104 protein-coding genes, 1 tRNA gene and 2 pseudogenes (1 of these 107 only partly in view) are annotated in these 112438 nt (G+C 63.8%); 48 read left to right on the top strand and 59 right to left on the bottom strand.

Going from position 1 to position 112438, the window contains the following annotated elements:
• Window positions 1-15: 15 nt before the first annotated feature.
• The 7 genes from AC1PQG_RS03610 (at window position 16) to fliN (ending at window position 6398) form a co-directional block, all read left to right on the top strand.
• Window positions 16-762 carry a flagellar assembly protein FliH gene (locus AC1PQG_RS03610; protein ID WP_481121304.1) on the top strand — a complete coding sequence of 249 codons (747 nt, stop codon included), beginning with the start codon at window positions 16-18 and terminating at the stop codon, window positions 760-762.
• Window positions 762-2165, top strand: coding sequence for a flagellar protein export ATPase FliI (fliI, locus tag AC1PQG_RS03605; protein WP_481121303.1), 1404 nt, complete (start codon window positions 762-764; stop codon window positions 2163-2165). The genes AC1PQG_RS03610 and fliI overlap by 1 nt, the downstream gene beginning before the upstream one ends.
• A gap of 80 nt (window positions 2166-2245) precedes the next feature.
• Complete coding sequence (gene fliJ, locus AC1PQG_RS03600) at window positions 2246-2713, top strand: flagellar export protein FliJ (protein WP_481121302.1); 468 nt, start codon at window positions 2246-2248, stop codon at window positions 2711-2713.
• Between the two features lie 55 nt (window positions 2714-2768).
• A complete protein-coding gene (locus AC1PQG_RS03595) occupies window positions 2769-4259 on the top strand; it encodes a flagellar hook-length control protein FliK (RefSeq protein WP_481121301.1) in 1491 nt (496 codons plus the stop codon).
• 93 nt (window positions 4260-4352) lie between these two features.
• Window positions 4353-4922 (top strand): flagellar basal body-associated FliL family protein, encoded by a 570-nt coding sequence (locus AC1PQG_RS03590; protein WP_481121300.1) that lies wholly within the window; start codon window positions 4353-4355, stop codon window positions 4920-4922.
• A gap of 12 nt (window positions 4923-4934) precedes the next feature.
• Window positions 4935-5927 (top strand): flagellar motor switch protein FliM, encoded by a 993-nt coding sequence (fliM, locus tag AC1PQG_RS03585; RefSeq protein WP_481115618.1) that lies wholly within the window; start codon window positions 4935-4937, stop codon window positions 5925-5927.
• A 9-nt stretch (window positions 5928-5936) separates the two neighbouring features.
• Window positions 5937-6398: a flagellar motor switch protein FliN gene (gene fliN, locus AC1PQG_RS03580; RefSeq protein WP_481121299.1), complete on the top strand. Its 462-nt coding sequence runs from the start codon at window positions 5937-5939 to the stop codon at window positions 6396-6398.
• Between the two features lie 71 nt (window positions 6399-6469).
• Here the strand turns inward: fliN and AC1PQG_RS03575 are convergent, their stop codons facing one another.
• Window positions 6470-6682, bottom strand: coding sequence for a hypothetical protein (locus tag AC1PQG_RS03575; RefSeq protein WP_481121298.1), 213 nt, complete (start codon window positions 6680-6682; stop codon window positions 6470-6472).
• A gap of 173 nt (window positions 6683-6855) precedes the next feature.
• On the opposite strand from AC1PQG_RS03575, the gene fliO reads away from it, so the two are divergent.
• The 6 genes from fliO (at window position 6856) to AC1PQG_RS03545 (ending at window position 13359) form a co-directional block, all read left to right on the top strand.
• The gene (gene fliO, locus AC1PQG_RS03570; protein WP_481115620.1) at window positions 6856-7272 is read left to right on the top strand and encodes a flagellar biosynthetic protein FliO; all 417 of its coding nucleotides are present in this window, start codon (window positions 6856-6858) and stop codon (window positions 7270-7272) included.
• Window positions 7269-8015, top strand: coding sequence for a flagellar type III secretion system pore protein FliP (gene fliP, locus AC1PQG_RS03565; protein WP_481121297.1), 747 nt, complete (start codon window positions 7269-7271; stop codon window positions 8013-8015). Before fliO ends, fliP begins: the two co-directional genes overlap by 4 nt.
• Window positions 8016-8029: 14 nt before the next feature.
• The gene (gene fliQ / locus AC1PQG_RS03560) at window positions 8030-8299 is read left to right on the top strand and encodes a flagellar biosynthesis protein FliQ (protein WP_374485440.1); all 270 of its coding nucleotides are present in this window, start codon (window positions 8030-8032) and stop codon (window positions 8297-8299) included.
• A gap of 17 nt (window positions 8300-8316) precedes the next feature.
• Entirely contained in the window at window positions 8317-9096 is a 780-nt protein-coding gene (gene fliR, locus AC1PQG_RS03555; protein WP_481121296.1) for a flagellar biosynthetic protein FliR, read from the top strand.
• A gap of 112 nt (window positions 9097-9208) precedes the next feature.
• A complete protein-coding gene (locus AC1PQG_RS03550) occupies window positions 9209-10252 on the top strand; it encodes an HD domain-containing phosphohydrolase (RefSeq protein WP_481121295.1) in 1044 nt (347 codons plus the stop codon).
• A complete protein-coding gene (locus AC1PQG_RS03545) occupies window positions 10249-13359 on the top strand; it encodes a hybrid sensor histidine kinase/response regulator (RefSeq protein WP_481121294.1) in 3111 nt (1036 codons plus the stop codon). Before AC1PQG_RS03550 ends, AC1PQG_RS03545 begins: the two co-directional genes overlap by 4 nt.
• A gap of 5 nt (window positions 13360-13364) precedes the next feature.
• Here the strand turns inward: AC1PQG_RS03545 and gloA are convergent, their stop codons facing one another.
• From gloA to glyQ, 6 genes are read right to left on the bottom strand one after another with little or no spacing between them, the layout of a single operon-like run.
• Window positions 13365-13751, bottom strand: coding sequence for a lactoylglutathione lyase (gene gloA, locus AC1PQG_RS03540; protein WP_481121293.1), 387 nt, complete (start codon window positions 13749-13751; stop codon window positions 13365-13367).
• A 15-nt stretch (window positions 13752-13766) separates the two neighbouring features.
• On the bottom strand, window positions 13767-14489 hold the full coding sequence (locus AC1PQG_RS03535; RefSeq protein ID WP_481121292.1) for a M48 family metallopeptidase: 723 nt from the start codon (window positions 14487-14489) through the stop codon (window positions 13767-13769).
• Entirely contained in the window at window positions 14486-15238 is a 753-nt protein-coding gene (locus AC1PQG_RS03530; protein WP_481121291.1) for a lysophospholipid acyltransferase family protein, read from the bottom strand. The genes AC1PQG_RS03535 and AC1PQG_RS03530 overlap by 4 nt, the downstream gene beginning before the upstream one ends.
• A gap of 13 nt (window positions 15239-15251) precedes the next feature.
• Complete coding sequence (gene gmhB / locus AC1PQG_RS03525) at window positions 15252-15785, bottom strand: D-glycero-beta-D-manno-heptose 1,7-bisphosphate 7-phosphatase (protein ID WP_481121290.1); 534 nt, start codon at window positions 15783-15785, stop codon at window positions 15252-15254.
• A 12-nt stretch (window positions 15786-15797) separates the two neighbouring features.
• On the bottom strand, window positions 15798-17882 hold the full coding sequence (gene glyS / locus AC1PQG_RS03520) for a glycine--tRNA ligase subunit beta (protein WP_481121289.1): 2085 nt from the start codon (window positions 17880-17882) through the stop codon (window positions 15798-15800).
• Entirely contained in the window at window positions 17882-18790 is a 909-nt protein-coding gene (glyQ, locus tag AC1PQG_RS03515) for a glycine--tRNA ligase subunit alpha (RefSeq protein ID WP_481121288.1), read from the bottom strand. Before glyQ ends, glyS begins: the two co-directional genes overlap by 1 nt.
• 246 nt (window positions 18791-19036) lie before the next feature.
• On the opposite strand from glyQ, the gene AC1PQG_RS03510 reads away from it, so the two are divergent.
• A complete protein-coding gene (locus tag AC1PQG_RS03510; RefSeq protein ID WP_481121287.1) occupies window positions 19037-20662 on the top strand; it encodes a methyl-accepting chemotaxis protein in 1626 nt (541 codons plus the stop codon).
• Window positions 20663-20707: 45 nt separating this feature from the next.
• Here AC1PQG_RS03510 and AC1PQG_RS03505 read toward each other — a convergent pair whose 3' ends face one another.
• The 7 genes from AC1PQG_RS03505 to miaB form a co-directional block, all read right to left on the bottom strand.
• On the bottom strand, window positions 20708-23392 hold the full coding sequence (locus tag AC1PQG_RS03505) for an HAD-IC family P-type ATPase (protein WP_481121286.1): 2685 nt from the start codon (window positions 23390-23392) through the stop codon (window positions 20708-20710).
• A gap of 42 nt (window positions 23393-23434) precedes the next feature.
• Complete coding sequence (locus tag AC1PQG_RS03500) at window positions 23435-24805, bottom strand: TrpB-like pyridoxal phosphate-dependent enzyme (protein WP_481121285.1); 1371 nt, start codon at window positions 24803-24805, stop codon at window positions 23435-23437.
• 119 nt (window positions 24806-24924) lie between these two features.
• Window positions 24925-26406, bottom strand: a complete 1482-nt coding sequence (gene lnt / locus AC1PQG_RS03495; protein ID WP_481121284.1) for an apolipoprotein N-acyltransferase — start codon at window positions 26404-26406, stop codon at window positions 24925-24927.
• A complete protein-coding gene (locus AC1PQG_RS03490) occupies window positions 26406-27248 on the bottom strand; it encodes an HlyC/CorC family transporter (protein WP_374480279.1) in 843 nt (280 codons plus the stop codon). Before AC1PQG_RS03490 ends, lnt begins: the two co-directional genes overlap by 1 nt.
• Window positions 27249-27344: 96 nt before the next feature.
• Window positions 27345-27827, bottom strand: coding sequence for an rRNA maturation RNase YbeY (gene ybeY / locus AC1PQG_RS03485; RefSeq protein WP_481121283.1), 483 nt, complete (start codon window positions 27825-27827; stop codon window positions 27345-27347).
• Window positions 27824-28789: a PhoH family protein gene (locus tag AC1PQG_RS03480; protein ID WP_481121282.1), complete on the bottom strand. Its 966-nt coding sequence runs from the start codon at window positions 28787-28789 to the stop codon at window positions 27824-27826. The genes ybeY and AC1PQG_RS03480 overlap by 4 nt, the downstream gene beginning before the upstream one ends.
• Window positions 28790-28843: 54 nt before the next feature.
• Window positions 28844-30178 (bottom strand): tRNA (N6-isopentenyl adenosine(37)-C2)-methylthiotransferase MiaB, encoded by a 1335-nt coding sequence (gene miaB, locus AC1PQG_RS03475; RefSeq protein WP_481121281.1) that lies wholly within the window; start codon window positions 30176-30178, stop codon window positions 28844-28846.
• Between the two features lie 49 nt (window positions 30179-30227).
• Between miaB and AC1PQG_RS03470 the strand changes: the two genes are divergently transcribed.
• A tRNA-Met gene (locus AC1PQG_RS03470) sits at window positions 30228-30304 on the top strand.
• 156 nt (window positions 30305-30460) lie between these two features.
• Here the strand turns inward: AC1PQG_RS03470 and AC1PQG_RS03465 are convergent.
• Window positions 30461-30763, bottom strand: coding sequence for a hypothetical protein (locus AC1PQG_RS03465; RefSeq protein ID WP_481121280.1), 303 nt, complete (start codon window positions 30761-30763; stop codon window positions 30461-30463).
• A 253-nt stretch (window positions 30764-31016) separates the two neighbouring features.
• On the opposite strand from AC1PQG_RS03465, the gene AC1PQG_RS03460 reads away from it, so the two are divergent.
• Together AC1PQG_RS03460 and AC1PQG_RS03455 are read left to right on the top strand one after the other, a co-directional pair.
• Window positions 31017-31256, top strand: coding sequence for a hypothetical protein (locus tag AC1PQG_RS03460; RefSeq protein ID WP_481121279.1), 240 nt, complete (start codon window positions 31017-31019; stop codon window positions 31254-31256).
• A 162-nt stretch (window positions 31257-31418) separates the two neighbouring features.
• Window positions 31419-32351 carry a DUF535 family protein gene (locus AC1PQG_RS03455; protein WP_481121278.1) on the top strand — a complete coding sequence of 311 codons (933 nt, stop codon included), beginning with the start codon at window positions 31419-31421 and terminating at the stop codon, window positions 32349-32351.
• Between the two features lie 74 nt (window positions 32352-32425).
• Here AC1PQG_RS03455 and AC1PQG_RS03450 read toward each other — a convergent pair whose 3' ends face one another.
• From AC1PQG_RS03450 to AC1PQG_RS03435, 4 genes are all read right to left on the bottom strand, one after another.
• Entirely contained in the window at window positions 32426-32647 is a 222-nt protein-coding gene (locus AC1PQG_RS03450; protein WP_481115650.1) for a hypothetical protein, read from the bottom strand.
• A 121-nt stretch (window positions 32648-32768) separates the two neighbouring features.
• Window positions 32769-33275 (bottom strand): hypothetical protein, encoded by a 507-nt coding sequence (locus AC1PQG_RS03445; protein ID WP_481121277.1) that lies wholly within the window; start codon window positions 33273-33275, stop codon window positions 32769-32771.
• Between the two features lie 193 nt (window positions 33276-33468).
• The gene (locus AC1PQG_RS03440) at window positions 33469-34803 is read right to left on the bottom strand and encodes a leucine-rich repeat-containing protein kinase family protein (RefSeq protein ID WP_481121276.1); all 1335 of its coding nucleotides are present in this window, start codon (window positions 34801-34803) and stop codon (window positions 33469-33471) included.
• 50 nt (window positions 34804-34853) lie between these two features.
• Window positions 34854-35639, bottom strand: coding sequence for a FadR/GntR family transcriptional regulator (locus AC1PQG_RS03435; protein ID WP_481121275.1), 786 nt, complete (start codon window positions 35637-35639; stop codon window positions 34854-34856).
• Window positions 35640-35919: 280 nt separating this feature from the next.
• On the opposite strand from AC1PQG_RS03435, the gene AC1PQG_RS03430 reads away from it, so the two are divergent.
• The 5 genes from AC1PQG_RS03430 (at window position 35920) to lldP (ending at window position 43458) form a co-directional block, all read left to right on the top strand.
• Window positions 35920-36753: a (Fe-S)-binding protein gene (locus AC1PQG_RS03430; protein ID WP_481121274.1), complete on the top strand. Its 834-nt coding sequence runs from the start codon at window positions 35920-35922 to the stop codon at window positions 36751-36753.
• Window positions 36750-37424 (top strand): LutC/YkgG family protein, encoded by a 675-nt coding sequence (locus AC1PQG_RS03425; RefSeq protein ID WP_481121273.1) that lies wholly within the window; start codon window positions 36750-36752, stop codon window positions 37422-37424. Before AC1PQG_RS03430 ends, AC1PQG_RS03425 begins: the two co-directional genes overlap by 4 nt.
• A 71-nt stretch (window positions 37425-37495) precedes the next feature.
• Window positions 37496-38875, top strand: coding sequence for a LutB/LldF family L-lactate oxidation iron-sulfur protein (locus tag AC1PQG_RS03420; protein ID WP_481122961.1), 1380 nt, complete (start codon window positions 37496-37498; stop codon window positions 38873-38875).
• Window positions 38876-38962: 87 nt separating this feature from the next.
• Complete coding sequence (locus AC1PQG_RS03415) at window positions 38963-41743, top strand: FAD-binding and (Fe-S)-binding domain-containing protein (protein WP_481121272.1); 2781 nt, start codon at window positions 38963-38965, stop codon at window positions 41741-41743.
• Window positions 41744-41811: 68 nt separating this feature from the next.
• The gene (gene lldP / locus AC1PQG_RS03410; RefSeq protein WP_481121271.1) at window positions 41812-43458 is read left to right on the top strand and encodes an L-lactate permease; all 1647 of its coding nucleotides are present in this window, start codon (window positions 41812-41814) and stop codon (window positions 43456-43458) included.
• A 115-nt stretch (window positions 43459-43573) separates the two neighbouring features.
• Here the strand turns inward: lldP and AC1PQG_RS03405 are convergent, their stop codons facing one another.
• Complete coding sequence (locus AC1PQG_RS03405; protein WP_481121270.1) at window positions 43574-44089, bottom strand: diguanylate cyclase domain-containing protein; 516 nt, start codon at window positions 44087-44089, stop codon at window positions 43574-43576.
• A 336-nt stretch (window positions 44090-44425) separates the two neighbouring features.
• Between AC1PQG_RS03405 and AC1PQG_RS03400 the strand changes: the two genes are divergently transcribed.
• The 3 genes from AC1PQG_RS03400 (at window position 44426) to AC1PQG_RS03390 (ending at window position 48884) form a co-directional block, all read left to right on the top strand.
• A complete protein-coding gene (locus tag AC1PQG_RS03400; RefSeq protein ID WP_481121269.1) occupies window positions 44426-46693 on the top strand; it encodes a PAS domain S-box protein in 2268 nt (755 codons plus the stop codon).
• Entirely contained in the window at window positions 46690-47322 is a 633-nt protein-coding gene (locus tag AC1PQG_RS03395; protein WP_481121268.1) for a response regulator transcription factor, read from the top strand. The genes AC1PQG_RS03400 and AC1PQG_RS03395 overlap by 4 nt, the downstream gene beginning before the upstream one ends.
• A 167-nt stretch (window positions 47323-47489) precedes the next feature.
• Window positions 47490-48884 carry a diguanylate cyclase domain-containing protein gene (locus AC1PQG_RS03390; protein WP_481121267.1) on the top strand — a complete coding sequence of 465 codons (1395 nt, stop codon included), beginning with the start codon at window positions 47490-47492 and terminating at the stop codon, window positions 48882-48884.
• A 27-nt stretch (window positions 48885-48911) separates the two neighbouring features.
• Here AC1PQG_RS03390 and AC1PQG_RS03385 read toward each other — a convergent pair whose 3' ends face one another.
• Window positions 48912-49550 (bottom strand): response regulator, encoded by a 639-nt coding sequence (locus AC1PQG_RS03385; RefSeq protein WP_481121266.1) that lies wholly within the window; start codon window positions 49548-49550, stop codon window positions 48912-48914.
• A gap of 208 nt (window positions 49551-49758) precedes the next feature.
• Here AC1PQG_RS03385 and AC1PQG_RS03380 point away from each other — a divergent pair, with 208 nt between their 5' ends.
• The 7 genes from AC1PQG_RS03380 to AC1PQG_RS03350 all read left to right on the top strand — a co-directional run bounded on the left by AC1PQG_RS03380 (window position 49759) and on the right by AC1PQG_RS03350 (window position 59239).
• A complete protein-coding gene (locus AC1PQG_RS03380) occupies window positions 49759-51627 on the top strand; it encodes a methanol/ethanol family PQQ-dependent dehydrogenase (RefSeq protein WP_481121265.1) in 1869 nt (622 codons plus the stop codon).
• A 98-nt stretch (window positions 51628-51725) separates the two neighbouring features.
• Window positions 51726-52304 (top strand): pentapeptide repeat-containing protein, encoded by a 579-nt coding sequence (locus AC1PQG_RS03375; RefSeq protein WP_481121264.1) that lies wholly within the window; start codon window positions 51726-51728, stop codon window positions 52302-52304.
• Between the two features lie 5 nt (window positions 52305-52309).
• A complete protein-coding gene (locus AC1PQG_RS03370) occupies window positions 52310-52801 on the top strand; it encodes a c-type cytochrome (protein WP_481121263.1) in 492 nt (163 codons plus the stop codon).
• Between the two features lie 76 nt (window positions 52802-52877).
• Entirely contained in the window at window positions 52878-53453 is a 576-nt protein-coding gene (locus AC1PQG_RS03365; RefSeq protein WP_481121262.1) for a transglutaminase-like domain-containing protein, read from the top strand.
• A gap of 162 nt (window positions 53454-53615) precedes the next feature.
• Window positions 53616-54938 carry a diguanylate cyclase domain-containing protein gene (locus AC1PQG_RS03360; protein ID WP_481121261.1) on the top strand — a complete coding sequence of 441 codons (1323 nt, stop codon included), beginning with the start codon at window positions 53616-53618 and terminating at the stop codon, window positions 54936-54938.
• A 122-nt stretch (window positions 54939-55060) separates the two neighbouring features.
• The gene (gene torT, locus AC1PQG_RS03355; protein WP_481121260.1) at window positions 55061-56197 is read left to right on the top strand and encodes a TMAO reductase system periplasmic protein TorT; all 1137 of its coding nucleotides are present in this window, start codon (window positions 55061-55063) and stop codon (window positions 56195-56197) included.
• A gap of 54 nt (window positions 56198-56251) precedes the next feature.
• Entirely contained in the window at window positions 56252-59239 is a 2988-nt protein-coding gene (locus AC1PQG_RS03350) for a bifunctional diguanylate cyclase/phosphodiesterase (protein WP_481121259.1), read from the top strand.
• Window positions 59240-59253: 14 nt separating this feature from the next.
• Here AC1PQG_RS03350 and AC1PQG_RS03345 read toward each other — a convergent pair whose 3' ends face one another.
• On the bottom strand, window positions 59254-60030 hold the full coding sequence (locus AC1PQG_RS03345) for an AraC family transcriptional regulator (RefSeq protein WP_481121258.1): 777 nt from the start codon (window positions 60028-60030) through the stop codon (window positions 59254-59256).
• Window positions 60031-60196: 166 nt separating this feature from the next.
• On the opposite strand from AC1PQG_RS03345, the gene AC1PQG_RS03340 reads away from it, so the two are divergent.
• Both AC1PQG_RS03340 and AC1PQG_RS03335 read left to right on the top strand, forming a co-directional pair.
• On the top strand, window positions 60197-61420 hold the full coding sequence (locus AC1PQG_RS03340) for an MFS transporter (protein WP_481121257.1): 1224 nt from the start codon (window positions 60197-60199) through the stop codon (window positions 61418-61420).
• Between the two features lie 90 nt (window positions 61421-61510).
• Window positions 61511-62698, top strand: a complete 1188-nt coding sequence (locus AC1PQG_RS03335; protein ID WP_481121256.1) for a hypothetical protein — start codon at window positions 61511-61513, stop codon at window positions 62696-62698.
• A gap of 41 nt (window positions 62699-62739) precedes the next feature.
• Here the strand turns inward: AC1PQG_RS03335 and AC1PQG_RS03330 are convergent, their stop codons facing one another.
• On the bottom strand, window positions 62740-63276 hold the full coding sequence (locus AC1PQG_RS03330) for a DUF2058 domain-containing protein (RefSeq protein WP_481121255.1): 537 nt from the start codon (window positions 63274-63276) through the stop codon (window positions 62740-62742).
• 135 nt (window positions 63277-63411) lie between these two features.
• Between AC1PQG_RS03330 and AC1PQG_RS03325 the strand changes: the two genes are divergently transcribed.
• Complete coding sequence (locus AC1PQG_RS03325) at window positions 63412-64023, top strand: methyltransferase family protein (protein ID WP_481121254.1); 612 nt, start codon at window positions 63412-63414, stop codon at window positions 64021-64023.
• A 28-nt stretch (window positions 64024-64051) separates the two neighbouring features.
• Here the strand turns inward: AC1PQG_RS03325 and AC1PQG_RS03320 are convergent, their stop codons facing one another.
• From AC1PQG_RS03320 to AC1PQG_RS03285, 8 genes are all read right to left on the bottom strand, one after another.
• Window positions 64052-67360, bottom strand: coding sequence for a PAS domain S-box protein (locus AC1PQG_RS03320; RefSeq protein ID WP_481121253.1), 3309 nt, complete (start codon window positions 67358-67360; stop codon window positions 64052-64054).
• 125 nt (window positions 67361-67485) lie between these two features.
• Entirely contained in the window at window positions 67486-69492 is a 2007-nt protein-coding gene (locus AC1PQG_RS03315) for a TonB-dependent receptor (protein ID WP_481121252.1), read from the bottom strand.
• A gap of 358 nt (window positions 69493-69850) precedes the next feature.
• Complete coding sequence (locus tag AC1PQG_RS03310; RefSeq protein ID WP_481121251.1) at window positions 69851-70672, bottom strand: hypothetical protein; 822 nt, start codon at window positions 70670-70672, stop codon at window positions 69851-69853.
• Window positions 70673-70720: 48 nt separating this feature from the next.
• A complete protein-coding gene (locus tag AC1PQG_RS03305) occupies window positions 70721-71239 on the bottom strand; it encodes a hypothetical protein (RefSeq protein ID WP_481121250.1) in 519 nt (172 codons plus the stop codon).
• A 160-nt stretch (window positions 71240-71399) separates the two neighbouring features.
• Window positions 71400-71924 (bottom strand): HD domain-containing protein, encoded by a 525-nt coding sequence (locus AC1PQG_RS03300; protein ID WP_481121249.1) that lies wholly within the window; start codon window positions 71922-71924, stop codon window positions 71400-71402.
• Between the two features lie 76 nt (window positions 71925-72000).
• Window positions 72001-72990 carry a hypothetical protein gene (locus AC1PQG_RS03295; RefSeq protein WP_481121248.1) on the bottom strand — a complete coding sequence of 330 codons (990 nt, stop codon included), beginning with the start codon at window positions 72988-72990 and terminating at the stop codon, window positions 72001-72003.
• 38 nt (window positions 72991-73028) lie between these two features.
• Window positions 73029-74099 (bottom strand): acyltransferase family protein, encoded by a 1071-nt coding sequence (locus AC1PQG_RS03290; RefSeq protein WP_481121247.1) that lies wholly within the window; start codon window positions 74097-74099, stop codon window positions 73029-73031.
• Between the two features lie 283 nt (window positions 74100-74382).
• Entirely contained in the window at window positions 74383-75969 is a 1587-nt protein-coding gene (locus tag AC1PQG_RS03285; protein ID WP_481121246.1) for an ArnT family glycosyltransferase, read from the bottom strand.
• A gap of 113 nt (window positions 75970-76082) precedes the next feature.
• Between AC1PQG_RS03285 and AC1PQG_RS03280 the strand changes: the two are divergent.
• Window positions 76083-76326, top strand: a pseudogene (locus AC1PQG_RS03280) (IS5/IS1182 family transposase); the annotation flags it as partial.
• Window positions 76327-76523: 197 nt separating this feature from the next.
• Here AC1PQG_RS03280 and AC1PQG_RS03275 read toward each other — a convergent pair.
• The 4 genes from AC1PQG_RS03275 to AC1PQG_RS03260 all read right to left on the bottom strand — a co-directional run bounded on the left by AC1PQG_RS03275 (window position 76524) and on the right by AC1PQG_RS03260 (window position 78591).
• Window positions 76524-76973: a hypothetical protein gene (locus tag AC1PQG_RS03275; RefSeq protein ID WP_481121245.1), complete on the bottom strand. Its 450-nt coding sequence runs from the start codon at window positions 76971-76973 to the stop codon at window positions 76524-76526.
• A gap of 49 nt (window positions 76974-77022) precedes the next feature.
• Window positions 77023-77646: a DUF4304 domain-containing protein gene (locus AC1PQG_RS03270; protein WP_481121244.1), complete on the bottom strand. Its 624-nt coding sequence runs from the start codon at window positions 77644-77646 to the stop codon at window positions 77023-77025.
• A gap of 66 nt (window positions 77647-77712) precedes the next feature.
• Window positions 77713-78054: a DUF6572 domain-containing protein gene (locus AC1PQG_RS03265; protein ID WP_481121243.1), complete on the bottom strand. Its 342-nt coding sequence runs from the start codon at window positions 78052-78054 to the stop codon at window positions 77713-77715.
• A 15-nt stretch (window positions 78055-78069) separates the two neighbouring features.
• The gene (locus AC1PQG_RS03260; protein WP_481121242.1) at window positions 78070-78591 is read right to left on the bottom strand and encodes a DUF2199 domain-containing protein; all 522 of its coding nucleotides are present in this window, start codon (window positions 78589-78591) and stop codon (window positions 78070-78072) included.
• Between the two features lie 545 nt (window positions 78592-79136).
• On the opposite strand from AC1PQG_RS03260, the gene lepB reads away from it, so the two are divergent.
• Window positions 79137-80051: a signal peptidase I gene (lepB, locus tag AC1PQG_RS03255; RefSeq protein ID WP_481121241.1), complete on the top strand. Its 915-nt coding sequence runs from the start codon at window positions 79137-79139 to the stop codon at window positions 80049-80051.
• Window positions 80052-80409: 358 nt separating this feature from the next.
• On the opposite strand, the gene AC1PQG_RS03250 is transcribed toward lepB, so the two are convergent.
• Together AC1PQG_RS03250 and AC1PQG_RS03245 are read right to left on the bottom strand one after the other, a co-directional pair.
• Window positions 80410-80844, bottom strand: coding sequence for a hypothetical protein (locus tag AC1PQG_RS03250; protein ID WP_481121240.1), 435 nt, complete (start codon window positions 80842-80844; stop codon window positions 80410-80412).
• Between the two features lie 88 nt (window positions 80845-80932).
• Window positions 80933-81811 (bottom strand): tetratricopeptide repeat protein, encoded by an 879-nt coding sequence (locus AC1PQG_RS03245; protein WP_481121239.1) that lies wholly within the window; start codon window positions 81809-81811, stop codon window positions 80933-80935.
• 256 nt (window positions 81812-82067) lie between these two features.
• Here AC1PQG_RS03245 and AC1PQG_RS03240 point away from each other — a divergent pair, with 256 nt between their 5' ends.
• Window positions 82068-82229: a hypothetical protein gene (locus AC1PQG_RS03240; protein ID WP_481121238.1), complete on the top strand. Its 162-nt coding sequence runs from the start codon at window positions 82068-82070 to the stop codon at window positions 82227-82229.
• Window positions 82230-82237: 8 nt separating this feature from the next.
• Here the strand turns inward: AC1PQG_RS03240 and AC1PQG_RS03235 are convergent, their stop codons facing one another.
• The 3 genes from AC1PQG_RS03235 to AC1PQG_RS03225 all read right to left on the bottom strand — a co-directional run bounded on the left by AC1PQG_RS03235 (window position 82238) and on the right by AC1PQG_RS03225 (window position 83653).
• Entirely contained in the window at window positions 82238-82594 is a 357-nt protein-coding gene (locus tag AC1PQG_RS03235) for a DUF2834 domain-containing protein (RefSeq protein ID WP_481121237.1), read from the bottom strand.
• A gap of 171 nt (window positions 82595-82765) precedes the next feature.
• Entirely contained in the window at window positions 82766-83158 is a 393-nt protein-coding gene (locus AC1PQG_RS03230) for an energy transducer TonB (protein WP_481121236.1), read from the bottom strand.
• 102 nt (window positions 83159-83260) lie between these two features.
• The gene (locus tag AC1PQG_RS03225; RefSeq protein ID WP_481121235.1) at window positions 83261-83653 is read right to left on the bottom strand and encodes a VOC family protein; all 393 of its coding nucleotides are present in this window, start codon (window positions 83651-83653) and stop codon (window positions 83261-83263) included.
• Window positions 83654-84302: 649 nt separating this feature from the next.
• Between AC1PQG_RS03225 and AC1PQG_RS03220 the strand changes: the two genes are divergently transcribed.
• Complete coding sequence (locus AC1PQG_RS03220) at window positions 84303-84596, top strand: hypothetical protein (protein ID WP_481121234.1); 294 nt, start codon at window positions 84303-84305, stop codon at window positions 84594-84596.
• A 270-nt stretch (window positions 84597-84866) separates the two neighbouring features.
• Here the strand turns inward: AC1PQG_RS03220 and AC1PQG_RS03215 are convergent, their stop codons facing one another.
• Entirely contained in the window at window positions 84867-85262 is a 396-nt protein-coding gene (locus tag AC1PQG_RS03215) for a winged helix-turn-helix transcriptional regulator (protein ID WP_481121233.1), read from the bottom strand.
• A gap of 116 nt (window positions 85263-85378) precedes the next feature.
• On the opposite strand from AC1PQG_RS03215, the gene AC1PQG_RS03210 reads away from it, so the two are divergent.
• Both AC1PQG_RS03210 and AC1PQG_RS03205 read left to right on the top strand, forming a co-directional pair.
• The gene (locus tag AC1PQG_RS03210) at window positions 85379-85813 is read left to right on the top strand and encodes a nuclear transport factor 2 family protein (RefSeq protein ID WP_481121232.1); all 435 of its coding nucleotides are present in this window, start codon (window positions 85379-85381) and stop codon (window positions 85811-85813) included.
• Window positions 85814-85857: 44 nt separating this feature from the next.
• Window positions 85858-86466 (top strand): FMN-dependent NADH-azoreductase, encoded by a 609-nt coding sequence (locus AC1PQG_RS03205; protein WP_481121231.1) that lies wholly within the window; start codon window positions 85858-85860, stop codon window positions 86464-86466.
• 152 nt (window positions 86467-86618) lie between these two features.
• On the opposite strand, the pseudogene AC1PQG_RS03200 reads toward AC1PQG_RS03205, so the two are convergent.
• The 9 genes and pseudogenes from AC1PQG_RS03200 to eat all read right to left on the bottom strand — a co-directional run.
• Window positions 86619-87017: pseudogene (locus AC1PQG_RS03200) on the bottom strand (transposase); the annotation flags it as partial.
• A gap of 76 nt (window positions 87018-87093) precedes the next feature.
• Window positions 87094-87747, bottom strand: a complete 654-nt coding sequence (locus AC1PQG_RS03195; protein WP_481121230.1) for a hypothetical protein — start codon at window positions 87745-87747, stop codon at window positions 87094-87096.
• Between the two features lie 270 nt (window positions 87748-88017).
• A complete protein-coding gene (locus AC1PQG_RS03190; protein WP_481121229.1) occupies window positions 88018-88317 on the bottom strand; it encodes a hypothetical protein in 300 nt (99 codons plus the stop codon).
• Between the two features lie 60 nt (window positions 88318-88377).
• Window positions 88378-88674, bottom strand: a complete 297-nt coding sequence (locus AC1PQG_RS03185; protein WP_481121228.1) for a DUF3144 domain-containing protein — start codon at window positions 88672-88674, stop codon at window positions 88378-88380.
• A gap of 468 nt (window positions 88675-89142) precedes the next feature.
• A complete protein-coding gene (locus AC1PQG_RS03180) occupies window positions 89143-89520 on the bottom strand; it encodes a hypothetical protein (protein ID WP_481121227.1) in 378 nt (125 codons plus the stop codon).
• A 392-nt stretch (window positions 89521-89912) separates the two neighbouring features.
• Entirely contained in the window at window positions 89913-90773 is an 861-nt protein-coding gene (locus tag AC1PQG_RS03175; RefSeq protein WP_481121226.1) for a TorF family putative porin, read from the bottom strand.
• A gap of 81 nt (window positions 90774-90854) precedes the next feature.
• Window positions 90855-91667 (bottom strand): ethanolamine ammonia-lyase subunit EutC, encoded by an 813-nt coding sequence (gene eutC, locus AC1PQG_RS03170; RefSeq protein ID WP_481121225.1) that lies wholly within the window; start codon window positions 91665-91667, stop codon window positions 90855-90857.
• A 15-nt stretch (window positions 91668-91682) separates the two neighbouring features.
• Window positions 91683-93065: an ethanolamine ammonia-lyase subunit EutB gene (locus AC1PQG_RS03165; RefSeq protein ID WP_481121224.1), complete on the bottom strand. Its 1383-nt coding sequence runs from the start codon at window positions 93063-93065 to the stop codon at window positions 91683-91685.
• Between the two features lie 24 nt (window positions 93066-93089).
• A complete protein-coding gene (gene eat, locus AC1PQG_RS03160) occupies window positions 93090-94478 on the bottom strand; it encodes an ethanolamine permease (RefSeq protein ID WP_481121223.1) in 1389 nt (462 codons plus the stop codon).
• A gap of 326 nt (window positions 94479-94804) precedes the next feature.
• On the opposite strand from eat, the gene AC1PQG_RS03155 reads away from it, so the two are divergent.
• On the top strand, window positions 94805-95782 hold the full coding sequence (locus tag AC1PQG_RS03155) for a helix-turn-helix domain-containing protein (protein ID WP_481121222.1): 978 nt from the start codon (window positions 94805-94807) through the stop codon (window positions 95780-95782).
• A 65-nt stretch (window positions 95783-95847) separates the two neighbouring features.
• On the opposite strand, the gene AC1PQG_RS03150 is transcribed toward AC1PQG_RS03155, so the two are convergent.
• The 3 genes from AC1PQG_RS03150 to AC1PQG_RS03140 are packed head-to-tail and all read right to left on the bottom strand — an operon-like array spanning window position 95848 to window position 97830.
• Window positions 95848-96450 carry a phage tail protein gene (locus tag AC1PQG_RS03150; protein WP_481121221.1) on the bottom strand — a complete coding sequence of 201 codons (603 nt, stop codon included), beginning with the start codon at window positions 96448-96450 and terminating at the stop codon, window positions 95848-95850.
• 27 nt (window positions 96451-96477) lie between these two features.
• Window positions 96478-97221 (bottom strand): hypothetical protein, encoded by a 744-nt coding sequence (locus tag AC1PQG_RS03145; RefSeq protein ID WP_481121220.1) that lies wholly within the window; start codon window positions 97219-97221, stop codon window positions 96478-96480.
• Between the two features lie 51 nt (window positions 97222-97272).
• Window positions 97273-97830, bottom strand: a complete 558-nt coding sequence (locus AC1PQG_RS03140) for a hypothetical protein (RefSeq protein ID WP_481121219.1) — start codon at window positions 97828-97830, stop codon at window positions 97273-97275.
• Between the two features lie 462 nt (window positions 97831-98292).
• On the opposite strand from AC1PQG_RS03140, the gene fdnG reads away from it, so the two are divergent.
• The 5 genes from fdnG (at window position 98293) to fdhE (ending at window position 104738) form a co-directional block, all read left to right on the top strand.
• Window positions 98293-101349: a formate dehydrogenase-N subunit alpha gene (fdnG, locus tag AC1PQG_RS03135; RefSeq protein ID WP_481121218.1), complete on the top strand. Its 3057-nt coding sequence runs from the start codon at window positions 98293-98295 to the stop codon at window positions 101347-101349.
• Between the two features lie 13 nt (window positions 101350-101362).
• Window positions 101363-102247, top strand: coding sequence for a formate dehydrogenase subunit beta (fdxH, locus tag AC1PQG_RS03130; RefSeq protein ID WP_481121217.1), 885 nt, complete (start codon window positions 101363-101365; stop codon window positions 102245-102247).
• Window positions 102244-102864, top strand: coding sequence for a formate dehydrogenase subunit gamma (locus AC1PQG_RS03125; protein ID WP_481121216.1), 621 nt, complete (start codon window positions 102244-102246; stop codon window positions 102862-102864). The genes fdxH and AC1PQG_RS03125 overlap by 4 nt, the downstream gene beginning before the upstream one ends.
• Window positions 102865-102941: 77 nt before the next feature.
• Entirely contained in the window at window positions 102942-103802 is an 861-nt protein-coding gene (gene fdhD, locus AC1PQG_RS03120) for a formate dehydrogenase accessory sulfurtransferase FdhD (RefSeq protein WP_481121215.1), read from the top strand.
• A 54-nt stretch (window positions 103803-103856) separates the two neighbouring features.
• Window positions 103857-104738 carry a formate dehydrogenase accessory protein FdhE gene (fdhE, locus tag AC1PQG_RS03115; protein ID WP_481121214.1) on the top strand — a complete coding sequence of 294 codons (882 nt, stop codon included), beginning with the start codon at window positions 103857-103859 and terminating at the stop codon, window positions 104736-104738.
• 141 nt (window positions 104739-104879) lie between these two features.
• Here fdhE and aroG read toward each other — a convergent pair whose 3' ends face one another.
• The 4 genes from aroG to AC1PQG_RS03095 form a co-directional block, all read right to left on the bottom strand.
• Window positions 104880-105962: a 3-deoxy-7-phosphoheptulonate synthase AroG gene (gene aroG, locus AC1PQG_RS03110; RefSeq protein WP_481121213.1), complete on the bottom strand. Its 1083-nt coding sequence runs from the start codon at window positions 105960-105962 to the stop codon at window positions 104880-104882.
• Between the two features lie 73 nt (window positions 105963-106035).
• Window positions 106036-107910: a potassium transporter Kup gene (locus tag AC1PQG_RS03105; protein WP_481121212.1), complete on the bottom strand. Its 1875-nt coding sequence runs from the start codon at window positions 107908-107910 to the stop codon at window positions 106036-106038.
• A 38-nt stretch (window positions 107911-107948) separates the two neighbouring features.
• On the bottom strand, window positions 107949-108635 hold the full coding sequence (locus tag AC1PQG_RS03100; RefSeq protein WP_481121211.1) for a response regulator: 687 nt from the start codon (window positions 108633-108635) through the stop codon (window positions 107949-107951).
• Window positions 108632-110173, bottom strand: a complete 1542-nt coding sequence (locus AC1PQG_RS03095; RefSeq protein ID WP_481121210.1) for a DUF4118 domain-containing protein — start codon at window positions 110171-110173, stop codon at window positions 108632-108634. The genes AC1PQG_RS03100 and AC1PQG_RS03095 overlap by 4 nt, the downstream gene beginning before the upstream one ends.
• Window positions 110174-110310: 137 nt before the next feature.
• On the opposite strand from AC1PQG_RS03095, the gene AC1PQG_RS03090 reads away from it, so the two are divergent.
• Entirely contained in the window at window positions 110311-111405 is a 1095-nt protein-coding gene (locus AC1PQG_RS03090) for a PA0069 family radical SAM protein (RefSeq protein WP_481121209.1), read from the top strand.
• Window positions 111406-111423: 18 nt separating this feature from the next.
• Here AC1PQG_RS03090 and AC1PQG_RS03085 read toward each other — a convergent pair whose 3' ends face one another.
• Both AC1PQG_RS03085 and AC1PQG_RS03080 read right to left on the bottom strand, forming a co-directional pair.
• Window positions 111424-111990, bottom strand: coding sequence for a hypothetical protein (locus AC1PQG_RS03085; RefSeq protein ID WP_481121208.1), 567 nt, complete (start codon window positions 111988-111990; stop codon window positions 111424-111426).
• Window positions 111965-112438 carry the 3' portion of a type IV pili methyl-accepting chemotaxis transducer N-terminal domain-containing protein gene (locus AC1PQG_RS03080; RefSeq protein ID WP_481122960.1) on the bottom strand. Its footprint extends 336 nt past the window's final position, so only the last 474 of its 810 coding nucleotides appear in the window; the start codon falls outside the window, past its right edge; the stop codon is at window positions 111965-111967. The genes AC1PQG_RS03085 and AC1PQG_RS03080 overlap by 26 nt, the downstream gene beginning before the upstream one ends.

Here is a 112438-nt window from a genome sequence, read left to right as displayed (position 1 = left end):
GCACGGGGCCCGCCGATGAGCATGGACCGCCACCAGGCCGTCGGCATCTACCGGCGCTGGATTCCGCCCTCCTTCGACGAGCCGGCCGCCCAGCAGGCGCCGCAGGAGCAAACCCTGCCGGAATCCGAACCGGCCGTAGAGCCTCCTGTCGTCGAGCCCCCACTGCCCGAAGCGGCGCCGGAGCCCCCACCTCTGCCTGACATGCTCGCTGACGAACTGTTGGGGGATGACGCCTCTGTTTTCCAGCTGCCTACCGCCGAAGACATCGAGCGCATCCACGAGGAAGCCCGCAAGGAAGGCTACGCCGCCGGCTACGAGGAAGGCACAGCCCGCGGCCGCATCGAAGCCATGCACTTCCACGGCCTCGTCGAGGGGATGGAAAACTCCCTGACGACGCTCGACCAGGAGGTTGCCGAAGAAATCCTCGCATTAGCCACCGAACTGGCCCGCCAGATGGTGCGCCACACCATCGCCACCCGGCCGGATGCGATCGCCGACCTGTTGCGCGAGGCCCTTGGGCAGATGCCCCAGACCCATGCCCAGATCCACCTCAATCCGGAGGACGTGGAGATGGTGCGGAATTATCTCGGCGAACACATGGCCCACGCCGGCCATCGGCTGGTCGAGGATGCCACGATCAGCCGCGGTGGCGTACGCATCGAAACGTCCGGCAGCCAGATCGACGCCACCGTGCAGACCCGCTGGCGCCGCATCATGGACAATCTCGGCCACAACGTGCCTTGGGATGGGGATGAGCCCTGATGAACCACGGCACCGAAACTTGGCGTACTTTCCTGGGTGACGCACGGAAGCTCATCGGCGCCACACCGCCGTACCAGGTGGCTGGCCGCCTGACCCGCATCAACGGCCTGGTCATGGAGGCCTCCGGCCTCAAACTGCCCCTTGGCTCAGGCTGCCGGATCGTCATCCCGGGCGGCAGTTCAGTCGAAGCGGAAGTCGTCGGCTTCAACGGTGAAAAGATCTTCCTGATGCCCACCGACGATGTCTTCGGCCTGTCGCCGGGCGCCCAGGTCTTCCCCCTTGAACCGACCCAGCCGCAACTGATTGCCGGCGAGCGCACCGAGCCGCGCCGCCGCGCCTCCGATCGGGCCAAGCATCTGCCAATGGGCGACGAACTCCTCGGCCGCGTCGTCGACGGCGCCGGCCGACCGCTGGATGGCCTCGGCCCGCTGAACACCCGCCACTCCCGCTCCCTGCAATCGCGCCCCATCAACCCTTTGCAGCGCGCCCCGATCAGCCAGTCCCTCGACGTCGGCATCCGCGCAATCAACGGCCTGCTGACCGTCGGCCGCGGCCAGCGGATGGGCCTGTTTGCCGGCTCCGGCGTCGGTAAATCGGTGTTGATCGGCATGATGGCGCGCTTCACCGCTGCCGACGTGATCGTCGTCGGGCTGATCGGCGAACGGGGCCGCGAAGTGAAGGAGTTCATCGAGCACAACCTGGGCGCAGAAGGCCTGGCCCGCTCCGCGGTCATTGCCGCACCGGCCGACTGCAGTCCGCTGATGCGCCTGCAGGGCGCGTCCTACGCCACGACAGTGGCCGAGTACTTCCGCGACCAGGGCAAGCAGGTCCTGCTGATCATGGACTCCCTGACCCGCTACGCGATGGCCCAGCGGGAAATCGCGCTGGCCATCGGCGAGCCGCCGGTGACCCGCGGCTACCCGCCCTCGGTGTTTGCCCGCCTGCCGGCCCTCGTCGAGCGCGCCGGCAACGGCCCGGAAGGCGGCGGATCGATCACCGCCTTCTACACGGTGCTGGCCGAGGGTGACGATCAACAGGATCCGATCGCCGACTCGGCACGTGCCATTCTCGACGGCCACATCGTGTTGTCACGCAGCCTGGCCGACCAGGGCCACTACCCGGCCATCGACATCGAGCAATCGATCTCGCGGGCCATGCACAACCTGGTCAAGAGCCAGCATTTCGATGTCGTGCGGCGCTTCAAACAGCTGTTCTCCCGCTACCAGCGTTCCCGCGACCTGATCGCCGTCGGCGCCTACCAGGCCGGCGCCGACCCCGTCCTCGACCAGGCGGTAGCCATGTATCCACGCCTGGAAGCCTTCCTGCAACAACGCATCGACGAATGTGAACCCTACGATTCCGCGGTCGAGAAGCTTTACACACTCTTCGGCGCAACGCCGTAACACCGCAACGGCGCCAGGGCTATGCTTACGTTCCCGTAAAGAGTTCGTCCTCGACCCGATAACGCAAAGAGCATCTGAAAATGTCCGAGCCTTTCCCGCTGCAAACCTTGCTGGACTTGGCCAACAACCGGATGGACGAGGCTGCGCGCAAGCTGGGCGAGTTGATCGCCAGCGAACGCGCTGTCGAGGAGAAACTCTCCCTTCTGGTGGACTACCGCAAGGAATATCAGACCCGCTTCGTCGAGGCCGCACGTAACGGCATCGGCCCTGATGCCTGGCGCAACTACAGCGCTTTCCTCCTCAAGCTGGACGATGCAATCACCGTCCAGCAGCGGGTGGTGGCTGACTCCCGTCAGCGTGTCGAGCAAGGGCAGCAGGCCTGGGTGGACCAGCGCAACAAGGTCAAGGCCTTCGACACCCTGTCCCAGCGCCACCAGAGCCAGCAGGCCCGCAAGGAAGCCCGGCAGGAGCAGAAGCTGACCGACGAACACGCCGCCAAACAGTTCCGCGATCGGAATCAGGACGACGGATCAACGGCAGACCAGTAGCTGGCATGCCGCTTGCTGCACTGGTGGTGTCTGCATCCTCCGTAGGAACAACATCATGTCCGGTCCGGCTTTGAATCCTCTCGCGAACATTTCCAGCGCCGCCAAGAGCGCGGACTCCGCGCGTGGCGACAACGCCACGACATCCGGCACAGACGCAGCCGATACGGGTTTCTCGCGCGAACTGCAGCGCCATATCGACCGCGACACCCAGACCTCCGGCACAACGGATCCAACTCCCACCACGTCCACCGGCAAGGCAAGCGACGGCAAGCCCACGGACAGCAGGGCTGCGTCAGAGGCGGACTCGGCCAAGGAAGGCGCATCAGCGGACGATGCGCAAACGCCCTCCCCGGACATGGCAGTCCTCCTTGGCGGCCTGATCACCTCCAGCACGAACGCCCCCTCTACCCGCCACCGCCTGGACCGCGACACCCAGTCCTCCGACACAACGGGTGCAGCCCCCCCGGACCTTGATGGTGTGCTCGCCTTCGTAAACACCCATCCCTCCAGCACACTGGATGCCACATCCGCCGGCAAAGCAAGCGGTGGCAAGAGCACGGACAGCGAGGCGGCATTAACAGTGGACTCGACCAAGGAAAACGCTCCCGCGGCCGATGCGCAAGCGCCCTCCCCGGACACGACGGTCCTCCTTGGCAGTCTGCTCCCCCCTGGCGTGAATGCACCATCCACCCGCCGCAGCGACGACAACACCCCCACCACTGAATCGCAGCCGGCGGCCGACGCGGCACTCGCCGCGTTCCTCGCCGCAGGAGAGCACCCGGCGACATCGACCAATACAGTCACACTCGCTGGCGAACGGAGCGCTGATGAAACGGCCCTCGACGGTACGGGTGAGCGTCGCCACGCAAGCCTGGATCTCGCCGATTCGTCCCTCAGCCGCCAGACACTGGCCAACCCGGCTCAAGGCCAAGGCAGCACCACCCTGGAGGCAGCGCTTACCGACACCACGGCAAAACTTGCCGCTGCGGGCGAGGCTGCCGGCAAACATCCGGATCTCGCCGGAGAAAGCACGCTGACCAACAACTTTGCCGGCATTCACGCCGCAGCCCTCGCCAATCTGCGTGGAGAATCGGCCGCACCGGCCACATCCCCCGTTCCGCTGCATGTAGCCACCCCGGCCGGAAGTCCGGGCTGGCCCGAAGAGGTCGGCAGTCGCGTCAGCTGGATGGTCGGACACGAGGAAAGCCACGCCCAACTCACCCTCACACCACCGCAACTGGGCAAGATCGAAGTATCGATCACTGTCAGCGGCGACCAGACCAGTGCACAATTCGTGGCAGCGACCCCCGCGGCCCGGGAACTGATCGAACAGAGCCTGCCCCGCCTGCGCGAACTCCTCGAGCAAAGCGGGATCAATCTCGGTCAGACCGATGTCGGTACCTCGGGCCAGTCGAACAATTCCGGCGACGGCCGGCGGGGCAATGCCTGGGGCGGCCAGCGCGGCACCGACGACGGATCGATGTCCCGCGTGAGCGCTCCACAATGGGTCCGCCGTGGGGACGGTCTGGTAGACACGTTTGCCTGAAATGAGGTAAATGGCGGGCGATCACGCCCCTATTTCCAGCTTGGCGGGTGGACGTGATGGATAACAATGCAGTGAGATAAGGAGCGTTCCAGCATGTCGAAAGCACCTACCAAGGCGGAAGCCGCCGAAGGCGAAGCGCCCGCCAAGGGTGGCAAGAAGAAACTGATCGTCATCATCGCGGCAGTGCTGATCCTGGCGATTGCCGGCGGCGGCGCATTCATGCTGCTGGGCAAGAAGAAGCACGCGGACGGGGAAGAAGGCGAGGAGGAAACCGCGCACGAACCGCCGAAGGTCAAGGTCGACCCCTCACATCCGCCGGTTTTCGTTCCACTGGAGCAGTTCACCGTCAACCTGGCACCGGAAGAGGGCGAACACTTCCTGCAAGCTACAATGGTGCTGCGCGTTTCGGATGCCAAGATCGGCGATTCATTGAAGCTCTATATGCCGGAGCTGAAGCACCGCATCGTCATGCTGCTGTCTTCCAAGAAACCCTCCGAACTGGCCGCATCGGAAGGCAAGGAACAACTGGCCGACGAGGTCCGGGATGAAGCCAACGACGTACTCGGCTACTCCCCCAACCCGAAAAAGAAGAACAAGCGCAACCGTCCTGAAGACGACGGCCCCGTGCTGGCCGTCCTGTTCAACCAGTTCATCGTGCAGTAACGGGGTTTCATCATGGCCCAGGATTTTCTCTCCCAGGAAGAAGTGGATGCCCTGCTGAAGGGCGTCACGGGGGAGAGTGAAGAAGCCGACCACGCGGAAGAACATGCGGGAGGGGTGCGGGACTACAACCTCGCCACCCAGGAGCGCATCGTCCGTGGGCGCATGCCCACGATGGAGCTCATCAATGAGCGCTTCGCCCGCTACCTGCGGGTCGGACTGTTCTCCTACATGCACCGCAACGTCGAAGTCTCGGTCGGGCCGATCAAGGTCCAGAAATTCAGCGAATTCGTGCGCAACCTGGTGGTCCCGACCAACCTCAACCTCTTCGTTGCCAAACCGCTGCGCGGAACCGGGCTGATCGTCCTCGACCCGAACCTGGTCTTCCTGGTGGTGGATAACCTGTTCGGCGGCGACGGGCGCTTTCACACCCGTGTCGAAGGGCGCGATTTCACGCCCACCGAGCAGCGGATCATCCAGGGCCTGCTGAAAGTAGCCTTCACCGAGTACGAAAAGGCCTGGCTACCGGTCAAGAAACTGGAGTTCGAGTACGTTCGCTCGGAAATGAACCCCCAGTTCGCCAACATCGCGACACCCAGCGAGATCGTCGTAGCCGCATCGTTCACGCTGGAGTTCGGCGGTTCGCAGGCGGAAATGCATTTCTGCTTCCCGTACTCGATGCTGGAACCGATCCGCGAAACCCTCTATTCGACGATGCAGAGCGACCACATCACCCAGGACAACCGCTGGGTCAGCATGATGGGCAAGCAATTGCAAAGCGCCGAAGTAACCCTGACGGCACGCCTTGGCCACACCAGGGTGACCCTCGGGGACATCGTCAACATGAAACCCGGTGACGTCATTCCGCTGACGATCCCACCCCTGATCCAGGCCGAAGTGGACGGCATCCCATTCATGGAATGCCACTACGGCGTACAGCGCGGCCAATACGCCCTCAAGGTGGAGCGTTTCCTGGCGCAGGAAGAAGAAGTCGCCCCGAAGGGCTAGGAGCACGAGATGTCAGAAACAGACACCCCAGACGACGACAACCAGATCAGCGACGACGATTGGGCTGCCGCCATGCAGGAGCAGGCTGCCGCCGAAGGTCTCACCGACCCGGCACAGCCCGACCTCGCCGACGAATCCCCCTACCAGGCCAAGCCGGCGAGCCAGTTGTTTCCTGACTTCGGCCAATCAGGCCCCAAGTCGGGCTCGATCAACGATTACGACATGATCCTGGACATCCCGGTGCAGCTCACCGTGGAACTGGGACGCACCAAGATCGCAATCCGCAACCTGCTGCAGCTCGCCCACGGCTCGGTGGTCGAACTCGACGGTCTGGCCGGCGAGCCGATGGACGTGCTCGTCAACGGAACCTTGATCGCCCAGGGCGAAGTGGTGGTGGTGAATGACAAGTTCGGTATTCGTCTGACCGACATCATCACGCCCGCGGAACGCATCCGCAAATTGCGCCACTGATCGTACGGACGAGGGTAGCTACAATACCGGCCCCGGAGGCCGGTATTTTTCTTCCTTTCGGCAATAACCTGTCAGGGAATCGCGGCATCCCCGTGCAGACGGGACAGCACGGAACGCACCGGTTGACGGTCGGGCGCATTGGCGCGGTGGAGCAACCAGCGTTCGCCCAGGATCTGCAGCGCACGCTGGCGCTTGGCTTCATAACCTGCGGAAGACTCGACTGCTTCCACCTTTCCTTCAGACGCGCCAGCCTTGGGCTGGATGTCACGATGCCAGAGCAACATGATCACACCTCCAGGACGTTATGCTCGGTTTGAGTATAGGCATAGCATGCGGTTCAGCCGCATGAACTGAAAAGCATGAAAAAATACCGTTTTGGGCGCCTAATCCGGACTTCGTTTCGAGCCAGCCCCCTCTAAGCTCGTTTATTAGCCTCCCCATCGTGTATCGACCCACCATGCGCCCCACCACGCTCGCCTCCATCGGCCTGCTGGCTCCGAGCACGTTTGCCCTGGCTGCCGACAGCACCATGGACGTTGCCGGCAGTGTTCTTCAGATGTTCCTCGGCCTCGCCCTGATTCTCGGGCTGCTGTACGCCACGCTGCTCTTCCTCAAGCGCTTCGGAGCAGGTGCCGCCGGAGGCGCCAACCTGCTGAAGATACGCGGTGCAGCCCCCGTCGGCCCGCGGGAGCGGGTCGTACTGGTGGAAGTCGCGGGCAAGGTGCTTGTCCTCGGTGTCGCCCCGGGACAGGTCAACACGCTACACACCCTTGACGCAGCCGAACTGCCTCCAGCCACAGGTGAAACGACCTTGCTCTCCGGCGGCAAGGATTTCCAGACCTGGCTGAAGCAGACCCTGGAGCGCCGGCCGTGAACCGTACCTTGCTGCTGCTGCGCCGCCTCGCACCACTGTGCCTGTTCGCTCCCCTGCCGGTCCTCGCCCAGGCCATGCCGGCCCTCACCAGCACTCCGGCCGGTAGTGGCGGCACCCAGTACAGCCTGTCGATCCAGACCCTGCTGCTGCTCACCTCCCTGAGCTTCCTGCCGGCCATGGTGCTGATGATGACCTGCTTCACACGCATCATCATCGTCATGTCCCTGCTGCGCCATGCGCTCGGCACGCAGACCTCACCGCCCAACCAGGTGATGATCGGCCTGTCCCTGTTCCTGACCTTCTTCATCATGTCGCCGGTCGCGGACAAGGTTTACACCGAAGCCTGGGTCCCCCTGTCGGAAAACCGCATCACCTTCAACGACGCCCTCGACCGTGCCACCGTACCAGTCAAGGCCTTCATGCTCGCACAGGTCCGTGAACCGGATCTGAACCTGTTCGCCAAGCTCGCCAAGACGCCACGCGTAGAGAAGGCGGAGGATCTGCCGATGCGCGTCGTCATCCCGGCTTTCGTCACCTCCGAGCTAAAGACCGCCTTCCAGATCGGCTTCATCGTCTTCATCCCCTTCCTGATCATCGACATGGTGGTCGCCTCCGTGCTGATGTCGATGGGTATGATGATGATGAGCCCAGCCACGGTCTCACTCCCCTTCAAGATCATGCTTTTCGTGCTAGTGGACGGCTGGGATCTGCTGATCGGCTCGCTGGTACGTAGCTTCGGCTGAGCAAGGATTCCACCATGACCCCCACCACCGTCATCGATCTGGGCCGGCAAGCCCTGGAGCTCACCCTGCTGGTATCGGCCCCGCTGTTCATCGCCGCCCTCGTCACCGGCCTGATCGTATCGATCTTCCAGGCCGCCACACAGATCAACGAACAAACCCTGTCCTTCGTACCCAAGCTGATCGCCACCTTCATCACCCTGGTACTGGCGGGCCCGTGGATGATCACGATGATGACCGACTTCATCCGCCGCCTGTTCGACAGTATCCCCACGCTGATCGGCTGACGCCAGCTCTGCAAGCGATGTTGTCCATCACCTCAGCCCAACTCGATGCGTGGCTGGCCGTGCTGGCCTACCCGCTGGCCCGCATCCTCGGGCTGGTGAGCATGGCTCCGATCTTCGGTAACGACGGGATGCCGCGGCGCATACGGCTGATGACAGGGCTTGCCATTGCCATCGGCCTGGCTCCGGCGCTCCCCGCTGCACCCAGCGTGCCGTTGGGCTCCTGGGACGGTCTGCTGATCATCGGCCAGCAAACCCTCATCGGCCTGGCGATGGGGCTGAGCATGCGCATCGTATTGGCGGCCCTCGAAGTGATGGGCGAACTCGTCAGCCTGCAGATGGGCCTGTCGTTCGCGACCTTCTTCGATCCGACGGCAGGCGGCCAGACAGCCGTCGTCAGCCAGTTCCTGACCCTGACGTCCTCGCTGATCTTCCTGGCCCTCAACGGTCACCTGCTGCTGGTGGACGCGCTGGCCCGCAGCTTCGAGTGGCTGCCCATTGCCGCCACCCCTGTCCATAGCGAAGGCTGGCTGTTGCTGGCCCGCTCCGGCAGTGTCATTTTCGGCAGTGGCGTGCTGATGGCACTGCCCATCGTCACAGCACTCTTGATCACCAACATCGCTCTCGGCATCCTCACCAAGGCGGCACCTCAACTCAATCTCTTTGCCATCGGATTTCCGATTACCCTCACAGTCGGTCTCGGCATGCTGATCATGACGCTCGAACGTATGGCGCCGCTACTGCAACGACTCTACGACATGGGTTTCGAGACCATGGCGCAGGTAGTACGTGCAACATAGCGGGTCAGGCGCAGCGCGCCCAAGAACCGGGGCACTCAATTTCCCCGGACTTTGACCGATATCACTTCATGTACGCGCTTTACCATAGCGCAGCGCCCCCCGCGGAGCCCCCATGGCCATAGTCATCATCGACGACACCCCCGTAAATCTCACTCTGATCCAGGCTCTGGTACGCAAACTGACTCCCGCCGGCACTGAACTCCACGCCTTCGTCTCGCCAGTCGAGGGCCTGCAGTGGTGCGGGGAAAACGAACCGGACCTGATCATCGTCGATTACATGATGCCCGACATCAACGGCATCGAATTCATCGAGACTGTCCGCCGGCGCCATCCGGCCGACGCGGTCCCGATCCTGATGGTGACTGCAGCCCATGAGAAAGAAGTCCGTTACCAGAGCCTGGCCGCCGGCGCCAACGATTTCCTGACCAAACCCATCGACCGCCACGAATTCGACCCCCGCGTACGGACCATGCTGGCCCTGCGCGAAAGCCACAAGCGCATGCGCGACTGGAACAAGGACCTCATCGCTGCGGTCACGCGCAAGACTGCAGAAATCGTCGCCCGCGAGCGGGAGACGGTCACCCGGCTCGCGCGTGCAGCCGAATACCGGGACCCTGAAACCGGCGCCCACATTCTGCGCATGGCCCATTACTCAGAACTGATCGCCCGCCAGATCGGGCTGGACGCGGAGTATTGCGAACGCCTGCTCAGCGCCGCGCCAATGCACGACGTGGGCAAGGTCGGCACGCCGGATCACATTCTGCTGAAACCCGGCCGCCTGACCGACGACGAGATGGTCATCATGCGCCGCCACGCGACCATCGGACACGACATTCTCAACGGCTCCAGTTCACCGATGATCCAGATGGCCGCCGAGATCGCCCTCAACCACCATGAGAAATTCGACGGCAGCGGCTATCCGTCCGGCTTGGCGGGTGAGGCAATTCCACTGAGCGGGCGCATCGTCGCGGTTGCCGACGTGTTCGATGCCCTGACCTCCGCACGCCCCTACAAACCGGCCTGGGAACTGGATCGGGCGGTGAGCCTGCTCAAGGAAGGGCGCGGTACGCACTTCGACCCTGTCTGCGTCGATGCTCTCCTGGAACAATGGCCCGCAGTGCTGGCCATTCGCGAGCGATACCAAGATCAGGAATGAACGCCCCGTTTCACGCCCTGGCATCCCGCCTCGGCCTACGCTCCCTCGGCCAGCAACTCACCTTTCTGTTCGCGCTGCTGCTGACCCTGTCGATCGGTGCCTACTCCCTCTATGTCGGCACCGGGCAGGCCACTTACGTGGAGCGTCTCGAACGCCGCCATGGGGACGAGCTCGGGCAGCAGATGGCCACAGCCCTCGAACCCTACGTAGCAACCGGCGATGCCCCGCAGATCCTGTCCCGCCTGCTGCAGCTCCGGCCCTCCCCTAGCATCCTGCGGGTCACCGTGACCGACCGCCAGGGCGTCCCGATCGCCAGCGCCGCACGGAAGCACGAAGATGCCCCCATGGAGGCCGAAACCATGGCCACCACACCACTGCTCCTGCCGACGGACAACCGGCAGGCGAGCGCCCCTCAGCCCCGGGCACAGCGGACGATCCTCTCCTGGTCGGCCATCGGCGAGCATGCCCCGCTCGGCTGGCTGCGCGTCGAGATGAAGCCGGTAGCCGCAGAGGAGAGCTTCAAGCACATCATCGAGGACAGTGCGCTGGCCAGCCTGCTGACGCTGCTCGCCGCCACGCTGGCCATCCTGTACTTCCTGCGCAGGCCACTGCGCAGTCTCGAACGTGCCGCCCATTTTGCGGAATCCCTCGAGAACAACCAGGGCGCACTACTGGCCGAGCCTGGCAGCATCCGCGAGATCCACAAGCTGGTGGATGCCCTGAACTGGACCTCCATTCGTCTTTTCGATGGCCAGGCGGCCCTCAGCGCCAGCGAGTCCCGCAACCGGGCAATTACCGAAGCGGCACTGGACTGCATCATCACGGTGGACGGCGAAGGAAACATCATCGAGTTCAACCCCGCCGCAGAGCGCACTTTTGGCTACCGTCGCAGCGAGGTGCTGCACCAGCCCTATGCCCGGCTGCTGTTCCCCGAACGCCTGCGGGACACCTATGACATCGAGCTCACCAGACAGCTCACCGACCCCCGCCCTGAGCACACCAGTCAGCGCATCGAAGGCATCGCCATGCGCAAAGGTGGCGACGAGTTTCCGGTGGAAGTGGCCCTGGTCGCCGTGGAAAGCAACGGCCAGCGGCTCGTCACAGCCTACCTGCGGGACATCGGCGAGCGCAAGGCGGCCGAGGCCTACATGCGCGAGGCCAAGGAGGCAGCCGAGGCCAACAGCCGCTCGAAGAGCGACTTCCTGGCCAACATGAGCCACGAGATCCGGACCCCGATGAACGCCATCCTCGGCATGACCGACCTGGCCCTCGACACACAGCTCGACGACGAACAGCGGGAATACCTGCAGTTGGTGAAGAGTTCGGCCAACGCGCTGCTGGGCATCATCAACGACATTCTGGACTTCTCGAAGATCGAAGCCGGCAAGCTGGATTTCGAGCATATCGACTTCAGCCTGCGCGACTGCGTAGCGCTGGCCGTACGCACGCTGCAGCAGCGAGCCGCCGAAAAGGACCTGCAGCTCACCGCCCAGGTTTCCCCTGACGTCCCCGATGCCCTGGTGGGCGACCCGCACCGCCTGCGCCAGGTACTGATCAACCTGCTGTCCAACGGCATCAAGTTCACGACGGCTGGCAGCGTGCAACTGATCGTCCAGCCCGGCCAGGCCGGCGGCAACGGCCAGGCCGCCATCCATTTCCGCGTTCGCGACACGGGTGTCGGCATCCCGGCCGAAAAGCAGAGCCTGATCTTCGACGCCTTCTCCCAGGCCGACACCTCCACGACACGCCGCTACGGGGGTACCGGGCTAGGCCTGACGATCAGCGCCCAACTGGTTCAGGCGATGGGTGGCCACATCGGAGTGGAAAGCACACCCGGCAACGGCAGCACCTTCCACTTCACCGCCCATTTCGATCATGGACAGCAGGCCGCGGCGATCGACGACGAAGCCCACCTGGACAACCTGCCGGTACTCGTCGCAGTGGATAACCCGGCGGAACGGGCTATGCTGGTAGAACTGCTCGAACAGTGGCGGATGGCGCCGCTGGCCATGCCCGATGCGGCCAGCACCCGGCGCGAACTGGCCGAGGCCAGTAGCAACGGCCATCCCTTCCGGGTTGTCATCGTCAGCACGCAACTCCCCGACGCCGAGGGCTTCGAACTAGTCCGGGACATCCGGCGGGTCACCCAGCAGCAACCCTGCATCATCATGCTGGCCGGGGAAGGCCGGCGCGGCGACGGCGCCCGCTGCCGGGAGTTGGGGATGTCTGCCTACCTGCCGATGCCGGTACAAGCCTCCGACCTGCTGAACGCCATACTGCTGTCGATCGAATCCGTCGATGCGCAAGAGCACGACCGCAGCCTGATCACGCGCCATAGCCTGCGTGAGCAACGACGGCAGTTGCGCATTCTGCTCGCCGAGGACAACATCGTGAACCAGACCCTCGCGCTGCGCCTGCTCGAGAAACTCGGACACCAGGTCGAGGTCGCCAACAACGGCGCGGAAGCCGTCGAACTGCATGCCCACGGACATTTCGACATCATCCTGATGGATGTCCAGATGCCCGTCCTCGGCGGCTTCGAAGCTACCGCCCGGATACGAGAAAGAGAAACTGCCGGTATGTCCCGCACCCCCATCATCGCCATGACCGCCCACGCCATGAAAGGCGACCGGGAACGCTGCCTGGAAGCCGGCATGGACGGTTACCTCTCAAAGCCGGTCCATGCCCCCGATCTGGTCGAAGTGCTGATCAACAACGTCGGGCACGGCGATCCGGCCCCGCTCCCGAGCACCGAAGCGACTCCGAGTGGCGCTCCCATCTTCGATCGCGAGAGAGTACTCGCCAACCTGGGTGACGACGCAGAGCTGCTGGATCAGCTGATCGAGATGTATGCCGAAGACGAAGCGCGCATGGTGACCACTGTGGATGCCGCCGTAGCCGCCGGCGATGCCGAGGCGCTCTATAACGCGGCCCACGCGCTGAAGGGGGCGGTTTCCAATTTCTGCGCCGAACGGGCCCAGGCCAAGGCCCAGCAACTGGAGCGACTGGGTCGTGAGAAGCAGTTGGCCGATGCGCCGGCCATCCTCGCCGAATTGCACCAGGAACTGGTCGCGCTGCGGGAAGCCTTCGGTCTCCCGCCCAGGTAATCCACTCAGCTCCGGGCCTGGATCAGTTCGACCTTGTAGCCGTCCGGGTCTTCGACGAAAGCGATCACCGTCGTGCCGTGCTTCATCGGGCCAGCCTCGCGGACGACCTTGCCGCCGCGCGCCTTGATCGCCTCACAGGCGGCGTAGGCATCAGGCACTTCCAGTGCGATGTGGCCGTAGGCCGTGCCGAGTTCGTAGGACTCGACGCCCCAGTTGTGGGTCAGCTCGATGACCGCCCCTTCCGACTCATCCTGGTAGCCGACGAAAGCCAGCGTGAACTTGCCTTCCGGATAGTCGTGACGGCGCAGCAGGCGCATGCCGAGCACTTCGGTGTAAAAGGCGATGGAGCGGTCGAGATCGACGACCCGGAGCATGGTGTGCAGAAGGCGCATGGAGTTCTCCTCTGTTCAAATGTACGGAAGGGATGCCGCCACCTGACGGAGCGCTTGGCGGGCGGCGAGGTGATCGGGATATAAAGACTCCACTACGGACCAGAAGCGCGGCGAGTGGTTCATCTCGACCAGATGGGCGACCTCGTGGGCCACCACGTAGTCGATCAGCCCCAGCGGCAGATGGATCAGCCGCCAGTGCAGGCGGATGCCACTGCGGCTGCTGCAACTGCCCCAGCGCGTGCGCGCATTGGTCAGCCCCACGGCGGGTATCGGGCGCCCGAGGCGGAGGCAGAACTCCTCGACCCGGTTGGAAAACAACTCCAATCCGCGCTGCTGCAAGCCACGCAACAGTAGCTGGCGGGCATCGCCGCCGCTGCGCAGGGCCAACTCGAGAACACGCTCAGGTCCGGATTCGTGCCACAGGACCCGGTTATTGCCACGCCCGAGGCGGAGATGCCAGGTGTCGCCGAGCAGCGGCAGCACCGCCCCGTCCTCCGGCACAAAGGCTGGCCGCGGGGTGGCCAGCGGCCGGTGGTGCAACTTGTCTATCACCCAGTCCGAATGGCTGCGGATGAAGGCCTCCACATCCCGCAGCAATACCCGCTGCGGGACGCCGACAGTCAGGCCACGATCGTCGATGCGCAGCCCGAGGGTCTTGCGCACGCTGCGCCGCAGCCGATAGACGATCCGCTGACCGTTGAGGACGATCTCGCGGGTCTCGACCGCCGGTGCCGTCACGCCTGGACCGCCTCCTTACGGGAATGGCCGCGGTAATGGTGCGGGAACAGGCGACGCATCTCGGCCTCGATCCACTTCTCGGCAAGGGCGTTGATCTGGTCGGCGGACAGTCCGGTAGTGTCGATCACCGGCCCGACGCTCACCACCACTTCGCCCGGGCGCTTGAAGAAGGCATTGCGCGGCCAGAACTCACCGGCATTGTGGGCCACCGGCACCACCGGCGTGCCGGTCTGCGCGGCCAACCAGGAACCGCCTGCCTTGTAACGCTTCTTGCTGCCTGGCGCGACGCGGGTGCCTTCCGGGAAGATCGTCACCCACAGGCCATCGGCCAGGCGCTCGCGCCCCTGCGCCTCCACCTGCGCCAGCGCATCCTTTCCGGCGGCCCGGTCGATGGCGATCATCGGCATCTGGGCGATGCCCCAACCGAAGAAGGGCACCTTGTGGATTTCCTTCTTCATGACGAAGACCATCGGCGGAAAGATGTCCTGCAGCATGATGGTTTCCCAGGCCGACATGTGCTTGGACACCACGATGGCTGGGCCCTTGGCCGGAATGTTCTCGGCGCCAATCAGGCGGTAGGGAATCCCCAGCACGTGCTTGATGACCCAGCCCATGATGCGCGGCCAGCCACGGATGATCTTGTGGCGGGTTTTCGGCCCGAAGGGGAAGGTCGCCATGGCAATCACCGCATACAACGGGGTGAAGATGCCCAGGGCCAGCATGAACAACAGATTGCGGATCAGAACCACGGAACGAACACCTTCAGGCGGTAAGCTGCGCGACAACGGCCGCCAGATCGGGATGGATTTCGGTGCCCTCGGGCAGCGCCGGATCGACCTTGGTCTTGACCCCCTTTCCGGTCAGCACGAGGTAGGGCTTGCAGCCCACCGCGACGCCGGCCTGCAGGTCGCGCAGGCTGTCGCCGACCACCGGCATGCCGGTCAGATCCACGTTGAAACGCTCGGAGATCTGGATGAACATGCCCGGCTTGGGCTTGCGGCACTCGCAGGTGGAGTCCGCCGGATGCGGGCAGAAGAAGATCCCGTCCAGCCGGCCGCCGACCTGAGCCAGGGCCTTGGTCATCTTCTCGTTGATGGCGTTGAGGGTGTCCATGTCGAAAAGGCCGCGCCCGACCCCCGATTGGTTAGAGGCCACCACCACCCGCCAGCCCGCCTCGTTGAGGCGGGCAATGGCTTCCAGGGAGCCGGGAATCGGCTTCCATTCCTCAGGTGACTTGATGAACTGGTCGGAGTCGAAATTGATGACCCCGTCCCGGTCGAGCACGATCAGCTTCATGGACAGGCTTCCTCAGGCAGACAGACGGGAGATGTCGGCCACCTGATTCATCAGGCCGGCCAGCTGGTTCAGCAAAGCCAGGCGGTTCTGACGCACCAGCGGCTCCTCGGCCATCACCATCACCTCGTCGAAGAAGCGGTCCACCGCCGCACGCAGGCCGGCGAGGACGCGCAACGCGTCGGTATAGGCCTCGTTCTGGAAGTGGGAACGGGCCAGCGGCGCGACTTCGACGATGGCGTGGAACAAGGCCTTCTCGGCCTCCTCCACCAGCAGCGCCACATCGGGTTCGCCGATCGGACCCTCGGCCTTCTTGAGGATGTTGACGATCCGCTTGTTGGCGGCGGCCAGCGCAGCCGCTTCCGGCAGTTGCTGGAAGGCCACGACGGCTTCGAGTTTCGGTACGACCAGATCGATGCGGGTCGGCTTGAGGGCCAGCACCGCGTCCACGACGTCCTGAGCATGACCAGCGTCGCGCAGGGTGTTGCGCAGGCGCTCGAGGATGAAGTCATACAGCGGGCCATCCACCTCGGCGGTCAGCACGCCCGGGGTGAAGGCCGCCACGGAGACCTTGATCAGCTCGGCCAGGTCGAGAGGCAGCGGCGCTTCCATCAGGATTCGCAGCACGCCCAGGGCCGCACGGCGCAGGCCGAACGGGTCCTTGTCGCCAGTCGGGATCTGGCCGATGCCGAAGAAGCCGACCAGCGCGTCGAGCTTGTCGGCCAGCGCCAGCGCACGGCCGATGTTGCTGTCGGGCAGCGCGTCGCCGGCGAAACGCGGACGGTAGTGCTGTTCGATGGCCTCGGCGACCACCGGCGCGGCGCCTTCGGCCAGTGCGTAGTAGCGGCCCATGGTGCCCTGCAGCTCGGGGAACTCGCCGACCATGTCGGTCAGCAGGTCGGCCTTGGACAGCAGCGCGGCGCGGTTGGCCTGGTTCTCGTCGGCGCCCAGCAGGCCGGCGACCTTGCGGGCCACTGCGGACAGGCGCTCGACGCGGTCGCCGAGAGAGCCCAGCTTGTTGTGGTAGACCACCGAGCCGAGCTTGACAACGCGCGGCGTGAGGCCGGCCTTGATGTCCTGCTCGAAGAAGAAGCGCGCGTCGGACAGGCGCGGACGCACCACGCGCTGGTTGCCGGCGATGATGTTGGTCGGATCGGCCAGCTCCATGTTGGAGACGATCAGGAAGCGATTGAGCAGCTTGCCGGACGGGTCGAACAGCGGGAAGTACTTCTGGTTGGCCCGCATCGTCAGGATCAGGCATTCCTGCGGCACGGCCAGGAATTCGGCCTCGAACTCGCCGACGTAAACAGTCGGATGTTCGACCAGCGCACTCACCTCATCCAGCAGGTCGGCATACTCGCCCAGCGTGGCGTGCTGGCGGCCGGCTTCCGACACCAGCTGCTTCTCGATGTTGGCGCGGCGCTCGGCAAAGTCGGGAATGATCTTGCCTTCGGCCAACAGGGTCGGCTCGTAGGCATCGGCGGTGGCGATCTCGATGTCGCCCTTGCTCATGAAGCGGTGGCCACGGGTCGTGCGGCCAGACTGGATGTCGAGCACCGAACCGGGCACCACGTCGGCGCCGTGCAGCATGGTCAGCTTGTGGGCGGGACGCACAAAGGTCGCATCGCCGTCGCCCCAGCGCATGACCTTGGGAATCGGCAGCTGCTTCAGCGCATCCTGTACGATACCGGCCAGCACGTCGGCCAGCTTGGCGCCGGCCACGGTAGCAGTGTGGAACAGCGCTTCGGCCTTGCCGTCCAGGCGGCGCTCGAAGCTCGCCACGGCGGACAGCGGGATGCCCTTGGCTTCCAGCTTCTTGGTCAACGCCGGAGTCGGCTGGCCGTCGGCGGTCAGCGCCACGGACACCGGCATGATCTTCTCGGTAACGTCCTTGGCGGCCGCCTCGGGCAGCACGTGGGCGATGGTCACCGCCAGCCGGCGCGGCGTGGCGAACCAGCGGAAGGTGCCATCGGCCGCTGCCAGGCCGCGGGCGCGCAGGCCGGCGACGATACCGTTGGAGAAGGCCTGGCCGAGCTTGGGTAGGGCCTTGGGGGGGAGTTCTTCGGTCAGCAGTTCAACGAGCAGGGTCGCGCCGGTCATCACGCGGCCTCCTTCTTCAGCATCGGGAAGCCGAGGGCTTCGCGGGAGTTGTAATAGGCCTGGGCCACTTCACGGGCCAGCGCACGCACGCGGCCGATATAGGCGGCGCGCTCGGTGACGGAGATCGCCCCACGGGCGTCGAGCAGGTTGAAGGTGTGGGAGCACTTCATGACCATCTCGAAGGCCGGCAGCACCAGCGGTACGGCCAGCAGGCGCTTGGCCTCGCCTTCGTACTCGCCGAACAGGCGGAACAGCCATTCCACGTTGGAATGCTCGAAGTTGTAGGTGGATTGCTCCACCTCGTTCTGGTGATAGACATTGCCGTAGGTCACCGGCGTACCGTCCGGGCCGATCGACCACACCAGGTCATAGACGTTCTCGACGCCCTGCAGGTACATGGCCAGGCGCTCGAGACCGTAGGTGATCTCGCCCAGCACCGGCCGGCAGGACAGGGAACCGACTTCCTGGAAGTAGGTGAACTGGGTGACCTCCATGCCATCCAGCCAGACTTCCCAACCCAGCCCCCAGGCGCCCAGCGTGGGCGACTCCCAGTCGTCCTCGACGAAGCGGATGTCGTGGGCGTTGGGATCGATGCCCAGCGCACGCAGGCTGTCGATGTAGAGCTCCTGGATGTTGGCCGGCGACGGCTTGAGCACCACCTGATACTGGTAATAGTGCTGCAGCCGGTTGGGGTTCTCGCCGTAGCGGCCGTCTTTCGGGCGCCGGGACGGCTGAACGTAGGCGGCATTCCAGTGTTCCGGGCCGATGGCGCGCAGGAAGGTCGCCGTGTGGAAGGTGCCGGCGCCGACCTCGATGTCGTAGGGCTGGAGCAGGGTGCAGCCGTGCTCGGCCCAGAAGTTCGAGAGACGCAGGATGATCTGCTGGAAAGTCGGTTTTTGGACGGACATGGAGTCTCCGCGGCGAGCGCCGCGCGAATTTGGGCAAAGCGCGGATTTTACTGGGTTTCTGCGTACAGGGGAGCGCCGACGCTTTGAAGCCGCTCCCAACGCTCAATCAGCCAGCTGCGCGGATTCTGTCAAGAAATTGGACACACAAGCCGTAAACAAGAGCAGATATATACAACATCGGTCAGCCGGTATCCCTACATAAACCGGCGGCACCTGAGCAAATCAGGTTTGAGGAGAGGATCCATCATGAAACTGAAAAACCTGCGCGTCGCCACGCGCATGCGGCTACTTGTCGCCTTGACCCTGCTCGGCCTGGTCGCCTTGTGCGCCGTGAGCCTGGCCCACCTACACAACAGCATGATGGACGACCGCAAATTACAGACCCAATACCTTGTGGAAAGTGGTCTGGGCGTCGTCGACCATTATCACAAGCTCTCCCAAGCCGGCACCCTCAGCGAAGCCGACGCGCAAAAGGCCGCCAAGGACGCCCTGCGCAACGTCCGCTATGCCGGCAACAACTACCTGTTCATCGTCGACAATCGCAGCCACTACGTGATGCTGCCCCCCAAGCCGGAACGGGAAGGTACCGATGCCAGCGGTCTGAAGGATACCAACGGCAAGACAATGATCACGGAGATGGTCAGGGTCGCCACCGCGGGCGGTGGCTTTGTGGATTACTGGTATCCGAAGGCCGGCGAGACCACGCCGCAACCGAAGCTGTCCTACGCAGCCCCGTTTGCCCCGTGGGGCTGGGTGCTGGGTACCGGCATCTATGTGGATGATGTGGACAGCCAGTTCCGCTCCATCGCCGGCCTGCTTGGCAGCATCTCGCTCGCTCTGCTGGCCTTGCTCGGCATCGTCGGCTGGCGTGTCAGCACCAGTGTCACCAGCCAGCTCGGCGGCGAACCAACCGAGGCCACCGCGGTGATGCAGCGCGCCGCCCAAGGCGACTTGACCGCCAACCTTGGAACCGTTCAGAGCGGCAGCATGCTCGGCGCCCTCGACACCATGGTCAGCGCTCTGCGCAGCATGATGGGTGAGATCAACAGCGGGGCCAATCAACTGGTGCATAACGCCGACCACATCAGCCGCGTGTCGAGCGAGGTTGCCGAAGCAGCCGAACGACAGTCCGATGCCACCACGTCGATGGCCGCCGCGATGGAGGAGCTGACCGTCAGCTCCAGCCACATTTCGGCCAGCGCGCTGGAAACCGAAGAGAACTCCCAGGAGGCGATGCGCCTGGCCGCCGAAGGCAGCCAGCGGGTGGACCAGGCGGCCGGCGCGATCCGCAAGATGTCGGAAACCGTCACCAGCGCCTCCGGGCGCATCCTGGCCCTGGAAGAGCGCATCGGGCAGGTCTCGTCGATCGCCAACGTGATCAAGGAAATCGCCGGCCAGACCAACCTGCTGGCGCTCAACGCGGCCATCGAAGCCGCCCGCGCGGGTGAGCAGGGCCGCGGCTTCGCAGTGGTCGCCGACGAGGTGCGCAAGCTGGCCGAACGGACCTCCTCGGCCACCACCGAGATCGAGCAGATGATCGCCGGCATCCAGAGCGACACCAGCAGCGCCGTCGAGGCGATGAACGCCGCGCTGCCCGAAGTGGATCAGGGCGTCGCGCTGGCCGCATCAGCCGCCGAGGCCCTGCACGCCATCGAGAGCGGCGCCCGCCAGACCCTCGAACGAGTCCGCGAGATCGCCGACGCGACGCGGGAACAGAGTGCCGCCAGCACTTCCATCGCGCAACGTGTCGAGGAAATCTCGACGATGGTGGAAAGCACCACGGAGAACATCCGCGGTGCCGCCGATGCTGCGGTCGGCCTGGAGAAGATCGCCTTCAGCCTGAAGGATCAGATCGGCCGCTTCCGCGTCTGAACGAAACGGAAGCCTTGCGGCAAGGCACGCATGACGGGGGCGAGTTCATTCGCCCCCGTGTTTTTTTACGAACCCTTTTTCCAGGCCGACGATGACCGCCATCAGCACCGCAGCAGCGGCAATCTCTGCCCACGCGGCAGCCGGCGGCGGCGCCGACGCGAAAACCCGGTTCATCGCCGGCAGCCACGTGAATAGCCCCTGCAGGGCCAGCATCGCGACGATCCCTGCCCAGAACCAGGGGTTGGAGAACCATCCACAGCGCCAGAACGGACCGCGCAGGTTGCGGCAATTGAAGAGATAGGCGATCTCCCCGCCCACGAAGACATTGACCGCCACCGTGCGCGCCTCCTCCAGCGTCGCCCCCAGCCCCCGCCAGCGCAGGAACAGGCCGAAGGACGCCACCAGCAGCAAGGCCCCGACCAGCACGATGCGCCGCACCAGCAGACGATCGACGATGGGCGTGCCGGGCGGGCGTGGCGGGCGCCCCATCACATCGCCCTGGATCGGCTCGAAGGCCAGCGCCAGGCCCAGCAAGACCGCCGTGGTCATGTTGATCCACAGTATCTGCAGCGGCGTGATCGGCAGTGTCACGCCGGCCAGCACCGCAAAGAGAATCACCAGCCCCTCGCCGAAATTGGTCGGCAGGGTCCAGATGATGAACTTCACCAAGTTGTCGTAAACGCCGCGCCCCTCCTCGACCGCGGCCTCGATGCTGGCGAAGTTGTCGTCGGTGAGGACCATCGCGGCGGCCTCCTTGGCGACCTCGGTACCGCCTGCGCCCATCGCCACGCCGATGTCGGCAGCCTTCAGGGCCGGCGCGTCGTTCACCCCGTCGCCGGTCATCGCCACCACTTCGCCGTTGGCCTGCAGGGCCCGTACCAGACGCAGCTTCTGCTCGGGCTCGACGCGGGCGAAGACATGGACGTCGCGCACCACGCCGCGCAGCCCGTCCGCATCGAGCCGGGCCAGTTCGCGGCCGCTCAGGGCCCGCGCGCCCTCCTCCACCAGGCCCAACTGGCGGGCGATCGCCAGCGCCGTCACCGCGTGGTCGCCGGTGATCATCTTGACCGTAATGCCGGCCCGGTGACACGCGCGGATGGCACCGATCGCCGCCTGTCGGGGCGGATCGAGCATCGCTTGCAGGCCGAGGAAGCACAGGCCGTCGGCCAGGGTGGTCTCGTCCAGCGTTTTCGCCGCAGTCGGCAAACAGGCGAAGGCCAGCACCCGTAACCCTTCGGCGGCCAGGCCACGCGCCACCTCATGGACGGCCTGCGCGTCGAGCGGAATCACGCTACCGTCGCCGTCGAGCATGTGCGTACAGCGGCGCAGCACGACTTCCGGCGCCCCTTTCAACATGACGACGCAGCCTCCGTCACTGCGGTGCAGCGTGGCCATGAACTGGCGCGCCGAATCGAAGGCGATCTCGTCCAGCCGGGGCATCGCCATGCCCAGCGCCTCCTCGTCGAGACCGGCCTTGCGGGCCGCAACCAATAGCGCCGCCTCGGTGGGATCACCGGTGATCTGCCAGTCGCCGCTCTCTTCCCGCAGACCCGCGTCGTTGCACAGCACGCCAGCCAGCAGGAGTTCGCGCAAGGCGGCTGGCGGCTCGGCCAGTTCTGTACCGTTGGCACTCACCGCGCCCCGCGGCGCATAGCCGTCCCCGCTGAAGTCGTAACGCCCGCCGCCAGCAAAGGCGGCACGCACGGTCATCTGGTTCTCGGTGAGGGTGCCGGTCTTGTCGGAGCAGATCACCGTCGTGCTGCCGAGGGTTTCCACTGCCGGCAGACGGCGGATGATCGCGCGGCGGCGGGCCATGCGCGCCACGCCGATGGCCAGGGTCACCGTCACCGCCGCCGGCAGGCCTTCGGGAATCGCCCCGACCGCCAGCGCCACGGCTGCCATCAGCATGTCGAGCCAGGGTTCGCCGCGCAGGCTGCCGACCACGAAACCCAGTGCCGCCAGTGCCAGGATCAGTACCAGCAGCGCACTGGAAAAACGCGCCATCGCCTGGGTCAGCGGCGTCGCCAGCGTGTCGGCCTGCTCCAGCATGTCGGCGATGCGCCCGGTCTCGGTACCGCGGCCGGTGGCCACCACCAGCCCGGCTGCCTGACCGGCGACAACCAGCGTCCCGGCAAAAGCCATGCAGCTCCGCTCCGCCAGACCGCTGTCCGCCGGCACCGGCTCGACGCCCTTTCCCACCGCCGTGGACTCGCCGGTGAGCGAGGCCTCGGTGATCTGCAGCGCGCGCGTGTCGAACAGGCGCAGGTCGGCCGGTACCTTGTCACCCGCGGCCAGCCACACCACGTCGCCCGGCACCAGTTCGGCCGCCGGCAGGCGCCGACGCTGGCCGGCCCGCAGCACCGTCACCTCGCTGGCGACACTGCGGGCCAAGGCCGCCAGCGCGTCCTCGGCGCGCCCTTCCTGGATGAAACCGATCAGCGCATTGACCAGCACCACGCCGAAGATGACGCCGGCGTCGGCCCACTCGTGCAGGAAGGCGGCGATCGCCGCGCTGGCGATAAGGATGTAGATCAGCGGCTGATGGAACTGCAGCGCAAAGCGCAGCACCGCCCCACGCCCCGGCCGGGCCTCGATGCGATTGGGGCCGTGGACGCCCAGACGCTCGGCAGCAACCGCCTCGGCGAGCCCGTCATCCGGGCTCGACTGGAAGGTCGCGAAGGCCTCCTGATGGGAGCGGGCATGCCAGCCCGGCGGATCGACAGGCGTCATGGCGTAGGTGCCGGATGGAGCAGATCCGTCCGGCAGGCCGGGTCAGTCCACCTTGGGCAAGCCCGACAACGCCATCGCCAACTCTGCTTCGTCGTAGTCCTGGTCGACCAGGTTGCCGGACAGGTAGTTGGTATAGGCGCTCATGTCGAAATGGCCGTGGCCGGACAGGCAGAACAGGATCGTCTCGCTCTTGCCTTCGGCCTTGCAGCGCAGGGCCTCGTCGATCGCCGCGCGCACCGCGTGGTTGGACTCCGGCGCCGGCACGATGCCCTCGCTGCGGGCAAACATCACGCCGGCCTCGAAACAGGCGGTCTGGTGATAGTTGCGCGCTTCGATCAGGCCCAGTTCCTTCACGTGGCTGACCAGCGGCGCCATGCCGTGGTAGCGCAGGCCGCCGGCGTGCAGGCCCGGCGGCGTGAATTCGCTGCCCAGCGTGTGCATCTTGACCAGCGGCGTCATACGGCCCGTATCGCCGAAATCGTAGGCGTACTGGCCGCGGCTGAGGGACGGACAGGCCGACGGCTCCACCGCGACGATGCGCCGCTTCTTGGCATTGGCACCACCGCGCAACTGCAGGCCGATGAACGGAAAGGCGATGCCAGCGAAGTTGGAGCCACCACCGGTACAGCCGATCACCACGTCCGGATCGTCGCCGGCCATTTCCAGCTGGGTGATCGCCTCTTCACCGACAATGGTCTGGTGCAGCAACACGTGGTTGAGCACCGAGCCGAGGGCGTACTTGGTGTCGTCGTTCTTGGCCGCCACTTCGACGGCTTCGGAGATGGCGATGCCGAGGGAGCCGATGTGGTCCGGATACTGGGCCAGCACCGCGCGGCCGTACTCGGTTTCATTGGACGGCGAGGCCACGCAGCGGCCGCCCCAGGTTTCCATCAGGGCCCGGCGGTAGGGCTTCTGGTCGTAGGACACGCGCACCTGGAAGATCGTCACGTCCAGCCCGAACAGGTCGCCGGCGTAGGACAGGGACGACCCCCACTGCCCCGCACCGGTTTCGGTGGTCAGCCGCTTCACCCCTTCCTGGGCGTTGTACCAGGCCTGGGGCACCGCAGAGTTGGGCTTGTGGCTGCCGGCCGGCGACACGCCTTCGTACTTGTAGTAGATCTTGGCCGGCGTATCGAGGAGCTTCTCGAGGCGGCGGGCGCGGAACAGCGGGCTCGGCCGCCACTGGCACAACACCTCACGGACCGGCTCGGGAATGTCGACCCAGCGCTCGGTGGACATTTCCTGCTCGATGATCGCATTCGGAAACAGGGGCGCCAGATCGGACGGACCGAGGGGCTGCAGAGTGCCGGGATGCAGCGGCGGCGGCAGGGGCACCGGCAGGTCGGCGGCGATGTTGTACCAGGACTTGGGCATGCGGCTTTCGTCGAGCTGGTACTTGATCCTATCGGTCATGGCGAGATCTTCCTTGTGTTGATCTTGTTATCGAACGGAACGGCCCGTCGCCTACTGGCGACGGGCTGCAGCAGCGCACTGCATTGAAACTGGATACTCCGAATGATAACCCGACGAACTCAGGTGCGCCGGCGAGCCCCCGCAGCAACAGCCACCACAAGCAACAGGGCCAAGCCCACCGCCGGCCAGTTGCCCCAGCGGGCGTAGGGTGTCAGCCCCTGGTAGCCGCGCACCTCGGCATGCAGCGCACCAGCCTCAAACGGCGGCAGCACCGCTTGCACGCTGCCGTCCGGCCGGACCACCGCGGTCATGCCGGTGTTGGTGGAGCGCAACATTGGCCGCCCAGTCTCCAGCGCGCGCATCCGGGCGATCTGCAGATGCTGGGGCTGGGCCCAGGAGTCCCCATACCAGGCCAGGTTGGAGAGGTTGAGCATCAGCGTCGCCTCCGGCAGGCTGCGGATCAGCTCCTCCCCGAAGACATCTTCGTAGCAGATGTTGATGGCCACCTTCTGTCCCGCCAGGTGCAGCGGCGGCTGGCGCGCGGCACCACGGGTCTGGTCGGCCATCGGAATGCTGACCAGGTCGTAGAACCAGCGGAACATCGGCGGCGAATACTCGCCGAAAGGTACCAGGTGCTGCTTGGCGTAGTGGCCGGACGGCGACAGGCCCAGGCTGATCGCCGCGTTAAAGATGTGCCCATCCCCATCACGGGTGAAGGTCCCGAGCACCGCGTCGGCGCCGTTTGCCACAGAGATCTGCCGCACCGCGTCCAGGTAGCCGGGCGGAAGATCGTCCACCAACAGCGGGATGGTGGTTTCCGGCAACACGACGAGCTGGGCCGGGTTGTCGCGCAGCATCGTCAGGTTGCGCTCCAGCCAGTGGCGCAGCATTTCGGGACGCCACTTGAGGCTCTGCTCCACATTGGTCTGCAGCAGGGCGACCTTCACCGGTTCGCCGACGGGTTCGGTCCAGGCCACCTGGCGCAGGCCCGCGCCCACAACCAGCATCGCCGCGACGCCCGCCAGCAGGCGCCCGCTGCGCCGCTGCAGCGCCTCGACACCCAGCGCCGCCAGCAGGGCCAGCAGGCCACCGACGCCATACACCCCAAACAGCGGCGCGAAGCCCGCCAGCGGACTCGGTGGACTCTGGCTATAGCCGCTGGCCAGCCACGGGAAACCGGTGAACACCCAGCCGCGCAGCCATTCGGAAAGCAGCCAGAGGGCGGCGAACAGCGCCGCATCCCAGCCGGGCCGCCCACGCCGCAGGCGGGCGAACAGGACGCCCGCAAAGCCCGCATAAAGCGAGACGAAGGCGCAGAAAAGCAGGATCGCCAGTGCCGCCAGCGCCATCGGCATGCCGCCGAAACGGTGCAGCGCCACGTACAGCCAGGAAACGCCGGCCAGCATCGTGCCGAGTTCCCAAGCCCAGGCGATGGAGAAGCCGGTCCGCAGGGGACGCCGGCTGTCGGCCAATGCCGCGCCGAGCAGCCAGTAGAGCAGTCCAAGCGTCAGCGCGGTGACGGGGAAAAGTTCGAACGGGGCATAAGCAAGAACTGACGCGCCCCCCGCCAGCAGGGCCGCGCCCTGACGCAAGAACCGCATCAGCCGCCGACCGCTTCCGGATCGGGCAGACGCTCGACGAGCAGGGAATGCACGCGCCGGCTGTCGGCACGCAGCACCTGGAAGCGCAATCCCTCCAGGTCCACCACCTCGTTGCGCTTGGGCAGGCGCCCGAGCTTGCGGATCAGCAGGCCGCCGACGGTGTCGTACTCGGAATCGCTGAAGGTGGTGCTGAAGGCTTCGTTGAAGTCCTCGATCTCTGTGCCAGCCTTGACGCGATAGCGGCCTGCCTGGTCGAGGCGGATGTTGTCGGCGGTCTCGTCGAAGTCGTATTCGTCCTCGATGTCGCCGACGATCTGCTCCAGCACGTCCTCGATAGTGACCAGCCCCGCCACGCCGCCGTACTCGTCCACGACGATCGCCATGTGGTTGCGGCTGACACGGAAATCGCGCAGCAGCACGTTGAGGCGCTTGGATTCCGGCACGAAGACGGCCGGGCGGAGCATGTCGCGCAGATCGAAGGCTTCGCCGGCGAAGACCCGCAGGAGGTCCTTGGCGAGGAGGATACCGACCACGTCGTCCTTGCCTTCACCGATGACCGGGAAGCGCGAGTGGGCAGCGTTGATGGCGAAACGGGTGATGTCTTCGATGGAGTCGTCCACATTGACGACGTCCATCTGCGCCCGGGGAATCATCACGTCGCGCACCTTCATGTCGGAAACCTGCAAGGCTCCCTCGATGATGGCCAGGGCATCCGCGTCGAACAGGTTGCGATCGTGGGCGGAATGCAGAAGGTGCAACAACTCTTCCCGGTCTTCCGGCTCCCGGGTCAGGAGCGCGGACAGCCGTTCGAGCAAAGACGGTTTACTACTATAGGGTTCCATAAAAAGGGTGGATGAGAAATGGGCCATGGGCAATGGCCGACCATACGGTCCACCATTGCCCATGGCGCATTGCTCAGCCCACCATCGAGTCTCCTGCTAGCGTTCCCCCGCGTAGGGGTCGGCATAACCCAGTTCAGCCAGGATCGTGCGCTCCCGCGCTTCCATCTCCTCGGCCTCGGTATCTTCTTCGTGGTCAAAGCCTTGCAAATGCAGCATACCATGCACGCTTAAGTGAGCGTAATGCGCGTCCACGGCCTTGCCCTGCTCCGCCGCCTCGCGCTCGACGACCTGCCGGCACAGCACCAGATCGCCCATCAGCGGCAAACCTTCCGGCAAGGGCATGTCCTCGCCTTCATCATAGGCAAAGGTCAGCACGTTGGTGGCGTAGTCCTTGCCCCGGTAATCCCGGTTGAGTTCCCGCCCTTCGGCCTCATCAACGATGCGCACGGTGATCCGCGCGGCACCGGGTTCGGCCGCCCGCAGCCAGCGACGGAATTCGGCGCGAGAGGGTACGCCCTCCCTGTTGCAGGCGTATTGCACGGAAAGGTCGAGGCGGCGGGGCAGCTTGATGTCGCTCATTGCGGGTTCTGTTGTTGCTGGTTGCGGTTCTGGGTGTGGCTCTCGTAGGCGGCGACGATGCGTGCCACCAGCGGGTGGCGCACCACGTCTTCCTTGAGGAACTGGGTGAAGGCGACGCCGCGTACGTCGGCAAGCACCTGCACGGCCTCGCCGAGGCCACTCTTCTGGCCGCGCGGCAGATCCACCTGGGTCAGGTCGCCGGTGATGACCGCCTTGGAGCCGATACCGATGCGGGTCAGGAACATCTTCATCTGCTCCGGCGAGGTGTTCTGCGCCTCGTCGAGGATGATGAAGGCCCGCGACAGGGTGCGCCCGCGCATGAAGGCCAGCGGTGCGATCTCGATACAGCCGCGCTCGAACAGCTTGGTCACGCGGTCGAAGCCCATCAGGTCGTAGAGCGCGTCGTACAGCGGACGCAGATACGGATCCACCTTCTGGGCCAGGTCGCCGGGCAGGAAGCCGAGGCGCTCGCCGGCTTCCACCGCCGGGCGGGTGAGCACGATGCGCTCCACGTGCTCCCGCTCGAAAGCATCCACCGCACTGGCCACCGCCAGGTAGGTCTTGCCGGTGCCGGCCGGACCGATGCCGAAGGTGATGTCGTGCTCCTGGATCTGGCGCAGGTAATCCACCTGACGCGGCGTGCGGCCATGCAGCTCGCTCTTGCGGGTCAGCAAGGCCGGTGCCGGCTGGTTGGCCTGGGACAGATTGCTCAACTCGATGAGGCCGAGCTGGATGTCGTCCACCGACAGGGGGTTATCGGCGCGGCCATAAAAATGGCGCAGCGCCCGCGCCCCGATCTGGGTCTGCGGCGGCTCACCGTTCAGCGTGAAGCGCTCGCCACGGCGGGCGATGGTCACGTCGAAGGCTGTTTCGATCTGGCGAATGTTCTCGTCGAGCGCCCCGCACAGATTGGCGAGGCGCACGTTGTCGAGAGGATGCAGGACGATTTCGGTCGGTTTCATCGGACGCATGCTGCCAGAGCCGCGCCCGCGGGGGAAGACAGGATCATCGACGCCTCAGTCCCGGGTGACGATCGCGCCACGCAGGGAATGGGGCAGCGCCGACACGATGGTGACGTCCACGAAATTCCCGATCAGGCGCGGATTACCGGCGAAATTGACGACGCGGTTGTTGTCGGTGCGCCCGGCCAGCTCGTTCGGGTCCTTCTTCGACGGCCCTTCCACCAGAATACGCTGGACGGTACCGACCATGCTCTCGCTGATCTTCGCGGCGTTCTCCTCGACGCGCTTCTGCAGGCGGGACAGACGCGCCAGCTTGACGTCCTGCGGCGTGTCGTCGGCCAGGTCGGCGGCCGGCGTGCCGGGACGCGAGCTGTAGATGAAGCTGAAGGAGGTGTCGAAGCCCAGATCGTCGATCAGCTTCATCGTCGCCTCGAAATCCGCCTCGGTCTCGCCGGGGAAGCCGACGATGAAGTCGGACGACAGGGAGATGTCCGGCCGCGCGCCGCGCAGCTTGCGCACCAGCGACTTGTATTCGAGCACCGTGTAGCCGCGCTTCATTGCCGCCAGCACGCGGTCGGAACCGGCCTGCACCGGCAGGTGCAGGTGCGACACCAGCTTGGGCAGCTTGGCGTAGGCATCGACGACACGTTGCGTCATCTCGCGGGGATGGGACGTGGTGTAGCGGATCCGCTCGATACCGGGGATTTCATGCACGCATTCGAGCAGGAATGCAAAGTCGGCCATCTCGCCACCATCGCCATCCACCGGCGCACGCCAGGCGTTGACGTTCTGACCGAGCAGGGTCACCTCCTTGACGCCCTGGGCAGCCAACCCTGCCACCTCGGCCAGCACGTCGGCCAGCGGGCGGTAGATCTCGTCGCCACGGGTATAGGGCACGATGCAGAAGGTGCAGTACTTGGAACAGCCCTCCATGATCGACACGAAGGCGCTCGCCCCTTCCACGCGGGCCGGCGGCAGGTTGTCGAACTTCTCGATTTCCGGGAAGGAGATATCCACCTGCGAGCGCCCCGACGCCTTGCGCTCGGCGATCAGCTTGGGCAGGCGATGCAGGGTCTGCGGCCCAAACACCAGATCTACATAAGGCGCGCGCGCCACGATGGCCTCGCCCTCCTGGCTTGCCACGCAACCGCCGACGCCGATGATCAAATTGGGATTCTGCTGCTTGAGATGCTTGACCCGCCCAAGGTCGTGGAAAACCTTCTCCTGCGCCTTCTCGCGCACGGAACAGGTGTTGAAGAGGATCACGTCCGCCTCTTCCGGATTGTCCGTTTTTTCCAGCCCATCGGCCGCACCGAGTACATCCGCCATCTTGTCCGAGTCGTACTCGTTCATCTGGCAACCGAAAGTCCGGATATAAAGTTTTTTCATCACATGTTGACCAACAACCATCAAGTCACTATTATAGCGGGCTTCGGTCGGTGATGTAGCTCAGATGGTTAGAGCGATGGATTCATAACCCATAGGTCGGCGGTTCGACTCCGCCCATCACCACCAACAGATTCGATCAAAAAGGCCAATCCGCGAGGGTTGGCCTTTTTGTTTTTCGCCCTCGCCCCTCCCCCGTCGCTCTATTCTCCCGCCGATCAGGCACAAAAACCCGCCACAGCGGCGGATCGGCTCTTGAAGCGCATGAGCCTGACCTAGTAAATATCAATGCTTGATTTTTCCGGGCGTGACGGATGCCGCCAGATCCGACCTGGACGACGACACGAAATATTCATCTCCAAGCTGAAAATAGTAAGAGCAAGACGTCCGGCGTGTCGCACCTACAAAGTTCGGCGTGTAATCGAAGCAGAACTTTGCATCATCAGTGATGCGCCAAGTACCAATGAAATTTGTCGAATACCCCAAGCCTTGAAGGTTTCCACCAACACGCCCATCGGCACTCACACTCACATCGATGCGCCCTGATGCATTAACGCTGAAGAAGGTCGCGTCAGCAAGGGTACTCACGAGTTCTTATCTTCGAAGCTGATGCGCCCCCTTGAGCTTGCCGTGTTCGGCCATGGAATTGGAGAACACAGGTTACGCCAATCTGGATACGCCACTTCTTTCCTGTCGATGGCCGGAAAATCGGCCCCCTTTCGACAGATTCTGCAAATCCCTGTAACGGGCAGCGCTCCACTTTCCACTGCGAGACATAGTTCTCGGAAAAAAGTTGGCGAGGCCGGGAGAATGCAGAGCAACAAGGACAAGGGAGACGCAGATGGGCTCGACTCACGCAACGACAAAGCGCTGGAATGGCGTTGAACGCCGCACTGGAGGCGAGCGCCGGCAGCTCGAAGGTAAATCCCCCACAGGCATCGAACGGCGCAAACATGTCGAGCCGCGACAGATGGAAGTCATCGAGCTGTTCCTGTCACCGGAGCAGTGGCAAATGGCTCGCCGGCGTTGGTTTCCCAGCAGCACGGCACATGCAACTCACGGCAACCGTTCGAGCACATAAGTGAAGCCGGAGCCACCTCCGGCAACCGCAGAAACCACTATCCAATACAGATATTTTCGTAAATTCCACCTGAACGCAGAGAATTTTTAAGAATTTGTCAGTAAAAGTTAAGATTTTATCCGTAGGATTATCGGCACAACGTATCCGCTTCGAGCCCGCCCGATGGCCCAGACTTTCGCCCGCTTCCTGCACAAAAGCCTGAATCCTGCCTACCGCCTGTACAAGCTGAAACGCCGCCTGCGCCGCATGGGGCAAGATTGGCATTACAAGCGACTCCGCACAGAAGCACGCACGCTGGAATCCCTGTTTCTCAACGAGCGCCTGACCCGCCTTTTTGCCGGCACGCCCCCTCGCCTGCACGAGAGGTATTACCGGGACTATGTTTCACGCCGCTGGTCGGTAGAGGAGTCGCTGCGCCACATCCACGATCACTACCGTTTCCTGCTCGACCGCTTTCCTCCCTCCCTGCTTGACACCCTGGCGGAGGGCGAACTCAGCCTGTGGTCGGTCCAATACCCCGCAATGACTGCCGAAGTACGCCTAGTACTGCTGACCCGGGACACGATCCGCAACGAAGGGGAATTCCAGTTGGTACTCTTCATTGACGGTGTATGGAGTCATGCTCTTGGCTTTCTCTTCCAGAGGCACGCAGATGGCAGCCACAGCGCCTTGATCTGCCGGAACCAAGGCTGTATCGGCCAGCACGAGCGGGTCAAGGAATTCCGCAAGTGCCACGCCCAGTTGGCGCCGTTGTTCCTGCTGATGGACAGCCTGATCGCCCTGCTCTCCTTCCTGGAGTTGGACCGGATCCGAGTTATTGCCCCCGACGAGCACTACCAGACACCTCTCGGCCAGGCTCGCCTCGAGGCCTTGTACCGCCAGGCATTCGAACCGTTCCAGGCACAGCCATCGACCGATGGGCGCAGCACCATTCAACTACCGTTGACGGAAAAACCCCTGGAGGACATTGACCGCCATCACCGCAAGCGGACACAGCAAAAACGACTGGCCCGCGAGCAGATGCGGCAAGCCATCCTCCAGCGCCTGGAGAAACTCAGCACAGATACGGCAGCAGCCATTCCGCTGGCAGCCTGACAACGGCACAACGAATAACGAAAACCCCGGCTTAGACCGGGGTTTTTTATGATGCCGCCGATACGCCGACAGGATCAGGCGAAAGTATTGACAACCTGCCCGACGACCTGCCCGTTCAGATTCGACGTGGGCTCCGGAGCGGTCTGGGCGGCTTGCGCAGCCTGGGCCTGCTGCTCCTCTTTCTTGCGCACATCCTCCGGCGCCTGCTGTTGCTGAACCTTGCTGGCTTCGGCCTGCTGCTGGAGGGCCTGGGTGAAGGCAGCGCTGGAGGCGCCGCTGACCGAACTAACGCTCATGATGTACTCCTGGTGATTCCACCACCTGACTCTCCAGATGGTGCGTTCTTTTCATTTTACGGCACGCGGCGCCCAAACATTAGGCCCAAGGACACGCCGCGTGATCGATTTCCAGGTACAACTACGGCGACGGCCGCAGCGCCTCACCAACCCCCTGCAATGGTCCCAAGGGGTTGTGGCGCACCTCGTTTTCCTCGATACGCGGCTGGCCGCTCCATTGTTTATAGACGACCTTGTCGTCGATGACGACGATCAGCGCGCCGAAACGCCAGCCGGTCACCAACGTATTGCGCTTGAAATTGAGGAAATCGAGCATGAAGTTGCCGACCCGCTTGCGGTCCACATTGCTCGGCTCCATGAAATAGCCCACGCAGCCGTCCTGCACCTTCATGCACTCCTGGATACCCTTCGGAACCGTCGCCGGATCCTGCAGCGGGGATGGCAGCACCGCACGCACCACCTGGGAGTGGTTGAGGATCTGCATGTTCGGGGTCGTATAGGGATCGAAGCCCAGCTTTCGTACTGCATCCATACCCGTCTGGTAGGGCACGATCTGGTCGAAGGTACTTTTGACATCGTCGAAGTCGCGCCAGCGCTTGCCGACCTCCTGCTGGGAAGTAGGAAGCATGCCACCACAACCAGCCAGTAGCCCGGCCAACAGCATGGACACGGTCACCTTCACAGCACACATCCTTTCCGCCGCCGGGGCTGTAGCTGGACACGCCCGTCTACCCTGATTCTCAGCGTAATCCGCCAACAACGGCATATCAACCACCGCCGAGCCCCGCCCGTGGCGGAGGACACGCAGCCCGCTCAGGCCGTCAGCTGAAGTGCAGCGCCAGCGCCGCAATGCGCGCCAGTTCGGCCTCCACGTCCTCAAACAACGGGCGCCGTGAGGGAACAGGATCCGCACAGAGCCTCTGCAGACGTTCCAAGGACTGCAACCGCGGCCCCGATTCTGCACAGCGAACGATCAACTCTTCCAGCAAGCAGGCGAAGGCGCGCACTTCGATACGCTGCAGCGCAGGCGCCAACCCTTCGTCGTCTGGCGCGAAGAAGGAAGCGGCACCAAAATCCCCCAGTAGCGCCCGCCCTTCGCCGGTGTGCAGGATGTTGTGCGCATACAGATCGCCATGGAGAATGCCACGCCGGTGCAGATGGGCGGCCACCGAGGTGATCCCGCCGGCGATGCGCAGAACTGCATCCATGGTGAAGGTGGCACCGTCCGCATAGACGTCGCGCGTACAGGACTCCAGGCTGGGAGGCCCGGCCAGGTTCGCAAAGGCCTGATCGATCAAGGCCATCACCAGGCCATCGGCGGCCTCGTCCTCGGCCTCCAGGCGGCCGAGCACGGGGATCAGGCCCGGATGGTCGCCGGCTTCCAGACAGGCCCTCATCTCGTGCTGCGGCAAGCCGTCGCTCGTCATCGTGCCCTTGAAGAGTTTGACCGCCACCGGGCGCTCTCCACCACTGCCGGCCCACGCGGCCAGACGAATCACGCCGGACGCCCCTTCGCCAAGCCGCTCGCCTAACGACAGGTCGGCCCGCGGGATGCGGATCGCCGCATCACCGCCCAGGCGCGAACGCTCGACGGAGGCGCAGAATGGATTGCCCGCATAGGCCAGCCACGACAGACGCGGCAGTTCAAACAGCCACGCCGGCAGAGCCGTCAGCCGGTTGGCCGAAATGCGCAGCAATTCCAGGCCTGTGCACGCCGCCATCGCGTCGGGCAAGGCGCGCAGCCGGTTACCGGCCAGCATCAGCTTCTGCAGGCCGGCGCAGTGGCCGATGGCCGCCGGCAGGTCGGCAATCGCGTTGTCGGTCAGGATCAGCCAGCGCAGCCTGGCAGGCAACGCAGCCATCGGCACCGTATGCAGGTCGCAGGACTTGAAGCCGACCATCTCGAGCCGGGGGCATTCACCGAGCACCTCGGGCAGCACGGTGAAGGGATTGCCCGAACAGAACAGGATGCGCAAACGGTGCAGGCGCGACAGTTCGGGCGGCAGGGACGCCAGCCGGTTGCCGGAGAGATCGAGCACCTCCAGCGTATCGGCCAGTTCAAGAATCTCCGGCGGAAATTCGGTCAAGCCACATGCCAGCTTGAGGTGGCGGGCGCCGGCCAGCCTGCCGGCGCGCAACGCATCAAGGGAATCCATTGGCATATCCTGGAATACACGAAAATGCCGATTCTAGCGCGTCCGTCCCGCTAGTCCGCTGCCTTGGCCAGTTTGCGGGCCACCTGCGCCCGGGACTCGCGCGCCTCGTGCTGTGCGCTGGCACGCATGCTCTCCTGCACGAAATCCATATGCCGCCGGACTGCTACTTGGGCAGCCTGGGCGTTACGAGTGCGCACCGCCTCCCAGATCGCCGCATGCTGGCCGCGCAGTTCCAGCCAGTCCTCTTCGAGACGGCGCAGGTGACGCAAATTGCGGTCGATGTGGTCGTGGGTCACCCGGAACAGGCTGGCGGTCAGGTGCCCGAACATCACGTTGTGAGCCGCCTCGGCAATGGCCTGGTGAAAGGCCAGATCGGCCTTCACCTGCTCCTCGAAAACCTCCGCCGACGGCCCCTGGGCAAACAGCGCCTCGACACGCCCGTAGGCCTCGCCGATGCGCAGCAGATCGGCGTCCGTGGCCCGCCGGGCCGCCAGCGACGCGGCTTCCGACTCCAGCATGCCACGAAACTCCAACAGATCTTCCTGCACATTCGGGTGGCGCCCCAGCATCTCCTGCCAGGGGTCGGTGAAGCCGGCGTCGAGCCGGTCCGTCACATAGGTTCCGCCGCCCTGGCGGCTGTGCAGCAAGCCCTTGGAAACCAGCTTTTGCAGGGCCTCCCGCAGGGACGGGCGGGACACGCCCAATTCCGCAGCCAGCTCGCGCTCGGGCTGCAGACGGTCGCCGGGCTTCAGCGCGCCCTCCAGGATGCGCCGCTCCAGTTCGAGGGCAATAGTGTCGGAAAGGCGCTGGACAACCAGCTTGCCGTTGCTACTCATCGGAATCTCAATCAAGTGGTCAGACCACAATATTACGACGGCAAAAACGCGCCAACAACTCCCCGACAGCGGACAAGTACCTCTCCAGAGACTATAAATCGGAAAATCGGAGGTATCAGGGTTTTGGATAATTGACTCGATTTTCGCCAATGCGTAAAGTTCCCGCGAACGAGATAAATTGGTCTTACCATTTTACCCGATGGCCGGTTCGAACACTCATAACGCCGCGGCACGGAACAGCGCTTCCGCACTTGCAGGCGAGACAAAGACTGGAGGAGACGTGAGCACACCCGTGGTCAGTACGCATGCCGGACATCAGGCACGCAGCTATCCGTCCCGCCCCGAGGCGGTCTATTTCTATGGAACCTGCCTGGTGGACATGTTCGTCCCCGAAGCGGGCATGGATGCCATCACCCTCCTCGAACGGGAAGGCATCCGCGTGATCTTCCCGGACAACCAGACCTGCTGCGGCCAGCCGGCTTTCACCAGCGGCTTTCCGGAAGAAGCCCGCCACGTCGTCGCCTCCCAGCTCGACCTGTTCCCTGGCGACTACCCCATCGTCGTTCCGTCCGGCTCCTGCGGCGGCATGATCCGCTGGCACTGGGAGAAGGCCGTCGGTGACGATGCAGCCCTCCAGGCCCGCGCCGCCGCCATCGCTGCGCGCACCTACGAATTCGCCGAGTTCCTGCTGCACGTGGTCGGCTTCAACCGCAAGGACGAAGGCCCTGCGACCACTGTCACGCTGCACACATCCTGCTCTGCGCGCCGCGAGATGGGCACCCACCTGGTCGGCCGAGAACTGCTGGCCCGCCTGGGCAACGTGACCCTCGCCCACCACGACCACGAGTCCGAATGCTGCGGCTTCGGCGGCACCTTCTCGCTGAAGCACCCGGACATCTCCACCGCGATGGTCACCGACAAGGTCGCGTCCCTCAAGGCCACCGGCGCCAGCCAGCTGGTCACCGCCGACTGCGGCTGCATGCTCAACATCACGAAGCGGGCCGCCAAGGAAGACCTGGACGCCCGCCGTGCCAAGCCCTCCCTGCCCGGCGAGCATCTGGCCACTTTCCTGCTCCGCCGCACCGGCGGAAAGCCGGCAGGGGATCAGCAATGAGCGCCCGCGACCGCATCCTGGCCAAGCTGCGCGCGGCCCGGCCGGCCGAGCCCAACGCCCTGCCCGACCTGGACGCCCATTACACGCCGCGTGCCCGCGGCGAGGCCAAGACCGAACGCCTGGCCCGTTTCCGCGCCGGCATCGAGAGCTTCCACGCGGAAGTCCATATCAGCAGCGAAGCCGACTGGCCCGCCCTGCTGGCCCGCCTGTGCGCCGACAAGCAGGTCGCCACGATGCTCTACGGCGCCGACACGCCGGCCGGCCAGCGCCTTGAGCAAGCCACCTTCCCGGCCACCACGCTGCGCCCCTGGGCCGGCCAGGTCGAAGAACTCAAGGCCGACCTGTTCCACCGTGCCGATGCCGGCTTCACGCAGACCCGCGGTGCCATCGCCGAGACCGGCACGCTGATGCTGTGGTCGTCCGAGGCGGAGCCGCGCACCCTGTCGCTGGTGCCGCCGATCCACTTCGCACTGCTCGACGCCAATACCATCCAGCCCACCTTCTTCGACGTGCTGCGCACCGAGAACTGGGCCGCCGGCCTGCCTACCAATGCGCTGCTGATCTCCGGCCCGTCGAAGACCGCCGACATCCAGCAGACCCTCGCCTACGGCGCCCACGGCCCGAAGGAACTCGTCGTGATCGTCATCAACGCCGAAGGAGATGCCCAGTGAGCCACCAGCCCCAGCAGCAATCCGCCGGCCAGCCGATCGCCTTCGTCTCCGCCCAGGCCCTGCGCGAGCGCATGCACGACGCGGTGAACAACCCGCACCTGCGCCAGAGCTTCCGCGGCGCGATGGACTTCCTGATGGCCAAGCGGGCCGCCCAGTTCCCCGATCAGGACGAGCTCGACTCCCTGCGCAGCCTGTCGGAAGGCATCCGCCAGTACAGCCTGTCCAAGCTGCCCGACCTGCTCGAACAGCTCGAAGCCAACCTGACCCGCAACGGCGTCAAGGTGCACTGGGCCGAAACGCCCGACGAAGCCAACGCCATCATGCTCGGCATCGCGCGTCAGCATCAGGCCAAGCTGATCGTCAAGGGCAAGTCGATGGTCAGCGAGGAAATCGAGTTCAACCACGCGATGGAAGCCGCCGGCGTCGGCGCGCTGGAGTCGGACATGGGCGAATACATCGTCCAGCTCGCCGGCGAAAAGCCCTCCCACATCATCATGCCGGCGATCCACCAGACCAAGCAGCAGATCGCCAAGCTGTTCGCCGAGAAGATCCCTGGCGTCGATTACACCGACAACGTGGACGCGCTGATCCGGATCGGCCGCAACGTGCTGCGCGACAAGTTCGAGAGCGCCGACATCGGCCTCTCCGGCGTCAACTTCGCGGTCGCCGAGACCGGCACCCTGTGCCTCGTCGAGAACGAAGGCAACGGCCGCATGTGCACCACGGTGCCCAAGGTGCACATCGCTATCACCGGCATCGAGAAGATCGTCGAGAAGCTGGAGCACGTCGCCCCGCTGTATTCGATCCTCACCCGCTCGGCCACCGGCCAGGCGGTGTCCACCTACTTCAACATGATCTCCGGCCCGCGCAAGGCCGGCGACAAGGACGGCCCCGAGGAAGTGCACCTGGTCCTCCTCGACAACGGTCGCAGCCAGGCCTACGCCGACGAGCAGCTGCGCAAGACCCTGCAGTGCATCCGCTGCGGCGCCTGCATGAACCACTGCCCGGTGTACACCCGCATCGGCGGCCACGCCTACGGCACCACCTACCCGGGCCCGATCGGCAAGATCGTCTCCCCGCACATGATGGGCCTGGAGCAGACCCACCTGCTGCCCACCGCCTCCAGCCTGTGCGGCGCCTGCGGCGAAGTGTGCCCGGTGAAGATTCCGATCCCCGAACTGCTGATCCGCCTGCGCGGCGAGGCCAACAGTGCGCCCCATGCCCACCCGGCGATGGTCGGCCAGGGCGCCGCCTACGACCCGAAGATCAGCTTCGTCTGGCGGATGTGGGCGCGCCTCTACGGCCGCCCATCCACCTACCGGGCCTTCAGCTGGCTGGCCACCCGTTTCCGGGCCCTTACGCCGCGCAAGCAAAGCGGTTGGACGGCGGCCCGCACGCCCTTGCAGCCCGCAGCACGCCGGTTGAGGGACATGGTCAAGGACCGCCGTTAGCGCCTGGGGGCGGACCGCTTCCGCCCCCGAAACCAGGCCATTTTCACCCTATTGCAACCCCTATCCCACACCCCGGGAGTACCCACCGTGTCCGCTCTCATCGACGCCCTGCGCCTGCGGCTGCCCGCCGAACGCGTGATTACCGACGAACTGCGCCGCCTTGCCTACGGCACCGACGGCAGCTTCTACCGCCTGATCCCGGAGGTGGTGGCGGTCGTCAATGACGAGGCTGAAGTGCGCGACGTGGTCGACCTGGCGCGCCAGCACGGCCGCCCGGTCACCTTCCGCGCCGCCGGTACCAGCCTGTGCGGCCAGGCCGTCACCGACGGGGTGCTGGTGCTGCTCGGCGAAGGGCTGGCCACCTGCCGCATCGGCGCCAACGGTGCCACCGTGCGCGTCGGCCCGGCCATCATCGGTGCCGAGGTGAACCGCCGCCTGGCCCCGCTGGGCCGCAAGATCGGCCCCGACCCCGCATCGATCAACGCCGCCAAGATCGGCGGCATCGCCGCCAACAACAGTAGCGGCATGTGCTGCGGCACCGCCCAGAACAGCTACAACACCCTCGCCTCGGTGCGCGTGCTGCTCGCCGACGGCACCGTGCTGGACACCGGAGACGCAGCCAGCGTCGGCGCCTTCAAGACCAGCCACGGCTGGCTGCTCGAACGCCTCACCACGCTGGCCGCCGACGTGCGCGCCGACCACGCGCTGGCCGAGCGCATCCGCGCCAAGTACAAGATCAAGAACACCACCGGCTACAGCCTCAACGCGCTGGTGGATTTCAGCGACCCGGTGGACATCCTGGCCCACCTGATGATCGGCTCGGAAGGCACGCTGGGCTTCATCTCCCAGGTCACCTACAACACGGTGCCGGAGTACGCCCACAAGGCCAGCGCGCTGGCCTTCTTCCACGACATGGAAACCGCCTGCCGCGCCGTGGCCGGCCTCAAGAACCAGCCGGTGGACGCCGTGGAGCTGCTCGACCGCGCCTCCCTGCGCTGCGTCGCCCACAAGCCGGGCATGCCGGCCCTGCTGAAGACCCTGGCCGACGGCGCCACCGCGCTGCTCATCGAGACCCGCGCGCCCAATGCCGCCGCCCTCGACGAGCGCATCGCCGCCGTCCTCGACGAGCTGAACCTCTACCCACTGATCGAGAGCCCGGCCTTCACCACCGACCCGGCCGAGATCGAGCGCCTGTGGAACGTCCGCAAGGGCACCTTCCCCGCCGTCGGCGCAGTGCGCAAGCCCGGCACCACGGTCATCATCGAGGACGTGGCGGTTGCCGTGCCGGACCTCGCCGCCTGCTGCCTGGACCTGCAGCACCTGTTCGCCAAGCACGGCTACCACGAGGCGATCATTTTCGGCCACGCGCTGGAAGGCAACGTGCACTTCGTGTTCACCCAGGATTTCGGCATTGAATCCGAGGTGGAGCGCTACGCCGCCTTCATGGACGAGCTGTGCACCGTGCTGGTCACCAAGTACGACGCCTCCCTCAAGGCCGAACACGGTACCGGCCGCAACATGGCCCCCTTCGTCGAACTGGAATGGGGCGCCAAGGCCTACGGACTGATGAAGGAGATCAAGCAGCTCTTCGACCCGGAAGGCCTGCTCAACCCCGGCGTGATCATCAACGACGACGCCGAGGCCCACCTCAAGCACCTCAAGCCGATGCCCGCCGCCGGCCAGCTCTATGCCCCGGTGGACCGCTGCATCGAGTGCGGCTTCTGCGAGCCCCAGTGCCCGTCCCACGGCCTGACTCTGTCGCCGCGCCAGCGCATCGTCGGCTGGCGCGAGCTGTCGCGCCGCCAGGCCGCCGGCGAAGCCTTCGGCCAGCTCGGCGACGACTACCTCTACATGGGCCTCGACACCTGCGCCACCTGCGGCCTGTGCTCCACGGCCTGCCCGGTGGGCATCGAGACCGGCGCCCTGACCCGCGCGGTGCGCGGCGACCAGCTGTCCAGCGTGGCCCGCCAGCTCGGCCACGTGGCGGCCAACCATTTCGGTGCTACCCAGGCCCTGGCCCGCACCGCCCTCAAGGCCGGCCACCTGGCCGAGGCGGTGATCGGCACCAAGGCCCTGTCGCGCCTCACCGGCGGCGCCTGGAAGGAAGGCATGCCCAAGCCCCAGCCGGCTGGCCGCGCCACGCGGACCGACGGCGACAAGGTGGTGTACTTCCCCACCTGCGCCGGCCGCATGTTCGGCGCCGACACGCCGGAACACGCTCTGTCCGCAACCGTCATACGCGTGCTCGAACGGGCCGGCTACGCGCCCATCGTGCCGGACGACGTCAACAGCCTGTGCTGCGGCCAGTCCTTCGCCAGCAAGGGCCTCGCCGACGACGCCGACCGCAAGTCGGCCCAACTGGAAGCCGCCCTGCTGAAGGCCAGCAACAACGGCGAATACCCGGTCATCCTCGACGCCAGCGCCTGCTCCCTGCGCATGAAGACCTTCCTGGCCGAGCGCCTGAAGGTGTACGACCTCGTCGAATTCGCCCACGACGCACTGCTGCCGCGCCTGATGCTGCACAAGAAGACCGACCCGATCCTGGTGCACCTCAACTGCTCGGCCCGCCGCATGGGCTTCGAAGCCAAGCTCAAACAGCTCGCCGGCGCCTGCGCCGACCAGGTCGTGCTGCCCGCCGAGGTGAAGTGCTGCGGCTTCGGCGGCGACCGCGGCTTCGTGGTGCCCGAACTCAACACCCACGCGCTGCGCAAGCTGCACGCCGACGTGCCGGCCGGCTGCTGCGGCGGCTATTCCAGCAACCAGACCTGCGAGATCGGCCTCACCGCCGCCACCGGCCTGCCCTACCGCTCCATCGTCCATCTGCTCGACGAATGCAGCGCCGAGGCCGCCCGCCTGGCGACCTGCTGACGCCGGCCCGCCCCCGTTTTCACCACAGATAGAAACGACCAACGCATTCATCAAAGGAGGAATACCGAATGCAACCCTGGATGCAGATCTACGACCCGCTGGGCAACCTCTGGTTGTCCTCGCTGGTCGCCGCCTTGCCGATCATCTTCTTCTTCGTCGCGCTGGCCATCCTGCGCCTCAAGGGGCATATCGCCGGCACCGTCACCGTGATCATCGCGCTGGCCGTGGCGATCTTCTTCTACAAGATGCCGGTGCAGATGGCCCTGGCCTCGGCGGGCTACGGCTTCCTGTACGGCCTGTGGCCAATCGCGTGGATCATCATCGCGGCGGTATTCCTCTACAAGATCACCGTTAAGACCGGCCAGTTCGACATCATCCGCGCGTCGGTGGTGTCGATCACCGACGACCAGCGCCTGCAGATGCTGCTGGTCGGCTTCTCCTTCGGTGCCTTCCTGGAAGGTGCGGCCGGTTTCGGCGCTCCGGTGGCGATCACCGCCGCGCTGCTGGTCGGCCTGGGCTTCAACCCGCTGTACGCCGCCGGCCTGTGCCTGATCGCCAACACCGCTCCGGTGGCCTTCGGCGCGATGGGCATCCCCATCATCGTCAGCGGCCAGGTGACCGGCATCGACCCGTTCAAGATCGGCCAGATGGCCGGCCGCCAGCTCCCGCTGCTGTCGGTGATCGTGCCCTTCTGGCTGGTTGCCATGATGGACGGCTGGCGCGGCATCAAGGAGACCTGGCCGGCGATCATCGTGGCCGGCGGCGCCTTCGCCATCACCCAGTTCTTCACCGCCAACTTCATCGGACCGGAACTGCCGGACATCACCTCCGCGCTGGTCAGCCTGATCTGCCTGACGATCTTCCTGAAGAACTGGAAGCCGAAGAACATCTTCCGTTTCGACAAGCAGCACCACGCCGAGCTGGGCGAGGACAAGCACTACAGCTTCGGTGAAGTCGCCAAGGCCTGGTCCCCGTTCCTGATCCTGACCATCATGGTCACCATCTGGAGCCTCAAGCCCTTCAAGGCCCTGTTCGCCAAGGGCGGCGCCCTCTACGCCAGCGTGCTGCAGTTCCCGGTGCCGATGCTCGACAACATGGTCACCAAGGTCGAGCCCATCGTCACCAAGGCCACGCCCTACGCCGCGGTGTACAAGCTGGACCTCCTGTCCGCCACCGGCACTGCGATCTTCCTGGCCGCCATCATCACGATGGTCGTGCTTGGCATGAAGTCCAGCGAAGCCGCCAAAACCCTGAAGGAAACCGTGATCGAGCTGAAGCGCCCGATCTACTCCATCGGCATGGTGCTGGCGTTCGCCTTCATCGCCAACTACTCCGGCCTGTCCGCCACGCTGGCCCTGCTGCTGGCCGGCACCGGCAAGATGTTCCCGTTCTTCGCCCCGTTCCTCGGCTGGCTGGGCGTGTTCCTGACCGGTTCCGACACCTCGTCCAACGCGCTGTTCTGCTCGCTGCAGGCCACCACCGCCCACCAGGTCGGCGTGCATGACACCCTGCTGGTGGCCGCCAACACCACCGGCGGCGTCACCGGCAAGATGATCTCGCCGCAGTCCATCGCCGTGGCCTGCGCGGCCGTCGGCCTGGTCGGCAAGGAGTCGGACCTGTTCCGCTTCACCGTCAAGCACAGCCTGGCCTTCGCCACCATGGTCGGCATCATCACCACGCTGCAGGCCTATGTGTTCACTTGGATGATCCCGTGATCGGCTGAGACTTCTTCAGAACGGGGAGATGCGTCCCCTGGGAGCCTCGACGGCGGCCAGTAAAACGGCCGCCGTTTTTTTAACGGCGGCCGCGCCTCTCCTCCCAACAAACAGATCAGTGACGCATCGCTCTGACTGCTGCCGCCCCTCCTGTCGCCCCCCGGCCTGCCCGAGCCAACAGTCCCGCAGGATCCTTTCCGCCATCTGGGTAGACATCCACGCCGAGACTCGCCTGGATCGGAAGGTACAAGTCATCATCCATGACCCCAAGCGACAACGCCGCTCGCAGATCCGCCACTACCCGCTGAATGTCCGCGCGTCGGTGCACACCCGACAAGATCAACGCAAACGCATTACCTGCAACCCTGGCCACCATGTCGCGTTCGCTGATGCAGCCGCGCAGGCTGTCCGCCGCCGAGCGCAACACAGCATCGCCGGCACTGCGCCCGTTGCGCAGGTTAACTTCAGGCAAGCCATCGAGCGTAACAAGCACCACTGCGCAGCAGTTACCGTGCAGCTCTCCTCTTTCCACCGTCTGTCGCAGTATGTCCATGAACATGGAGCGATCCGGCAACCCGGTCAGCATGTCCCTCATTTCTTCCTCCTCATCCGTCAATTTGTCTGGCGACATTCTTTTTTCTATAGTCCTTAAATGAAATATCCAATCCAATACAACCAAACACCTACGTGCCAACACGTAGGAAAAGGATAAAAATAGAGACGAGACTTGACACCTGATTTCATTTTTTTCGTTCTCGAGCTATCGCCGGCCAAATAGCTCTGTTTCCCGCAATCATCCGTGACACGGATCGCGGCTATTTCTGTAGCAGGCTGGCAAGATGCCAGGACAGAATTGACGCCCGTCAAATAGGCGATCAATAAAGACCGGCCATCATCAGCCTACCAACCAGGGAAGCTGCCGCCCGACCTGCAAACCGGCGCGTCGAGGGGACATGGAATGACACGGATGCACCCAAAGGATGTTGCCGGCAAACGGCTGCGACGCTTGAAGCCACGGTCAGCGCGAGCCGGCTCGGAATGGAACTGTCTCGACGCCGCCTTCGAACAGGCTGCCGTCGGATTCGCGCTGCTGGCTCTGGACGGAGGCTGGTTGCGAGTCAATGAGCGGCTCGTTGAGATTCTAGGCTACGGCCAGTCCGAACTGCGCCAGCTGCGGCTGCAGGATCTGGTACATCCCGACGACCGGGACGTCACCGTAGCCAGCCTCGCACAGCTATCCAGCGGCGGAACGAACAAATGCACCAAGGAAAGACGCTGCATCCGCAAGGATGGTCAGACTGTTTGGGTGACTTTCGGCGTATCGGTCGTACGCACTCCGGATGGCCAGCCGGAATATCTCATCGCAGTCGTCGAGGACATTCACTCCCGCAAACAGGCTGAAGAAGGCTTGCGCAAGTTCTCGCGGGTGATAGAGCAGTCCGCCAGCGCCGTCATCATCACCGACACCAACGGCATCATCGAATACGTCAATCCGGCCTTCACCGAAATATCCGGCTACAACGCCGTCGACGTAATCGGCATGAAGCCAAGCATCCTGAAATCCGGCCACACCGCGGCTCAAGATTATGAACAACTGTGGCGAACCATCAAGGCCGGCAAAGTGTGGTACGGCGAATTCCAGAATCGCCGCAAGAACGGCACCCTTTATTGGGAATCGGCCATCATCTCGCCGATCAGAAATGACGACGGGCAAATAAGCCACTTTGCAGGGATAAAGGAGAACATTACCGCCAAGAAGATGGCTGAAGCGGCTCAACGTGCAAGTGAAGCCCGCCTTCAGTTATTGATGGACCACGCCCCTGCAGCGCTGGCCATGTTCGATCGCGAAATGCGCTATCTGGCCGTAAGTCGCCGCTGGCTCGCGGATTACGGCCTGGAGGGGCACGATATTCTGGGCGTATCGCACTACGTCGTATTCCCAGAAGTGACAGATGCCTGGCGGGCGGTTCATCGTCGCGGCCTTGCTGGAGAAGTCATACGCACCGAAGAAGACCGCTTCGAGCGGCTCAATGGGAACGTGCAATGGCTGCGCTGGGAAGTCCGACCATGGTTTACATCGGACAATGCAGTAGGAGGTATCGTGATCTTCACGGAGGACATCTCGGCACGCAAGGAAGCTGCAGCAGCGCTGGCGGTACAAAATGCTCAATATCAAGCCGCCATCGAAACAGCCCCTGACGGCTACTGGATGCTCAATGAGCGCGGCCACCTGCTGACCGTCAACGACGCGTATGTCCGCAGCTCCGGCTACAGCCGCGAGGAGTTGCTGGCGATGGACATAGGGGCACTCGAAGCCAGCGAGTCACCCGAGGAAGTGCAAGCCCATATCCAGAGAGTAAAGCTGACAGGGAGCGATTGTTTCGAAACCCTGCACCGTGCGAAGGATGGCGAGATATGGCCGGTGGAGGTGAGTTGCTCCTACTCGGCCGCCGCCGGCGGACATCACTTCGCCTTTATCCGCGACATCAGCGAACGCGAGCGGAACGAAACCGCGCTGCGCGCACTCCGCCGGGAACTCGAACAGATGCTGACACTGCAGGTCGCCAGCCAAACCGCCGCCGCCATCGCCCACGAACTGAATCAGCCCCTCAACGCGGTTGCGGCCTACTCGGAGGCCGCGATGCGCATGCTGCAGCAGACCAGTCCGGCCCCCGAACGCTTGCAACACGCGCTCGCCCGGTCGATGGAGCAGGCTCAGCGGGCCGGGCGGGTGGTCCGCGAACTGATCGCGTTCCTCCACAAAGGCGACGCGCCGAAGGAGGCGGTGGACCTGAACAAGGCAGTACGCCGCGCCCTCCGCTTCGTTGAGTCGATCGGCATAGGCGGCTTCGAACCGATCGTCGACCTCGCACCTGGCCTGCCCCCGGTACTCGCCAACCGGGTTCAGGTGGACAAGATCCTTATCGTCCTGATCCAGAACGCCGTCGAAGCCATGCTCGGTGCAGCGGTTCCGCAGCCTGTCGTTACGGTGCGTGTGCGTACCCACGCGGAGCCGGACATGGCTCTGCTGTCCGTCGAGGACTGCGGCCCTGGCATGGACGAAGCGATCTTGCGCCGGGTCTTCGACCCCTTCTTCACCACCAAGCCCTATGGTCTGGGCATGGGCCTGGCCATCACCCGCCACCTGGTCGAAGCCCACGGTGGCACGATCTGGGTTGAATCGCCACCGGGAGCAAGGACGACCTTCCATTTCACCCTTCTCTACGCCAAATGAACCAGCCGATCGAATCCGACACCGTCTACCTCGTCGATGACGACGCCGCTGTGCGTGACAGCATCTCTCTCCTGATCGAGACAGTCGGCCTGAACTGCCGGACCTATCCCAGCGCGGAAGCCTTCCTGGCCGGCCTGGATGCAGAGATCCGCGGCTGCCTGATCCTTGACATGCGGATGGAGGGAATGAGCGGTTTCGAGTTGCAGGAAGAACTCAACCAGCGGGGTTGCATGCTACCGACCATTTTCCTCAGCGCCCATGGCGACGTTCCGACTACGGTACGCGCCATGAAGGCAGGTGCTGCAGACTTCCTGACCAAGCCGGTGGACGGTGCCCTGCTGCTGGATCGCGTGCAAAGCGCCCTAGCTCTCGCCCACGCACGGCGCCAAGCCCAACGGGTTCGACAAAATGCACGCAGGAGGCTCGAATCCCTGACCGAAAGGGAGTTCGAGATCCTCAAACTGGCCACCGCGGGGCAGACCAACAAGGAAATCGCCCGGGAACTCGGCATCAGCTTCCGGACTGTCGAAGTCCATCGTTCCCACATCCTGCTCAAGACCGGAGCCACCTCTTTGTTCGAACTCAGCCAGTTGCTCAGCACCAGTGGTCTACTGACGGACGCGGACTGACCCTCGCGGGGCAGCCATCGCCACTACGTATCGACACGTAGGTACCCAGCCTTATTTGCCGCCGGCCCGCATTGCGTTGCAATGAGTCACACGCGCGGTCGGCCCCCTGCCGATGACACGAGACGCATCACGACAAGACACAACTGGCTCGCACGGGAGGAAGGATCATGATCAAGCCCGATACGCATCAAGGCGTCGAAACGACCACAAGTGACGCCCGGATGGTGGTCACGACTTTCAACGAAATGGTCCTTCCGCTGCCGGACACGGGCTACAACATACGGAGCCGCGTGCCCTCCCTGCCAGACAGCGCGACGCTGATCCTCAACCAGGGTGGCCAGATTCGACTGTGCAGCCTGGCGGCAGGGCAACTGTTCGGCTACGAAATATCCCGGGTCATCGACATGCACATCAATGCCCTCATCCCGGACCTGCCGCTACGTGGCAACACCCCCGGCTACAACCTCGCCTTTGCACACTTCACCCCCGGCGGCACCCGGTGGCGCCGTTTCCACGGACGCGACGCGGCGGGACGCCGTTTTCCCGTCAGCATTACCATCGACTACCTCAAGCTGGACCGCGGACGCGGCTTCGTCCTGAACATCCAGCCCGAATGCCTCGGCCACGCCCAGCGCGGGAACGGACTCGCTCGCTTGGTCAGATCGATACAGGACGACGACACGGCGATCTTCATCACTGACCGCAACGGCCATATTCAGCACACCAACCCGGCCTTCACGAGTCTGACCGGGTTCCCGCAGGCCGAAATCGAGGGGCGCACGCCGGCTATCCTCAAATCTGGAGTCCAGCCGGCCGCCTTTTACGATCGCATGTGGTCGATCCTGAACTGCGGTGACGAATTCCGCTGCGTGATCGCCAACCAGCGCAAGGACGGCACCCGCTTCTACGCCAACGAGTTCATCCGCCCCTTCGTGGACGAACAAGGCCATATCACCCACTACGTGGCCAGCATGCACGACATCACCGAACACGTCCTGCAGCACGCCCGGATCACCCACTTGGCCAACTACGACCGGGTGACCGGCCTGCCCAACCGCAACCTTTTCCTGGATCGCCTGAGCCAGGAGATCCACCGTGCCCACCGCACGTCGAGCGTCTTCGCCCTCGCTTTCGTGGATCTGGACGACTTCAAGCTCATCAATGACCGCTATGGCCACGCGACAGGCGACGAGGTACTCAATGCAATCGGCACACAACTGAACCACTGTGTCCGCGACTCGGACACCATCGCCCGCCTGGGCGGTGACGAATTCGTCCTTATACTTCCTGGCGTCGGCGACCGGCAGTCGGTCCTTGGGATCCTCCAGAAAATCGAAGACACCGGCCGTCATATCGTTGCCGGCGGCCTGAACCTGAGCCTGTCGCTCAGCTGTGGCATGGCCTTTTATCCTTGCGACGGCAAGACCGAAACCCAGTTGCTGGATGCCGCTGATCAGGCGATGTATTCAATCAAGAAACGGCGTGGCACAGCGCCAGGCTGGATCGGCACGGAACATTCAGCCCCTGGATGCGAGCGGGAAGAAATCCAGTCTGCGTGCTGAGTACGGCCCGACAGGAAAAACCACGCCCTAACGCTGCGACAACTGCACCAACCCGAAACGCGCCGCCAGCTGGATCAGCTTGAAGTCGTTGTCGACCTCCAGCTTCTGACGGATCGCGGTCATGTGGTTGTAAATGGTCTTCGGACTCAGATGCAGCGTCTCGGCCACGCTGGTAGTGGATTCGCCAGTGACGACCATGCACAGCACGTCGAACTCCTTGGGCGTCAGACGCGCCAGCAACGCATCCCCCTCCAGCGCCGCGCTGGCCAGCACCTGGGCGATGTCGGCCGACAGGAAACGCCGCCCCTCGGTGACCTGCCGGATCGCCTCGAGCATCTCGTCCGGCTCACTGCATTTGGTTACGTAGCCGAGCGCCCCCAGCCGGATGGCCTGCGTGACATAGCTCGGATTGTCGTGCATGGAGATCACCAGGATCTTCAGGCCTCGCTCCCGCGCCAGCATGCGGCGGATGGCATCCAGGCCGCTGCTGCCGCGCAGGTTCAGGTCGACCACCGCCAGGTTGACGTCCCCCGCGCTCAGGCAGGCATAAGCCTCGTCAGCCGACGCAGCCTCCGCCACCACCTTCATATCCTCCTCGGCATCGAACAGACGCCGATACCCATTGCGCACGACCGTATGGTCCTCGACCAGCATGATGCGAATCATCGGTTCCTCCTGCCCGGCGAATCATAATCGGTAGGCATGCCACCGCAGCGGGGCGGGATGCACGTCAGGAATATTTCCCAGGGATGCGGGGAGCTCTTCCCGCGACGTCGCCGGTGGCCGCTTCCATACTCCATCGCGCTGGAACCGCGACAGCCGGGAGGCGGGTTCCAGGCCCCGAACGACAACGATGCGGAGACAAGAACCGACCATGAAATCCAGACGTTTGAAACTGATCCCCGGGCTGCTGGCCCTTGCCCTGACCAGCACCTTCGGCACCGCAGCCCACGCCGCCGGCACCACGGTGAGCTGGGACGACATCAAGAACGACGACAAGACCCCCGGCGATGTACTGACCTACGGCCTGGGCCTGAAAGCCCAGCGCCACAGCACGCTGAAGACCGTCAATACGAAAAACGTCGCCGGCCTCGTGCCGGTGTGGAGCTTCTCCTTCGGCGGTGAGAAGCAGCGCGGCCAGGAAGGCCAGGCACTGGTACATGACGGCGTGGTGTACGTCACCGCCTCCTACTCGCGAATCTATGCCGTAGACGCCCGCACCGGCAAGCGCCTGTGGGAATACGAAGCCCGTCTGCCGGAAGACATCCGTCCGTGCTGCGACGTGGTCAACCGCGGCGCCGCGCTATATGGCGACAAGATATTCTTCGGCACCCTCGACGCCGGCATCGTGGCCCTCAACAAGGACACCGGCAAGGTCGTGTGGAAGAAGAAGTGGGGTGACCACAAGGTCGGCTACACGATGACCGGCGCCCCCTTCGTCATCAAGGATCAGAAGAGCGGCAAGGTGCTGCTGGTGCACGGCTCGTCCGGCGACGAGTTCGGCGTGGTCGGCTGGCTGTTCGCCCGTGACCCGGATACCGGCGAGGAAGTATGGGCCCGTCCGATGGTCGAAGGCCACATGGGCCGCCTCAACGGCAAAGACAGCACGCCCACCGGCGATGCCAGCGCGCCGTCGTGGCCGAAGGACAAGGACGGCAAGCTCACCGAAGCCTGGGACCACGGCGGCGGCGCCCCGTGGCAGACCGCCAGCTTCGACATCGAGAAGAACATGGTGGTTGTCGGCACCGGCAACCCGGCCCCGTGGAACACCTGGAAGCGCACCCAGGAAGGTGACGATCCGCGCAACTGGCCGAGCCTGTTCACGTCCGGCCAAGCCTATGTGGATGCCAGCACCGGCGAACTGAAGGGCTTCTTCCAGCACACTCCCAACGACGCCTGGGACTTCTCCGGCAACAACTCGGTGGTCCTCTTCGAGTACAAGGACCCGAAGACCGGCAAGCTCGTCAAGGCCTCGGCCCACGCCGACCGCAACGGCTTCTTCTTCGTCACCGACCGGGAGAAGCTCACCAACGGCGCCGGCTATCCCAACAAGCCCACCGCGCTGATCGGTGCTTGGCCCTTCGTGGAAGGCATCACCTGGGCCAAGGGCTGGGACGTGGCCGCCGGCAAGCCGATCGAGACCGGCAACCGTCCGCCCGAGCCCAAGGCCGGCGCCGACAAGGGCGACAGCGTCTTCGTCTCGCCGCCCTTCCTGGGCGGCACCAACTGGATGCCCATGTCTTACAGCCCGGATACCGGCCTGTTCTACATCCCGGCCAACCACTGGGCGATGGACTACTGGACCGAGCACCTGACCTACAAGGCCGGCTCCGCCTACCTGGGCCAGGGCTTCCGCATCAAGCGCCTGTTCGACGACCACGTCGGCACCCTGCGCGCCATCGACCCGAAGACCGGCAAGATCGCTTGGGAACACAAGGAGAAGTTCCCCCTGTGGGCCGGCACGCTCACCACAGCCGGCGGGCTGCTGTTCACCGGCACCTCCGACGGCTTCATCAAGGCCTTCGACGCCAAGACGGGTAAGGAACTGTGGAAGTTCCAGACCGGCTCCGGCATCGTCTCCGTGCCCATCACCTGGGAAATGGACGGAGAGCAATACGTCGGCATATCCTCGGGTTACGGCGGCGCCGTGCCCCTGTGGGGCGGCGACATGGCCGAGCTGACCAAGCAGGTCACCCAAGGCTCCTCGTTCTGGGCATTCAAGCTGCCCAAGATCGCGCGCTGATCCCCTTCAGCGCCTTGCTCCGGGCCGGATCGTCTCCGGCCGGCCTGGGCTTTTTCTTTATAAGCTACCGCCGCTACCCCACCGTTGGGAGCCCATCCATGCACTGCCATTCCCGCCTTCGCACGGTGCTGGTCGCCCTTGCCGCAGCCCTGCTTGCCGGCACGGCCCAGGCCGACGATCCACCCGTCTACAAGTCCTGCGGCATCTGGCCCCATGCCCGCTGCCAGGGCGCCGATCTGCGCCATGTGGATCTATCGGCTCGCGACCTCGCCGGCACCGACTTCACTGGCGCCAACCTGGCCCGCGCCGATCTGCGATCGGCCAACCTCGCGGGAGCCATCTTCGACGGCGCCGACCTGACCGGCGCACGCCTGTCCAAAGCCAACGCCCCCGGCGCCTCCTTCCGCAATGCAAGAATGATCGGCGCCGACCTGGAGTTCGCCCGCATCATGCGCAGCGACTTCAGCGGAGCCGACCTCACCGCAGCCAATCTCGAAGCCGCCCGCGCCGCTTTCGCGTGGTTCGAGGGCGCCAGGCTCACCAACGCCAACCTGCAGGAAACCAAGTTCAGCACCACCAACTTCCGCGGCGCCAATCTGGAAGGCGCGCTGCTGCGCTACACCATCTTCCCCGACTCGTCCTTCGAGGGCTGCACCGGCTGCCCGACCGACTGGTGAACACCATGCCCAAGCTCACTCTCAGCGCCCGCCTCCTCGCCATTGGCGTCCTGCTCGGCGCGAGCCTTGCCAGCGCCAACGAAGTGGCGGACACCAGCATCGTCGTGGACACCTCGGCGCTACCCGCCATCACCGGGGCGGCCGGCGACGCCAACCCCTACCGCGGCAACCCACGTGCCGCCGACATCGGCCGCCACGCCTTCAACAGGGCCTGCGCCCGCTGTCACGGCCCCGATGCCGACAACAAAGGCCAGGTCGGACCCGACCTGCTCAAGCTCGACCGCGCCTGCTCGCGCATTGCCGACCCGGCCATCCGCGAGATGTGTATCGTCGACAACGACCAGTACTTCCTCAAATCCGTGCAATATGGCAAGACCCGCGTCGGTGTGGTGCACATGCCTGCCTGGAAGGATGTACTCCCACCCGCCGCAATCTGGACGATCCGGACTTTCCTCGAAAGTCGTTCCCGTCCAGCCGCCCCGGCAGCGTCCCGCTGACAGCCTGCCACGTCGGGTAGGGCCATGCCGGCGGGATTGCTATACTGCCCTCCCGCCCCGCCGCCCCCCCCATCCGATGCACGAATACCTCGCCGCCAGCCGCCACATCGACTTCGACCACCCGCAGGTCAGCGCCAAAGCCGCCGAACTCGCCAGCAGCACCACCGACAAGACCGAGATCGCCCGCCGCTGCTTCGAGTTCGTGCGCGACCACATCCGCCACAGTTGGGACTACCGACAGAATCCGGTGACCTGCCGCGCCTCCGACGTGCTGCGGCACGGCACCGGCTACTGCTACGCCAAGAGCCACCTGCTCGCCGCCCTGCTGCGCGCCAACGCCATCCCCGCTGGCCTGTGCTATCAGCGCCTGTCGGTCGGCGACGACAACGGTGCGCCCTTCTGCCTGCACGGGCTCAACGCGGTGTTTCTCGACGGCTTCGGCTGGTACCGCATCGACGCCCGCGGCAACAAACCCGGTGTCGCCGCCGACTTCTGCCCGCCGACCGAGGTACTCGCCTTCGCGATCCGCCCGCCCCACGAATACGACCTGCCGGGCATCCACGCCGAGCCGCTGGCAGTCGTGACGGACATCCTTGAGCGCTGTAGCGACGTCACCGAAGTCATCGCCAACCTGCCCGACCTTGCCCCCTGAGCGGCAGCGCCACATACACAGCGCGTGACCGCTCAGACAAGCAAACGCGGCCCTTCGTGCCGAAAATCGCATTTTTGCTATTTCCAGCTTGCGTAGCGCAGAACACCCCGGCAATCTACGTCCGAACCGACACAGAATCGGCACGACCAGCCCCGACGCGAGATGGACACGAATCACCAGGACCGCCTGCTGCACAGCATCGATTTGCTCCTCGACGCGGTTTTTCTCGTCGAAGCCAGCGGTCGTATTGCCTATGTGAACGCGGCCTGCGAGCGCATCTTCCAGTACACGGCGGACGAACTCATCGGCCGCCCCATGATCGATTTCGTCGCCCCTGAAGACCGCGACTACACCCTCCAGGAGGCCGTCCGCATCATGGCCGGCCATCCCCGTGTCGGCTTTGAAAACCGCTATGTGCGCAAGGACGGCAGCCGCGTGCACATCATGTGGTCGGCCTGCTGGTCGGACGCCGACAACATGCGCATCGGTGTCGCTCGCGACGTTACGGAACAGAAGCGCGCCGAAGCCTTCCAGGCCGCCACCTACGCCATTGCCGACGCAGCCCTCAAGGCTGACGACCTGGACAGCCTGTTCCCGCAGATCCACCGGATCATCGCCGAACGCATCCCACTCACCGGCGTCGCCGTTGCCACCAGCGACCGACAGAGCACGCTGCTGAGCTTCCCTTACCAACAGGACCAGTTCGGCAGCGCCCCCCTCCTCGATGAACCCGTCGCACACCGCTATTGCAGTGAGGTCATCGGCAGCGGACATCCGCTGCTCATCAGCGACCTGAACCTCCTGCCCCCAGGTACCGCCTCCACGGCAAGCACCACCTGGCTCTTCCTCCCTCTCGTCACCCGCCGGGACGCCATCGGCGCCCTGATCCTCAGGGCAGACGCCGGCACCTTCGACTCGCAAAAGGACCGGGAGCTGCTCAACTTCGTCGCCACCCAGGTCGCCATCGCCGTCGAGCGCGGGCAACTCAGAGCCGAACTCGTACACGCCGCCCAATACGACGAACTGACCGGCCTGCCCAACCGCCGCCTCTTCCATGAGCGCCTGGATAGAGCCCTGGGGCGCAGCCAGCGCCGCCAGGGCCGCATGGCCCTGCTTTATGTGGACATCGACGACTTCAAGAAAGTAAACGACACCCTCGGCCACGCGGCAGGCGATCTGCTGCTGCAGGAAATTGCGCGCCGCCTGGGAGGCTGCGTCCGCCACGTGGACACCGTTGCCCGCCTCGGCGGCGACGAGTTCGTGGTGATCATCGAAGATATCCACGGCCCCGCCGACGCAGCCCAGGTGGCAGACAAGATCCGCCGCAGCCTGCTGCAGGAGTTCGTCATCGGTGGTGTGCCCCTGCACACCCGCGCCAGCATCGGGGTAGCCATCCATCCAGACGATGGGCGGGACGCCGGTGCCCTGCTCAAACACGCGGATAGCGCCATGTATCAGGGCAAAGCACTCGGGCGGTCACGCTGATCTCCACACAAGCCCCGCGGGCTTGCAGGATGCACGCGCCTCACGCCGGGCAATCGGCAGAAACGGACACAACAAGAAAGGGTGACTGGGTGTTCACGGCATGCGCCTCCCGCCTTCTCGCAATGGCCTCACTGGTCACGGCAGCCCACGCCGCTCCCGGTGACTCAACGACGGCAAACGCCCTGCCGGCGGCGGTGAAGTTCGCCCCCATACCAGTCCATATCATCCAGCATCCGGTTCCGCCAGGCCTGACCGCCGATGAAGCCCTGCACAGCGGACGCGTCAGCGCCGGCTCCTACGCCATGACCGCCCGGGCCAGCCGGCCGTGGCGCATCGCCTTCCTGTTCCCGCATCTCAAGGATCCCTACTGGATCGGCTGCAGCTACGGCGTCATCAGCGAAGCCCGGCGCCTCGGCGTGGCGGTGGACATCCTGCCGGCCGACGGCTACAAGGACCTGATCGGCCAGCTGCGTCAAATGGAGGAAGCCAGCAGCGGCCACTACGACGCCATCGTGCTATCGCCGATCAGCCTCGACGGCAACAACCCATCGGTCGCCCGGGCCCGCGCGAAGGGCATCCCGGTGTTCGAACTGGCCAACGACAGCACCAGCGACGACCTGACGGTCAAGGTCACGACCTCCCTGCACAGCATGGGCCTCGACGCAACCCGCTGGGTCATCCGCGACGCCCAGCAGCGCGGCCTCACATCGATCAACATTGCGCTGCTGCCCGGCCCGGCCGGTGCTGGCTGGGTCAAGGGCGAGGTGGAAGGTAGCCGCGAAGCCGCCCGCACGGCGCCCATCCGCGTCAATATCGTGGACATCCGCTTCGGCGACAGCGACCGCATCGAGCAATCCCAACTGGCTGCGCAGCTGCTGGCCCGCCACGGCCGGGATCTCGACTACATCATCGGCTGCACCGGTTGCGCGCCCGCCGCGCGCCTGCCCATCCACGAGGCCGGACTCGACGGCCGGATCCGCGTCGTCGCCTACGACCTGACCCGCGAGATCGCCGGCCTGATCCGCCGCAAGGAGATCTTCGCCGCCGCCGACACCAAGGGCGTGAGCCAAGCGCGCGTGGCGATCAACGTCGCCGTCAATCACCTGGAGGGGCGCGCCAAGACACCACCGCACACCCTGCTCGTCAAACTTGGCATGGTGGACCACCGCAGCCTGGACAGCTACCGGCTCGACGAATCCATCGCACCGGACGGCTACACGCCAATTCTGTCCTATGACCCTCAGCAGGAACGGCCTTAAGCTGCCTACGCTGCGCCTATCCGGGCTCCGGCATTCCCACGAGACGCCACCGGCATGAGAATCCGCAAGCTCAGGAACAGACTGTTGCTCAGTGCCGTCGTCATCAGCACGGCAACGGCGCTGGCCTACATGTCGGCCGTATCCTTCGTCATCAGCACCCAGTACCGGGAACAGTCCCGTAGCCAGCTGAGGCAAGCGGCCGCCATCATTTCCGAAGAGCTCGCCGCCCGCCAGAACGGACTGCTCGACGCCGCCCGCCACCTGGCCGCCCAACACAATCTGGGCGCCACGGTCTGGTATCTGTCCCAGTACGCCGGCTCCGATCTTGACCGCGAAACCCTGCAGAACACCTACCAGCAACTGGCACAGGACGTCCAGGAGGCGCGCCACACGGCCCACGCCGGCAGCATCGCCCTCTACGACGCCGCCGGCCACTTGATCACTTTCTCCCGCGTCGACGGCCGGCTTGAACGGACGGGCTTCGTGGAAAGGGCCCCGGACCTGCGCCTCATGATGAAGGAAGGCGCCGCCGATGGTGACAATCGCAGCATCACACTGAAACCCGCCCCGCTACCGCCGTTCATTCACCCCGAGTTCGGCCCCCCCTTGCCTCAGAAGGCCGACGCCCGCTTCGCGCTGATCGACAACGCACTATCGATCGAAATCCACGCTCCGATCCTGGACAGCACCCCTGGCAATCCCAGCGGACAGACTGCTCCCAGGCAGGTTGGCCTGATCGTCATGATCTACAGCCTCGACCAGGCTTTCGTCCACGAACTGGCCCGGCGGACCGACACCGACATCAACGTATTCACCTCCGACGGACTGCGTCACGGCACGCTCGCCACCTACCTCAAGGCGGACTGGAACGGCCAGGCGGAACCTGCCCAAGGCAATGCCCCGGCCCTGACCTTCAACGAAATCAGCATCGACGGCACCGGCTACTATCAGGGGCTGATTCCACTCCAGCGCGATGGACGCCCCATCGGCGGCATTGCCACGCTGCGCTCGAAATCCATCGTCGAGGCCAACACCTGGGAGATGATCCGCATCCTGGGGCTGATCGCCGCCGCCATCCTGGCCTGCGTGCTGCCCCTGGCCTGGTATTTCTCCACGTCGATCTCCCGCCCGCTGACCACCCTCAGCCGCATCTTCCGGGGCGTCTCCGACAACACCACCGCCACCATCCAGGACGACGAGCTGGAGTTGCTCGACAAGACCGGCCTGGACTACGAACTGGCCGACCTGACCCAGAGCTTCATCGCCATGAACAATGCGGTGAGCCAGAAGATCCGCCAGATCAACGATATCAACGCCTCCCTCGAGAACACCGTCAATGAACGCACCGCGGCCCTGATCGCCAAGGAGCAGGAGTCCCGCACCCTCATCGAGAACTCGCCCGACTCCATCGCCCGCTACGACCGCGACTGCCGGCGCATCTATGCCAACCCGGCATTCAGTTCGGTAACGGGTCTGCGCCTCGCCGAACTGCTCGGCACACGACCGTCCGAAGTCCCCGGCGGCAGCAATGCCGAGATCTACGAAGCCAAGATCCGGGAGGTGCTCGCCAGCGGCAGGAATACCCAGTTCGAACTGAAGTGGCACAACAGGGAAGGCAAGGAGCTCTGCAGCCTCATCCACCTGGCCGCAGAGGTCGATACGGCCGGCACAGTGACCAGCGTGCTGGCCGTCGGCCGAGACATCTCCGACCGCATCGCCTTCGAAGAGACGATCTGGAAACAGGCCAATTTCGACAGCCTGACCCAGTTGCCCAATCGCCAGCTGTTCCACGACCGCCTGGAGCACGAATCCCGCCTGGCCGACCGCAGTGGCCGCGCCATGGTGCTGATGCTGATCGATCTGGACCACTTCAAGGAGGTCAATGACTCCCTCGGCCACGACAAGGGCGACGTCCTGCTGATCGAGGCCGGGCGGCGCATCAGTGCCTGTGTGCGCGCCTCGGATACGGTGGCCCGTCTGGGCGGCGACGAATTCACGGTGATCCTGTCCTGCGTGGACGATATGGAGAGCGTCGAACGCATCGCCCATGCCCTCATCGACAAGCTCTCCAGTCCCTTCGTGCTCGGCACCGACAAGGCCTTTGTCTCAGCCAGTCTCGGCATCACGCTCTACCCGAGTGACGCCCGCGAACTGGACATCCTCTTCAAGAACGCCGACCAGGCCATGTACGCGGCCAAGAATGCCGGCCGCAACCGCTTCAGCTACTTCACGCCGGATCTGCACGAGGCCGCCCAGCAACGCCAGCATCTGAGCAACGACCTGCGCAACGCGCTGGCCGCCAAGGAATTCCAGATCCACTACCAGCCCATCGTCGAGCTGGCCACCAGCCGGGTCTGCAAGGCCGAAGCCCTGCTCCGCTGGGCCCATCCCCAGCGCGGCCTGACCGGCCCGCTGGAGTTCATCACGGTGGCAGAGGAAACCGGGCTGATCGTGCCCATCGGCGACTGGGTCTTCAAGCAGGCTGCCCAGCAGGCCCTCAACTGGAGCCAGCGCTTCGACGACGACTTCCAGATCAGCATCAATACCTCGCCGGCCCAGATCCGCCACGACGGCAACGCCCTGGCCCACTGGCCGGAATACCTGGCCGAGCAAGGCATTCCGGGGCACAGCGTGGTCATCGAGATCACCGAGAGCCTGCTGCTGCACGCCGAAGCCCGGATCAACAAGAAGCTGCTGGGCTTCCGCGATGCCGGCATCCAGGTGGCGATCGACGACTTCGGCACCGGCTACTCATCGCTGTCCTACCTGAAGCGCTTCGACATCGACTACCTCAAGATCGACCGCAGCTTCGTACGCAACCTGGGCTGCGACGCCAATGACCGGGCCCTGTGCGAAGCCATCATCGTGATGGCCCACGCGCTGGGCCTGAAGGTCGTCGCGGAAGGCGTCGAAGCCACCACCCAGCGGGATCTGCTCGTCGCCGCCAGCTGCGACTACGCCCAAGGCTACCTGTACTCCCCCGCCCTGACCTCCGCCGAATTCGAACGCTGGGCCTGGTCGGCCGGCAACGGACCGGCCTGACGTCGCCTCGACGGTCAACTGAAGAACTGGCTCGGCGTCTGCCCGAACTGGCGCTTGAACATCGTCGTGAAGGCGCTGGGGCTGTCGTAGCCGAGGGCCAGCGCGATATCGACGACCCGCTCGCCGCCTGCGAGCAGTTCCAGCGCCCGCAACAGACGCGCCTGCTGGCGCCATTTGCCGAAGGTCATGCCGGTCTCCCGCTGGAACAGGCGCTGGATGGTCTTGACGTCCACGCCCAGATGAGCCGCCCAGTCGCCCAGCGTGGACACATCGTCCAGGCGTTGCTGCAGGCGCGTACAGATCTCCAGCAGACGCGGCTCTAGCGGCATCGGCAGGTGTAGCGGCAACACCGGCAGCGTGCGCAGCTCATCGAGCATCAGGCGCATCAAGCGGCCGTCCCGAGAGTTCGATGCGTAGGGCGCCTGCACGTCCGCAGCCTCACGGATCAGCTCCCGCAGTAAAGGCGAGATGCCCACCACGCAGGACGCAGCCGGCAGGCTCGGCACCGCCCCCGGCCGGATGAACAGGCTGCGCATGTTGACCACGCCAACGCACTGGATCGCGTGGGTCATGCCTGCCGGCATCCAGATGCCCCGCGTCGGCGGCACCACCCATTGCCCGGCGTCGGCCTTCACCGCCATCACGCCGTGCACCGCGTAGATCAGCTGGTGCTTACCGTGGGCATGGGGCGCCACCTCCCAGCCGGCAGGGTAGTCGGTCGCCCGGCAGCTCACCGGGGCGGTACTGGCGTCGATCTCTGCCAGCGCCTCGAAAAGGGGTTTCACCGTCATGATGGCCTACCGCAAACAATGTCTTTTTCTAGCAACCCCACGGCCGAATGGCGTGAGACAGGCATGCATCGTATTTCTAGAATCGGCGGACGTCGAGCCATGCCACAACAACGCAGCCAGCCCCTGATCGACAGCGGGCAGGTACACCACACAGAGAGTCCGCACCATGACAAAGCCGTCCGCCCTGCCCTTGCAGGGACGCCATAACGAAGCCGCCTTCGGCATCCTCGGGGCGATCAGCACCTCGCACTTCATCAACGACATGATGCAGTCGCTGATCCTCGCCATGTACCCGCTGCTGAAGGGCAGCTTCCACCTCAGCTTCGGGCAGATCGGCCTGATCACCCTCACCTACCAGCTGACCGCCTCGCTGCTGCAACCCCTGATCGGCCTGTACACCGACAAGAAGCCCCAACCCTATTCCCTGCCCTTCGGCATGGCCGCCACCCTCCTCGGCCTGCTGCTGCTCGCCTACGCACCGAGCTACGAGATCGTGCTGCTCGCCGCCGCCTGCGTCGGCACCGGCTCGGCGATCTTCCACCCGGAATCGTCGCGCATCGCCCGGCTCGCCTCGGGCGGGCGGCACGGGTTGGCCCAGTCGGTCTTCCAGGTCGGCGGCAACACCGGCAGCGCCGTCGGCCCGCTGGTCGCGGCCGCCGTCATCGTGCCCTTCGGACAGCACAGCGTGGCCTGGTTCGGCCTCGCCGCGGTGCTCGGCATCATGCTGCTGGTGCAGGTCAGCCGCTGGTACGCCACCCACCACATCGCCGGCGGCGCACGCAGCCGCCCGCCGGTGGAGTCGCCCTACCCGCGCAGGGTGGTGTTGGGCGCCGTGGCGGTGCTGCTCGTGCTGATCTTCTCGAAGTATTTCTACATCGCCGGCCTGAGCAGCTTCTACACCTTCTACCTGATCGAGAAATTCGGCCTGTCGGTGCAGAGCGCCCAGGTGCACCTGTTCGCCTTCCTGTTCGCATCGGCGGCCGGCACCATCCTCGGCGGCCCGATCGGCGACCGCGTCGGCCGCAAGCCGGTGATCTGGGCTTCCATCCTCGGCGTCGCCCCCTTCGCGCTGATCCTGCCCCACGCCGACCTGTTCTGGACCACGGTGCTGACCATCGTCATCGGCCTGGTGCTGTCGTCGGCCTTCTCGGCGATCCTCGTCTATGCGCAGGAACTCATGCCCGGCAAGGTCGGCATGGTATCCGGCCTGTTCTTCGGCTTCGCCTTCGGCATGGGCGGCCTGGGCGCCGCCGTACTGGGCCTGCTCGCCGACCGGACCAGCATCGACGCCGTCTATCACGCCATCGCCTACCTGCCACTGCTCGGTATCGTCGTGGCCCTGCTGCCGAAGAGCCGGCGCCAGCCAGCCGCAACTCTGGGCCGGGGATAAATCCGGCCATCGCCCGTGTGCGCTGCTGCGCAGTGCACCGCCGTGCCGTTGCGTTATCGTGGGCTCCCGCCCCTGGAGCCCACGTACGCCATGCCCCGATCACCCACTCCCGTGTTCCGCGGCCTTGGCGCCGCCTGGCTGGCCATCGGCCTCGGCGGCTGCATCCCGGCCCCCCTCGGCAGTTACTACAAGCCCGTTGCCCCGCAAGACAGCCCACGCTATGCCGGCGATCTGTGCCAGGGCGCGGCCGGCGCACCGGTGTCGATGGCGCTGGAGCTGGCCGACGGCGCGACACTGAGCATCGCCACGCGCCCGGCCACGGCGGCCGAAAACAGCAACAGCCTCATGCTGCAGGTAGAAGTCACCCTACGCGGGGAGACGCGCATGCAATGGAGCGACGCCACCGTCACCGTGTCCGCCGACAACGACGTACCCAGGCGCTTCACGCCCGACTGGAATGTCTCCGGCAGCAGCCCGCTGCCAGCTTCAGGCCGCGTCGATTGGGCCCGCCTCGCTCCCGCCCCCAGGCTGTTCCAGCCTGGCCAGCCCACACCGAAGGACTTCTCGGCGCGGCTGGGGGCGAGCTTCACGTGGCTCTCCGTCACGCCCGCGCAGCTGGAGGTGGCCCTGCCAGGTTTCCGCAGCGCATCACACAACGTAGGCCCGCGGACCTTCAACCTCGATGCCATGCAGGACGGCATCAGTACAGCCCCGGGCAGCATCCGCTATCGCACGGCGCAACTCGCCCGCGAGCAGACGGCCCTCGCCGAAGCCTGCCTCCGTGAAGCACATGCGCCGCGACACGTCAGCTGCGCCGAACTGGCGAGCATGAAGACCGAGACCTTCGCCTTCCCGCACGGCCCGCTGACCGTCAGCGGCCGCTGGTGGATCTACGATCCCGCCCGCAAGGACCCGCTGCGCGGCCAGCTGGAATTCCAGCTCTCCGACGCGCTCGATCTGGAGTGGTCCCCCTCGCAGATCACGGTGCGCGTCAGCGCCGGCGATGCCACCGGCGAGGCCCGGCAGATCGAGCTCGGCAGTTTCATCGCGTATTTCCGCTTCCGTGCTCCGCTGACCACCGAACTCGTCGGCGGCAATGCCGTGGCCCCCTCCGGCGCCACCCGTGCCAGCTTCCAGCTCGATCTCGGCAACGCCCGCCCGAGCCACTACCGCATAGCCCTACCGCCGATCCGTGTCGGTAGCACAACCTTGCCAGCCCGGACCATCGAGCTGGAACGACGACGCTTCGATGTCGGCATCCTGCCCTTCAACTGCTGACCGCCGCCAACCCACTCGCAGGGCCACGACGGCCCTGCGTATCACCACATCAGGTCGTCCGGCACCTTGAAGTCGGCGTAGGGATCGTCCTCAGCCACCTCGGTGGTGGCCCGCTTGATCTGCACGACGATGGACTGATCGCGCTCGGCGATCTTGTCAGCGATGACCTTCGGCACCAGTTCGGTCACATCGCCGCGGCAGATGATCACCAAATGGCCAGCGACGATGTGGTCACGTACCTTGGCCGACACATACACCCGCTTGATCTTGTTGTCGTGGGTGAAGTTGTAGGCGATGTCGCCGCCGCCCTTGTGCTGGCGGTTCTGCTGCACCATCTGGGCGATCTGCGCGGCGATCGCCTTCTGGGTCGCCGCCGCGTCGCGCTGGGCATTGAGCTCGCGGGCCCGCTCGGCGTTCTTGCGCTGGGCTTCCTGCGCCGCCACGCGTGCCTCGTCGACACTCTCGGTGCCGGTACGCCGCTCGATCTTCTGCTGCCGGGTCTTGTCCTGGTGGACCTTCTTGGCCTTCTTCGGGTCCACCAGACCGGCCTTCAAGAACTGTTCCTGCAAAGACGCCATCTGCGCCACTCCGTCTAATAAGGTGATTAGGCCGCACTGCGAGGCCGGCCGAAAAGAGAGCGGCAGCATAACAAAAAGTCGCCACCGTCAGTCCTTATGTGCTCAGCGCCGCACAATCTCATGCACCATGCGCCCATGAACGATACGGACCTGCCCCGCCTGCTGCTGGCCGCCAGCTGGCTACTGTTCGGCGCCCTCCATAGCCTGCTGGCCGGGACGACCCTCGAACGCCTGTGCGGCCGCCATGCCCGCCTCACCTTCAACGTGCTCGCCGTCCTCACGGTCGCCGCGCCGCTGGCGCTCCTCGCCAGCCTGCCCGCCACGCCGCTGTTCGACGAACCCGCCTGGCTAAGCGGGCTCCGCCACGGCCTCGGCGCCGCCGCGGTGCTGGGCTTCCTGCATACACTGAAGTTCTATTCGATGCCGGCTTTCCTGGGCCTGCGCCAGGAGACCTGGCCGCTCACCTTCAGCCCGTGGCACTGCCGGGTGCGCCACCCGTGGTATTTCCTGATGCTGGTGTTCATCTGGACACGGCAGATGAACGCCCCCTGGCTGGTCTCCGCGCTGTGCATCAGCGCCTACCTGGTGATCGGCAGCCGCATCGAGGAGAAGCGCATCCTGCAGCGCCATCCCGACTCCTACGCCGCCTATCGACGCATCGTGCCGGCCCTGATCCCCTGGCGCGGGCGGGCGCTGGACGAAGCCACACGCCACCAGCTGGAAGCACGGGCCCTGGAGGAAAGCTGAACCTGCCGCACTCCCCCCGGCGCACACCTCAGGGATTCGGCGTTTCGGACACCACGGCCCCGAGGGCCGACTTCCGCAAGCACACCAGCAGGGCTGCGAACAGCGTTTCCGGATCCACCGGCTTGGCCACGAACCCGTCCATGCCCGCCTCTGCGCAGCGCAGCCGGTCTTCCGCAAAGGCGTTGGCGGTCAAGGCCAGGATAGGGACACGCTTCCTTTCCGGCAGTTGCCGGATGCGCCGTGTCGCCTCGATGCCATCCATGTTCGGCATCTGCATGTCCATCAGGATCAGCGCATAGTCCTGGTTACACACACGGTTCAGGGCCTCGACGCCATCCTCCGCCACATCGGCCTGCAGGCCGGCGTCCTCCAGCATCGACAGGGACACCTCACGATTGACCGGATCGTCCTCCGCCAGCAGCACGCGCGTGCCGGCGAAGTCCCGCCGCAGGATCTGTTCGGCATCACCCGCCCCGTGGATATTCTCCGGCCTGCATGCCTGCACCGACTTGCGCAGGCGTACCGTCAGCCAGAAGGAACTCCCCTTGCCGAGTTCGCTCGTCACCCCGGTTTCACCCCCCATCAGCTCGACCACGCGCCGGGTGATCGCAAGCCCGAGGCCAGTCCCACCGTGTTTGCGGCTGATGGAGTTGTCGGCCTGCTCGAAGGCGGAGAACAGGCGCGGGATGACGTCCGGCGCGATGCCGGTCCCGGTATCGCTGACCTCGAAGCGCAGCAGGCTATGCTCCAGACCGTCCTCAACGAGGCGAGCCCGCAAGACAATCCTGCCGGCGTCGGTAAACTTCACCGCATTGCCGAGATAGTTGAGCAGCGCCTGCTGCAGGCGCGTGCGGTCACCGAGCAACCCCTGAGGCATCGGCGGGATGTCCGTTTCAAGCCGAAGCCCCTTGGCCTTGACGCGCCCTCCGATCATGCTGACGACGTTGTCTGCCAGTTCCTCGACACTCAGCCAGGCCTCATCCAGTTCGAACTTGCCGGCCTCGATCTTCGACAGATCGAGGATCACATTGACGACGTCGAGCAGGTGAGCCCCGGCCGCTTCGATCTTGTCCAGCTTGTTGATCTGCGACGGCGTCGCACCACTGCGCCGCAGGACGTGGGCCATGCCGATGATGGCGTTAAGTGGCGTCCGGATCTCGTGGCTCATGTTGGCGAGAAAGGCGCTCTTCGCCACGTTCGCCGTCTCCGCCTGGTTCTTGGCCCAGGTCAGCTCCCGGGTACGTTCTTCGACGAGCCGCTCCAGATGATTGCGGTGCTCCGCGAGCTCATGCTGGATCGCCTTCGTCTCGGTAATGTCCATCGCCAGCCCCTCAATGAGGATGTCGCCCTCTTCAAGCCGGATCCCGAGGGAACGATCGAAGAACCAGCGCCAGCGGCCTTCGCTGTCGCGGATGCGGTACTCCAGGCTGAAGGGCGTCTGCTCGGCGAGCAACCGGGCAACAGCCGCCCCTACGCGCGGCTGGTCCTCCGGATGGATCGATTCGGCCCACAGGAAAGGATGGGTCAGCAGGTATTCCATCGAATGGCCGAAGACATCCACTGCACGCGGCGAATAATAGTGGATGCCCCCGCGCAGCACGGAATAGGTATATGCAATATCCGGCAAGCTCTCCACCAGGTGGCGATAGCGTGCCTCCCGCTGCTCGAGGATGGCCTCCGCCTGTTTGCGCGGCGTGATGTCGGTGTGCGTGCCGCACATGCGTAACGGCCGGCCGTCCCCGTCCCGCTGCATCACCCGGGCCTGATCGAGAATCCACTTCACGCTCCCGTCCTTGTGGAGCATCCGGTACTCGATCTTGTGCGTCTCGGCATGCCCCTTGAGGACGGCATCGATGGAGTTCCACGCGCGCTCACGATCCTCCGGGTAGATGAAATCGGTCCACTGCTGGGTCGTGCGCTGGATCTCCTCATGGGTATAACCCAGCATCACGGCCCACTGCTTGTTCCGCTCGACAGTGCCGGTCTCCAGATTCCAGTCCCAGAAGCCGAGCTCGGCCCCTTCCAGCACGAAACGCAGCTGCTTCTCACTGTTTTCCAGCGCCAGCTGGGAGAGCTTGCGCTGCGTGATGTCGTGGCCGATGCCCAGCACACCGATCAGGCCACCATTCTCGTCGAGCATCGGGATCTTGGTGGTTTCGAGGACTTCCCGATGCCCGTCCGATGCAAAGCTGATCTCCTCCTCGTTGATGCTCGGCCTGTTCCTTTCCGTGGCCCGCCGGTCATGCTCGCGGAAGAAATCGGCCAGCGCCTTGTCGACGAAGTCGTAATCGGTCTTGCCGATGACCGCCTTCTCAGTGGCCCCGAAGAACTGCTCGAAGCGCTGGTTGCAACGCAGATAGACGCCGTTCTGATCCTTCAACCAGACAAGGTCGGGAAGCGTATCGATCAGCGTGCGCAGGAAACTGCGTTCATTCGACAACTCCCGCTTGGCCATCACCTGCTGTGTGATGTCGCGGGCGATCGTGGACGCCCCGGCAATGCCACCATCGGCATCCCGGATCGGTGAGATCGTCACCGACACGTGGATGATCGTGCCGTCCTTGCAACGCCCCCGCGTCTCGTGATTGCTCACCGTCTCGCCGGAGCGGATATGGGACAGGATCGCCTCGACCCTGCCCTGCAGGTCCGGCGGAAACAGCATGCGGGCGGGCTGCCCCAGCGCCTCTCCGGCCGAATAACCGAAGATCGTCTCCGCCGCCGGGTTCCAGCTGGTGATAGTGCCGTCCAGCGTCTTGCCGATGATCGCGTCCCTGGACGAGTTGATGATGGCCGCGGCACTCTGCAGCGCCTGGTTGGCCTCGTGCATCTGCAAGCGGGCCAGCCCCATCTCCCCCATGATCTTGGCCAGGTCCGTCAGAAAGGCCAGGATCGACCGCACTTTTTCGCGGGAAAAGACCGGGGTCTTCTTCAGCGCGTCGAGATAGCCCTGCTCCTCGATTCCGAACTCGCGGGCCTGGCGGATGAAATACGGCAGATCCGGCTTCTCGAAGAAGAACTGCCCCGTGAACAGATTGGCCACATGCTGGCCGGCAACCGTGATAGGCACCGCAACATCCACCAGCCCATTGCGGCAGTTGTAGACGTTGTAGGCCTCGCCCTCCTTCAAGCGGCCCGCCAGGATGGTGTCGCTCTCGAGGCAGCGCTGCGCCGTCCCCGAATTGCAGCGATGGAACTTCGTGCAGACATCCTGCCAGCCCGTTGCCACCAGCACTTCGCCATCGTGTTCGAGAATCGCGGTGACGGCGCCGGTCGCCGCTGTGAAACTCTCGCACAGCGCCTTCAATTGCTGGACGTCTACAAGCTCGGCAAATTTCATGGGGGCGGACCTATACGGAAGGTATCCAGCGGGCGATTGCATGCCCGCAGGCCTGGGCCGAAGACTTCACTGGCTCAATTCGGCTGAGCGCCCATTCTTCGGCCAGGGACTGGAGCGAGTCAAGATCAGAAGCCGACCCGCAGCGACAGCCGGAAGGTCCGGGGTTCCGCCGGGTGGGTGTGGATGTCATTCACCGCGGCGCTCTCGCCGCTCAGCTGTGAGCTGTAGTAATAGTCGATGTCGCTGACCCTTCGGTTGAATGCATTGAGCACATCGAGAGACAGCTTCAGGCGCGCATCGATGCGGTAGCTGCCACGCAGATTGACCAGCGTCGAGCTCTTCGAGCGCACCGAATCGTCCTCGATCAGCGGGCGCGGACCGAAATAGCGCAGGCGCGCCCCGCCCGACCACTTGCCGCCGGCGTCGTAGCTCACCCCCACCGACGCCACCTTGCGGATCGCACCGGGGACATCGTCGCCCGGCACGCTGTCGTCCACCCGGGTGTAGCGCGCCGTCGAGATCGACAGATCGGCGTCGACGATGGTCGCCGGGTTCGGCATCCAGTAATTGGCCCACTCGATCCCCGTCCGCTTGCTTGGAAAGCTCGGCTCCGTCGTGCCGGCGTCGCCGGAGAACACCAGCTCCGAGGCGATGTCCAGCCGCCACAGGGACAGGGAAGTCTGCAGGCCGGAGATCAGCACGCTGCGCACGCCCACTTCGTACCCCTTGGTGCGCACCAGGGGCGTCGAACCCGCCACTGGCGTACCAAAGCCCGGATCGCGGAAATCCGGGTTGGTTTTCACGGTGATGCCGCGGGCGTCGTTGCTGTGGAAGCCGTAGCCCATGTTCAGGTAGTACTCGGTCTTGCTCCACGGCCCGAAGATCAGCGACAGCTTCGGGCTGCCGATGCTGGCGTCCGCCTTGCCGGAATTGGCCGGCGTGTCGGCGCTGACATCGAACGTGTAGAAGTCCTTGCGCCAGCCGACGCTGCTACGCAGCCAGTCCAGCCATTGGATCTGGCTCTCCGCGTAGAGGCTGACGCTCCTCTCGCGGACACGGTCCTGCGCCACCGTACCCCAGCGCTGCCGCGCGGTCGTCGTGTACAGGCCGAGCTTGCCGATGTCGTCGAGGCGGGACTGCAAGCCCAGCGTGAAGTCCGTACCCTGGGCCAGCCAGTCGCCATACCAGGTCTGTGCCAGGTTGAAGCCATACACCTGACGCCGATCCTCCTGCTCGAACTGATCGCCAGGGCCCGGATTGCAGCCGAGGGTGCAATAGGTGAAGTTGGACCACAGGTCGAGGCCGTAATCCATCGCGTACACGTTGCCGCGCAGCCAGCCGCGCTCATCCTTGCGCGACCACTCGCCGGACAAACTGTAGCGATGGGTCCGGCCGCCATCGCTGGGGTCCAGGTTGCCATAGCGGGAGATCAGCCCGGCCTCCACCGCGCGCAGCGGCACCTGATCCGTCGAAGCCCATTTGGCGGTGTAGGCCATCGCCGCCACCGACCAGCCGTTGGCGCGCGTTCCTTGTGAATAGCGCAGCAGCCCGTTCAGCTTGTCGAGGTCCTCCGGCATCGACCACGGGCCATTGTTGCCGGCCCACTCCAGCGCATAAAGGAGATGGCCGTCGCCCACGGCCGGCGATCCGGCCAACAGCGCACGCCGATAACCATGGCTGCCGACGGACAGATCGACGAAGTCCTGATCCAGCTTGCGCGCGTAATCGATGGCCGCCGATCCCGCCGACGCGAAGTCCCCCACCTCGGCCGCATACGGCCCCTTGCGGTACTGCATGCTGTCCACCAACTCGGGAATCAGGAACTGCAGGTCCGAATAGCCCTGCCCGTGCGCATGGGTCGGCATGTTCACCGGCATGCCCAGCAGGCTGGTCGCGAAATCGGTGCCGTGGTCCAGGTTGAAGCCGCGCAGGTAGTACTGGTTGGCCTTGCCGTCGCCGCTGTGCTGGGAAACGATCAAGCCTGGCACGACCTCCAGCACCTCCGCCGGACGCAGCAAGGGACGGTTCTCCAGCTGCCGCGCCGTCACGTTCCCCTCCGACGCCGCGCTGGCAACGCCGACCAGATCCTGCGCATCACTGGCGCTCACCTCGACCACATCCAGCGTCTGCATGCCGCCGCCATGGGCCACGGATGCCCCCGCACAGGCGGAGACCAGGAGGAATTGCCTGAAACAGTTTCGTTCTTTGCGTTTGCCGGACATCATTGGGAAGGATTGCCACGAAGCCCGGCCGCCCCGGAAACCGCAGCAGCCCTGCATCGCGCATTTGTATGATCATTTTAAAAATAATCATACAACTATCGTGCCAACACTCGGACAGCAGCTTTCAGCGGGCATCCACAGCAATCCTGCGCCAGGCTCGATCAGGCAATCGATCACCCTGCGCACACTTCGGAAGGCTGCTTACCAGTGCGAGCGCATGGGCAATGGCCCAAGGCACCTCCTATCGCACGAAGGACAAGGCGAGCGCTCAGCGACGCTGGGCTCTCAGCATGGCCAGGCGCATCTGTGCCTTCTGATCTCCCTGGTTTGCCGCTTGCGAAAGCAGCGCAATCGCGACATCCCGATCACCCTTGGCGTTTCGTTGAATCCGCACCAGAGCCGCGTTATAAGCCGCAATCGGGTTTGCATATCGCGCTGCGGCTTCGAATGCCTGCAACGCCCGATCAGGGCAAAGAAAGAACACATCCCACCCGACGCCCGCATGCATGATCCCTACATCATCCTTGGCCTGCAGGAAGACATCTTCGAGCGTCGCTGGCCAACCGGCCACCAATGACGCCATCACTTCCCGACCGGGCTGAACCTTATATGGCCGGCCCCCCTGGAAAATCGTGACCGCCTGATGTGTCGTCCTGAGCGAACCATCCTCGGCAACCCAGACGAATCCGTCGGCCCCCACAACCGGGAAGCCCCCCAGGGCGTCCGACAGCTTCATGGCCAACGACTTCTCCCCGCGCCCAGGCGGGACACCTGTCCAAGATGCCTTGAGAACGATCCGTTTCACACCGCTTTCAATATGAGGTTTCGCAACCGCCGCCAGCTCTTCGATGGTCAGGATTCGCTTATCTGCGTCGTAAAGTCTCCACGGGCTGGCGTGCACGCTGATGTTCAGGACGGTCGGGTCATCCTGGCTGTCCTTCTTGTTTGTCGAATACTTGAAGAACGCCTCAGCCGCGGAAACGCACGCCTCATCCGTACACGGATCCACAGTAACGACACCCTTCAACTCCACGGGCGACTTGCATTCGGCAAGCACCTGGAAACTCGCAGCCAATAGAAGAACGGCCATTAGCGATAACTTCAATTCCCACTCCCTTCCTTGCCCGCCAAGCGGCGTCTAGTTGACGTACTCATAGGTGATGTACCACTTCTCGTCTATTTTCTTGAACCTCTGCTCGTACGGCTTCAGATCATTCATGGGCGTATCGAACGAGGAATACAGAGGAGTCAATTCCTTTTCGGAGAAGAGGTAAGCCTTTCGATGACTCGAATAATGCCCATCACGTGGATAGACAATGACGCCCTCCGACAATCGATCAATGCCGACACCGTCTGCTCCAAGCTCATCCAGCAGTTCAAGACAGGCGGCATCGCTCTTGATGAGTTCAAGTCGCCACAAAATCCTGTCTCTTTCGATATGGCATGCCGTTCCCTCGACCAAAGCGGAGAAAGACGCCTTCTTGCTCTCGTAATGGCGCTGCATTTCGGCGTCAGTCTTCGGCCCCCAACACCCGGAGAGAACGACGAGCAGAATGATTGACACGCCGCACGTGCGCCTTCGCATGCGATGGCGGGAATCGACGAACCACGATGCATCCGGAACGATTCGATACCCACGAGACAACATGTTCATCATGCCGAGTACTCTACGACACCACCATTCAATCAGAACATTAGCATAACAAGGCAAAGTAACGCCTATGGCATCGCGCATGCCTGCATTGGAAGTACTTTTGTGAAGACGTGCCCCTGGTTACTGTCGCAACCAGAACGCTGCCTGCTGTCGCGCAAGCAGCTCAATCCGTGGAGCGCTTGCGGTAATGCGCCTCGGCCATTCCGACAGCGGCCTCCCACAACGCAGGGGCGCCGCGTTCGATCGGCGGCTGGCAGCGCGACTTGATCTGTTCGAGCGTCACCTCGCACTCCACCCACGTCCCGCCGTCCGTCGCGGCGTTGTGCAGCATCGGCTGAAAACGGTCGAGGGCCTTGGCGAATTTCGCGTCATCACTTTCAGACGCCTCGAACTCGAACCACAGCTCACGGAACTCGGCCGCCTGCGCGTCGGGCAACAGGCCGAACAGACGTTCGGCGGCGAGCCGCTCGCGCTCGTCCTGCCCCACATGCGTCGCCGGCACGTGGAAAGGAACGTCACCGGCATCGATCTCGACGATGTCGTGGATCAGCAGCATCTTCACGACACGCTGCACATCGACCGTCCCGGCCGCATGCCCGGCGAGCACCAGCGCATACATCGCCAGGTGCCACGAATGCTCGGCGCTGTTTTCGCGGCGCGAACGATCGATGAGCGGCGACAGGCGCACGCGGGAAACCGCTCCTATGAATCGTGGCGCCGGGGCCCCGCACTCGTACGGGGAACCACACAGACCCACACCCTCATCATCGCTCAACGATCTGAATGGAACGGAGGACTTCGGCGAGTTGTTCGCGCTGCGTGGCCAGAGGCTGCGCGGAATTCATGGAGAGATGCAGCTCGATCCAGCTGCCAGCCCGGACCACATGCGCATGGATGTTGGTCATATTGAGATGGAGCGAGCCATCGACCTGGTCGGACTCCACCGTGTCCCAGTCGCCGGTCTTCTTTTTGACAACATTCTGATGCGCCAGCGTCCTGCCCTGCAGCACGGTGGGCGGGCTGTCCTTAACGCCCTCGAATCGGGATGCAGACTCGAACCACCCTGACAGCCGAATACCCCGCGCATCATCGCTGAACATGAAATATCTGGGACTCGCCGTCGCACCACTCACGTTCCGCGGCAACTCCCGTTTGAAACCGGCTTTTGGCAGGCGAATGGACAAGCTGGAAACCGGAACGGAGATTTCGAATGCCTGGGCTTGTTCCGTTATGGCGATCGACTGCTGAGCGTCAGCCGACCTAGGGGCCCCGAACACCAGCGGGTCCGTGGGGCCAACACTGGCCTTGCTTGTGATGTAGGCAAGCTTCCCATCGCTGCCTTGCTGAAAGGGAAACCTCATCTTCACGGCCTCACCGTCACGCCGCTCAACGACCAAGGTGATGACATTGGGTGAAGCCGTATCGCTGATGGACGGGTCCGATTCACACGTACCAATGGCGGCCATGACGAAGGCCCCCGCTTTTGCCTTCGGAGCCAGAAGCGCACCGATCTTCTCCGCGGACGGCTCCCCCAACTGCCTGGCCTGCTCCGCGGTGAAAGCAAAATCGACCGTGGCCTTGTCACTGGCATCGAGCTTGGGATCACGGGCAAGCGACGACCAGGGAAGACACCCTTTGCCTTGCTCAAATTGATAACGTATCGCGCCACGTACCCGGCTGATCAAGGGCATGAACTCGGCCAGCAAGTCATTGGCTGATTGAGCAGCGTAGCTTGTGCTGGTTTGCATTGCCATACAGGCAATGATGGACAGGGCAAATCTGCGGGGCAAACTCACTTGAAACGCATCCGAAGGCGGTCGATAGGGTTTTCGAGGCAGACGATCATGCCCCACGAGATGAATACAAGAAGAGGGAAAGACAAAACGAACAGTCCTGGCGAGGGCAGCTTGAAAGGGCTCCCCATTGCCACGGCCAGCACGCCGACCGGCATGTGGATCAAGTAGATGGGGTAGCTGAAATTGCCCAGCCAACTATCCCATTTCCGTGTAAACCGCCCGGTTTCCGGCATATCGAGCAGGGACACGATAATCAGGGCATGAATGAGGAGATTACTATAAAACAACGCCTGATAAATTGACGGCCAGATCTTCGACAAGATCCAGTTAACAAACAACAGGGAGGCGATGCCAAAACGAACGGAATGATTATTCAGGAAAGCGAGCCTGCCGGACAGCGTATCCCGATAATGGAAGATAAGCGCACCCACGGAGAATGGAAGCGATGCGGCAAACACGGAGAAATATTTATATTTCCAATCCAGCCCCAGGGCATTGACGACTAGCGCGTATCCCAGCCCAAGCAAGAACCAGATTCCCGTACCGAGCCTCGTTCGTGACACAGAAAACGCAATGGCCACGTAAAAGAACAGCTCCAACGTCAGGGCCCACGCGGGATAAATGAGAACAGGCTTGCTTCCGGAGAAGAGTATCAGCAGCAGATTTTGCACCCATCCGCCCAGCGCGGTGGGAAGTCCCATGCCTTTTGCCAGCGAATCCGTAATCTCCGGATCGGCCGCAATAACTGCCCCGGCCGAAACCAGGCAGGCCAACCAGTACATGGGGTAGATCCGCAGAAATCGGTTCAATACATAGCGACCAATCCCCGATGCGGTGAAACCGTAGGTCCGGTGCATGATATGCGTCATCAAATAGCCGCTTAGAACAAAGAAGCCAAAAACAGCGTAGGCCCCCAAGCCCCAGGCTCCTCCTATATGCGACAAGGCAACCATCAGGGCCAACACCATTCTGTAAGCACCAAACATACGCCCCCCGATAGCCATCATGTGTTCATGATCAACGGCAAAAATAATAGCAGCCGTATCGCCAGCAGTGCTGGCAAGCACGCCAACATACTCCCCGTTATGGCCCTGCCTGTCAGTAAAACTGTGTGCCACTTCGCTCCCGAGCGGCAATCGATCACTCTTGGGGCGTGGCAACTACATAGTCGGCCCTGCAGTATTCAATTTTCCGCCCCCAGGCCCCTGTCTGGGGCTGGGGTCATCACGCTCGCAAGCGCATTTGTGCAACAAAGCCCGGTTAAATTAACGTCAATCCGATTTAGACTATGCCATGCAGGTCAACCAGTACCCGATGGAAGGGGCGGACTGATTGTTCAGGGCTGACGAATCAATTTCTCGTCAAGTAATTTTTTTTGCGTTCCAGTACGGAGTAGCGCCCTACTTTGTAAACAGCAGAAAAATTCCTTGAAATAAACTCATCGAGAACAAATACACCGCTTGAAATGGCGCTACTGTTTTTCTCCAACGAATTGTCAACGTCAACTAATATGACAACACTTACGTTGTGCGCAATGAGCTGATCGATCATTTTTTCTTGGACTTGTCTTGTCGTAACGATCCCTGGATGCATTTCACTCCACGCCACGGGAACATGCTTACTCAACAAAAAATACATTGACGAATCGTTGAAAAGAATCATGTCGTGATGAGTATTTCCAACAAAAACATAGTCAACTTCAGGGTATTTTTTATTTATGTAGTTCACAGCACCTATTTGATCTTGATGTATTGGGATGCAATCACCAAGAGAACGACCAAGCGTACATTTTGAGAAATCGTTCAGCTTCCCATAAGACGGCGCAGCATATATGGACATCAATGTCGCTGCCATCAGTATAAAGATTTGAAGCGACCTCCTCACGTATCCTGCTGCGTCCGATTTCTGCGCCGAAACAATAGAAGCAAAGCACAATAAAAATAGCATGGATGGTGCCGTGTGCGCCAAGTCAAAACGATTGTGCGACTGCACGGTAAAAATCATCGTCATTAATGCGCAAAAAATTTCCGCAATGAAATACCCTGGGAATGCCTTGATATGACTCTTCGTCGTCAGCGCCAACCCAGCAAGGGGGAAAACAATCCCCCCCCACGCCAACACCCATCTCAATACCCATTTCAAGTCCCACATCAAGAAAAGCTCTAGGAACCCAGGAACGGGCAATAGCCGGTTCTCTCTCATTCCGGTTACCGGAAAAACAATTTCTTGCTCAATAAAATTTTCAACGCCGCCTCTTGCAGCAACTGTGACCAATAAAAAAAGAGACACTCCAAAAAAAACAAGAAGGAACGAGACAACTGAATTTAAATATCGGCCGCTAATTTTGATCGATCCACGCAGACCAATTGAAACCAAGAAGCTTCCTAGCGCGGACGCAAAAAAATAAGCCGCAAAGTCGTGTCGAAATATAGCAACGAAGCCAGCAACTACTCCCGCTAAAGGTATAAGCCCAGTCCCGCCTCGCTTCGTTTCTTGAGCAGCCAATGCGATTGACAAGAAAATCAAAGCCAAAGCCGGCGTTGCGGAATAAGAAGGATAAAGGGCTGAGCCTAACCAAAGGCTGGAGAGAGTAGCAGCAAAAGCAGCGCCAAGCCGACCAGAGAATGCTCTGACAAAATAGAATACAGAGCCGATCAGAAGGCATGACCAGAGCAAATTAACAACTCTGGCTACGACAAGGCTTGGTTCAAAAAGTACAAAAAACAACGAAAGAGTCAGAGATGTGCCCGGGGGGTAGGCTGTCCAATAATCCAAATGTGGATTCTCGCCATTTATAATTCTCTCCGCATTCGTTATGGCAAACCCCTCATCATAAACCCCTAGAGGCGTCGCGAATGCGCTGAGGAGTGAAGCACTAATTATCAGTGCTGATGCGACAAGGCCCCATGCGGAGATGAAATTATTGCGTTCATGCATTCTTCTTTTCCAAGAGACGAACATCCACGCAGACGACAAGAACGCCTATCGTGCGCTGGGCCGTTATCTGCCCACCGAGAAAGTGCTCAAAGAGTACTGACGATACGAAACTGTCTTCCTCCATTCGCGCAGTGGGTGCGGGTCAAAAAACAGGCCCCAATCCCACCGATCGCACGCGCCGGCTCCAAGCACCGCCGGATCACCGACGCGCAGTGCATTCTGCTGGCCGTCATCCTGACGGGCGCCAATCGCAACGACGTAACCCAACTTTTGCCCTTGGTCGAAGCCATTCCACCTATTCGTGGCAACAGGGGCGCCCGCTCTCCAGGCCCCAGGCGCCTCCTATATGCGACAAAGCAACCATCAGGGCCAACACTATTCTGTAAGCACCGAACATACGCCCCCCTCGAGAGCCATCATTTGCGCATGATCAATGGCAAAAAGATTAGTCGCTGCATCGCCAGCATTGCTGGCAATGCACGCCAACATATTCCCGGTTATGGCCCTGCCTGTCAGTAAAACTGTGTGTCACTTTGCTCCCGAGCGGCAATCGATCACTCTTGGGGCGTGGCTGCTACATATTCAAGCCCGATGTTCCCGTACTCGGACTCCGATCTGAGGACGCGAGTGTCCGGATGATGTTCGATGCGGATCTGATGATCCGATAGCCAGGACACGCGTAACGCGGGTCCTCCCCCCGGCCCGCTTGGTGCCTTACCGTGATCGTCGTCTACAACCAGGACATTGCCCGCTTTGTTGGGGAGCGCCTCGGCAACGGGGAGAATGGAAACCTGAGTCGAGAAACCGGTGGTCGCGCCGCAATCGCGCTCGAAGACCACGGCTTTCAACCGGCCGCCGGGAGCCACGACTTCAGACAACACCTCATTGCCGCAGGCGTCCGGTATCAGATACAGCAATGCACCAATGGCCAGGGCAATCAAGGCGACAACGACAACCGCGATGATGCGGAGCAGTTTCAACAGATGAAGCAGCAAGGAACGCATGATGTCAGCCAGCCTCGCACGCTGGCCCGGTTGGCCGGGAGAGTCGGCGTCATTTGCCCTCCGACAATTGTTGAAGCTCGGTACGGAGAGCGACCGCACTTCCGACATTTTCAAGTCCATAGGTGGCCAATGCCATTGAATCGGCGAGGCGCCCTTCCTTCTTGAAAAGACGTGCGAGTGTAAGAGCCATGCGGACCTTCGTAGAACTAAAGCCCTTGAAGTCGAAAGAACCAGCGATGAACTCAGCGGGCGTAACGGTGATGAAGGGCGACGACGGGCCGGAAATACCAGCGAAGAGCGCACGGCCAACCCTTTCGTACACCGAGACTGCCGCCTTCATGGCAAAAGCCATACTTTCTTCTGTCCGCTCGTACCTCCACCACTGATCTCCCCCCGTCTCAGAGAGTCGGCGGCGAAATTCGCAAAGCTCCTGAGTGATTTTTTGGGGGGCAGGATCTTTGCCTTCAAGATCAGGAACCAGCAGAGGATGCACCGCAAGATTAATTGCAAAGGAACCGCCTTGCCGCGCGCCCTGAACATTGACAACCTGAATCCAACTTCCGCTAACAAGACGAAAGGTCGAGCCAGAACCGGAGAATCCGTCTTCTCGCAGTACTGGTGCAAAAATCTTTCGTATCGCGGGTTCAATGCGAGGTTGAGGCGATTCGCTCATGACGCGGAACGCAAAAATAGCCCGCGTATCACGACTCGATCTCGTAGCTTCAGCTCAAATTCAGGGTTAGCTATTGTCGTTTTCATAGCCCGTGGGGAGAGGACCGTAATGGAAAGTAAGGCCTGCACTCTCGACGATAGCCGTCACTTGTGCGAGAAAAGCCTCGGCTTCAGCCGTAGGTCTGTATTTCAGCACCAGATCAATGGCGACGGCACAATTCAACGAAGGCGGGTACGCCGTATTTATTTCGCCGCTTTCGACAAACGCCAAATAGGAGTTCAGCTTTTCTTGAAGCATCACCAAGTGCTCGCCATCCCACTCCAAGTGGTCCGCAATTGTGAGATAGACACAGCCCATTCTGGCGTCGGCTCGAATAACATCAATTACGTTGGCTTGCTCGACCGTCATGACCAAATAGCTAATTCAAGCCTCATGAAATGCCTGCTCCGCAATTTGTTGCGCCCGCGCAACCGAGATTCCGTTAACTTGGTCGATCACCAATGGATCGTTCTCAGAGTCCCCCCTGTGAAGCATCACCTTCGGACGCTGGCCGCCAAGTTGCACAAGCACATTTGCTGCGCGTGAACCTTCGTATGGATAAGCCGGAATAGAGTTGCAAACCCAGCCAAAGAACCCGTCACCCTCCACAGGTGAATCGTAGGTTTCGACGTATCGAGCAAAGCTCTTCTCACTCAGAGAAACCCAGACTCCCCACAGGAACGGTTCTTCGACACCATGAATCGGGACTTCCAGAACGGCACGAATGAAGTAATCCGTGCCCTCTTCATGCGTGATAGTACAGAAGTCGCTACTGATTTCACCCATGGTCACGCGTTGCTCGTCGGACAAGCAGGCGTACTGATCGGGCATTAGATATCCAATGCTTGGAGATCCTTCATGGATCTCACCGCAGCTTGTGCATCTGAAGGCGAATATGGCGGCCATGGTGATGAATTAAACTTAACTTTGTTTTAGGGAGACAGCTTTGCTGCATAACTTCGGAATCTACCCCTAGCATTGCTGGCCATAACGCTGGAAGGCTGCATAGTTATCCAACTCTTGCCAGGCCACTCCAAGCTTGAGTCCACGGTCCGCTGCCTTGGCACCGAGGTTGATGATGCCTCAGAGGATCTCAGAGCAGACCGAGATCTGACCCTAAAGCGGCTTCTCACAGAGCATCCAAATGCAACGGGTGGCCGCTTACGGTCTCGATGCCGAGAGAGTGCTACCGGCCAGGAGCGGCCGGTCGTCATCCGATCTAGATAGCGGCCATTCGGGTAGCATGATATGCTATACGCCTACACGTAACACAATCGGATCAACCCACTATGCCGATGGCTGCTGCTTTTTCTGTCTTGTTATTTTGCCTGTTGCGTAGCTTCTTTTTCTAAACAGTAACTCTCAGAATATGTTCACCGTCGTTCCAATGTCATGCTTCGGAACTGTCGCCCTAAAACAAAGTTCGGCGTCATCATTACCAAGGGCCTCGCATGCCAAATAAGCCAAAGAAATGGGTTGCCGCGTTGCTGGGTTTCGTGGCCCAGCCAATCGCAATGATGTACGTGGATCGCATAACCTGGGCCGGCGTCTATTTTCTTGCCTCTGTTGCAATCGCGGTCATTGGAGATTTCTATCTCCATGACATGGAGCTTGCGGTCCTCGCTAGTCAGATCGCCCTTGCGCTCACGTGTGCCACGCATGCCTATCGCGTGGCGGCAAAGTATCCTGATGAGCAGTTACGTCCAAGCTACAGCCGTTGGTACAGTTTGCTAGGCACAGTCGCAGCATTTGTTTCAATCGTGTTTGGGGTGCGCGCCTTCCTCGTCGAGCCGTTCCGTTTCCCCTCAGGGTCCATGCTGCCGACTATTCCTGTTGGGTCTCATCTGATCATCCAGAAGTGGGGATACGGAAACTATGGCAGCTACGGCCTGAATCTAACGCATGCCTCTATTTCCGCTCCGCTAAATCGTGGAGATATCGTCGTCTTCGAGTTTCCTCAGGACAGATCAAAAACCTACGCAAAACGGCTTGTTGGTCTGCCTGGAGATAAGATCGTCTATCGCGAGAAAAAGCTCTTCATTAACGGCAGCGCCGTGTCTACGCATGTAGCCGGTAAGCACGTTGATCCGAAGTCGCAAGTTTCGACTCCCCGGTTCATAGAGTCGATGATGGGTACTGACTACTCGGTGCTCATTGAGAGAGAAGCCCCCGCATACGTCGCAACGCCTTTGGCATTCCCATTTCGTGAGAAATGCACCTATTTCGCTGATGGTCTAAGTTGCGATGTTCCTGCCGGCCAGTACTTCACAATGGGCGACAACCGTGACAACAGTTTCGACAGTCGAATGTGGGGGTTCGTACCGGCCGACCATATCGTCGGCAAGGTACTTTACATCCTCCGTTAGCCCATCCCGTTCCACACAAATCCATTGACACTCCTCCGGGTGCAGCGCATCGGAAGCATCACGACCCACTGATTACTCAGGCTGGTCAAACAATCTGTCAGCGGCCAACCCCGCGCAGTTTTGATTAGATTCAGCATTGACCAAGCCAGGCCGAAACAACCATCCGGCCCGAAGAGACGCATTAGCGCACGTGCTTCGTCGTCAGATACTGGCTTGGCCATAGACAGTAGAAGAGCCTCCACCTGCTTTAGATGCTCCACCGCTGCCTCAGACTCCGAGGGCAACGGTCCGAGTAGCGCAAGGCAAATGCTCTCAGGACGCATAACGTTTGAATTCACCCGACTTGCACAGCTTGCCGCTACGGGTCCGGTGAAATGAATTGTTTGACGGCAGCAGGCCAAAGCACAAGGCAGTAACGCTCTTCACCTCCAGATCGGCCAGCAAAATAGGCGCGTCCCCTGTAGTTTCCAGGCGCCACGCTCATGCGTGAGCACTGGGGAACGAAATCCGTGCAACCACAGAGAACCGCGTTTCCGGATGGGAACGAAATACTGAACTCAGTTTGGTGCTCCCATGCACCTTTTGCCTCGGTTGGCTCGGAAACGAACGCAACCTCTACGAGTACATGCGTAGCGGACTCCGCATGAACGACGACAATGTGCGGCGCCGTTCGCAGACGCCTCAACATGTCTTGCTCTGTCACCTCTTCCGGAATCATCGGCTCTACGCCCGCGTCCATCAGATAGAACTGCTGATAGTCCGCGAACACCTGAAATTGGTGTGCGTCTTTCATGCCACTCAACTTTGCTTTAGAGGGAATGAGGCGCTATGCAAAACCAGTTGATGTTCCACAATGTCCGATCTCCTGCTCCAGAATAATTTTAATGCCGAACAATATCTGGACTGGCCATACGACAATTCTGCAACCCACCAATACAGACGCGGGTCTTGGTGGCAATTTCCTTGGTCTTCTCTCTCGCAGCGGCAATTTCGTCGGCGGTCAGCGTTGCCTCTATGCGCTTCGCTATCTGACGGGCGAATTCTCCACTCCCGACTTCGGGAGGAACTGCCGCGATCACCAAGTACAGCCAACCCAAGGCTTGAATGGAGTCACGTCTGACACCCTCCCCCTTTTCCAGTAGCTTGGCGTAGTCGACAATACCGAACTGATCTCCCGCTTCTGCCAGCTTATGAGTCCAATATGCGGACTGCTCCGAATTCCGCGCAATGCCCTTTCCGCCTTTGTATATACGCTCCAAATCGTTCCATGCTTCGACTTGACCGTGTTTGGCGGCCAACTCCAGCCAATACACACCCTCTTCAGGCCTTTCGACCAACCAAAGCCCTTCTATTCCGGGTTTTACTTGCCAAACGCCTCTCTCTGTCGAGGAGGATGCCCATCGATGAATTTCCTTGGGATCGCGCTCCCACATCGGAATATCCCCTATTAGCCTTCTTCCTAGTTCCAACTCGGCGCCCGGGTGTCCTTGTTTCGCAGCTGCGCTCATCAGGCTGAAGGCCCGAATCTGACTACCGTTAAAGAATTCGAGTCTATGAGCTAGGCGCAACTGTGCATCGGGATTTCCCGCTGCTACTTCTCGCTCAAGGGTGTTGCTCTCCTCGGGAGTAAGTGCTTGCGGTAAGGCTACGATCGGTTCTCCGGCCGGTACCTGTGCGTGGTGCCGTACGTAGTACATCGTCACGGCCAGCGACGTGGCGACCAAAACCGCAATGGCCAACGCCTTGATATTTCTTATCAATTAGCCTCCTACTCTGCTATTGAAAGGGTGGAGCGCATTTGAGAGCAATCTTTGACAACGAACAACGCACAAACGGTAAATCTGGTGAGGTGCCATAGGACTAGGAAAGCCTGTGCGACAACCGACGAGAACGACGCCAGACGACAAGCGCTAACATAGCCGACCAAGCAGACCACCATATAGCAGCCGCATAGAACCAACCCAACTGGGTTGGAATGGGCCAGCCGTCAGGGGAACCTTGAAGCGTAGGAATGCCATGCGCTTCGACTACCTCAAGAAACGCGATGGTGATGAGAAAGAACACCGCCCCAAGCAGCGGCAGAACTCTCGCCACGACAACCTGGACGCCAACCAATGCGGCACCACCGAGAATGACGAAGGCGAGACTTTTGATCCGGGCCACGGCTACGCGTTCTAACGCCGGATTTAAACCGAGGCGCGAAGCGGCTTCGGTTTGAACGAATTGCCATGTTCTACTGCGGCAAGATGACGCTCCCGCAGAAAAAGGAAAAGCGGCAAAGCCAATGAAGGGCCAACGACAAGACAAGACAACGGGAGCCACAGCCAAGGCATTGCGAGCCTGCGCCCCTCTGCAAGAACGAATACGATGACCGCGACGCCCGAAATGAGGACATCAGCCCACGCGAATGCGGCGATATAACTTGAGATAGCCTGCTGCAACAGAAGCGGCACATCGAGGCCATGCCCAGAAAGCCACGGAACAAACTGAGATAAAGGCAAAGCTGTACCGGCAATACAAAGAAGAATGTAAATAAGCTGCATATTGCCTCCTGCCGGGCCTGACTTTGTTATGGGGCGACAGTTCTGCGCCGTAGCAACGGAATGCCGGATAACGCGCTCTGCAAGTCACTGTTTAAAACAGCAACTACCCGCGCCCCAAAACAACATGACGGGTTGAATGCTGCTTGCACAACGCGCCCTGGAAAACAAGCATCAATCCCTTCTGCCCCAGTTCTTGGGGATATGAACAGGGACGACCATCGACACCTCGGTCGGCTCATCATCCAGGGTGTACGGTGCGAAACGCATTTCCCGCATGCCATGCAGCGCAGCTTCATCGAGGTTCGAGTTGCCGCAAGAGGAAAGAAGCATAGTTCGCACAACCGAGCCGTCGGACGCAATGTGGGCCTTCAGGATTGCGGGCCCTGTAATGCGGCCTCTCACAACGATTCCCGGTGCGACAAACCTGAATCTTGTCAGAGGCTGCAGATCTTCGAGCTTCACTATCTGGCTGGGCCAGTCTGCGGAGGTGGCTCCGGCGGGAGCAACAACCATAAGCAGCGCAGAGAACGTGAATGGCAATATGAAAGTGCGCATGTTCAGCATGGGGGCCACGTTAGACGCAAGGGGACTGCCGAAGACAGGTCCCCTCGATGGAGAGGTTTGGTTGCGTGTGCTGCCGCAATGGGTCGGCGATACATATGGCGGCTACATCGGCCGGAACAGCGCGCAGAGCTTGTTTCCGTCCGGATCGCGCACGTACGCCACATACACGGACCCCGCCTTGTTTTCACGAAGACCTGGCGGCTCTTCAATGGAGGCGCCTCCGTTCGCAACCGCCACGTCGTGAAACAACCGGACCTGCTCCGGTGAATTGCACTTGAAGCCAATCGTTCCGCCATTGGCATGCGTAGCCGGCTCACCGTTGATTGGCTGACTGATGCAAAACGTCCCACCATCGTGGCGATAAAACAAGCGGGTCTGGCCGGTCTTGTTCTCACTCCGGACGGGCTCATCGACGCCAAGGACACCGAGAAGCGCGTTGTAGAAGCAACGTGAGCGTTCAATGTCATTGGTACCGACCATGATGTGACTGAACATCTTTTCTCCATTTCTGTCTTTGCCGCCTTGCGGCTTGAGGCTGTCAGTTGCGAGGTGCTTAATCTTGCGATCTGAGGTGCTGGCTGATGAGGATGTGTACCGGTGCGAAAGCAGCAAATACGAGGGGCAATAGGACTGGGCGACGTGAATAAATAGCCGAAGCCACTGCGGAAATCGTTGAAGAGGTCGGCCCCTGCGAGCCTGTCGAACAACCACCGCTCAAATCGGTGCGCATATCAGCTCGACTGCGTGCGCGTATTCGGAACAACCATTACAGCATACCCACCGACAAACTATATGTCCATTGAGTACAGATGCTTACACGACACGCACACCATCCATCTACGTACGTCCCAGTCGGATTCTGTCTCTCCCCCCACCTTGACGCTCCACACATGCCAGCCCGATACTCCGGGCGTCGCTGCAACAACAGCGATCGGGTTTAGCAGCTCGCAACCTACAGGCCGATGGCCGCGCAAGCGGTATCTTCACGTCGGCTGCATGGTCACGCCTGTTCAATGGCGGAACCGTGTGGGGAGCCTTCGGGCTGCCGGTTTCCTGTAGGCCGGTCTGCTAACCCTGCTCGGTTCCGCCCCCCGTTTAGCAGCGGGAGTGCGGAGTACAAAACCGCACTACAGGAGTCACAACCATGAACACGCCCCTGGCATTCCCCGCTCCAGCCAGCCCCGTCTATCAATTCGCCGACAACGTGGACACCCTGGCCCTCACCGATCAGCTCACCGCCCGCCAGGCACAGCTACACGCCCTGCTCGCCATGCCCCACGGCAACGCTGGCGACACCTTCCGACGCATGAACGCCGACCAGCAGGAACACTACCTGTGGGCCTGCGCGATGATTGCTGACGAAGCGCGGGAGCTGACCAATGCCATCCGGATGCACCGGCAGGCGAACATGCCGGTGTGTCAAACGCAGGGCGATTGACTGACAGCCTGCAATGGGTGGCTGCGCATGCCCCCTGCACGTCGCCACCATCGACCCGCTTCCGGGACGTCCCCCCGACCATTCCGGAAGCGCCTCCTCCTACGAATCGTAGTGCTTGAGAAACCGGCGCTCGTCGGGAAAGCACTCCTGGGACGCATAAGGCGCACACACGTGCGCCACTCCGCTGCGATACGCACACGCCTCCGATCCCACGGAAACACATCCAGGCGGGCCTTATGAGCCCCCCTCCATCCCGTACCGCCCTAGCGACTATCTTGCATCGTATCTGGACTGCGCCTCTCTGACCTGCTCCCAATTTGTCTTTGCCCAATCAACCAATCCTTGCGTGGGGAGCAACAGGCTCAGTCCCAGATCCGTCAGCTCGTATTCAACGCGGGGCGGCACCTCGGGAAAGACCTCCCGCACAACCATACCGTCGCGTTCGAGATTCTTCAGGGTTGAGGACAGCAGCCGCTGCGAAATACCTGGAACCGCACGTTCGAGTTCGGAGAATCGGGCACGACCTCCGAGTAGGTCGAGTGAAAGAACGACAAAGATGGTCCATTTGTCACCAATCTTCGTCAGCAACTCCCGGACGGCCATCGGATCCGAACTTCTGCAGATTGCGGCCGGATCCAGCGGACCGCCCTTGCCAGGTTTATGCATGGCTTACCTTGAGGTTAGTTACTGATTTAAAAGTGCCTTCTTCATATCAAGAAGCTTCCTGGATATATTGGTCTCTCACTTTCAAGCAATCGTTCCAAACGCCTGGAGAGTCAAAGATGCCAAATCCGAAATATGCTGCCTACAAGGCAGCCGATCCTTACTTCAAACTGGTACGGGAAGCACTGGGCGATCTTGTTGAAGGAGAACATTTCTTCGACATTGTCGCCGACGACGTTGTCTATGAAGTTCTCTACGACATTCCCGGTTGGCCGCGCGTGATTCCAGGGCGGGCCGATCTGATGGCCCGCTTCAAGGGCTATTGCGAGAGTATCGAGCTGCAGTCCGCCGATCGGCTGATAACCCACACAGCAGACAATGGCAGCGTCGTCGTCATCGAATACGAGATCCATGGGACCATCCTTGCAACAAGCGTGAAATACGACAATCGGTTCTGCTCGATCATCAGAATCGAAAACCGGCAAATCGCGCACTGGCGAGACTATATGGATTCGCTCGCAGCCTGGAACGTATTGACAGCACACACCCGCTGAATCCCCCCGTCACGGGAAGATGAAGATCAAACAAAGAGGCTGCCATGAAGCAAATCCTTATGATTGAAGTAAGTCCAAGGGGAACAGACTCGGCGAGTCGATCTGTTACCCACACGCTTGCCGCGCGGCTACGCGACCTTTATCCATCGGTAAAGCTTATTTGCCGCGACCTGGCGATCGAGCACCTCCCCCACTTGGACGAGGCCACGCTCAGGGCTATCTCGACCACAAACGTTGATGAAGCAGAAAATCTGAAACAGAAGGCCCAGCAGTCGGATCAACTGACCGACGAGCTTCTCGGCTCGGATCTTCTAGTAATCGCAACGCCGATGTGGAACTTCGGCATACCCTCCGCACTGAAAGCCTGGATCGATCTGGTTGTGCGGCCGGGCAGAACCTTCCAGTACACCGATGGCGGCGTTCTTGGTCTGGCCCAGGACAAGAAGGCCATCCTGGTGCTTGCTTCAGGCGGCATCTTCACAGAAGGACCATGGCGCCCCTGGGATTTCGTCGAACCCTACCTGCGCCAAATACTGGGGTTCATCGGCATCGTGGATGTGCAAACCATCCGGATCGAAGGAATGAACATCCCAACCCTGGCTCCCAACGCAGTGCCAAACGCGAATAAAGCGGTCGGGGAGCTTGCGCTGTAAGAGTGGGTTGATCTCCTCCTCCCACCCCATCCACCGCACAGACGTCGTCCATCTTGACGCCCGCGGCATGCCAGCCCGATAACGGCTTCTTGTTCGTACACCCTTGGTGCGTCGTCGATCAATGGCGGGCCAAGTTGGGAGGCTACGGCCTGCCGGTTCCTGTGTTCCGGTCTGTCAACCCGACTTTGGCCCGCCCCCGATTGACAGCGGGGAGCGGATAGGTCCGACAAAGAATCGACGATGCAACGAGACCAATCGATCTTGTCGGCCGTGCGCAAGCGGGCCAACAGCACCTAATGCAGCCTGTCCCAGACACCGGCCTCTTGCCAGGCACGCAGGCGCCGCCAGCAACTCATGCCCGAGCCGCAGCCGATTTCCTGGGGCTGCATCTCCCAAGGGATGCCGCTTTGCAGGACGAACAGGATGCCGGTCAGAACCGCTCGATCATCGAGCGGCTTGCGCCCCGGATACTTGCTCCGACGGGGCTTGGCGGGAGGTAGCAACGGTTCGATCAAGGCCCACAGATCGTCGTCGAGAAGTGCTTTGGCCATGTCCTATATTCAAAGAAACAAGGCCGAGGTTAACGAAATTCGACCAGCGTGAACAGGGGGGGAATTGGCCTTTTTGTTAGAGCTTCTTAGGGAATGGAAGGACCGGGACCATGCTTCGTGGCGGGCAAGAGAGCCATTCGAAGAAAGCCTGATGATTTTCCCTGATCAGGTCCGCAGTCCGATTGGTAAGTATCCATTGACAGTAGTACTCCCTGATTGCCGTCACCTCAGCTTCATTGTCAGGGATAGCCCTCCAGCCCACGAAACTGGACAAATGCGCTTCCCCATTTTGGATGATCTGGATTCTTCGGCGGGCCAGCACTTGGCCGATTGGGCTGCTCCCCTCTCCGTGAACTACAGGGCCAATGGTGGTTGCCAATATCTCCTTTTCCGCAGGCATTCCTTCATTCAGTCGCACTTTAGCCCATGGAGCGGAGCGACTAAGCACGGGCCCGTGCATGAACAACTCCTGGTATTCCGCATAAGCATAATAAGTCACGCTTTGCACCTGCCGTGGCGGCCAGTTTGTTGGAAAAGGAGGCGTAACCTGTAGATACCAATCAACAGGCTGCACTTTTCCTGACATCCTGTCAGGCGCATCCTTTACATGCTTGTCAAATTTAGCCCAGTCATCAGCCAAAAATGCATACACGTCGTTTCGCTTAAGCTCTTCTATCTTTACAGAACGGCCACCGACTAAGAATTCTCCCGCAGCAACTTGGGATGCCATACAGACGGTAAGGAGCGCCATCAAGGCGAGCGGAAATTGGCGAAAGCGTATTGGTATGCACATATCGTCCAATCTTTCATATGAGAAGGCAAATTCGACAGGCCGTTCCCGGCCGTCAGCAGCGTGCTTGCTGTAGCGGAGGGCAGGTACCGACCCAATGTTGCCGTTGAGCTTTGAGGAAAGCTGTCATTCAACGTTTGAATTCAGCGGGCGCCGAAGGCGATCCGCTGGAATGATGGGTTGGGCAGATTGGGGTCATTTGCAGACGGCCTATGCATACCAGACGAGTGAAGAGCCCTCAGCAATTGCTCCTTCGTAGTGCTTTTGAAAGACCTGCATTTGCGGTTCATTCAATGCTTCGACAGCAATGGGCTTGCCGTGACCAACCTGTAAATCAGTAAAGCCAAATTGCTGTAGCTCACATATTGCAGTCTCGTGCTGTGCTTCATTACTTTCGTGAGCGACGAAAAGAATAAAGCGATGTGTGCTTCCAATCTCGGGGCTGTTCCACTCAAAGGCACTTGGACCACAGAACTTCCCCGATCCACCGTAAAGAAACACCGTGATCATTGCGATTCCCAGCGTGGAGCTAAGGGGGGCGCCGAAGGCGCGTCCCGCTTGAGCGCAGGCTTATGCTTCTTGATTTGTCTGCATATATGGCTGAAAGTTATTGATGTAGTCATCCATATTTTCATTAAGCATGTTGCGGTACTCAGCCACAAAATACTCAATGGTTTCTTCTTTTGCGGCAGCCATGTCTTCTGCGTTGTGCCAGCCACACGCGCTCACCCAAGAGTTAAATCTTGCGGTGGCGTACATCATTGATGCACTGACCTTGCCCTTTGTGATGTCCTCAGAAATCTGGTCGTTCGAAAGATGAATGTGCGCATCTGCTCGTTCATAGAATTTGTCATCAGTTTCGTGCACAAAACTCTCCTCATGTATAACTCTGTTTCCTGGCGACAGTTCTGCCGCATAACATCGGAATGCCGGATAACACGGTCGGCAAGTTATTTTTCAAAAACGAAAACGACGCACAATGCAAAATAACATGACAGGGAAAGCAGCAACCGACAGCATAGTAGGAGGATTCGGTTCATGTAGTGCTTAGGCCGAAAGCATACCTCCGAACCCGAATGTCCGCTATCTGGATCGGATGACAACCGGCCGCTCCTGGCCGGAAGTTGCCTTCAATCAATTCCCTTTCGACCATCAACACTGACCGAAGCGCCCCCCTTCCCCTACAACCCAAATCATCCCCCCACCTCCCCCTCTGCACTATGCACCACGTCACTCGCATATCCAGCCTTCCAAGCCCTACCCCACAAAATTGAAAAGGCCCAGCAATCCGCTGGGCCCTTCCTCATTCACTGAGCACTACACAACAACCGAGCCTCACGCCGCGCTGGGAGCCTCCTTCCCGGCCCGCGTCGGGGAGCGGCGGCGGTCGGACTTCTTCTTCAAGCCCAGCGCGGCGACCTGGTCCGAATCGGGACCGAACTGGGCCTTGACCTGGCTTTTGACGCCGAGGATGGCGTCGTGGAAGTCGCGTTCGATGGCGTCCATCGCGTCGCGGGCGGCGGCGAGGGCGTTCTGGGCATGGATCTCGGTTTCCTGGGCCTTGCGCAGGGCGTCGTGCAGACGGCCGACGGCGTCGAGGGAATAGTCCTGGTTGACCGGCGTGTAGCCGATGATGCCTTTGAGGCCGACGAAGGCGTCGATGTCGGCCTGGACGGTTTGCGGTGGGATGCGGGTGTTCAGAACGGTTGCCATGGATTCTCCTGTCGATGAATGCGAAGAAGCGGAATGCCACCGCGATATATTACATTCGCATTACAGCGGCGCAATCCATGACATTCAGTTTTTTGAAAAAACCCCTGCATGGCCCATAGTGGGTTCCTCCGGGGCCGTGCGTGGACGGACATTGGGGCGCCGAAGAAGACCTTCGGCGCCCCAATGTTGATGTTGCAGCGCTGCGCGCTCTACGTGCACGGCCCGTACTTGATCGTGCACCGGTGCACGATCAACGTGCACCGCCCGTAGCTCATCGTGCACGCGCCAATGTTGAGCGTGCACGGCCCAGAGTTGATCGTGCACCCGTGCACGTTGATCTCACAGCGGTGCACGTTGAGCGTGCACACGTGCACGCTCAACTCACACGCCTGTTAGAAGGACTTCGCGATGCTGATGAAGAACTTTTTCTTGGCGATGTCGGAGTACGAGGTGGTGTCGCTCAAGCTGAGGAAGTGTTTGTAGGCGTTGGGCTCGCTGGAGACGGAGTAGAAGGCGCCGGCGCTCCAGCCGTCGGGGAGGCTGCGGGTGATGCCGAGCTTGTAGTAGTTGATGTCGAGGCCGGTGGAGTTGGCGATGACCTGGCGGCCGATCTGGCCGCTGAGGTTCCAGCCCTCGGCCACGTCGCGGGCGGCGTTGAGTTCGTAGAAGTAGGAGCCGCGCGTGCTGCCGGTGACGCCGGCGTTGGCGTCGCCGTAGAAGCCGCCGTTTACCGGGGAGTTGTTGGTGCTCCAGCCGAAGTATTCGGTGAGGGTGCGGCCGGTCTTGAAGCTGAGCCAGTCGTAGCTCACCGACACGTAGGCTTCGGCGGTGTTGAGGCTGTTGGAGCGGTTGTAGCCGTCGAAGGCGGAGTCGTGCCAGTTGGCGCCGGGGTAGGTGTAGTAGATCAGGCCGACGTCGTAGCCGACGGCCTCGGTCACCTTGCCGCGGAAGCCGCCGTAGAAATCCATCTCCACCGCGGCGCCGGGCAGCCAGTGGTCGGACACGTTGGACGCGGCGAAGCCGGCGTAGGCGCCGGAGGCGTGGTCGGCCTCGACGCTGAACTGCAGGGCCGGCTTGCCCCAGCTCTGGGACTGGCCGCGGAAGATGTAGTCGCTGACGAAGCTGACGCTGACCGGCACGGTCCAGGCGGATTCGCCGTCGGCCGCGGCGGCGGGCAGCGCGGTGGCCAGGCAGGCGCCGGCCAGGGCGAGGGGAAGCGCAGTGCGCAGGGCGCGGTGGGTTGCTGCGGGCATGACGATCTCCTTGAAGTGAATCAATAGGGGGTAAGGCGAAACGGGTTTGGGCGCGGCGCCGGCAGCCGGCCGCGCGGGCGGTCAGGTGGGCGGTGTGGTCTCCAGCGCGGGCAGGTCGGCGTCGTCGGGCAACAGCCCGTGGCTGTCGCTGTCGTCCTTCAGGTCCACGCCGCTGCGGCCGAGGCGGCGCGCGCCGGCGATCAGGAAGGCCAGCTTGCGGGCGGCTTCCGCGTAGGGCAGCCCTTCGGGCCGCACATTGGAGATGCAGTTGCGGTTGGCGTCGGTGAGGCCGGGGCGCGGATGGGTGGTGAGGTAAAGGCCGAGGCTGTCCGGCGACGACAGGCCCGGCCGTTCGCCGATCATCATCACCAGCTGTTCGGCGCCGAGGATGTGGCCGATCTCGTCGCCCAGCGCGACGCGGGCCTGCGTCGCCACCACCACCGGCAGCGTCCGCAGGTCGGGGAAATACGGCAGCAGCGCTTCCAGCAAGAGCTGCGCGTGGCTGCGGGTGGCCAATGACGACAACCCGTCGGCCACCACGATGGCCAGCTTGGGCGCCGCCGGCCACAGGGACGGCGCCTGCTGCGCGAGGAGGTCCGCGCTGTCCGGCGCGAGGCGGCGGCCCCAGTCGGGGCGGCGCAGATACACGCTGCGGTCGGGCGCCTGGCTGTGCACGGCGAGGGTGTTGAAGCCGGCTTCGTGCAGTTCGCCCTGCAGGGCCTGCACGTCCAGCGCCTGGTGCACCGCGTCGCGGGCCTGGGCGTGGGCGGTGCCGAAGCGCAGCACCTCGCGGGTTGGCAGGCTGACGCCGCTGCGCCCGAGGGCGACCCGCGCGCGGGTCAGGCTTTGCAGGCGCAGCCAGGGGTCGGGGGTGACGATGGCGGGTTTGCTCATGATGCGCCCTCCTCCTTACAGACGGCCGGCCAGGGCCAGCAGCGGTTGGGTGTCGCCCTGGGGCAGCAGCTCGCCGCGGTAGTCGGCGATGCCCATGCGTTCCAGCCAGTCCTCGAATTCCGGCGCGCGGCGGCGGTCGAGCACGCGGCGCAGGTAGAGGGCGTCGTGGAAGGACGTGCTCTGGTAGTTGAGCATGATGTCGTCGGCCCCTGGCACGCCGATGATGAAGTTGATGCCGGCCACGCCGAGCAGGGTCAGCAGGGTGTCCATGTCGTCCTGGTCGGCCTCGGCATGGTTGGTGTAGCAGATGTCGCAGCCCATCGGCAGGCCGAGCAGCTTGCCGCAGAAGTGGTCCTCCAGCCCGGCGCGGATGATCTGCTTGCCGTCGTAGAGGTATTCCGGGCCGATGAAGCCGACCACGGTGTTCACCAGCAGCGGCTGGTAGCGCCGCGCCAGCCCGTAGGCGCGGGCTTCGAGGGTCTGCTGGTCGGCGCCGTGGTGGGCGTTGGCGGACAGGGCGCTGCCCTGCCCGGTCTCGAAGTACATCACGTTGTTGCCGACGCAGCCGCGGCCCAGCGCCCTCGCCGCGGCGTTGGCCTCGTCGAGCAGCGCGGCGGTGACGCCGAAGCTGCGGTTCACCGCCTCGGTGCCGCCGATGGACTGGAACACCAGGTCCACCGGGGCGCCCTTGTCGATGGCGCGGAGGGTGTTGGTGACGTGGGTCAGCACGCAGCTCTGGGTCGGCACGTCGTACTGCTCGCGAAACTCGTCGATCAGGCGCAGCAGGGTGGTGATCGCCGGCAGGCTGTCGGTGGCCGGGTTGATGCCAATCACCGCATCGCCGACGCCGTAGAGCAGGCCGTCGAGCATGGAGGCGGCAATGCCCTTCGGATCGTCAGTCGGATGGTTGGGCTGCAGGCGCACCGCCAGCCGGCCGGGCAGCCCGAGGGTGTTGCGGAAGCGCGTCACCACGCGGCACTTGGCGGCCACCAGGATCAAGTCCTGGTTGCGCATCAGCTTGCTCACCGCGGCGACCATCTCGGGGGTCAGGCCCGGTGCGAGGGCCTGCAGGCTGTCCGCGTCGGCAGCATCGGACAGCAGCCAGTCGCGGAATTCGCCGACGGTGAGGCCCGCCACCGGTGCAAAGGCCTCCACGTCATGCTCGTCAAGGATGAGGCGGGTAACTTCATCCTCTTCGTAGGGCACCACGGCTTCCTGCAGGAAGCGTGCGAGGGGCACGTCGGCCAGCGCGATGCGGGCCGCCATGCGCTCCTCTTCCGAGGCCGCCGCCACGCCGGCGAGCATGTCGCCGGAGCGCGCCGGGCTGGCCTTGGCGAGCAGGTTCTTCAGGGTGCCGAAGGCGTAGCGGCGCAGGCCGAGGGTGCAGGTGTAGCTCATGGTCGAAGACTCCGGGCGCGCGCCTTACTCGGCCTCGGCGGCCAGCGCCGCAATGGGGGCCGCTTCGCGCTGTTTGTGGGTGAGCTGGAAGTAGCCGTAGCCGAGGGCCAGGATCAGCACGAAGACACCGGCCAGCAGCGGGTTGAACCAGGCCACCGTGGCCAGGCAGATCAGCGCGCCGGCCAGCGCGATGGCCGGGAACAGCGGGTAGAACGGGGCCTTGTAGGGCCGGGCGAGGCGCGGCTCGGTGCTGCGCAGCTTGAACAGCGCGGCCATGCTGAGGGCGTACATCAGCAGGGCGCCGAAGACCGACATGGTGACGATGTTGGCGGTGAGGCTCTGGCCGCCGAAGGACAGCCATTCGTCGCTGAAGATCGCCGCGATGCCGACCACGCCGCCGGCGATGATGGCCCGGTGCGGGGTCTTGAAGCGCGGATGGACCTTGCCGAACCAGCCCGGCAGGTAGCCGGAGCGGGCCTGGGCGTAGATCTGGCGGGAGTAGCCGAGGATGATGCCGTGGAAGGAGGCGACCAGCCCGAACAGGCCCAGCCACACCAGCATGTGCAGCCAGCCGCTGGATTCGCCGACCATGGTCTTCATGGCCTGGGGCAGCGGGTCGTTGATGTTGGCGAGCTTGGTCCAGTCGCCCACGCCGCCGGCAAACACCATCACGCTGACCGCCAGCACCACCAGGGTCAGGATGCCGCCGGTGTAGGCGATGGGGATGGAGCGCTTGGGGTCCTTGGCTTCTTCGGCGGCCATGGCGACGCCTTCGATGGCGAGGAAGAACCAGATCGCGAAGGGGATCGCCGCGAAGATGCCGGGGATCGCCGCCAGCGAGAAGCTGTCCGCCCCGCTCCAGCCGCCCTTGGCAAAGTTGTCCATCGAGAAGCCCGGCGCCACCACGCCCATGAAGACCAGCAGCTCGAAGATGGCGAGCAGCGTGACGAACAGCTCGAAGGTGGCGGCGATGGTCACGCCGACGATGTTGAGGCCCATGAAGACAATATAGGCGCCGGTCGCCGCGATCTTCGGGTCGAGGGACGGGAACTGCACGTTGAGGTAGGCGCCGATGGCCAGCGCGATGGCCGGTGGCGCAAACACGAACTCGATCAGCGTGGCCATGCCGGCCAGGTAGCCGCCGGTGGGGCCGAAGGCGTGGTAGCTGTAGGCGAAGGGGCCGCCGGCATGGGGGATGCTGGCGGTCAGCTCGGTGAAGCTGAAGATGAAGGTGCCGTACATGATGGCCACCATGATGGTGGTGACCAGGAAGCCGAGGGTGCCGGCCGAGGCCCAGCCGAAGCTCCAGCCGAAGTACTCGCCGGAGATAACCAGCCCGACGGCGATGCCCCACAGCTGCCAGGTGCCAAGCGTGGCCGACAGCGCGGGAGAGGACTGCTTTGTTGCGCTCATGATTCACTCCTAAGGGATCGATGGGTGAATCGTGGATCAGCGGGCGGGGTGGCACGTAGCAAGTTTCAGCACCGCAATAGCAAGATTCGGCACGACTGCAATACGCCTGCAACACACCACCCAAAACGCGCACCAGCCCTGTGCCGACCGCTGCTGCAATGCACCAACAGGGGGGCCGAAGCGGGGTTTCCACGCGCCGTGGCCCCCTCGCAGCGACGCCCCCTGCCCTGCCCGGCGCCCGCAGCGGCAAGCCCTTCCGGCCAGTGGAGGGGCAGCGGTACGCGGCTTGCTTCGCGCTCGCCATGACTCATCCGCAGGACACCTCCATGAACAGCCTCCTCCCGCCCCCGTCCACCCGGCTCCGTCCCCTGCGCCGCGTGACCCGCGCGCGGGATGCGGACGAACAGGCCCACAACCTGTCCCAGTGGGACCAGCGCTACGACCAGCTGTCGCCGGGCCACTTCGAGGGCAGCGTGACGGAGCTGTGGCTGCCCAAGACCCAGGTCTTCGTGGAGAGCGCCAACCGCCAGCTGCGCCAGACCTGTGCCGCGTGGCCAAGCTCGGTGTGGTTCGGCATTCCGGCGGCACGGGACGGCATGATGGCGATGGGCGGCAAGGCGCTGGCGTCGCAGGCGGTGTGCGTGCGCGACGGCGGCGCCGAGTTCGACCTGATCACCGCGCCGGATTTCGACCTGTTCGGCATCGTGGTGGATCGGCTGGCCTTTGCCGACTACCTGGAGAACACCGCCCACCAGGATCTGGACCGTCTGCTGCAGCAGGGCGACGTGCGCAACCTGGCCCCCGGCCACAAGGAGGCCTTGTGCGCGACGCTGGCCGGCATCCTCGCCGACGCGGAGGGGCCGGCGGCCAGCCCGGGCTATACCGCCGAGGAACTGCAGCTGCGCATCTTCGACGCGCTGGCGGCGATGCTCACCGGCCAGCACAGCCAGCCGGCTGCAGCGAGCCGCACGCGCCTGCAGCACCAGCAGCTGGTGGACAAGCTGCGCCGCTTCGTCCTCGACCGCCCCGAGCAGCCGCCGGCGATTCCGGACCTGTGCGCCCACCTGCACGTCAGCCGGCGGGCGCTGCAGAACTGCGTCGAGGACATCACCGGCCTGCCGCCGCTGGCCTACATGCGCAGCCTGCGCCTCAACGAGGTACGCCGCGAACTGCGCTACGGCGAAGGCCGGCGGCCGATATCCAGCGTCGCCTACGACTGGGGCTTCACCCACATGAGCCAGTTCGCGCGGGACTACAAGCGGATGTTCGGGGAGCTGCCGTCGGAATCCGCCCGCCAGGGCTGAGCGCCGCCCATGAAGAAACGGCGCCCAGGGCGCCGTTTCTTACTGCGGGAATATCGTTGCGGCTTTCAATTGCGTGACGGGAAGATGCCCTGCAGGGCGATGAAACACTTCACCACGAGATAGGGTTGCATGTCGGAAATAGGCGTGCCGCTGCCGGTCGAACTGCTGGTGGTGGCCGCCATCGGCAACGCCGGGCCGCCGGTGGTGTAGAGCGTGGTGCGCGCCTTGGAGGCCGGCATTGCGCCGGCCGGCGACACCGCGGTGGCGTCGGAGCCGCTGCCCAGCGGTGCCACCTGGTGGGTGTGCGCTGGCATGTTGGCGACGCCGATGGTCTGGGTTTCGGCGCCAGCGCTCTCCCCCTGATTCCGGTTACTGAGGCCGGGCCCCTGCCCGGCGTGGATCAGCACACGGCCGCGCATGTCAGGCAGGCCAAAGGTGACGCGGCCGTCCCCGCCGTAGGTGGTGCCAAGCAGCGAGAACAGCGGGGTGTTGGTGGAGATCGGCAACAGCTGGCCGTTGAGCTCGGCCCAGCCTTGGGGGGCGAAATTGAAGCCGGCGCACATGATCTGGCCGATGAAGGGTTCCGCCTGGGCCGATGCGCTGGTGGCGAAGCCGCCCAGGCTGGCGACGACTGCGGTGGCGAGGAGGCCTTGAGTCAATTTCTTCATGATCATCTCCTTGGGGTGGATCGCGGATCAAGAACGGGCGATACGTGTACGCAGCCATGCGGCCGCCATCGCGGTGGACACCAGCAACGGGCTGCCCGGCTCGGGCAGAGGGGTGCCGTTGTCGGGGGTACGGGCCAGCGTGACGTCATCCACCGTCACCGGGATCACGCCCGAACCGTCGCCCACGGTCAGCGTGGCGCTGCTGAAGGTGCTGCCGTCGTCGGTGGCGAAGCCGAGGAAGAAGGCGTAATCGCCATTGCCGCTGGCGAGGTAGTCGATGGACGAGATGGCGAGGGTCGCGCCATCGACGGTGAGGGTCACCGCCCCTGCCTGGATGTCCAGCAGGTCACGCCCGCCCACCACGTAGAGGCCGAAGCCCTGCACCGGGGACAAGAAGCTGAAAACCAGCGCGTCACCGGACTCGAAGGCGGTATCCGGGTTGTCGAGGCCGAGGTAGTGGGTGCCGGAGGTCGTCCAGAAGACACTGCCGACCGTCGGCAGGTTGAAGCCTGAGCTGGCGCTGCCAGCCGTCAGGCCGACCGTGAAACCGGAGCCGGCCGGCCCGCTGCCCGGCGGGTAGCTGGTGCCCGGCGCGATGCCGTCGAAGTCGGTGGTGGTGGCGGTGAGGCCGGCGATGGCGGCATTGAAGTTGCCCTGGGCCTGATAGGTGACCAGTGCGGCAAGCGCCGGGGCGCTGATGCCGACAGCCATCGCAAGGGTGGCGCCACGCAGGACACGGGACACGCATGGATATGACGAATTCAGACGCATATTCCCTCCTTGGCTGGATTCAGCTTGGCAACCGGCGGTGGAGATCGACCGTCAGCGGCCGAAATTGCATACGGTGGTCTGGGCTTGGTTGTTCCTCACGCTTTGGTAAATCATCTTCGGCAGGCGCGGCGTACCGCCGCCGAGCCGCAGGGTCAGGGTCTCGGTGAGCGCCTCGTCGGCGCTACCGGCCACGTAGCGCACTGCCTGGAAACCGGGCTGGCCGGGCAGGCTGGCGTCTTCCACGTTCATGAGGGGGCGGCCATCGGCGCTATAGGCGGTAGGGCCGAGGGGAATGGAGATTTCGCGGTCCTGGATGGAGAGGCGCAGTTCAGCCGGAGCCACATCCACCTTGAGGGAACAGTCGTAACCGCCGGTGCTGCGGCCCGAATAGGTGCCCACTGCGCAGGAGATACCCAGTTGCTCCTGGCCACCGGCGGTATTGAGATGCGTGCTGATGCGCTGGAGGCAATCGGAGAGGGCCGGCATGTCGGCGACGGCCACCTTGTGCAGGGCCTGCTCGCTGTCGCGCTGATCGGGTGACGTACCGCCACCGCACCCGGACAAGGGCGAAACCAGCAACAGCGCGATGAGCAGCAGCAGGAAGCGCACGGCATTCACACTCGCGAGAGAGGCCGGGCCAGCGGCCGGTTTCGATGCGGACCGTCGTCTGCGAGGGGTTTAGCAATTAACCTACCAATCCGGGCAGTGACTTTTAATTGCTTGATTCCTAAGCCCTTGATGAGTGGCTCCAAGCGTCTGGCGGAGGCGGAGCTCCGGCGGTGTAAAGATTCCCGACACGCGGGAAGCCCTGTCCGCCCTCGAGCGGGGCGCCCATGCAGGCCGATGGGTTTGCGCAGCGCCGCCGCCTTCGGCAGTGCGGCGGGACATATTGACCCGGCGGAGGGACATTTTGTCCCGCGCTTCATGCATCGGGGCTGCTAATGCCTTGATTTGAAAAGACCACACCCCTGGCATTGTCTTTGCAATTGCCGATCCTTCACGCATATGCCCGCCCGCTAGGGGCAATGGCGATGCGGCAGCACAAGGACAGATTTCCAGAGGGAGGAGTCAATGCAAGTCACACGGCGGCAGTTCTTCAAGATCACCTCCGCCGGGCTGGGCGCATCCAGCCTGGGGGTGATGGGTTTTGCACCGGGCACGGCCATGGCAGAGGTTCGCCAGTACCGCCTGGCCCGCACGGTGGAAACCCGCAACACCTGCACCTATTGTTCGGTGGGCTGCGGCCTGCTGATGTACAGCCTGGGCGACGGCGCCAAGAACGCCAAGGCCGAGATCATCCACATCGAGGGCGACCCGGACCATCCGGTGAGCCGCGGTTCCCTGTGCCCGAAGGGCGCCGGCCTACTCGACTTCATCCACAGCCCGGGGCGCCTCAAGTACCCGGAGGTGCGCGAAGCCGGTGCCACCGAATGGAAGCGCATCTCCTGGCATGAGGCGGTCGAACGCATCGCCAAACACATGAAGGCCGACCGCGACGCCAACATCGTGCACAAGAACGCCGACGGCGTGGCGGTGAACCGCTGGACGTCGACGGGCATGCTGACCGCATCGGCCTCGTCGAACGAAACCGGGATCCTCACGCAGAAGTTCATGCGCGCGCTGGGCATCGTCGCCACCGACGCCCAGGCCCGCATCTGCCACGGCCCCACCGTGGCGGCGCTGGCGGCCAGCTACGGCCGCGGCGGCATGACCAACAGCTGGGTGGACATCAAGAACGCCGACTTCATCCTGGTGATGGGCGGCAATGCGGCCGAGGCCCACCCGGTCGGCTTCAAGTGGGCCATCGAGGCCAAGAAGCAGCGCGGCGCCAAGCTCATCGTGGTGGACCCGCGCTTCAACCGCACCGCCGCGGTGGCCGACCATTACGTGCCGATCCGCGCCGGCTCCGACATCGCCTTCCTGGGCGGGATCATCAACTGGCTGGTGAGCAACGACAAGATCCACTGGGACTACGTCAAGGCCTACACCAACGCCAGCCTGATCGTCAGCGAGGGCTTCGGCTTCGAGGACGGCCTGTTCTCGGGCTACGACGCCGACAAGGGCAAGTACGAACGCGGCACCTGGAGCTACGAGCTGGACGCCGCCGGCATGGCGAAGACCGACCCGACGCTGGAACACCCGCGCTGCGTGTGGAACCTGATGAAGGCCCACTTCGCGCGCTACACGCCGGAGGTGGTGACCAACATCACCGGCAGCCCGCTGGAAGGCTTCATCAAGGTGTGCGAGCACCTGGGCGAGACCGCACGGCCCGACAAGGTCGGCACCATCCTCTACGCGCTGGGCTGGACCCAGCACACCGTCGGCGCCCAGAACATCCGCACGATGGCGATGATCCAGCTGTTGCTGGGCAACGTGGGCATGCCCGGCGGCGGCGTGAATGCACTGCGCGGCCACTCCAACATCCAGGGCCTGTCCGATCTGGGCCTGCTGTCCACGGCCTTGCCCGGCTATCTGACGCTGCCCAACGAGAAGGCCCACCCGACCTTTGACGAGTACCTCGCCAGGAACACCCCCAAGGCGGTGCGCCCGGACCAGCTGAACTACTGGTCGAACACGCCCAAGTTCATGGTCAGCCTGCTCAAGTGGTTCTGGGGCGACAAGGCCACCAAGGACAACAACTGGGGCTACGACTGGCTGCCCAAGTGGGACAAGCTGTACGACGTGCTGCAGATGACCGAGCTGATGCACCAGGGCCAGGTGAACGGGCTGATCGTGCAGGGCTTCAACCCGCTGGCCTCCTTCCCCGATGCGACCAAGGTGCGCGAGGCCTTCAGCAAGCTCAAGTACATGGTGGTCATCGACCCGATCGCCACCGAGACGTCCACCTTCTGGAAGGACCAGGGCGAGTCCAACCCGGTGGATACGGCGAAGATCGGCACCGAGGTGTTCCGCCTGCCGTCCACCTGCTTCGCCGAGGAAGACGGCGCCATCGTCAATTCGAGCCGCTGGCTGCAGTGGCACTGGAAGGGCGCCGAGCCCCCCGGCGAGGCCAAGTCCGACCAGGAGATCATCGGCGAACTCTTCGTCGCGCTGCGGGCGCTCTACCAGAAGGACGGCGGCAACGTGGCGGAGCCCATCCTCAACCTGTCGTGGCCCTACAAGGACCCGAAGAACCCGACGCCGGAAGAGCTGGCCAAGGAGCTCAATGGCCGCGCGCTGGCCGACGTGACCGATCCGAAGGACTCGACCAAGATCATCGCCAAAAAGGGCGAGCAGCTGCCGGGCTTCGCAGCCCTGCGGGACGATGGCAGCACCACCTGCGCGTGCTGGATCTTCTCCGGCTGCTGGACCCAGGCCGGCAACCAGATGGCCCGCCGCGACAACACCGACGCCGGCTGCGGCAACACGCCGGGCTGGGCGTGGGCGTGGCCGGCCAACCGGCGCATCCTCTACAACCGCGCCTCCTGCGACCCGGCCGGCAAGCCGTGGGACCCGCAGCGCAAGCTGATCGCCTGGAACGGCGAGAAGTGGGTCGGCGCCGACGTGCCGGACTTCAAGATCGACGCTGCGCCGGATTCCGGCATGAACCCCTTCATCATGAACCACGAGGGCGTCGGCCGCCTGTTCGCGGTGGACAAGCTGGTGGACGGGCCCTTCCCCGAGCACTACGAGCCGATGGAGTCGCCGATCGGCACCAACCCGCTGCATCCCAAGGTGATCAACAGCCCGGCGGTGCGCATGTTCAAGGGCGACCGGGAGCGCCTCGGCACCGCCAAGGACTTTCCCTACGTGGGCACCACCTACCGGCTCACCGAGCACTTCCAGTTCTGGACCAAGTCGGTGCGCCTCAACGCCATCGCCCAGCCGGAGCAGTTCGTCGAAGTGGGCGAAGCGCTGGCCAGGGAGAAGGGCATCGCCCACGGCGACTGGGTCAAGGTCAGCTCGCGGCGCGGCTTCGTCAAGGCCAAGGCGGTGGTCACCAAGCGGGTCAAGGCCCTCACCGTCAATAACCAGACGGTGCACCAGATCGGTATTCCGCTCCACTGGGGCTGGGAGGGGGTGACCCGCAAGGGCTACCTCACCAACGCGCTGCCGCCCTTCGTCGGCGACTGCAACACCCAGACCCCCGAATACAAATCCTTCCTCGTGAACATCGAGAAAGCCTGAGGAGCGACCCGACATGGCATTGCAATCCCTGGACATCCTGCGCCGCTCCGCAACCCCCACGGCCACCCCGCAAGTGCGCAACACGGTGGAAGTGGCCAAGCTGATCGACGTGACCACCTGCATCGGCTGCAAGGCCTGCCAGGTGGCCTGCTCGGAGTGGAACGAGCTGCGCGCCGAGGTGGGCACCAACATCGGCGTCTATGACAACCCGGTGGACCTCTCCGACCAGGCTTGGACGGTGATGCGCTTCAACGAGGTGGAGGAGAACGGCAAGCTCGAATGGCTCATCCGCAAGGACGGCTGCATGCACTGCGCCGACCCCGGCTGCCTGAAGGCCTGCCCCTCGCCCGGCGCCATCATCCAGTACAAGAACGGCATCGTGGATTTCCACGAGGAGAACTGCATCGGCTGCGGCTACTGTGTCTCCGGCTGCCCGTTCAACGTGCCGCGCATCTCCAAGCAGGACAACAAGGCCTACAAGTGCTCCCTGTGCTCCGACCGCGTGGCGGTGGGCCAGGAGCCGGCCTGCGTGAAGACCTGCCCGACCGGCGCGATCCAGTTCGGCAGCAAGGAGGACATGAAGGAAGTGGCGGCGACCCGCATCACCGACCTGAAGAAGCGCGGCTACGACAACGCCGGCCTCTACGACCCGGCCGGCGTCGGCGGCACCCACGTGATGTACGTGCTGCACCACGCCGACAAGGCCCCGCTGTACTCGGGCCTGCCGCAGGACCCGGCGATCAGCGCCACGGTGAGCCTGTGGAAGGGCCTGCTCAAGCCGGTGGCCACGCTGGGCATCGCCGCGGCCGGGCTGTTCGGCTTCTTCCACTACATCACCGTGGGCCCCAACCGGGCCGATGACGAGCACGCAGAAGACGAAAAGGAGACCGTCAAGTGAAAGAGCAACTCATCCAGCGCTATTCCGCGCCCGAGCGCATCAACCACTGGATCGTGGCGGTGTGCTTCATCCTGCTGGCGATCTCCGGGCTGGCCTTCTTCTACCCGGCCTTCTTCTGGCTCACCGGGGTGTTCGGCACGCCGCAGCTGGCGCGCATCATCCACCCCTTCGTCGGGGTGGTGATGTTCCTGGCCTTCCTGCGCCAGTTCTTCCGCTACTACCACCACAACTTCATCGACGCCGAGGACGTGAAGTGGATGAAGGCGGTCGGCACCGTGATGAAGGGTGGCGAGGTCGGCGACACTGGCCGCTACAACGGCGGCCAGAAGGGCATGTTCTGGCTGATGTCGGGCTGCATGGCGCTGCTGCTGCTCTCCGGCATCGTCGCCTGGCGGCCCTACTTCGCCGCGTCCTTCCCGATCCCGCTGATCCGCGTGGCCCTGCTGGTGCATGCCTCCAGCGCGCTGGCGCTGATCGCCGGAATCATCGTGCACGTGTATGCCGCCCTGTGGGTCAAGGGCACCATCCGCGCGATGGTGGAAGGCGTCGTCACCCACGCCTGGGCCCGCAAGCACCATCCGCGCTGGTACCGGGAGATGACCGGCAACAAGCGCTGAGCCTGCGCCGATGACACGGCCGGGACGTGCCCGCGCACGCCCCGGCCGACGCTGAGCCGATGCCCGGAAAGGACACCATGACCGATCTCTCCTGCACGCTGCCCGAACGGGCACCCCACGACCCCGCCCAGTGGCCCGCGCTGCGCCCGACGCCGGTGCTGCGCATCGACGGCGGAACGACCGAGCGCTGCCTCGACGACGTGGTCGAGGAAGTGCCCGTCGCCCTCGTCTTCAACGGCATCTCCCACGCCGTGCTCCTCGCCACCCCGACCGACCTGGAAGACCTGGCCCTCGGCTTCGCGCTGAGCGAAGGCATCCTGGAGCGCCGCGGCGAGCTGTACGAGGTGGACTGCCTGGCCGCCCCGCAGGGCATCGAAATCCGCCTGCAGATCGCCACCGAGCGCTTCGTGGCCCTCAAGGAACGCCGCCGCAACCTGGCCGGCCGCACCGGCTGCGGCCTGTGCGGCATCGAGAGCCTGGAGGCGCTGGCCCGCCCGCTGCGGCCGGTCGCCCCAGCCCACCGGATCGACGCCGCGCGGGTTGCCACTGCGCTGGCGGAGCTGCCCGCGCGGCAGCGCTTGCGCGAAACGACCGGCGCGGTGCATGCCGCCGCGTGGGTCGACGGCGACGGCCACATCGTTGCGCTGCGGGAGGACGTGGGCCGCCACAATGCCCTCGACAAGCTGCTCGGCCATCTGGCGGCCGACCGCCAGTGGCAGATCGGCAGCGGCTTCGTGCTGGTGTCGAGCCGGGCCAGCTACGAGATGGTCCAGAAGGTGGCCGCCCTCGGCATCGCCTGCCTCGTCGCGGTCTCGGCCCCCACTGCCCTGGCGGTGGACCTGGCCACTGGGCTGGGCGTCACGCTGGCCGGTTTCGCCCGCGGGCGCCGACTGGTGGTCTACGCCCATCCGCAGGGCCTGCAGCCCTCCTCCGACTGATCCACCCACGGCCGGCCCCGCAGAGGGACGCCGGCCCGACTCCATGGAATCCCGATGTCCCAACTGAAAGCGCCCGAGCTGATCCTCAGCTCCGCCGATACCCCACCGCGGATCCTGCCGCCGGGCAACGATCTCTTCGCCACCCGCGCGGCCCGCTTCGATACGCTGGCCGACGGCCACCCGATGGAGGCGGCCCTGCGCTTCCTGGCGGGGCTGCACATCGCCCAGCAGGAGGCCTTCGCCTTGCCGGCCCTCGTCACCAAGCCTGACGACTGCAGCTTCCCGGCCAGCGGGAGCCAGCTCCCCGCCGGCTGGCAGAGCGTCCTCCATCATCTGCTCGAACACAGCCTGCCGGCGGCACCGGCCGCCACCCGCGCCCTCATCGCCGGCCTGCGCGCCACCGATCCCGCCGGACTGGACGCCCTCGGCCGCGCCGTGCTGAGCGACGACGCAGGAGACGCCGACGCCGGCAGCCGCGCCCTCGTCTGGGCCGCCCTCCAGGTGGTGTGGACCCGGCACGCCAGCCGGATGCCGGTCAGCGCAGACACGCCCCACACCGAACGCGACCTGTGCCCCTGCTGCGGCACGCCGGCGGTGGCGGCAGTGGTGCGGATCGGCGGAAGCGTGGCCGGGCTGCGCTACCTCCATTGCCCCCTGTGCAACACCCAGTGGAACGCCATGCGGGCCCGCTGCACGTCCTGCGACTCCGTGCGGGAAGTGTCCCGGCACCGGCTGGAGGATGCGCCCGCCAACCCGTGGCCGGCGGCCAGCGCCGAGAGCTGCGAAGAGTGCGGCAGCTACCGCAAGGTGCTCTACCAGGACAAGGATCCCAAGGCCGACCCCATCGCCGACGATCTGGCCAGCCTGGCCCTCGACATCCTGATGGGCGAAGCGGGCTTCGCCCGCAGCGGCTGGAACCCCTTCCTCGACGTCTGAGCGGCGCAGCGGGGCGCGCCGCGGCCAAGGCACGCCCCGCCAGCGGCAAGGCCTGCCGGCGGGGCACGGGAATGCGCCGCCGGCCCCAAATAAAAAGAGGCTCCCGCGGAGCCTCTTCGATGCATCAGAAGTGCTACCGGATCATTCCGGCACGGCGCGCTGCACGCGGCGCTGACGCACGGCATCGGCCAGCACGTCGAGCACGGTAAGGCTGTCTTCCCAACCGATGCAGGCATCGGTGATGCTCTTGCCGTATTCCAGCTCGACGCCGGGCTTCAGGTCCTGGCGGCCTTCCTTGAGATGGGACTCGACCATCACGCCGATGATGCGGTCGTCGCCGGCGGCCATCTGACCGCCCACGTCGCGGGCCACGTCCACCTGGCGCTTGTGCTGCTTGCTGCTGTTGGCGTGGGAGAAGTCGATCATCAGCTTGCCGGTGACGCCGGAGGCGGCCAGTTCCTTGCAGGCGGCGTTGACGCTGGCGGCGTCGTAGTTGGGGCCCTTGCCGCCGCGCAGGATCAGGTGGCAGTCCTCATTGCCGGTGGTGCTGACGATGGCGGAATGGCCGGCCTTGGTGACGGACAGGAAATGGTGCGGCGACTGGGCGGCCTTGATGGCATCCACGGCGATGCGGATGTTGCCGTCAGTGCCGTTCTTGAAGCCCACCGGACAGGACAGGCCGGAGGCCAGTTCGCGGTGCACCTGGCTCTCGGTGGTGCGCGCGCCGATGGCGCCCCAGGCGATGAGGTCGGCCACGTATTGCGGCGTGATCATGTCGAGGAACTCGGTGGCGGCCGGCAGGCCCAGGTCGTTCACGTCGGACAGCAGCTTGCGGGCGATGCGCAGGCCGTCGTTGATGCGGAAGCTGCCGTCGAGCAGCGGGTCGTTGATGAGGCCCTTCCAGCCGACGGTGGTGCGGGGCTTCTCGAAATAGACGCGCATCACCACCAGCAGGTCGTTCTTGAGCCGCTCGGCCTCGGCCTGCAGGCGGCGGGCGTATTCCATCGCCGCGTCGGTGTCGTGGATCGAACAGGGGCCGATGACCACCAGCAGGCGGTCGTCGGCGCCGAACAGGATGCGGTGGATCGCGCTGCGCGCCGCGAAGGCCGTTTCCGCAGCCTTCGGCGAAGCGGGGAATTCCCGCAGCACATGGGCGGGCGGGGCGAGTTCCTTGATCTCCTTGATCCGGACGTCGTCGATATGGGCTTTCGAGGCGGAATGCATGGTGAATCCTGTCGGCTGCTTGATATGAATCGTCGATTCTAGCCGATGCACCCGCCCGGAAGCCATGGCGGCCTTACAGCATGACCTGGGTGCCCAGTTCCACCACCTGGTTGGCCGGCAGCTTGAAGTAGCTGGCCGCGCCTTCCGACTGGCGCATCATCCAGGCGAACAGGCCGCAGCGCCAGCGCGGCATCCCCCCCGGGCCGTCGACGATACGGGCGCGGGCGACGAAGTAGGTGGTGGTCATCTCCTCCAGCTCAAGGCCGAACCTGGCAGCGAGGGCCAGGGCGGCGGGCAGATCAGGTTCCTCGCGGAAGCCGAAGCGCGCATCGACGTTGTAGAGGCCCGGCGCCAGCTGGGTGACGGCCACCCGCTCGGCGTCGTCCACCCGCGGGATACCTTCATTGACCACGTGCAGGAAGATGATGCGCTCGTGCATCACCTTGTAGTGCTTGAGGTTGTGGAACAGCGCGCTGGGCACCAGGCTCGGCTCGGAGGTGAGGTACACCGCCGTGCCGAACACCCGCGGCACGTCGGGCAGCGGGCCGCGCACGAAGCCGGCCATCGGCACGTCGATCTTGCAGCGCTGGTTGGCGAGCAGCAGGCTGCCCTCCTTCCAGGTGGTGAGCAGCAGGAAGATCACCGCGCCAAGGGCCATCGGCATCCAGCCGCCTTCGCCGAGCTTGGTGAGGTTGGAGCTGAAGAACAGCAGTTCCAGCACACCGAACAGCGCCAGCGCGGCAAGCAGGCCGACGCGGCGGCGGCCTTCGGCCATCAGCAGGATGAAGGCGGTGAGCAGCGTGGTGATGATCATGGTGCCCGACACGGCGATGCCGTAGGCCGCCGCCAGCGCACCGGAGGAGCGGAACTGCAGCACCAGCACGATGACCGCCACCAGCATCAGCCAATTGACGCTGGGGATGTAGATCTGGCCCCTCTCGGTGTCGGAGGTGTGCAGGATGCGCAGGCGCGGCAGGTAGCCGAGGCGGCCGGCCTGGAGGGTCATGGAATACGCGCCGGTGATGGTGGCCTGGGAGGCGATCACCGTGGCGAGGGTGGCGAGGCCCACCAGAGGCAGCAGGAACCAGTCCGGCGCGAGCAGGTAGAAGGGGTTCTCGATGGCCACCGGCGAACGCAGCACCAGCGCGCCCTGGCCGAAGTAGTTGAGCACCAGCGACGGCCACACCAGGCCATACCAGGCGAGACGCACCGGCCGCGCGCCGAAGTGGCCCATGTCGGCGTACAAGGCCTCGCCGCCGGTCAGCGACAGGAACACCGCCGACAGCAGGATGAAGGCTGTGTGCGGCCGTTCGATGGCGAACTGGATGGCGTAGCGCGGATCGAGGGCGCGGAGCACCTCCGGTGTCTGCAGGATGCTGCCAACTCCGAGGGCGCCGAGGGCCAGGAACCACACCACGGTGATCGGCCCGAAGAACTGCCCGACCCGGCCGGTGCCGTGTTTCTGGATCATGAACAGGCCGACCAGGATGCCGACGGTGATCGGCACCACGTAGTGCTCGAACTGCGGCGTGGCGACGCTGATACCTTCCACTGCCGACAGCACCGAGATGGCCGGGGTGATGATGGCGTCGCCATAGAACAGCGCGGCGGCGAAGATACCGCAACCCACCGCGGTCATCGCCCAGCGCGGCCGGTGGGAGGCCCGCTGGGCCAGCGCGGTGAGGGCCAGCACGCCCCCCTCCCCTTCGTTGTCGAAGCGCAGCACGACCCACACGTACTTGATCGAAACAATCAGCAGGCCGGCCCAGAAGAAGGCCGACAGCGCAGCGAGCACATTGACCTCCGAGGGATCGATGCCGTGAGGGCCGGTGAAGGCCTCTTTGAAGGCGTACAGCGGGCTGGTGCCGATGTCGCCATAGACCACGCCCAGGGCGGCGAGGGCGAGGCCGACCAGGCCGGAACGGGAATGACTGTCGGATTGGCTCATGCAGGACTCCGGAAGGACTGATGCGATGGCTGCGGGTTTCAGAGCTGGAAGCGGTAACCCACTCCAGTTTCGGTCAGGAAATGACGGGGCTGCGCCGGATCGCTCTCCAGCTTGTGGCGCAGGTGCCCTACATAGATTCGCAGGTAATGGTTACTGTCGGTGGAGGCCGTGCCCCACACCTCGCGCAGCAGCTGGCGATGGGTCATCACCTGGCCGGCGTGGGCGATCAGTACGGCGAGCAGGCGGTATTCGATGGGCGTCAGCTTGACCGCCTCGCCCTTGCGGCTGACCAGGCGGCGGGAGAAATCCACCTCCACGTCGCCGAAGCCGACCTGCGCCGCCTCGGTGCCGGCATTGGCGCGCCCGCGCCGCAACAGCGCCCGCACACGGGCCTGCAACTCGCCGATGGAAAAGGGCTTGGTCAAGTAGTCGTCGGCGCCAGCGTCGAGTACGTCGATCTTGTCATGCTCGGTGGAACGGGCCGACAGCACCAGCACCGGCGCCGACGACCAGCTGCGGAAGTCCTGCATGAAGTGGGCACCATCGGTATCCGGCAGGCCGAGGTCGAGGATCACCAGGTCCGGCCGACTGTTTCCCGCCTCGATCAGGGCCTGACCGCAGCTGTCCGCCTCCTGCACGCGGCAGCCCTCGGACTCCAGCGCAGAACGTACGACACGGCGGATCTGGCGTTCGTCCTCGACAACCAGGATCTGCGGACCATTCATGGCAACACTCCGGATTCCAGCGCCTCGACATCGATGGCTGGCGGTGTGCCAAGGGGTAACGTGAAAGCCACGCAGCCGCCCCCCGCCGGTGGATTGAAGGCGCGGATGGTGCCGCCATGGGCTTCGACGATGCTGCGGCAGATCGCCAGGCCGACGCCCATGCCGGCCACCGGACCTTCGCTGCCGCCCCGCTCGAACAGCTCGAAGACCTGCTCCAGGCGGTCCGGCGGAAAACCCTCGCCGCTGCTCCTCACCTGCACTTCGAGCAGCTCGGCGCCGGCGCGGGCGCTGACATGGACCGGCGTATCCGGCGGCGCGTACTTGGCGGCGTTCTCGAACAGGTTGCAGAAGACCCGCTCCAGCAGCACGGCATCGAACTGCACCAGCGGCAACTCGCCAAGGCCGCTGGTGCGCACCGGATGCCGCGCCATCGCCGGGCCCAGCAGCTGCAGGCTGGAGCCGACCACCTCCTCGATGGACTGCCAGTCCTTGCGCAGGCTGACGCGGCCGCTCTGCAGACGGGCCATGTCGAGCAGCTTGTCCACCATTCCGTTCACGCGCAGGGCCTGCTCGCGGATCGCCGCCGCCAGTTCGCGCGCCTCGTCCGGCAAGGGCTCGCGCAGCAGTGCCAGGGAGTCCGCCATCCCGTAGAGGGCGGTCAGCGGCGTACGCACGTCGTGGGACAAGGCCGACAGGATGGAGCTGCGCAAGCGCTCGGACTCCGCCTCCAGCTGCGCCGACTGGACAGCGGCAACAAAGTGCAGGCGCTCCACCGCCGTCGCCGCCAGCGAGGTGAGGGCTTCCAGCAGCGGCAGCTCGTCGATCGCATCCTCGGCCAGCGAGACGATCAGCACACCGCACACCTCGCCAGCCCCGGCCAGCGGCAGGAAATGGCGGCGCCGGCCGGGCCGCTCGGAGGCCCCCGACTCGATGACGCGGCCGCTGTCGAGCACCATGTGGCCGATCTGCATGTCCAGTGTGCCGAGCGTACCCGCCGCGAAGCTCTCCACCCGCAGGCCACGGTCGGCGCCGGGCAGCAGCAGCCATGCATCGGCCCCCAGCTGTCTGCCGATGAAGTCCTGCAGGGCCCGATCCACCTCCCCCGGCTGGCGCACACCGGCCAGACGCTTGGCGAGGTCGTACAGCGCGCGGACGATGCGCTCCCGGCGGCCGGCGTCGTAGGCCTGCCGGCGCTGGCCAGCGGTGAGCTGGCCGATCAGCAGCGACACCGCCAGCATCACCAGGAAGGTCACCAGGTACTGGCCGTGGCTGATCGCGAACGAAAAACGCGGCGGCACGAAGAAGAAATCGAACAGCGTCACACAGGCGAGGGAGGCCGCCACCGCCGGCCCACGCCCGAGGCGACTGGCCACCAGCACGACGGCCAGCAGGAAGATCATCACCGCGTTGGCCAGATCGAGCACATCGCGCAGGGACAGCGCCACGCCCAGCGCCAGCACGCAGACGAGCACGGCCAGCAAGTAGCGGAAGCGCACCGATTGCGATTCGAACAGCAGACGGGGCAAGGGAACGGGCATGGGGCGCGGCGCCGGTCGGGACGCCCGAGGGGAAGACAATGCAAATTGTTGCACCGCCCACATAAAAAAGGCGTAAACGCATCGATCGGCAAGATCGGTGCGATTGGATATACTGTATTTTTATACACACAATTCCGATGAAGCCTGCCCCACCCCGCGGACGCGGCAGCCGCCTGAACCCGGACAGCCGCTTCGCAGCCTGGCGCCGCGACGGTTTCGACGACGGCTGGGAAAGCGCCACTGACGCTGCGGACGACACCGCTGACCCGCCCAGGGGCCCGGCGACGACGCTGATCCTCGACCAGGCCAAGTCGGTGATCACCCGCAACAGCTCGCCGGACGTGCCCTTCAACCAGTCGGTCAATCCCTACAAAGGCTGTGAGCACGGTTGCGCGTACTGCTTCGCGCGACCGACCCACGCCTACCTGGGCCTGTCGCCGGGGCTGGATTTCGAGACGAAGATTGCGTGGAAACCCGACGCACCGGCGGTGCTGCGCCGTGAGTTGGCCGCCCCCGGCTACCGCTGCGAGCCGATCGCGCTGGGCATCAACACCGATGGCTGGCAACCGGTCGAGCGGCGCCTCGGCCTGACCCGCCAGCTGCTGGAGATCCTCGCCGAGACGCGCCACCCGGTGTCCATCGTCACCAAGTCGGCGCTGATCGAGCGCGACCTGGACCTGCTCGCCGACATGGCGCGGGACGACCTGGTGCACGTGATCTTCTCGATCACCACCCTCGACCCGGCGCTGGCCCGCAAGCTGGAACCCCGCGCAGCGACGCCGGCCCGGCGCCTGGCGGCGATGGAACGCCTGCACGCGGCCGGGGTGCCGGTCGGCACGCTGTTCGCACCGTTGATCCCGGCCATCAACGACCACGAGCTGGAAGCGGTGCTCGAAGCGGCCCACGCGGCCGGCAGCGATACCGCCGGCTACGCGCTGCTGCGTCTGCCCTACGAATTGAAGGATTTGTTCGCCGACTGGCTGGACAGCCATTTCCCCGACCGGGCCCGGCACGTGATGAGCCTGCTGCGCCAGTTGCGCGGCGGCGAGCTGTACGACAAGCGCTTTGGCCACCGCATGCGCGGTGAGGGCGTCTTCGCCGATCTCTACAGCCAGCGCATGCAGCGGCTGGCGGAACGGCTGGGACTCAACCGTTCGCGGCGACGCCTCAACACGGCGGCCTTCCGCCCGCCGCCGCGGCCCGGCGACGACCGGCAGTTAGCACTTTTCTGAGAGGGGAATGCAGCGGGCTCAGCGCCGGATGCGCCCGCCCCAGCCGATGCCGCCATAGCCGCGCCAGCCCGGGTAGCCCGGCGGATAGGCGTAGGGATAGGACCACAGCGGGTCCCAGTAGGGCTGCGACTGCATGCGGTAACGCTCCGCGTCGGCCTTCGCCTTGTCGAGCGCGGCGGCCTGCTCGGTATCGCGGCGCACCTTGTCGGCGGTGGCCTGGTCGCGGGCCCAGCGTTCCTGGGTGGCGGTGATCGCATCAAGCACCTCGGGTGCGACGCCCTGCTCACGCAGACGGATCGCCTCGGACGGGCTGAGCGCATGGCGGGTGCTGGTACGCGCGAGGGTATCCAGCAGCGTCGCGGTCGGCACGCCGGCGCGGGACTGGCGCAGGATCTCGTCGAGGCTCAAGGGCGGCTCCGGGCGGGCCGCCCCGAGCCGGGCCAGTTCGGCCGGGTCGAGGCGCTGGATGGCCTGCGGCGAGGACGACGGCGTCGCGCAGGCGCCCAGCAACACGGTAACAGCTGCGAAGGTCGCCCCCCGCAGCCGGGCAAGCGCCCGATCACGCATCACGGGCCAGCTTTTCATAAAGGCTGACGACCAGGTCCATCTGCTCGAGGATACGTTCGCTGGTGGAACCAACCGCCTCCGCGGCCTTCTTCTGGTCGGCTGCGGTGTTGAGGCTCAACGCGTTGCGGAAGAAGAACCACTGCTGTTCCACCAGCGCCAGTTCGGTCTTGAGCTGCGGCGTGTTCTGCGGGCTGGCCTTGAGCGTCTCGTGGGCCTTGGCGAATTCCTTGACCGCCGCGTCGAGCATCTCACCGGCGGGGCCGGCATTGACGCCGAGCTGGCGGAAGAAATACGCCTTGGCCATGCGCTGGGACAGCATGCGCTGACGACCGGCAAGGTTCACCAGCTGGCCGGCCGGCGAACCGGCGCTCTTTTCATAGGCCAGCGTCAGCTTGTGGGCGGCCGTCAGCACCGCCTCGCTGCCGCTCCACACCGCCTTGGGATCGCTACGGGGGTCGTTGAGCAG

Source organism: Zoogloea sp. GDB6, from assembly GCF_056724105.1.
Note: the sequence above shows the minus strand (reverse complement) of the source record. Positions and strands in the feature narration are given on the sequence as shown.

What these genes read in the sequence shown, in the direction of transcription:
- AC1PQG_RS03610 (WP_481121304.1), top strand. Translation starts at nt 16, where the DNA reads ATGAGCATGGACCGCCACCAGGCCGTCGGCATCTACCGGCGCTGGATT.
- fliI (WP_481121303.1), top strand. Translation starts at nt 762, where the DNA reads ATGAACCACGGCACCGAAACTTGGCGTACTTTCCTGGGTGACGCACGG.
- fliJ (WP_481121302.1), top strand. Translation starts at nt 2,246, where the DNA reads ATGTCCGAGCCTTTCCCGCTGCAAACCTTGCTGGACTTGGCCAACAAC.
- AC1PQG_RS03595 (WP_481121301.1), top strand. Translation starts at nt 2,769, where the DNA reads ATGTCCGGTCCGGCTTTGAATCCTCTCGCGAACATTTCCAGCGCCGCC.
- AC1PQG_RS03590 (WP_481121300.1), top strand. Translation starts at nt 4,353, where the DNA reads ATGTCGAAAGCACCTACCAAGGCGGAAGCCGCCGAAGGCGAAGCGCCC.
- fliM (WP_481115618.1), top strand. Translation starts at nt 4,935, where the DNA reads ATGGCCCAGGATTTTCTCTCCCAGGAAGAAGTGGATGCCCTGCTGAAG.
- fliN (WP_481121299.1), top strand. Translation starts at nt 5,937, where the DNA reads ATGTCAGAAACAGACACCCCAGACGACGACAACCAGATCAGCGACGAC.
- AC1PQG_RS03575 (WP_481121298.1), bottom strand. Translation starts at nt 6,682, where the DNA reads ATGTTGCTCTGGCATCGTGACATCCAGCCCAAGGCTGGCGCGTCTGAA.
- fliO (WP_481115620.1), top strand. Translation starts at nt 6,856, where the DNA reads ATGCGCCCCACCACGCTCGCCTCCATCGGCCTGCTGGCTCCGAGCACG.
- fliQ (WP_374485440.1), top strand. Translation starts at nt 8,030, where the DNA reads ATGACCCCCACCACCGTCATCGATCTGGGCCGGCAAGCCCTGGAGCTC.
- fliR (WP_481121296.1), top strand. Translation starts at nt 8,317, where the DNA reads ATGTTGTCCATCACCTCAGCCCAACTCGATGCGTGGCTGGCCGTGCTG.
- AC1PQG_RS03550 (WP_481121295.1), top strand. Translation starts at nt 9,209, where the DNA reads ATGGCCATAGTCATCATCGACGACACCCCCGTAAATCTCACTCTGATC.
- AC1PQG_RS03545 (WP_481121294.1), top strand. Translation starts at nt 10,249, where the DNA reads ATGAACGCCCCGTTTCACGCCCTGGCATCCCGCCTCGGCCTACGCTCC.
- gloA (WP_481121293.1), bottom strand. Translation starts at nt 13,751, where the DNA reads ATGCGCCTTCTGCACACCATGCTCCGGGTCGTCGATCTCGACCGCTCC.
- gmhB (WP_481121290.1), bottom strand. Translation starts at nt 15,785, where the DNA reads ATGAAGCTGATCGTGCTCGACCGGGACGGGGTCATCAATTTCGACTCC.
- glyS (WP_481121289.1), bottom strand. Translation starts at nt 17,882, where the DNA reads ATGACCGGCGCGACCCTGCTCGTTGAACTGCTGACCGAAGAACTCCCC.
- glyQ (WP_481121288.1), bottom strand. Translation starts at nt 18,790, where the DNA reads ATGTCCGTCCAAAAACCGACTTTCCAGCAGATCATCCTGCGTCTCTCG.
- AC1PQG_RS03510 (WP_481121287.1), top strand. Translation starts at nt 19,037, where the DNA reads ATGAAACTGAAAAACCTGCGCGTCGCCACGCGCATGCGGCTACTTGTC.
- AC1PQG_RS03505 (WP_481121286.1), bottom strand. Translation starts at nt 23,392, where the DNA reads ATGACGCCTGTCGATCCGCCGGGCTGGCATGCCCGCTCCCATCAGGAG.
- AC1PQG_RS03500 (WP_481121285.1), bottom strand. Translation starts at nt 24,805, where the DNA reads ATGACCGATAGGATCAAGTACCAGCTCGACGAAAGCCGCATGCCCAAG.
- lnt (WP_481121284.1), bottom strand. Translation starts at nt 26,406, where the DNA reads ATGCGGTTCTTGCGTCAGGGCGCGGCCCTGCTGGCGGGGGGCGCGTCA.
- AC1PQG_RS03490 (WP_374480279.1), bottom strand. Translation starts at nt 27,248, where the DNA reads ATGGAACCCTATAGTAGTAAACCGTCTTTGCTCGAACGGCTGTCCGCG.
- ybeY (WP_481121283.1), bottom strand. Translation starts at nt 27,827, where the DNA reads ATGAGCGACATCAAGCTGCCCCGCCGCCTCGACCTTTCCGTGCAATAC.
- AC1PQG_RS03480 (WP_481121282.1), bottom strand. Translation starts at nt 28,789, where the DNA reads ATGAAACCGACCGAAATCGTCCTGCATCCTCTCGACAACGTGCGCCTC.
- miaB (WP_481121281.1), bottom strand. Translation starts at nt 30,178, where the DNA reads ATGAAAAAACTTTATATCCGGACTTTCGGTTGCCAGATGAACGAGTAC.
- AC1PQG_RS03460 (WP_481121279.1), top strand. Translation starts at nt 31,017, where the DNA reads ATGGGCTCGACTCACGCAACGACAAAGCGCTGGAATGGCGTTGAACGC.
- AC1PQG_RS03455 (WP_481121278.1), top strand. Translation starts at nt 31,419, where the DNA reads ATGGCCCAGACTTTCGCCCGCTTCCTGCACAAAAGCCTGAATCCTGCC.
- AC1PQG_RS03450 (WP_481115650.1), bottom strand. Translation starts at nt 32,647, where the DNA reads ATGAGCGTTAGTTCGGTCAGCGGCGCCTCCAGCGCTGCCTTCACCCAG.
- AC1PQG_RS03445 (WP_481121277.1), bottom strand. Translation starts at nt 33,275, where the DNA reads ATGCTTCCTACTTCCCAGCAGGAGGTCGGCAAGCGCTGGCGCGACTTC.
- AC1PQG_RS03440 (WP_481121276.1), bottom strand. Translation starts at nt 34,803, where the DNA reads ATGGATTCCCTTGATGCGTTGCGCGCCGGCAGGCTGGCCGGCGCCCGC.
- AC1PQG_RS03435 (WP_481121275.1), bottom strand. Translation starts at nt 35,639, where the DNA reads ATGAGTAGCAACGGCAAGCTGGTTGTCCAGCGCCTTTCCGACACTATT.
- AC1PQG_RS03425 (WP_481121273.1), top strand. Translation starts at nt 36,750, where the DNA reads ATGAGCGCCCGCGACCGCATCCTGGCCAAGCTGCGCGCGGCCCGGCCG.
- AC1PQG_RS03420 (WP_481122961.1), top strand. Translation starts at nt 37,496, where the DNA reads ATGCACGACGCGGTGAACAACCCGCACCTGCGCCAGAGCTTCCGCGGC.
- lldP (WP_481121271.1), top strand. Translation starts at nt 41,812, where the DNA reads ATGCAACCCTGGATGCAGATCTACGACCCGCTGGGCAACCTCTGGTTG.
- AC1PQG_RS03405 (WP_481121270.1), bottom strand. Translation starts at nt 44,089, where the DNA reads ATGTCGCCAGACAAATTGACGGATGAGGAGGAAGAAATGAGGGACATG.
- AC1PQG_RS03400 (WP_481121269.1), top strand. Translation starts at nt 44,426, where the DNA reads ATGCACCCAAAGGATGTTGCCGGCAAACGGCTGCGACGCTTGAAGCCA.
- AC1PQG_RS03395 (WP_481121268.1), top strand. Translation starts at nt 46,690, where the DNA reads ATGAACCAGCCGATCGAATCCGACACCGTCTACCTCGTCGATGACGAC.
- AC1PQG_RS03390 (WP_481121267.1), top strand. Translation starts at nt 47,490, where the DNA reads ATGATCAAGCCCGATACGCATCAAGGCGTCGAAACGACCACAAGTGAC.
- AC1PQG_RS03385 (WP_481121266.1), bottom strand. Translation starts at nt 49,550, where the DNA reads ATGATTCGCATCATGCTGGTCGAGGACCATACGGTCGTGCGCAATGGG.
- AC1PQG_RS03380 (WP_481121265.1), top strand. Translation starts at nt 49,759, where the DNA reads ATGAAATCCAGACGTTTGAAACTGATCCCCGGGCTGCTGGCCCTTGCC.
- AC1PQG_RS03375 (WP_481121264.1), top strand. Translation starts at nt 51,726, where the DNA reads ATGCACTGCCATTCCCGCCTTCGCACGGTGCTGGTCGCCCTTGCCGCA.
- AC1PQG_RS03370 (WP_481121263.1), top strand. Translation starts at nt 52,310, where the DNA reads ATGCCCAAGCTCACTCTCAGCGCCCGCCTCCTCGCCATTGGCGTCCTG.
- AC1PQG_RS03365 (WP_481121262.1), top strand. Translation starts at nt 52,878, where the DNA reads ATGCACGAATACCTCGCCGCCAGCCGCCACATCGACTTCGACCACCCG.
- AC1PQG_RS03360 (WP_481121261.1), top strand. Translation starts at nt 53,616, where the DNA reads ATGGACACGAATCACCAGGACCGCCTGCTGCACAGCATCGATTTGCTC.
- torT (WP_481121260.1), top strand. Translation starts at nt 55,061, where the DNA reads ATGGCCTCACTGGTCACGGCAGCCCACGCCGCTCCCGGTGACTCAACG.
- AC1PQG_RS03350 (WP_481121259.1), top strand. Translation starts at nt 56,252, where the DNA reads ATGAGAATCCGCAAGCTCAGGAACAGACTGTTGCTCAGTGCCGTCGTC.
- AC1PQG_RS03345 (WP_481121258.1), bottom strand. Translation starts at nt 60,030, where the DNA reads ATGACGGTGAAACCCCTTTTCGAGGCGCTGGCAGAGATCGACGCCAGT.
- AC1PQG_RS03340 (WP_481121257.1), top strand. Translation starts at nt 60,197, where the DNA reads ATGACAAAGCCGTCCGCCCTGCCCTTGCAGGGACGCCATAACGAAGCC.
- AC1PQG_RS03335 (WP_481121256.1), top strand. Translation starts at nt 61,511, where the DNA reads ATGCCCCGATCACCCACTCCCGTGTTCCGCGGCCTTGGCGCCGCCTGG.
- AC1PQG_RS03330 (WP_481121255.1), bottom strand. Translation starts at nt 63,276, where the DNA reads ATGGCGTCTTTGCAGGAACAGTTCTTGAAGGCCGGTCTGGTGGACCCG.
- AC1PQG_RS03325 (WP_481121254.1), top strand. Translation starts at nt 63,412, where the DNA reads ATGAACGATACGGACCTGCCCCGCCTGCTGCTGGCCGCCAGCTGGCTA.
- AC1PQG_RS03320 (WP_481121253.1), bottom strand. Translation starts at nt 67,360, where the DNA reads ATGAAATTTGCCGAGCTTGTAGACGTCCAGCAATTGAAGGCGCTGTGC.
- AC1PQG_RS03315 (WP_481121252.1), bottom strand. Translation starts at nt 69,492, where the DNA reads ATGCAGACGCTGGATGTGGTCGAGGTGAGCGCCAGTGATGCGCAGGAT.
- AC1PQG_RS03310 (WP_481121251.1), bottom strand. Translation starts at nt 70,672, where the DNA reads ATGGCCGTTCTTCTATTGGCTGCGAGTTTCCAGGTGCTTGCCGAATGC.
- AC1PQG_RS03305 (WP_481121250.1), bottom strand. Translation starts at nt 71,239, where the DNA reads ATGATGAACATGTTGTCTCGTGGGTATCGAATCGTTCCGGATGCATCG.
- AC1PQG_RS03295 (WP_481121248.1), bottom strand. Translation starts at nt 72,990, where the DNA reads ATGGCAATGCAAACCAGCACAAGCTACGCTGCTCAATCAGCCAATGAC.
- AC1PQG_RS03285 (WP_481121246.1), bottom strand. Translation starts at nt 75,969, where the DNA reads ATGCATGAACGCAATAATTTCATCTCCGCATGGGGCCTTGTCGCATCA.
- AC1PQG_RS03275 (WP_481121245.1), bottom strand. Translation starts at nt 76,973, where the DNA reads ATGCGTTCCTTGCTGCTTCATCTGTTGAAACTGCTCCGCATCATCGCG.
- AC1PQG_RS03270 (WP_481121244.1), bottom strand. Translation starts at nt 77,646, where the DNA reads ATGAGCGAATCGCCTCAACCTCGCATTGAACCCGCGATACGAAAGATT.
- AC1PQG_RS03265 (WP_481121243.1), bottom strand. Translation starts at nt 78,054, where the DNA reads ATGACGGTCGAGCAAGCCAACGTAATTGATGTTATTCGAGCCGACGCC.
- AC1PQG_RS03260 (WP_481121242.1), bottom strand. Translation starts at nt 78,591, where the DNA reads ATGGCCGCCATATTCGCCTTCAGATGCACAAGCTGCGGTGAGATCCAT.
- lepB (WP_481121241.1), top strand. Translation starts at nt 79,137, where the DNA reads ATGCCAAATAAGCCAAAGAAATGGGTTGCCGCGTTGCTGGGTTTCGTG.
- AC1PQG_RS03250 (WP_481121240.1), bottom strand. Translation starts at nt 80,844, where the DNA reads ATGAAAGACGCACACCAATTTCAGGTGTTCGCGGACTATCAGCAGTTC.
- AC1PQG_RS03240 (WP_481121238.1), top strand. Translation starts at nt 82,068, where the DNA reads ATGCGCTTCGACTACCTCAAGAAACGCGATGGTGATGAGAAAGAACAC.
- AC1PQG_RS03235 (WP_481121237.1), bottom strand. Translation starts at nt 82,594, where the DNA reads ATGCAGCTTATTTACATTCTTCTTTGTATTGCCGGTACAGCTTTGCCT.
- AC1PQG_RS03230 (WP_481121236.1), bottom strand. Translation starts at nt 83,158, where the DNA reads ATGCTGAACATGCGCACTTTCATATTGCCATTCACGTTCTCTGCGCTG.
- AC1PQG_RS03225 (WP_481121235.1), bottom strand. Translation starts at nt 83,653, where the DNA reads ATGTTCAGTCACATCATGGTCGGTACCAATGACATTGAACGCTCACGT.
- AC1PQG_RS03220 (WP_481121234.1), top strand. Translation starts at nt 84,303, where the DNA reads ATGAACACGCCCCTGGCATTCCCCGCTCCAGCCAGCCCCGTCTATCAA.
- AC1PQG_RS03215 (WP_481121233.1), bottom strand. Translation starts at nt 85,262, where the DNA reads ATGCATAAACCTGGCAAGGGCGGTCCGCTGGATCCGGCCGCAATCTGC.
- AC1PQG_RS03210 (WP_481121232.1), top strand. Translation starts at nt 85,379, where the DNA reads ATGCCAAATCCGAAATATGCTGCCTACAAGGCAGCCGATCCTTACTTC.
- AC1PQG_RS03205 (WP_481121231.1), top strand. Translation starts at nt 85,858, where the DNA reads ATGAAGCAAATCCTTATGATTGAAGTAAGTCCAAGGGGAACAGACTCG.
- AC1PQG_RS03195 (WP_481121230.1), bottom strand. Translation starts at nt 87,747, where the DNA reads ATGGCATCCCAAGTTGCTGCGGGAGAATTCTTAGTCGGTGGCCGTTCT.
- AC1PQG_RS03190 (WP_481121229.1), bottom strand. Translation starts at nt 88,317, where the DNA reads ATGATCACGGTGTTTCTTTACGGTGGATCGGGGAAGTTCTGTGGTCCA.
- AC1PQG_RS03180 (WP_481121227.1), bottom strand. Translation starts at nt 89,520, where the DNA reads ATGGCAACCGTTCTGAACACCCGCATCCCACCGCAAACCGTCCAGGCC.
- AC1PQG_RS03175 (WP_481121226.1), bottom strand. Translation starts at nt 90,773, where the DNA reads ATGCCCGCAGCAACCCACCGCGCCCTGCGCACTGCGCTTCCCCTCGCC.
- eutC (WP_481121225.1), bottom strand. Translation starts at nt 91,667, where the DNA reads ATGAGCAAACCCGCCATCGTCACCCCCGACCCCTGGCTGCGCCTGCAA.
- AC1PQG_RS03165 (WP_481121224.1), bottom strand. Translation starts at nt 93,065, where the DNA reads ATGAGCTACACCTGCACCCTCGGCCTGCGCCGCTACGCCTTCGGCACC.
- eat (WP_481121223.1), bottom strand. Translation starts at nt 94,478, where the DNA reads ATGAGCGCAACAAAGCAGTCCTCTCCCGCGCTGTCGGCCACGCTTGGC.
- AC1PQG_RS03155 (WP_481121222.1), top strand. Translation starts at nt 94,805, where the DNA reads ATGAACAGCCTCCTCCCGCCCCCGTCCACCCGGCTCCGTCCCCTGCGC.
- AC1PQG_RS03150 (WP_481121221.1), bottom strand. Translation starts at nt 96,450, where the DNA reads ATGAAGAAATTGACTCAAGGCCTCCTCGCCACCGCAGTCGTCGCCAGC.
- AC1PQG_RS03145 (WP_481121220.1), bottom strand. Translation starts at nt 97,221, where the DNA reads ATGCGTCTGAATTCGTCATATCCATGCGTGTCCCGTGTCCTGCGTGGC.
- fdnG (WP_481121218.1), top strand. Translation starts at nt 98,293, where the DNA reads ATGCAAGTCACACGGCGGCAGTTCTTCAAGATCACCTCCGCCGGGCTG.
- fdxH (WP_481121217.1), top strand. Translation starts at nt 101,363, where the DNA reads ATGGCATTGCAATCCCTGGACATCCTGCGCCGCTCCGCAACCCCCACG.
- fdhD (WP_481121215.1), top strand. Translation starts at nt 102,942, where the DNA reads ATGACCGATCTCTCCTGCACGCTGCCCGAACGGGCACCCCACGACCCC.
- fdhE (WP_481121214.1), top strand. Translation starts at nt 103,857, where the DNA reads ATGTCCCAACTGAAAGCGCCCGAGCTGATCCTCAGCTCCGCCGATACC.
- aroG (WP_481121213.1), bottom strand. Translation starts at nt 105,962, where the DNA reads ATGCATTCCGCCTCGAAAGCCCATATCGACGACGTCCGGATCAAGGAG.
- AC1PQG_RS03105 (WP_481121212.1), bottom strand. Translation starts at nt 107,910, where the DNA reads ATGAGCCAATCCGACAGTCATTCCCGTTCCGGCCTGGTCGGCCTCGCC.
- AC1PQG_RS03100 (WP_481121211.1), bottom strand. Translation starts at nt 108,635, where the DNA reads ATGAATGGTCCGCAGATCCTGGTTGTCGAGGACGAACGCCAGATCCGC.
- AC1PQG_RS03095 (WP_481121210.1), bottom strand. Translation starts at nt 110,173, where the DNA reads ATGCCCGTTCCCTTGCCCCGTCTGCTGTTCGAATCGCAATCGGTGCGC.
- AC1PQG_RS03090 (WP_481121209.1), top strand. Translation starts at nt 110,311, where the DNA reads ATGAAGCCTGCCCCACCCCGCGGACGCGGCAGCCGCCTGAACCCGGAC.
- AC1PQG_RS03085 (WP_481121208.1), bottom strand. Translation starts at nt 111,990, where the DNA reads ATGAAAAGCTGGCCCGTGATGCGTGATCGGGCGCTTGCCCGGCTGCGG.